115 protein-coding genes and 1 pseudogene (2 of these 116 running past the window's edge) are annotated in these 115,343 nt (G+C 49.3%); 60 read left to right on the top strand and 56 right to left on the bottom strand.

Features of this window, described 5'->3' with window-relative positions; genetic code table 11:
* The 3 genes in view from pglZ to FVF72_RS08990 are tightly spaced (at most 48 nt apart) and all read right to left on the bottom strand, a layout consistent with a single transcriptional unit that may run on beyond the window.
* Positions 1 to 663, bottom strand: partial view of a BREX-4 system phosphatase PglZ gene (gene pglZ / locus FVF72_RS09000; RefSeq protein WP_187239636.1) — the beginning only. Its footprint begins 1,620 nt before the window's first position; only the first 663 of its 2,283 coding nucleotides appear in the window; the start codon lies at positions 661 to 663; the stop codon falls past the left edge of the window.
* Between the two features lie 48 nt (positions 664 to 711).
* On the bottom strand, positions 712 to 4,062 hold the full coding sequence (locus FVF72_RS08995; RefSeq protein ID WP_147671926.1) for a hypothetical protein: 3,351 nt from the start codon (positions 4,060 to 4,062) through the stop codon (positions 712 to 714).
* Positions 4,062 to 6,380, bottom strand: a complete 2,319-nt coding sequence (locus FVF72_RS08990) for a phosphoadenosine phosphosulfate reductase family protein (RefSeq protein WP_222705858.1) — start codon at positions 6,378 to 6,380, stop codon at positions 4,062 to 4,064. Before FVF72_RS08990 ends, FVF72_RS08995 begins: the two co-directional genes overlap by 1 nt.
* A gap of 330 nt (positions 6,381 to 6,710) precedes the next feature.
* Between FVF72_RS08990 and FVF72_RS08985 the strand changes: the two genes are divergently transcribed.
* Together FVF72_RS08985 and FVF72_RS08980 are read left to right on the top strand one after the other, a co-directional pair.
* Complete coding sequence (locus tag FVF72_RS08985; RefSeq protein ID WP_255503725.1) at positions 6,711 to 8,765, top strand: MrcB family domain-containing protein; 2,055 nt, start codon at positions 6,711 to 6,713, stop codon at positions 8,763 to 8,765.
* A 6-nt stretch (positions 8,766 to 8,771) separates the two neighbouring features.
* Positions 8,772 to 10,469 carry a DUF2357 domain-containing protein gene (locus tag FVF72_RS08980; RefSeq protein WP_147671924.1) on the top strand — a complete coding sequence of 566 codons (1,698 nt, stop codon included), beginning with the start codon at positions 8,772 to 8,774 and terminating at the stop codon, positions 10,467 to 10,469.
* A 14-nt stretch (positions 10,470 to 10,483) separates the two neighbouring features.
* Here the strand turns inward: FVF72_RS08980 and FVF72_RS08975 are convergent, their stop codons facing one another.
* Together FVF72_RS08975 and FVF72_RS08970 are read right to left on the bottom strand one after the other, a co-directional pair.
* Positions 10,484 to 10,831: a roadblock/LC7 domain-containing protein gene (locus FVF72_RS08975; protein ID WP_013295713.1), complete on the bottom strand. Its 348-nt coding sequence runs from the start codon at positions 10,829 to 10,831 to the stop codon at positions 10,484 to 10,486.
* Positions 10,832 to 10,842: 11 nt separating this feature from the next.
* Positions 10,843 to 11,868 (bottom strand): H(2)-dependent methylenetetrahydromethanopterin dehydrogenase-related protein, encoded by a 1,026-nt coding sequence (locus FVF72_RS08970; protein ID WP_147671923.1) that lies wholly within the window; start codon positions 11,866 to 11,868, stop codon positions 10,843 to 10,845.
* A 257-nt stretch (positions 11,869 to 12,125) separates the two neighbouring features.
* On the opposite strand from FVF72_RS08970, the gene FVF72_RS08965 reads away from it, so the two are divergent.
* A complete protein-coding gene (locus FVF72_RS08965; protein ID WP_147671922.1) occupies positions 12,126 to 12,899 on the top strand; it encodes an ion channel in 774 nt (257 codons plus the stop codon).
* Position 12,900: 1 nt separating this feature from the next.
* On the opposite strand, the gene FVF72_RS08960 is transcribed toward FVF72_RS08965, so the two are convergent.
* On the bottom strand, positions 12,901 to 13,548 hold the full coding sequence (locus FVF72_RS08960; RefSeq protein ID WP_147671921.1) for a heavy metal-binding domain-containing protein: 648 nt from the start codon (positions 13,546 to 13,548) through the stop codon (positions 12,901 to 12,903).
* Positions 13,549 to 13,563: 15 nt separating this feature from the next.
* A complete protein-coding gene (locus FVF72_RS08955; protein ID WP_147671920.1) occupies positions 13,564 to 13,890 on the bottom strand; it encodes a YbjQ family protein in 327 nt (108 codons plus the stop codon).
* A gap of 132 nt (positions 13,891 to 14,022) precedes the next feature.
* Here FVF72_RS08955 and FVF72_RS08950 point away from each other — a divergent pair, with 132 nt between their 5' ends.
* Together FVF72_RS08950 and FVF72_RS08945 are read left to right on the top strand one after the other, a co-directional pair.
* Positions 14,023 to 14,574: a PsbP-related protein gene (locus tag FVF72_RS08950; RefSeq protein WP_147671919.1), complete on the top strand. Its 552-nt coding sequence runs from the start codon at positions 14,023 to 14,025 to the stop codon at positions 14,572 to 14,574.
* A gap of 52 nt (positions 14,575 to 14,626) precedes the next feature.
* The gene (locus FVF72_RS08945) at positions 14,627 to 15,088 is read left to right on the top strand and encodes a hypothetical protein (protein WP_147671918.1); all 462 of its coding nucleotides are present in this window, start codon (positions 14,627 to 14,629) and stop codon (positions 15,086 to 15,088) included.
* Between the two features lie 3 nt (positions 15,089 to 15,091).
* Here FVF72_RS08945 and FVF72_RS08940 read toward each other — a convergent pair whose 3' ends face one another.
* On the bottom strand, positions 15,092 to 17,851 hold the full coding sequence (locus FVF72_RS08940) for an ATP-dependent DNA helicase (RefSeq protein ID WP_147671917.1): 2,760 nt from the start codon (positions 17,849 to 17,851) through the stop codon (positions 15,092 to 15,094).
* Between the two features lie 634 nt (positions 17,852 to 18,485).
* Between FVF72_RS08940 and FVF72_RS08935 the strand changes: the two genes are divergently transcribed.
* The 3 genes from FVF72_RS08935 to FVF72_RS08925 all read left to right on the top strand — a co-directional run bounded on the left by FVF72_RS08935 (position 18,486) and on the right by FVF72_RS08925 (position 25,427).
* Positions 18,486 to 19,325: a hypothetical protein gene (locus tag FVF72_RS08935; RefSeq protein ID WP_147671916.1), complete on the top strand. Its 840-nt coding sequence runs from the start codon at positions 18,486 to 18,488 to the stop codon at positions 19,323 to 19,325.
* Between the two features lie 268 nt (positions 19,326 to 19,593).
* Positions 19,594 to 20,679 (top strand): ARPP-1 family domain-containing protein, encoded by a 1,086-nt coding sequence (locus tag FVF72_RS08930; RefSeq protein WP_147671915.1) that lies wholly within the window; start codon positions 19,594 to 19,596, stop codon positions 20,677 to 20,679.
* Positions 20,680 to 20,966: 287 nt separating this feature from the next.
* Positions 20,967 to 25,427 carry a cobaltochelatase subunit CobN gene (locus FVF72_RS08925; protein ID WP_147671914.1) on the top strand — a complete coding sequence of 1,487 codons (4,461 nt, stop codon included), beginning with the start codon at positions 20,967 to 20,969 and terminating at the stop codon, positions 25,425 to 25,427.
* A gap of 84 nt (positions 25,428 to 25,511) precedes the next feature.
* Here FVF72_RS08925 and FVF72_RS09470 read toward each other — a convergent pair whose 3' ends face one another.
* From FVF72_RS09470 to FVF72_RS08915, 3 genes are read right to left on the bottom strand one after another with little or no spacing between them, the layout of a single operon-like run.
* Positions 25,512 to 25,910, bottom strand: coding sequence for a hypothetical protein (locus FVF72_RS09470; RefSeq protein WP_255503721.1), 399 nt, complete (start codon positions 25,908 to 25,910; stop codon positions 25,512 to 25,514).
* The gene (locus tag FVF72_RS09465) at positions 25,871 to 26,377 is read right to left on the bottom strand and encodes an ATP-binding protein (protein ID WP_255503719.1); all 507 of its coding nucleotides are present in this window, start codon (positions 26,375 to 26,377) and stop codon (positions 25,871 to 25,873) included. Before FVF72_RS09465 ends, FVF72_RS09470 begins: the two co-directional genes overlap by 40 nt.
* A 49-nt stretch (positions 26,378 to 26,426) precedes the next feature.
* The gene (locus FVF72_RS08915) at positions 26,427 to 27,020 is read right to left on the bottom strand and encodes a CRISPR-associated transcriptional regulator Csa3 (RefSeq protein WP_013295725.1); all 594 of its coding nucleotides are present in this window, start codon (positions 27,018 to 27,020) and stop codon (positions 26,427 to 26,429) included.
* Positions 27,021 to 27,457: 437 nt separating this feature from the next.
* Here FVF72_RS08915 and FVF72_RS08910 point away from each other — a divergent pair, with 437 nt between their 5' ends.
* The 9 genes from FVF72_RS08910 (at position 27,458) to FVF72_RS08870 (ending at position 31,952) form a co-directional block, all read left to right on the top strand.
* Positions 27,458 to 27,784, top strand: a complete 327-nt coding sequence (locus tag FVF72_RS08910) for a DUF2085 domain-containing protein (protein WP_147671913.1) — start codon at positions 27,458 to 27,460, stop codon at positions 27,782 to 27,784.
* A gap of 31 nt (positions 27,785 to 27,815) precedes the next feature.
* Positions 27,816 to 28,292, top strand: a complete 477-nt coding sequence (locus FVF72_RS08905; RefSeq protein ID WP_147671912.1) for a hypothetical protein — start codon at positions 27,816 to 27,818, stop codon at positions 28,290 to 28,292.
* 15 nt (positions 28,293 to 28,307) lie between these two features.
* Positions 28,308 to 28,622 carry a DUF4064 domain-containing protein gene (locus tag FVF72_RS08900; RefSeq protein WP_147671911.1) on the top strand — a complete coding sequence of 105 codons (315 nt, stop codon included), beginning with the start codon at positions 28,308 to 28,310 and terminating at the stop codon, positions 28,620 to 28,622.
* A 34-nt stretch (positions 28,623 to 28,656) separates the two neighbouring features.
* Positions 28,657 to 29,358 carry a PsbP-related protein gene (locus FVF72_RS08895; RefSeq protein ID WP_187239635.1) on the top strand — a complete coding sequence of 234 codons (702 nt, stop codon included), beginning with the start codon at positions 28,657 to 28,659 and terminating at the stop codon, positions 29,356 to 29,358.
* Position 29,359: 1 nt separating this feature from the next.
* Positions 29,360 to 29,914 carry a pseudomurein-binding repeat-containing protein gene (locus FVF72_RS08890; protein WP_147671909.1) on the top strand — a complete coding sequence of 185 codons (555 nt, stop codon included), beginning with the start codon at positions 29,360 to 29,362 and terminating at the stop codon, positions 29,912 to 29,914.
* Between the two features lie 103 nt (positions 29,915 to 30,017).
* The gene (locus FVF72_RS08885) at positions 30,018 to 30,704 is read left to right on the top strand and encodes a hypothetical protein (RefSeq protein ID WP_147671908.1); all 687 of its coding nucleotides are present in this window, start codon (positions 30,018 to 30,020) and stop codon (positions 30,702 to 30,704) included.
* A gap of 126 nt (positions 30,705 to 30,830) precedes the next feature.
* On the top strand, positions 30,831 to 31,013 hold the full coding sequence (locus tag FVF72_RS08880; protein WP_147671907.1) for a hypothetical protein: 183 nt from the start codon (positions 30,831 to 30,833) through the stop codon (positions 31,011 to 31,013).
* 9 nt (positions 31,014 to 31,022) lie between these two features.
* Positions 31,023 to 31,712 (top strand): DUF169 domain-containing protein, encoded by a 690-nt coding sequence (locus FVF72_RS08875; RefSeq protein ID WP_147671906.1) that lies wholly within the window; start codon positions 31,023 to 31,025, stop codon positions 31,710 to 31,712.
* A 30-nt stretch (positions 31,713 to 31,742) separates the two neighbouring features.
* Positions 31,743 to 31,952 (top strand): hypothetical protein, encoded by a 210-nt coding sequence (locus FVF72_RS08870; protein WP_147671905.1) that lies wholly within the window; start codon positions 31,743 to 31,745, stop codon positions 31,950 to 31,952.
* 51 nt (positions 31,953 to 32,003) lie between these two features.
* On the opposite strand, the gene FVF72_RS08865 is transcribed toward FVF72_RS08870, so the two are convergent.
* The 5 genes from FVF72_RS08865 to FVF72_RS08845 all read right to left on the bottom strand — a co-directional run bounded on the left by FVF72_RS08865 (position 32,004) and on the right by FVF72_RS08845 (position 38,447).
* Entirely contained in the window at positions 32,004 to 32,657 is a 654-nt protein-coding gene (locus FVF72_RS08865; protein WP_242451118.1) for an NTP transferase domain-containing protein, read from the bottom strand.
* Positions 32,658 to 32,661: 4 nt separating this feature from the next.
* Positions 32,662 to 33,831 (bottom strand): hypothetical protein, encoded by a 1,170-nt coding sequence (locus tag FVF72_RS08860; RefSeq protein ID WP_147671903.1) that lies wholly within the window; start codon positions 33,829 to 33,831, stop codon positions 32,662 to 32,664.
* The gene (locus FVF72_RS08855; RefSeq protein WP_187239634.1) at positions 33,809 to 36,805 is read right to left on the bottom strand and encodes a Mur ligase family protein; all 2,997 of its coding nucleotides are present in this window, start codon (positions 36,803 to 36,805) and stop codon (positions 33,809 to 33,811) included. The genes FVF72_RS08860 and FVF72_RS08855 overlap by 23 nt, the downstream gene beginning before the upstream one ends.
* Before the next feature lie 167 nt (positions 36,806 to 36,972).
* The gene (locus FVF72_RS08850; RefSeq protein WP_013295738.1) at positions 36,973 to 38,184 is read right to left on the bottom strand and encodes a Mur ligase family protein; all 1,212 of its coding nucleotides are present in this window, start codon (positions 38,182 to 38,184) and stop codon (positions 36,973 to 36,975) included.
* Positions 38,185 to 38,204: 20 nt separating this feature from the next.
* Positions 38,205 to 38,447 carry a hypothetical protein gene (locus FVF72_RS08845; protein WP_147671901.1) on the bottom strand — a complete coding sequence of 81 codons (243 nt, stop codon included), beginning with the start codon at positions 38,445 to 38,447 and terminating at the stop codon, positions 38,205 to 38,207.
* Between the two features lie 181 nt (positions 38,448 to 38,628).
* On the opposite strand from FVF72_RS08845, the gene FVF72_RS08840 reads away from it, so the two are divergent.
* Genes FVF72_RS08840 through FVF72_RS08820 form a run of 5 tightly spaced genes read left to right on the top strand, consistent with a single transcriptional unit; the run spans position 38,629 to position 42,529 of the window.
* Entirely contained in the window at positions 38,629 to 39,057 is a 429-nt protein-coding gene (locus tag FVF72_RS08840; RefSeq protein WP_013295740.1) for a hypothetical protein, read from the top strand.
* Between the two features lie 9 nt (positions 39,058 to 39,066).
* Positions 39,067 to 39,558 (top strand): peptide-methionine (S)-S-oxide reductase MsrA, encoded by a 492-nt coding sequence (msrA, locus tag FVF72_RS08835; RefSeq protein WP_013295741.1) that lies wholly within the window; start codon positions 39,067 to 39,069, stop codon positions 39,556 to 39,558.
* Between the two features lie 39 nt (positions 39,559 to 39,597).
* Positions 39,598 to 41,271 (top strand): 2-oxoacid:acceptor oxidoreductase subunit alpha, encoded by a 1,674-nt coding sequence (locus FVF72_RS08830; protein ID WP_147671900.1) that lies wholly within the window; start codon positions 39,598 to 39,600, stop codon positions 41,269 to 41,271.
* A complete protein-coding gene (locus FVF72_RS08825; protein ID WP_147671899.1) occupies positions 41,268 to 42,134 on the top strand; it encodes a thiamine pyrophosphate-dependent enzyme in 867 nt (288 codons plus the stop codon). Before FVF72_RS08830 ends, FVF72_RS08825 begins: the two co-directional genes overlap by 4 nt.
* A 50-nt stretch (positions 42,135 to 42,184) precedes the next feature.
* The gene (locus tag FVF72_RS08820; RefSeq protein WP_147671898.1) at positions 42,185 to 42,529 is read left to right on the top strand and encodes a hypothetical protein; all 345 of its coding nucleotides are present in this window, start codon (positions 42,185 to 42,187) and stop codon (positions 42,527 to 42,529) included.
* Between the two features lie 196 nt (positions 42,530 to 42,725).
* Here the strand turns inward: FVF72_RS08820 and FVF72_RS08815 are convergent, their stop codons facing one another.
* The 7 genes and pseudogenes from FVF72_RS08815 to FVF72_RS09455 all read right to left on the bottom strand — a co-directional run.
* Positions 42,726 to 43,232, bottom strand: coding sequence for a hypothetical protein (locus FVF72_RS08815; protein WP_255503717.1), 507 nt, complete (start codon positions 43,230 to 43,232; stop codon positions 42,726 to 42,728).
* A 492-nt stretch (positions 43,233 to 43,724) separates the two neighbouring features.
* Complete coding sequence (locus FVF72_RS08810; protein WP_147671896.1) at positions 43,725 to 46,238, bottom strand: AAA family ATPase; 2,514 nt, start codon at positions 46,236 to 46,238, stop codon at positions 43,725 to 43,727.
* Positions 46,239 to 46,309: 71 nt separating this feature from the next.
* Entirely contained in the window at positions 46,310 to 47,566 is a 1,257-nt protein-coding gene (locus FVF72_RS08805) for a DNA repair exonuclease (RefSeq protein WP_147671895.1), read from the bottom strand.
* Between the two features lie 10 nt (positions 47,567 to 47,576).
* On the bottom strand, positions 47,577 to 49,103 hold the full coding sequence (locus FVF72_RS08800; protein ID WP_187239633.1) for an ATP-binding protein: 1,527 nt from the start codon (positions 49,101 to 49,103) through the stop codon (positions 47,577 to 47,579).
* Positions 49,103 to 50,173 carry a DNA double-strand break repair nuclease NurA gene (locus FVF72_RS08795; RefSeq protein ID WP_255503716.1) on the bottom strand — a complete coding sequence of 357 codons (1,071 nt, stop codon included), beginning with the start codon at positions 50,171 to 50,173 and terminating at the stop codon, positions 49,103 to 49,105. The genes FVF72_RS08800 and FVF72_RS08795 overlap by 1 nt, the downstream gene beginning before the upstream one ends.
* A 119-nt stretch (positions 50,174 to 50,292) precedes the next feature.
* Positions 50,293 to 50,616 (bottom strand): heavy metal-binding domain-containing protein, encoded by a 324-nt coding sequence (locus tag FVF72_RS09460; protein ID WP_255503826.1) that lies wholly within the window; start codon positions 50,614 to 50,616, stop codon positions 50,293 to 50,295.
* 48 nt (positions 50,617 to 50,664) lie between these two features.
* Positions 50,665 to 50,799: pseudogene (locus FVF72_RS09455) on the bottom strand (zinc-ribbon domain-containing protein); the annotation flags it as partial.
* A 64-nt stretch (positions 50,800 to 50,863) separates the two neighbouring features.
* Here FVF72_RS09455 and FVF72_RS08785 point away from each other — a divergent pair.
* Positions 50,864 to 52,147, top strand: a complete 1,284-nt coding sequence (locus tag FVF72_RS08785) for a hypothetical protein (RefSeq protein ID WP_147671892.1) — start codon at positions 50,864 to 50,866, stop codon at positions 52,145 to 52,147.
* A 41-nt stretch (positions 52,148 to 52,188) separates the two neighbouring features.
* Positions 52,189 to 53,460: an amino acid permease gene (locus tag FVF72_RS08780; RefSeq protein WP_147671891.1), complete on the top strand. Its 1,272-nt coding sequence runs from the start codon at positions 52,189 to 52,191 to the stop codon at positions 53,458 to 53,460.
* Positions 53,461 to 53,545: 85 nt separating this feature from the next.
* On the opposite strand, the gene FVF72_RS08775 is transcribed toward FVF72_RS08780, so the two are convergent.
* The 7 genes from FVF72_RS08775 to FVF72_RS08745 all read right to left on the bottom strand — a co-directional run bounded on the left by FVF72_RS08775 (position 53,546) and on the right by FVF72_RS08745 (position 62,696).
* A complete protein-coding gene (locus FVF72_RS08775) occupies positions 53,546 to 54,796 on the bottom strand; it encodes a tetratricopeptide repeat protein (protein ID WP_013295757.1) in 1,251 nt (416 codons plus the stop codon).
* A 92-nt stretch (positions 54,797 to 54,888) separates the two neighbouring features.
* Positions 54,889 to 57,012: a response regulator gene (locus tag FVF72_RS08770; protein ID WP_147671890.1), complete on the bottom strand. Its 2,124-nt coding sequence runs from the start codon at positions 57,010 to 57,012 to the stop codon at positions 54,889 to 54,891.
* Between the two features lie 76 nt (positions 57,013 to 57,088).
* The gene (locus tag FVF72_RS08765) at positions 57,089 to 58,675 is read right to left on the bottom strand and encodes a helix-hairpin-helix domain-containing protein (RefSeq protein WP_147671889.1); all 1,587 of its coding nucleotides are present in this window, start codon (positions 58,673 to 58,675) and stop codon (positions 57,089 to 57,091) included.
* Between the two features lie 411 nt (positions 58,676 to 59,086).
* Positions 59,087 to 59,824, bottom strand: a complete 738-nt coding sequence (locus FVF72_RS08760) for a geranylgeranylglyceryl/heptaprenylglyceryl phosphate synthase (RefSeq protein ID WP_147671888.1) — start codon at positions 59,822 to 59,824, stop codon at positions 59,087 to 59,089.
* A gap of 42 nt (positions 59,825 to 59,866) precedes the next feature.
* Entirely contained in the window at positions 59,867 to 60,013 is a 147-nt protein-coding gene (locus tag FVF72_RS08755) for a 50S ribosomal protein L40e (protein ID WP_010876192.1), read from the bottom strand.
* Positions 60,014 to 60,015: 2 nt separating this feature from the next.
* Positions 60,016 to 60,525 (bottom strand): DUF367 family protein, encoded by a 510-nt coding sequence (locus FVF72_RS08750; RefSeq protein ID WP_013295761.1) that lies wholly within the window; start codon positions 60,523 to 60,525, stop codon positions 60,016 to 60,018.
* Positions 60,526 to 60,695: 170 nt separating this feature from the next.
* Entirely contained in the window at positions 60,696 to 62,696 is a 2,001-nt protein-coding gene (locus FVF72_RS08745) for a VWA domain-containing protein (protein WP_147671887.1), read from the bottom strand.
* Positions 62,697 to 62,896: 200 nt separating this feature from the next.
* On the opposite strand from FVF72_RS08745, the gene FVF72_RS08740 reads away from it, so the two are divergent.
* From FVF72_RS08740 to FVF72_RS08725, 4 genes are read left to right on the top strand one after another with little or no spacing between them, the layout of a single operon-like run.
* Positions 62,897 to 63,052, top strand: a complete 156-nt coding sequence (locus tag FVF72_RS08740; protein ID WP_013295763.1) for a hypothetical protein — start codon at positions 62,897 to 62,899, stop codon at positions 63,050 to 63,052.
* A gap of 3 nt (positions 63,053 to 63,055) precedes the next feature.
* Entirely contained in the window at positions 63,056 to 63,532 is a 477-nt protein-coding gene (locus FVF72_RS08735; RefSeq protein ID WP_147671886.1) for a hypothetical protein, read from the top strand.
* 53 nt (positions 63,533 to 63,585) lie between these two features.
* Positions 63,586 to 64,278: a DUF116 domain-containing protein gene (locus FVF72_RS08730; protein WP_013295765.1), complete on the top strand. Its 693-nt coding sequence runs from the start codon at positions 63,586 to 63,588 to the stop codon at positions 64,276 to 64,278.
* 4 nt (positions 64,279 to 64,282) lie between these two features.
* The gene (locus FVF72_RS08725; protein ID WP_013295766.1) at positions 64,283 to 65,116 is read left to right on the top strand and encodes a TatD family hydrolase; all 834 of its coding nucleotides are present in this window, start codon (positions 64,283 to 64,285) and stop codon (positions 65,114 to 65,116) included.
* 168 nt (positions 65,117 to 65,284) lie between these two features.
* On the opposite strand, the gene FVF72_RS08720 is transcribed toward FVF72_RS08725, so the two are convergent.
* The 4 genes from FVF72_RS08720 to FVF72_RS08705 form a co-directional block, all read right to left on the bottom strand.
* Entirely contained in the window at positions 65,285 to 65,863 is a 579-nt protein-coding gene (locus tag FVF72_RS08720) for a TIGR00267 family protein (protein ID WP_013295767.1), read from the bottom strand.
* 32 nt (positions 65,864 to 65,895) lie between these two features.
* The gene (gene hmgA, locus FVF72_RS08715) at positions 65,896 to 67,089 is read right to left on the bottom strand and encodes a hydroxymethylglutaryl-CoA reductase (NADPH) (RefSeq protein WP_147671884.1); all 1,194 of its coding nucleotides are present in this window, start codon (positions 67,087 to 67,089) and stop codon (positions 65,896 to 65,898) included.
* Entirely contained in the window at positions 67,089 to 67,958 is an 870-nt protein-coding gene (gene sucD, locus FVF72_RS08710) for a succinate--CoA ligase subunit alpha (protein ID WP_013295769.1), read from the bottom strand. Before sucD ends, hmgA begins: the two co-directional genes overlap by 1 nt.
* Positions 67,959 to 68,075: 117 nt before the next feature.
* Complete coding sequence (locus FVF72_RS08705) at positions 68,076 to 68,804, bottom strand: hypothetical protein (RefSeq protein ID WP_147671883.1); 729 nt, start codon at positions 68,802 to 68,804, stop codon at positions 68,076 to 68,078.
* Between the two features lie 283 nt (positions 68,805 to 69,087).
* Between FVF72_RS08705 and aroD the strand changes: the two genes are divergently transcribed.
* Both aroD and FVF72_RS08695 read left to right on the top strand, forming a co-directional pair.
* Positions 69,088 to 69,753: a type I 3-dehydroquinate dehydratase gene (gene aroD / locus FVF72_RS08700; protein ID WP_147671882.1), complete on the top strand. Its 666-nt coding sequence runs from the start codon at positions 69,088 to 69,090 to the stop codon at positions 69,751 to 69,753.
* A gap of 2 nt (positions 69,754 to 69,755) precedes the next feature.
* A complete protein-coding gene (locus tag FVF72_RS08695; RefSeq protein ID WP_147671881.1) occupies positions 69,756 to 70,367 on the top strand; it encodes a S24/S26 family peptidase in 612 nt (203 codons plus the stop codon).
* 75 nt (positions 70,368 to 70,442) lie between these two features.
* On the opposite strand, the gene FVF72_RS09285 is transcribed toward FVF72_RS08695, so the two are convergent.
* Together FVF72_RS09285 and FVF72_RS08690 are read right to left on the bottom strand one after the other, a co-directional pair.
* On the bottom strand, positions 70,443 to 70,583 hold the full coding sequence (locus tag FVF72_RS09285; RefSeq protein ID WP_187239631.1) for a hypothetical protein: 141 nt from the start codon (positions 70,581 to 70,583) through the stop codon (positions 70,443 to 70,445).
* Between the two features lie 58 nt (positions 70,584 to 70,641).
* A complete protein-coding gene (locus FVF72_RS08690) occupies positions 70,642 to 71,595 on the bottom strand; it encodes a zinc metalloprotease HtpX (RefSeq protein ID WP_147672040.1) in 954 nt (317 codons plus the stop codon).
* A gap of 432 nt (positions 71,596 to 72,027) precedes the next feature.
* Here FVF72_RS08690 and FVF72_RS08685 point away from each other — a divergent pair, with 432 nt between their 5' ends.
* Positions 72,028 to 72,951 (top strand): Ig-like domain-containing protein, encoded by a 924-nt coding sequence (locus FVF72_RS08685; RefSeq protein WP_255503713.1) that lies wholly within the window; start codon positions 72,028 to 72,030, stop codon positions 72,949 to 72,951.
* Positions 72,952 to 73,220: 269 nt separating this feature from the next.
* Here the strand turns inward: FVF72_RS08685 and FVF72_RS08680 are convergent, their stop codons facing one another.
* Positions 73,221 to 73,886: a histidinol phosphate phosphatase domain-containing protein gene (locus FVF72_RS08680; protein WP_147671879.1), complete on the bottom strand. Its 666-nt coding sequence runs from the start codon at positions 73,884 to 73,886 to the stop codon at positions 73,221 to 73,223.
* Positions 73,887 to 73,967: 81 nt separating this feature from the next.
* Between FVF72_RS08680 and FVF72_RS08675 the strand changes: the two genes are divergently transcribed.
* The 7 genes from FVF72_RS08675 to cca all read left to right on the top strand — a co-directional run bounded on the left by FVF72_RS08675 (position 73,968) and on the right by cca (position 80,454).
* Positions 73,968 to 74,822, top strand: coding sequence for a pantoate kinase (locus FVF72_RS08675; protein ID WP_147671878.1), 855 nt, complete (start codon positions 73,968 to 73,970; stop codon positions 74,820 to 74,822).
* Between the two features lie 173 nt (positions 74,823 to 74,995).
* Positions 74,996 to 75,556, top strand: a complete 561-nt coding sequence (locus tag FVF72_RS08670) for a class I SAM-dependent methyltransferase (RefSeq protein ID WP_013295777.1) — start codon at positions 74,996 to 74,998, stop codon at positions 75,554 to 75,556.
* Entirely contained in the window at positions 75,537 to 76,337 is an 801-nt protein-coding gene (locus FVF72_RS08665; protein WP_013295778.1) for a 2-amino-3,7-dideoxy-D-threo-hept-6-ulosonate synthase, read from the top strand. The genes FVF72_RS08670 and FVF72_RS08665 overlap by 20 nt, the downstream gene beginning before the upstream one ends.
* A gap of 1 nt (position 76,338) precedes the next feature.
* Complete coding sequence (locus FVF72_RS08660; RefSeq protein WP_013295779.1) at positions 76,339 to 77,463, top strand: 3-dehydroquinate synthase II; 1,125 nt, start codon at positions 76,339 to 76,341, stop codon at positions 77,461 to 77,463.
* A 53-nt stretch (positions 77,464 to 77,516) separates the two neighbouring features.
* Positions 77,517 to 78,449, top strand: a complete 933-nt coding sequence (locus FVF72_RS08655; protein ID WP_147671877.1) for an HPr kinase/phosphorylase — start codon at positions 77,517 to 77,519, stop codon at positions 78,447 to 78,449.
* An 18-nt stretch (positions 78,450 to 78,467) separates the two neighbouring features.
* A complete protein-coding gene (thpR, locus tag FVF72_RS08650; RefSeq protein WP_147671876.1) occupies positions 78,468 to 79,022 on the top strand; it encodes an RNA 2',3'-cyclic phosphodiesterase in 555 nt (184 codons plus the stop codon).
* A gap of 73 nt (positions 79,023 to 79,095) precedes the next feature.
* Entirely contained in the window at positions 79,096 to 80,454 is a 1,359-nt protein-coding gene (gene cca, locus FVF72_RS08645) for a CCA tRNA nucleotidyltransferase (RefSeq protein ID WP_147671875.1), read from the top strand.
* Between the two features lie 2 nt (positions 80,455 to 80,456).
* On the opposite strand, the gene priS is transcribed toward cca, so the two are convergent.
* Both priS and priL read right to left on the bottom strand, forming a co-directional pair.
* Positions 80,457 to 81,422, bottom strand: coding sequence for a DNA primase catalytic subunit PriS (gene priS / locus FVF72_RS08640; protein ID WP_147672039.1), 966 nt, complete (start codon positions 81,420 to 81,422; stop codon positions 80,457 to 80,459).
* Positions 81,423 to 81,426: 4 nt separating this feature from the next.
* Complete coding sequence (gene priL, locus FVF72_RS08635) at positions 81,427 to 82,740, bottom strand: DNA primase large subunit PriL (RefSeq protein WP_147671874.1); 1,314 nt, start codon at positions 82,738 to 82,740, stop codon at positions 81,427 to 81,429.
* 269 nt (positions 82,741 to 83,009) lie between these two features.
* On the opposite strand from priL, the gene metG reads away from it, so the two are divergent.
* The 4 genes from metG (at position 83,010) to FVF72_RS08615 (ending at position 88,114) form a co-directional block, all read left to right on the top strand.
* Positions 83,010 to 84,968 carry a methionine--tRNA ligase gene (gene metG / locus FVF72_RS08630; protein ID WP_147671873.1) on the top strand — a complete coding sequence of 653 codons (1,959 nt, stop codon included), beginning with the start codon at positions 83,010 to 83,012 and terminating at the stop codon, positions 84,966 to 84,968.
* 56 nt (positions 84,969 to 85,024) lie between these two features.
* Complete coding sequence (locus tag FVF72_RS08625; protein ID WP_147671872.1) at positions 85,025 to 86,602, top strand: DUF530 domain-containing protein; 1,578 nt, start codon at positions 85,025 to 85,027, stop codon at positions 86,600 to 86,602.
* A gap of 8 nt (positions 86,603 to 86,610) precedes the next feature.
* Positions 86,611 to 87,075, top strand: a complete 465-nt coding sequence (locus FVF72_RS08620; RefSeq protein WP_147671871.1) for a DUF1699 family protein — start codon at positions 86,611 to 86,613, stop codon at positions 87,073 to 87,075.
* A 67-nt stretch (positions 87,076 to 87,142) separates the two neighbouring features.
* Positions 87,143 to 88,114: a glycosyltransferase 4 family protein gene (locus FVF72_RS08615; protein ID WP_147671870.1), complete on the top strand. Its 972-nt coding sequence runs from the start codon at positions 87,143 to 87,145 to the stop codon at positions 88,112 to 88,114.
* A 112-nt stretch (positions 88,115 to 88,226) separates the two neighbouring features.
* Here the strand turns inward: FVF72_RS08615 and FVF72_RS08610 are convergent, their stop codons facing one another.
* The 8 genes from FVF72_RS08610 to FVF72_RS08580 all read right to left on the bottom strand — a co-directional run bounded on the left by FVF72_RS08610 (position 88,227) and on the right by FVF72_RS08580 (position 93,306).
* The gene (locus FVF72_RS08610) at positions 88,227 to 89,108 is read right to left on the bottom strand and encodes a tetratricopeptide repeat protein (protein ID WP_147671869.1); all 882 of its coding nucleotides are present in this window, start codon (positions 89,106 to 89,108) and stop codon (positions 88,227 to 88,229) included.
* Between the two features lie 143 nt (positions 89,109 to 89,251).
* A complete protein-coding gene (locus tag FVF72_RS08605) occupies positions 89,252 to 89,938 on the bottom strand; it encodes an RAD55 family ATPase (RefSeq protein ID WP_255503712.1) in 687 nt (228 codons plus the stop codon).
* Positions 89,935 to 90,441 (bottom strand): ATPase domain-containing protein, encoded by a 507-nt coding sequence (locus tag FVF72_RS08600; protein ID WP_255503825.1) that lies wholly within the window; start codon positions 90,439 to 90,441, stop codon positions 89,935 to 89,937. The genes FVF72_RS08605 and FVF72_RS08600 overlap by 4 nt, the downstream gene beginning before the upstream one ends.
* On the bottom strand, positions 90,363 to 90,629 hold the full coding sequence (locus tag FVF72_RS09450; RefSeq protein WP_255503711.1) for an ATPase domain-containing protein: 267 nt from the start codon (positions 90,627 to 90,629) through the stop codon (positions 90,363 to 90,365). The genes FVF72_RS08600 and FVF72_RS09450 overlap by 79 nt, the downstream gene beginning before the upstream one ends.
* Positions 90,630 to 91,805: an ATPase domain-containing protein gene (locus tag FVF72_RS08595; RefSeq protein ID WP_147671868.1), complete on the bottom strand. Its 1,176-nt coding sequence runs from the start codon at positions 91,803 to 91,805 to the stop codon at positions 90,630 to 90,632.
* A gap of 2 nt (positions 91,806 to 91,807) precedes the next feature.
* Entirely contained in the window at positions 91,808 to 92,185 is a 378-nt protein-coding gene (locus FVF72_RS08590; protein WP_013295793.1) for a roadblock/LC7 domain-containing protein, read from the bottom strand.
* A 114-nt stretch (positions 92,186 to 92,299) separates the two neighbouring features.
* Positions 92,300 to 92,866 (bottom strand): hypothetical protein, encoded by a 567-nt coding sequence (locus tag FVF72_RS08585; protein WP_013295794.1) that lies wholly within the window; start codon positions 92,864 to 92,866, stop codon positions 92,300 to 92,302.
* Positions 92,863 to 93,306 (bottom strand): hypothetical protein, encoded by a 444-nt coding sequence (locus FVF72_RS08580; RefSeq protein WP_242451126.1) that lies wholly within the window; start codon positions 93,304 to 93,306, stop codon positions 92,863 to 92,865. The genes FVF72_RS08585 and FVF72_RS08580 overlap by 4 nt, the downstream gene beginning before the upstream one ends.
* A 78-nt stretch (positions 93,307 to 93,384) precedes the next feature.
* On the opposite strand from FVF72_RS08580, the gene FVF72_RS08575 reads away from it, so the two are divergent.
* The 5 genes from FVF72_RS08575 to cobM all read left to right on the top strand — a co-directional run bounded on the left by FVF72_RS08575 (position 93,385) and on the right by cobM (position 96,252).
* Positions 93,385 to 93,798, top strand: coding sequence for a methyl-coenzyme M reductase family protein (locus FVF72_RS08575; protein ID WP_242451127.1), 414 nt, complete (start codon positions 93,385 to 93,387; stop codon positions 93,796 to 93,798).
* A gap of 110 nt (positions 93,799 to 93,908) precedes the next feature.
* Positions 93,909 to 94,130 (top strand): hypothetical protein, encoded by a 222-nt coding sequence (locus FVF72_RS08570; protein WP_013295797.1) that lies wholly within the window; start codon positions 93,909 to 93,911, stop codon positions 94,128 to 94,130.
* Between the two features lie 142 nt (positions 94,131 to 94,272).
* The gene (locus FVF72_RS08565) at positions 94,273 to 94,515 is read left to right on the top strand and encodes a TIGR00304 family protein (protein ID WP_013295798.1); all 243 of its coding nucleotides are present in this window, start codon (positions 94,273 to 94,275) and stop codon (positions 94,513 to 94,515) included.
* Between the two features lie 10 nt (positions 94,516 to 94,525).
* On the top strand, positions 94,526 to 95,398 hold the full coding sequence (locus tag FVF72_RS08560) for a DUF166 domain-containing protein (protein ID WP_013295799.1): 873 nt from the start codon (positions 94,526 to 94,528) through the stop codon (positions 95,396 to 95,398).
* 122 nt (positions 95,399 to 95,520) lie between these two features.
* Positions 95,521 to 96,252, top strand: coding sequence for a precorrin-4 C(11)-methyltransferase (cobM, locus tag FVF72_RS08555; RefSeq protein ID WP_187239677.1), 732 nt, complete (start codon positions 95,521 to 95,523; stop codon positions 96,250 to 96,252).
* 36 nt (positions 96,253 to 96,288) lie between these two features.
* Here the strand turns inward: cobM and FVF72_RS08550 are convergent, their stop codons facing one another.
* The gene (locus tag FVF72_RS08550; RefSeq protein ID WP_147671863.1) at positions 96,289 to 96,672 is read right to left on the bottom strand and encodes a CopG family ribbon-helix-helix protein; all 384 of its coding nucleotides are present in this window, start codon (positions 96,670 to 96,672) and stop codon (positions 96,289 to 96,291) included.
* A 116-nt stretch (positions 96,673 to 96,788) separates the two neighbouring features.
* On the opposite strand from FVF72_RS08550, the gene FVF72_RS08545 reads away from it, so the two are divergent.
* The 4 genes from FVF72_RS08545 to FVF72_RS08530 all read left to right on the top strand — a co-directional run bounded on the left by FVF72_RS08545 (position 96,789) and on the right by FVF72_RS08530 (position 99,544).
* A complete protein-coding gene (locus FVF72_RS08545) occupies positions 96,789 to 97,676 on the top strand; it encodes a metal ABC transporter solute-binding protein, Zn/Mn family (RefSeq protein WP_255503709.1) in 888 nt (295 codons plus the stop codon).
* 5 nt (positions 97,677 to 97,681) lie between these two features.
* Entirely contained in the window at positions 97,682 to 98,428 is a 747-nt protein-coding gene (locus FVF72_RS08540) for a metal ABC transporter ATP-binding protein (RefSeq protein WP_147671861.1), read from the top strand.
* A 5-nt stretch (positions 98,429 to 98,433) separates the two neighbouring features.
* A complete protein-coding gene (locus tag FVF72_RS08535) occupies positions 98,434 to 99,240 on the top strand; it encodes a metal ABC transporter permease (protein ID WP_147671860.1) in 807 nt (268 codons plus the stop codon).
* Positions 99,241 to 99,337: 97 nt separating this feature from the next.
* On the top strand, positions 99,338 to 99,544 hold the full coding sequence (locus FVF72_RS08530; protein WP_013295805.1) for a hypothetical protein: 207 nt from the start codon (positions 99,338 to 99,340) through the stop codon (positions 99,542 to 99,544).
* Here the strand turns inward: FVF72_RS08530 and rpiA are convergent.
* The 3 genes from rpiA to FVF72_RS08515 are packed head-to-tail and all read right to left on the bottom strand — an operon-like array spanning position 99,534 to position 101,712.
* Positions 99,534 to 100,211 (bottom strand): ribose-5-phosphate isomerase RpiA, encoded by a 678-nt coding sequence (rpiA, locus tag FVF72_RS08525; protein WP_147671859.1) that lies wholly within the window; start codon positions 100,209 to 100,211, stop codon positions 99,534 to 99,536. The two genes, FVF72_RS08530 and rpiA, sit on opposite strands and share 11 nt — an antisense overlap.
* 13 nt (positions 100,212 to 100,224) lie before the next feature.
* On the bottom strand, positions 100,225 to 100,668 hold the full coding sequence (locus tag FVF72_RS08520; protein ID WP_147671858.1) for a UPF0179 family protein: 444 nt from the start codon (positions 100,666 to 100,668) through the stop codon (positions 100,225 to 100,227).
* Complete coding sequence (locus FVF72_RS08515; RefSeq protein ID WP_147671857.1) at positions 100,669 to 101,712, bottom strand: NAD(P)-dependent glycerol-1-phosphate dehydrogenase; 1,044 nt, start codon at positions 101,710 to 101,712, stop codon at positions 100,669 to 100,671. It abuts the gene before it with no gap.
* 134 nt (positions 101,713 to 101,846) lie between these two features.
* Here FVF72_RS08515 and proS point away from each other — a divergent pair, with 134 nt between their 5' ends.
* From proS to thiD, 4 genes are read left to right on the top strand one after another with little or no spacing between them, the layout of a single operon-like run.
* Positions 101,847 to 103,244: a proline--tRNA ligase gene (proS, locus tag FVF72_RS08510; protein WP_147671856.1), complete on the top strand. Its 1,398-nt coding sequence runs from the start codon at positions 101,847 to 101,849 to the stop codon at positions 103,242 to 103,244.
* A 12-nt stretch (positions 103,245 to 103,256) separates the two neighbouring features.
* Positions 103,257 to 103,958: a hypothetical protein gene (locus FVF72_RS08505; protein WP_013295810.1), complete on the top strand. Its 702-nt coding sequence runs from the start codon at positions 103,257 to 103,259 to the stop codon at positions 103,956 to 103,958.
* Positions 103,955 to 104,626 (top strand): 2-phospho-L-lactate guanylyltransferase, encoded by a 672-nt coding sequence (gene cofC / locus FVF72_RS08500; protein ID WP_013295811.1) that lies wholly within the window; start codon positions 103,955 to 103,957, stop codon positions 104,624 to 104,626. Before FVF72_RS08505 ends, cofC begins: the two co-directional genes overlap by 4 nt.
* A gap of 8 nt (positions 104,627 to 104,634) precedes the next feature.
* On the top strand, positions 104,635 to 105,414 hold the full coding sequence (thiD, locus tag FVF72_RS08495) for a bifunctional hydroxymethylpyrimidine kinase/phosphomethylpyrimidine kinase (protein ID WP_048901200.1): 780 nt from the start codon (positions 104,635 to 104,637) through the stop codon (positions 105,412 to 105,414).
* Positions 105,415 to 105,736: 322 nt separating this feature from the next.
* Here thiD and FVF72_RS08490 read toward each other — a convergent pair whose 3' ends face one another.
* The 3 genes from FVF72_RS08490 to FVF72_RS08480 form a co-directional block, all read right to left on the bottom strand.
* A complete protein-coding gene (locus FVF72_RS08490) occupies positions 105,737 to 106,759 on the bottom strand; it encodes an adenylosuccinate synthetase (RefSeq protein WP_013295813.1) in 1,023 nt (340 codons plus the stop codon).
* Between the two features lie 81 nt (positions 106,760 to 106,840).
* Positions 106,841 to 108,169: an ATP-binding protein gene (locus FVF72_RS08485; RefSeq protein ID WP_147671855.1), complete on the bottom strand. Its 1,329-nt coding sequence runs from the start codon at positions 108,167 to 108,169 to the stop codon at positions 106,841 to 106,843.
* 238 nt (positions 108,170 to 108,407) lie between these two features.
* Positions 108,408 to 108,980, bottom strand: a complete 573-nt coding sequence (locus FVF72_RS08480; RefSeq protein ID WP_013295815.1) for a hypothetical protein — start codon at positions 108,978 to 108,980, stop codon at positions 108,408 to 108,410.
* Between the two features lie 302 nt (positions 108,981 to 109,282).
* Between FVF72_RS08480 and FVF72_RS08475 the strand changes: the two genes are divergently transcribed.
* A complete protein-coding gene (locus FVF72_RS08475; RefSeq protein WP_013295816.1) occupies positions 109,283 to 109,639 on the top strand; it encodes a zinc ribbon domain-containing protein in 357 nt (118 codons plus the stop codon).
* An 8-nt stretch (positions 109,640 to 109,647) separates the two neighbouring features.
* On the opposite strand, the gene FVF72_RS08470 is transcribed toward FVF72_RS08475, so the two are convergent.
* A complete protein-coding gene (locus FVF72_RS08470; protein WP_255503708.1) occupies positions 109,648 to 110,109 on the bottom strand; it encodes a methylated-DNA--[protein]-cysteine S-methyltransferase in 462 nt (153 codons plus the stop codon).
* Positions 110,110 to 110,183: 74 nt separating this feature from the next.
* Here FVF72_RS08470 and FVF72_RS08465 point away from each other — a divergent pair, with 74 nt between their 5' ends.
* From FVF72_RS08465 to FVF72_RS08450, 4 genes are all read left to right on the top strand, one after another.
* Positions 110,184 to 112,433, top strand: a complete 2,250-nt coding sequence (locus FVF72_RS08465) for a sensor histidine kinase (protein ID WP_147671853.1) — start codon at positions 110,184 to 110,186, stop codon at positions 112,431 to 112,433.
* A 9-nt stretch (positions 112,434 to 112,442) separates the two neighbouring features.
* Complete coding sequence (locus FVF72_RS08460; RefSeq protein WP_013295819.1) at positions 112,443 to 113,372, top strand: magnesium transporter; 930 nt, start codon at positions 112,443 to 112,445, stop codon at positions 113,370 to 113,372.
* Positions 113,373 to 113,395: 23 nt separating this feature from the next.
* The gene (locus FVF72_RS08455; protein WP_013295820.1) at positions 113,396 to 113,782 is read left to right on the top strand and encodes a hypothetical protein; all 387 of its coding nucleotides are present in this window, start codon (positions 113,396 to 113,398) and stop codon (positions 113,780 to 113,782) included.
* A gap of 132 nt (positions 113,783 to 113,914) precedes the next feature.
* Positions 113,915 to 114,775 carry a sulfurtransferase gene (locus tag FVF72_RS08450; protein WP_147671852.1) on the top strand — a complete coding sequence of 287 codons (861 nt, stop codon included), beginning with the start codon at positions 113,915 to 113,917 and terminating at the stop codon, positions 114,773 to 114,775.
* Between the two features lie 17 nt (positions 114,776 to 114,792).
* Here the strand turns inward: FVF72_RS08450 and FVF72_RS08445 are convergent, their stop codons facing one another.
* Positions 114,793 to 115,343 carry the 3' portion of a type II CAAX endopeptidase family protein gene (locus FVF72_RS08445; RefSeq protein ID WP_255503707.1) on the bottom strand. The gene runs 277 nt beyond the window's last position, so 551 of the gene's 828 nt are visible here — the last part of the coding sequence; the start codon falls outside the window, past its right edge; it ends in the stop codon at positions 114,793 to 114,795.

The raw sequence follows: 115,343 nt of genomic DNA, 5'->3' as shown, positions 1-115,343 counted from the left end.
TTCACCAAATATTGTCTCGACGAACTCCTTTTGATTCTTTATAATTTTTAAGTTAAATATTTCGTCAGGAAGCCATTTAGAATGAAAAACCTGGATGACCTTTGAAAAAGAGAGAACCTTCATAGTTCCCGGATTTTTCCATAAGTTGAACCAGTCCGTCGTACTTTTGATTATTTCAAATTCTGGGAGTTGCAGCTTATCATCAAAATTAAATGTAGCATGATATATCGTCACAGGTTTTATATTCCCAACAAGCTTCCAGATAGGAGCCCATTCGTCTTTCCTGTAGAATTCATCAATAAACTCCTTCTTAAATCTTTTATAAAGTCCGACAAGGGGAATGTATATTCTTGAGTAATCATTGGTCTCTATTTCAGACAAGGCCTTTAGAAGACCATAAAAGTCATTAGTTGGGGTGAACCTGAGGAATTCTGAAAGAGGAACAACTACAAGCCTTGAATCCTCCTTCAACTTATTCTTTATTTCCAGGAGGATACTATCCTTTGTAAGCCACTGCATGTTATCCAGTAGGGAATCAAGGAAGACCACATCTGAAAAATTTTTTAAATGTTCGATTACTTCATTTAATTCCTCAAATGAATTCAAAAAAATGAATCTAACAGGGTACCTGTTTTTAGAGTTTTTGTCCTCCTCAATCTCCAAAAAAAGATCATTGAAAGAGTTAAACTCTTTCAGGTTGGAATGCATGCCTTATTCCCCCATTAATCTTCTTAATGGACCTATAATTGAAGGATTCTCATCCACGAGCCTTTGGAGTATATTCTTCAAATTTTCAGGGTCTAACTCATTAATCTTATCTTTTATTTTTTTTATTTCATTCTCAGGCAGTTCAGGCTCGGGTTCAGTTTCAGTTTCTGAGGACTTTGGAGGTTCCGAAGGCTTAGGGGGATGATTAACGGTCCCTATATACCAATCTTTAACCTTATATTCAACATCCTTCTCTTCCCAGGACCCTATATCCTCCTGCATATGATGCTTAAGGTAGTTCATTATTTCATGGTAATTTATTATTATATCGCCATGTTCTTTTAGGTATTGTTCAAGCCACTTTCTGAATAAAGAGGTCCAAAGATCTTCTTTTTGTGATAAAACAGTTTTTATATGGCTTTTAAGATCAAGTTCAAAACCTTCCATTTCAGTGAGGATCTTCCCTATTTTCTCCGAGTTTATTTCGGTATCGTTAGACCTCGTAAATTCAAAAATCAGGTTAAATATCTTTTCAAATTTCTCAGGCTGATTAGACTCTCCGCACTTAAAGAGCCATAATGGAGTGTCTCGTTCTTTAACCCATTCCTTGATTTTCCATTTAACCTCATTTAGGCTAGTAATGTCCTCAAGGTCAAATATATCAGATAATAGTCTAATCAATTTCTTTTCATCTTCAGAACCGCATCGAACATTAAGTTTTTCTCTGTTTCTATTGTTTTCCCAGTATTCGAATATTTCAATGACTTTATCCCTCATTCGCTCTTTGGTAACTTGTATTCCTGATCCTGCTTCGAATAACTGGTCAACATATTTTCTCATTAAAAATGATAGGGCTGCTATGTTAATTTTAGATTTATATAGTCCATAGGGTGGTTTCGACAAGAATTTAAGTGCATCGCCCAAATTGAAGACACCATCCCCTTCCATTTCGATTGCTTTCTCTATTTCTCTATCCATTACAATAAGAGGATGTTCTCTGTTTACATCAGCTTTAAAATTAAGATCGTTATCGACTATATAATTCTCATTATGGTCTTTTAGTATGATTCTTAGATACTTATTAATACCTTTTTTTGTTTTTTCTTCTAAGTCATCTCTGTTTTCCGAAAATAGAAATATTTCAGCTGTTTTTTGAGATCTTTCATTTTTCCAGATGTTCTTATTTTGCTTTGAGTTTACTGTTTCAAGTCCATTAGTAAAGATTTCCTTTGAGAAGAAATCCTCTATAAAGTTTCCAAATTTTGAAAATATTTGAGGATACTTATCTCCATTAAAGAAGCAGGTTAAATAATCGTTTTGTATTTCACTAATCCAGTTATCAATGATCTTTTTGGCGTATTTCTCATTTTCCTCTTTATCATCCATATAATTGTGCCTAGCAGCGATATTGCTTCTTGCCTTATAGTCTAAAAATCTATCAAAGTTTTCTTCGCCAAGTTCATTTTTACTTACAACTAACAATTTATTTCTTAGGTGATCCTCTTTAGATGCTTCGCTTAAATAGGACTCAATCTTGTTTATCTCTGTTCCATCCAATCCCAAAAACAATGCGATTTGAACAGCATGGTCTTTACTAAAGGCATTTTCAAGCTTGGAATTTAGATTAAACTTATTTGGAGGCAAGTCAAAAATATGGGTCTCAACTTCCCTCAAAGCATTTATACTGTTTAGTAATTCCTTTTTATGCTGATCACTTAAAACAATTGATACTTTGTTATAAGTCTCTTTAAGGGACTCCTTTTCTCTCTCTACTTCTTCATGGGGTAATGTTGAAGTAGAGATGAGAAACAATCCGTCAGGATTCTTGTTTACTATCTTTTCATTATCTATGTATTCTAGAACCTCTTTAATAGTATCCTCTTTTAAATAACCCTTAAATATATGGCAGATATTTTTCATTTCAGGTCTTAATATCGGGGTTTCCCCTAATTCAACAAGACGATATATGAGGTTTAGAAGGAGTACTGCTTTAAAAACAGCAGAATAGTTCTCTCTAAGTCCATCAATCTTTTCCTGGTATAATTTATATCTTTCAATGATAGAATATACCTTTTCACTTTCAATTCTTTCAAAATCTTTAAAGAAGAAGTCCCACAAATGATCTGCAGTTAAAAATGGTCTTTCTGTCACATCGTTGGATAAGAAGGCTTTAAAACCGCTTTCATCATCATATAGGAACTTAAATATGCTCCTTTCAGTGGACCCAATTTGACGAGCAATAATAGTCGCTATGTATGCGGTGTATGGGTGTATTGGGAAAATGTTTTCAAGTGAAGATCTCGCATTATCTTCAATTTCAGTTATTCTAGCTATAACATCCTCTATTCCACTTATATTTTGATTTTTAAGTGAGTTCCATGCCTCTGCGTCCTTCTTTTTTATAGTGTGCTCTATTAGATGATATGTTGTAACACTTTCCATTGTGTACTCAATGAGATTAAATCTTCCAAGAATTTTTTCAATGTCCTCATCTTTTCCTTTATTTTTTAGTTGATATGGGGTCTTGTGTGATATTATAAAGAGGTATATTCCATGTTTCGGAGAGAGTTCCGCGATATTCTGAACTTCAGTTAAAAGGGGGCCAGAATTTTCTAAATCCATTATTCCAGTGAATTCATCCCAGAAAATAACAAGATTATCGGCTATGTTCCTCATTTTTAATTCTTCATTAATTTCCTTAAGCCAGTCAGTTATATTCTCTCTTGCAATTATAATACCCTTGGAAGAAAGAATTTTTTCAATCTTTCTCTGTATTTCAATGTCTTCTTTTTCAAGTAAAGTGATTATACTATCTTTACTTCCATAGATCTCTATTTCTGTACCTTCAAAAAGACTTTCAAAATTTAAATGACCATTATTTAAAGATTCAATTAATTTTTCGAAATCAGTTTTTACGCTTAATTCATGTCCTTCTTCAGCCAGTGCTCTTCTAACAGACTTCTCAACAAGAAGAGCAAACTCTCGGGGGTCTGTAATGCCGGCAGTCCCTTTTATTACAACAGGAAATATTCTCTTTTTTTCTCTAAAAGATTTCAATCTAGCAGCTAACTGAGGTTCCTTAATTTCAAGATCATCCAAAATTTTAGGATCATCTGACAAGAGGTGTTTAATAACTGCTGCTGCGTGACTCTTCCCTGTTCCATAGGTACCCTGAATCCATATGGATTGTCTATCTTCCACACGGTTACTTTCAAGTGCATTTAAAGTTTCGCCCAAAATTTTATAAAACCTTTTGTTAGGTATGAATGTTTTCCAGTAATCTTCTAGTTCATTTTCTAAGTCATAAGCTGGCTGAAATCTTTCATTTAAAGAAATTATGTCTGAATATAGCATTATAACCCCTCACAATATGTTTTGATTACATCTAAAGATGCCAAATCTTCTCTTAAACGGATGTTATCGAGATCAGCCACTAGATCAACACTTAAAATCCTCTGTCCTTCTTGCAGACCTCTTAATATTCGTTCAAAATTGTTTTTTGATAATCCGAATATTTTATAGGGTCCCCCTTCAAAATCGTTTTCAAAAAGCTCGGATACTGTGAAGTTTCTTCTTGAAGTGTTTTCAGCCAGTTTATAAAGGGAATAAGCTACAACATATGGGTTAATGTCACTAACACCTAGTTTATGAATTGACTTAATTGCCCTACCCTTTTTTTCTATAACGCCAATACCTAATTTGTCACCTAATGGCGAATTATCAAACATGTTTACCATGGCATCTATGGGATTACCTATTGTGCCTTTACTATACTCTGGATAATCCAAGCCCATCTTTTCTTTTAACTCGTTTTTATCAGTTATTTTGCCCCAAGGAATTTTATTCAAATACCAATTAACTACCATCGAATTGTAATACATGTTATTCCATATTATAAGCCAAGCGGATGACTTGTCCTTCTTGTAAATTTCTCTTAAGTAGTTTCCAAGATCAGTGCTAACTTTTTTCTTTCCGTCAATCAATTCAGCGTCTATAAGCCATCTTAATACAGCAGGTACTTGCTTGGGCCCTAAAGTATTGTTAGAAAGCCATTCATCTCCTAGAACAAAAAAGTCGTTTAACCATTCCTGCCTAAGACCAAATGTTGAATATTTATCTATTCCACCGGTTCTTTTTTTCATTTTAATACCCCCTACAGAATTATAGACTGATGCTGCAATTATACAGCCATTTTTTGAGAAATATAGACATTTATGACACTTTTTACAGAAGTTTGAATTTATCTTCAATTTATCAACTGTTTCTAAAGCAAAATTAGGGCACTCAGCCTGACATAATCCACAATTAACACAGAATGTTGTTTTATAGAGAATCTTCCTAATTTTCGATTTAACTGTTGGATTTTCAATATTCCATACTTCGATTATTTGTTTCTCTGAATTTGAATTCTTAATTTTAAAGTCAACCTTACTATCATCAATCCTTATTTCACCCGAAAACTCGCCTTTATTTTCGCGATAATTTCGATCTCCAAGGACTTTGCACCATTCAAGAAAACTTTCCCTTGGATTAGTAATGGTTCCTTTAATCTTATCAGAGTCTTCAGAGATTATTATGTTCGACTCCAGATCTAATCCAAGACCTCCAGCCCTTTTCTTCCATTCACCGTTAGCAATGAACTTCTTCACATTCTTCTCAGGAACCCCCCTTATATTAGCGTAATTTTTGATGAACGAAATATAATGCTCTAAAGATTCTTTCTCGAGGTTATAATTGATGAATTCTGTCCAAACTGAAGAATATGGACATAAAATGCATCCGACTCTACTTAAACCCCATCTATAAGCCTGGTTTAAGTTTAAACCTCTATAAAAGAGATAAAGGTAAACTTCAGTTATATTCCAATCAAGTATAGGACGTGCATTTATAATAGCCGAGTGTTTGACTTCACCTTCAATTCGCGAATAAGTAGACCTTTTGGAACTTTCCTCTGATCTAACACCCTCAAAAACTATGACCTCCGAATAATCTTTTAGGATTTCCTTTAAAAGATTTTTAAAAGGAGCTGTTTTTAGTGCATCGGTACACCATCTCTTAAACCTGCTAGGTAACCCTGCATATTTAATCAGTTCCGCTGCGGATTTAGGAGGTTTAGCTGTTTTAAATTTTAGTTTGGGATATTTGTTAAGATACTCCTCCTTAGTTCTTTGAACATTTTCATAAGTAAAGCTATTTTCAAGTGTAGTATCTGAAAATATAACAATTAAGTCATCAGGCGGAATTACACGGGTTACCAGGTCAAGTATAACCTGAGAGTCCTTTCCACCGCTATATGAAACCGTGAAAATAGAATCATTCTTATAAATATTATAGACACCTTGAATAAAGTCCATCGCCTCATTTTCTAAAACAAAAAGTTTGTCTTTATTCTTTTTTACCAATTTCTTGATATCTATAGGCTCTATTTCTATTTTTTGATCATTTAAGAATTCTATTTTGGGGTTTTCAAAGAAATTTCCGCCTTTAGTTTTGGCAATAATTTCACCATTATAATAATAATTGCGTCCAATTGCCCATAATAGTGGTTCTTTAGATTTTGGATAGTCCATCCATTCATCAAAACCTAAAAGGTCAAGTTCCTCGAAAAACACTGGTCTGGGAGGACTAACACCAAAATGGCTTTCTGTTAAAATTACAAAGTTTTCACTCATATCCCATTTTAAGTTATATATTTTATACACACCCCTTCAATGTGAGAATATTGTCTAGATTAGTAAACTTTTAAGATTAAATACACGCTCTAATTATGTACTTTTAATTAAAAAAGAATTTCCTTTCGGTAATTTTAGAAATATATATCTATAAAAACATAGAGAAATGTAGGGTTTGAAAACGTAATATCAATTAAATAATGGCTATTGTTATTAAAGACATGAGGTGAACCAATGAAAGGAGGGGGAAAATTAGGTGGGGGAACCTTAGAAATAATACAAGACAATAATGAGATAAAAAGGGCTCAAAGTAAATTCTCAGATATTCTAATGAAAAGAGCTGACAAAGTCGTTGAGGGGGGAGCAGGCTTTCAGGGTGGTGAAGAGAAGGGGAAGGTTTACTGGATCTCGAACCTCAGGATATGGTACATGACCCGTTTCATCAAGGGAAGCAGGTACTGGAACGGTTTTGGGACGGATGAACCTGCTGAGGGTGAAATCAATACAATAGTCTGTGAGATAAACTTCCCTCCTGAAGGCATAAATCGTAGAATAGGAGCTGCCTTTGCACGTGACCCCCTCGGAAACTACTACGTGGTTCACAGGGGCAAACTTGGCGGTAATTACAGTAAAAAATTTTTTGAGGATAACTATAAGGGCGAGTGGACAGACGTGGTTGATGGTGACCGCAAAAGCAGAGTTGTGGTGATAGGACCCCTGAACGAGACACTCCCTGAGAATATAAGAGACTTTGTATATGAAGTTAAAAGGATAAAAACCGATTTTAATCTTAAAGAAAAATTTCAGAAGATTCTCAATGAATATAAAAATGCAAGAAAAGGAGTGTTCACTGGACATCCCCTTGCAAAACTCCTTCGCACAGATTTACCCAATGAACTTAAAAAGATAGTTCCAGAATCAGATTACCTCATAAAAGGATCCGCCGGACAGGGAAACTGGGCCATAATACCATGGGTAGCTATAATGGACCCCAATATAACAGATACTACTCAAAAAGGATTTTACATAGTATACCTATTCAAAGAAGACATGGATGGAGTGTATCTATCCCTCCATCAGGGAGTAACAGAAATAGCAAGCACCTACAAGGATCCAGAGAAAGTACTAAAGGAACGTGCAGTAGCTTTAAGAACCCATGTAAAAGACGAGGAGTACTTAAATGAAATTTCATTGGGCAAAACAAGGTATGCGCCCTTATATGAAGCAGGAAACATCATAGCAAAATATTACCCATCAAATAAACTGCCAAATGATGATGAACTAGTATCAGACCTTCAAGAGTTTTTGGATATCTACAAAAAACTTGAACCCATATATAAGAATATCATAGAAGATAAAGGAAAGGGAACTGACTTTTATACCTATCTAAGACTCAAGGAGTACCACTTCAAACCTGAACTCGTCGAGAACTTCCTCCTCTCACTCAAGGTGAAACCATTCGTTATCCTCACAGGTAACTCAGGTACAGGTAAGACGAAGCTCGCCCAGCTCTACGGCCAGCACATCTCAACCCCTGAGATTAAGAGGTACCTCATCGTACCCGTGGGTGCCAACTGGACCGAGAAGAGGCACATATTCGGTTACCTCAACATCATGACAGGTAAATACCAGAGCACACCTGCACTGGACTTCATCAGAAAAGCCTCAAAGGACCCCGAGAATCCATACATACTCATACTCGATGAGATGAACCTCTCACACGTGGAACGCTACTTTTCAGACTTCCTCTCAGCCCTCGAGAGTGGTGAACCCGTACCCCTCCATGACGACCCTGACTGTGACTTTCACTCAGAGATAACACTCCCAGAGAACCTCCTGGTTGTCGGTACCGTGAACGTGGATGAGACAACCTACATGTTCTCACCCAAGGTCCTTGACCGTGCCAACACCATAGAATTCGAGACCCTGAACCCCAGGGAATACCTCCTGGAGGAGGGGGAACCCGGGGAACCTGCTGGGGACCTGGAATTTCTGGAGGACCCCCTCAACCATGACGCCAGTGACCCCGGGGACCTGGGTGGCATCCGTGATGAGCTGGTCCGTGAACTCAGCTTCTTCCATGAGAAACTTCAGAGGGCAGGATTTGACTTCGGTTTCAGGGTCACCAGGGAGGTCCTGGAATTCATGCGCGCCGCATGGGTGTACGAGGGAAAACCCGCAAAATGGGAAAACTGGGAGCGCTACCTGGACGCCCAGATCAAACAGAAGATCCTCCCCAAGATCCACGGCCCGGAGAGGCTCCTGAAGGACACCCTCAATGAGCTGAAGGACCACTGCGAGGGGAGATTCCCTGACTCCCATGATAAACTAGGGGAAATGGTGGAGACACTGAGGATCCAGCGCTACGTATCATTCATAAGGTAGTTGAAGATGGACTCCGAGATTATCATAGAGTTTCAGATGGGCACCCTGAGGATCAGGGGCGGCCCGGCCCCCAGGGAGATACCTGAGAGAACCATCGAGGTTAACGGTTACCCTGTGAGTCTCATAAACGTCCCCGAGGTTGAAAGACCTGGTCTCAACGCAATCGAGTACTGCCCATACTATGATAACCTCTCAGAGATCATGCTGCTTGAGGAGACCCAGTACCATGTGCTCTTTGAGGGTTCAGGTGAATGTGATGTCCTCCCCTCCCTGAAGAGGGATGCTGTATTCCAGGAGCTCAGGTTTCAGTTGGAAGAAAAATCAGCGGGTTTCCTCAACTTCAGGAGCTACGCAGGCAAGTCCTTCCTTGATGTCTCCTCCGGCGACCTCCATGAGACGATACCCGTCGAGGTGCGCTCAAAGAAGATAAACTACCATGAACAGTACCCTGCAATGCTCTCAGACCTTTCAGATGAGATAACCTCCCTCATACTGAACTCCGATTCCCCAATATTCCAGAGGTTCACCGTGGATGAACACTCAGCAAGAACACTGTACGAGGACTTCCTCATCCTTGAGCATATCTTCAGGCCTGAGAACCTCCATGCCGATGCAGAGCACATAAATCAGATGTACTCATCTGGCCTCCGGCGGGAGGTTGAACTGGTGCCTGCAGGCCTGGCAGCCACCGTTGACCCTGAGGAGATCATATCCGTGATTTCAACCCCGGGCAGCATTGATGGGGGTATCCCCAGGGTACTCCCCGAGGTGAGACTCCGTGAGACCCCTGACATCCCCGAGAACCGGTTCTACAGGTACTTTCTTGAGTCAGTTGAGGACCTTATCCTGAGGTTACTTGAAACAGCCCCTGAGGGTTACATAAGGGACTCCCTTGAGGGGTTCCTTGATGATGTCAGGGGATTCCTCTCTGCCCGCTGGCTCATGGATGTGGGTGAACTCAGTGTTCTCCCCCTCAACTCACAGGTCCTCCAGAAGAGGGAGGGTTACAGGGATATACTCAGGTACTTCTTCATGCTGGACCTCTCACTCAGGTTCACCTGGGATGAACTTGAGGATGCCATCAGGGGCTTTGAGAGGAAGCTCAGCGAACTCTACGAGTACTGGTGCTACTTCAGGCTCATAGGGATACTCGAGAATATAACCGGGGACTCCGTTAACCCCTGTGATATCTTTGACCTCAATGACTGGGGTGTGAGGCTCAGGAGGGGGATGTCGGTGCTGAGGTTCAGTATGGGGGATTTGGAAATCGCATTATCCTACAATGGTAGATTCACGAGGAATACCCGTTGCAGTTCCTATTCACTGCCCTTCAGACCAGACTATTCACTTCTCGTGGATGTGGGGGAGTGCACCTACTTCATCCACCTCGATGCCAAGTACCGTTCAACCGTTAACCCTGAGGACTTCTATGATATCGACCTCCGGGACGCCGAGGAGGAACTTGAAAGCCGGTACAGGGATGGGGATGTCTACAAGATGCATACCTACAAGGACGCCATACTCCACAGCATGGGGGCCTACATCCTCTACCCTGGCAGCAGAAGGGTGATATTCAATGAGGAAACCGGAGAGGTCCCTTCTGTGGGTGCATTCCCCATGCGACCCGGTGACTCTGCTGCGGATGAGAAGAGACTCCGTGATTTCATTGAGAGGGCCATCAGGAGAATAGCTGAAGAAAAATAAAGAATTAAAATGGATCATCCGAGAAGGTCACTTAGCCTCTCGGCGCTCCTCTTCATCTCTATCCTGATCATTCCCAGGTTCACATCCACGTCGGTTATCACGACGAGGATCCCCTCACCTGCGTCGATCATGAGGGTCTTACCACGTTTACCCTCAATCATGACCTGCTCGAGGGGCTCATGCTTTATCTCCTCGGCCGACCTCTCGGCTGTACCGAAAACCGCTGAGGCCATTGCACCCACGAGTTCCGCGTCGATGTCACCTGAAACCTCACTCTCTATTATGAGACCGTCCTTTCCAACAACCAGGGATCCGTTAACACCGTTCACCCTTCCAAGGTCCTTGAGTATCCTCTCTATCAACTTCAAACCCCCTATTCAAACATCTTCCTCATGCACCTTCTTATTGTACCCTCAGCTGCACGGTCCCCCATGACGGTTTTGAGTTCACCTGTGAGGGCCTGTGCAGCCACAAGGTCCGTGTGTTTAACATCGGCGCCCTCGATCCATTTCATGACATCATCGTTGAGCTGGGAGATCTTCCTGAGGGCTGCGTCCAGTTCCTCCTGTTCATCAAGGAGGTGCATTGACTTTGCGCTTTTCACCAGGAGTTCAGGGTTCATGGCCCTGGCCATTCCATCAACACCTGATGTCTCAACCAGGGATGCCATGGTCTGGAGTGTCATGAGTATCTGCTTCTCAACCATCTCCTCAGGGGCCTTTATTATCTGGGTACCCACGTAGTAGTAGTCCAGGACACCTGCAAGTGCCACCGCAGTGACCAGGGAGCCCATATCTGCAACCGCCGAGGTCACATCCGCCGGGACCACGTAGGCTGTCTTACCAGTGCTCTCTGCGAGTTCAGCGCACCTTGAGATCTGTTCATCTGTTGCAATGTCAAGTTCCGCTGTGGGCCTTCCGCCTATAACGTAGTGTTCGTGCTGCGGTGTCCCTGGCACAGCCGCAGGGTGCATTGAGGACACACCTATATCTGTTCTGTCCATTTTTAATTCTTTTTCAAGGACATAGTACAGCACCACCGGTGATACCGTGCAGGTGTTGGCTATAACCGCACCCTCTGGTAGCTCAGGAAGTATATCCCTGGCTATCCTTACGGTTCCCTTTCCGAAGGGTGTGAATAGCACCGCAACATCGGCGTCGGCTGCGGCCTCCTTATCGTTATCTGTGACGGTTACACCTGCTTCCTCAACAAGGTTCCAGTGTTCATCTTCCAGTACGTCCCTTACAGGTTCTGCAAGTGTAACCTCGTGTCCGGCCTGTGCGAATTCCATGGCCATTCTGCTTCCGCCGTATGGAGCCTCCCCGCCGTACTTTTCAGGGAGGTTCAGTTCCTCAGTATATAATTTCTGATTACCAGCACCGTAAACTGTCACCTTCATTGTTATCACTCTTTCATGTGAAAGTCTCCAGAAGAAAAAATAGGTTATGAAAACTCACCCTATTAAAGTTTTTCCATGAATGGGTGGATAATATCATGTTATTACTCATTCAGAACATTGATATTCTATTATTACTTATTCGAAACATTAAATGGAGTTTTAATCTGAAAGATTTCATTTTTCACGCGTGAAAGGTTATAAATAATCCATAATATAGAATTAGTATCCAGTTCATGCTTCCTTAAGGGGGTTTCAATGTGAAAGATCTTCAGAAAGGTGTCAGGGTACTTTTTGAGGTTATAATACTTGTTCTCCTTGGACTTGATGGGCTATCACTGCTTGTCAGCACATTCCTTCCCCTTCAGCCCGGGACATTCTCAAGGATAGTCCTCCTGGACCTCCTCACCAGTATCACGGTTGTGACAGCCTACATACTTCGGCCAGGAGTCCGCGACAGGTGGAACATTCCCGTTGTGATGGTGCCCTTCTACTTCATTGGCGTGAACCTCCTGGGGGCGAACCCTGATTCTGTCATACTTGCAGTTCTGAACCTCATAAAGGTTGTGGGGCTTTTCATTGCATTCAGGGACCTTGCGGGGTCTGTGGGGGAGTTCATAAGGACCAGCCGCCTCGGCTATGGTCTGGGACTCTTTGTATCTGTGCTTTTCGTATTCACAATCGTCTTCTACCTGGTTGAAAGTCCTGTGAACCCCCTTGTGAGGACATATGAGGACTCATTATGGTACGTCCTCCAGACCATCACAACGGTGGGCTACGGTGATATAATACCTGTAACAGCCCTTGGCAGGCTGACCGGTGTGATCATAATGATCAGTGCCATTGCATCCACAAGCCTCATAACCGCTTCTGCGACATCCACCCTCCTTGAGACCCTCAGGAAGGAGCAGGAGAGGATAGAATCTGCACGAAGGGATGAGTTCAGGAGGCTCAGTGATAAGCTGGATGAACTCGAGATGAAACTTGAGAGAATAGAGGATATGCTTGAAAAGGCTAACCTAAAAAAGAGATAAATTAACCCTTCACCGCTGTCCCTGTGGCCGTCACAGCAAGAACCTCTCCACCGAGGCCCCTGAGCACCGTGACCTCAACATCGATGTCAACCACTCCAACGGCCCCCATGGCCTCAGCATTCTGCAGCATGCGCTCAACAGCCAGCCTTCGAAGTTCGGTGATTTCATCAGGTTTCCCCACAGCCTCCCCTGCGGCTATACCAAGCATTTCACCTCCGGCATCATAGCCAAGGGGTATGCTTCCGTTTTTTGGCACCAGAAGGTCACCCACACCCTTACCTGCGAGTCCAAGGAGGTATGTTATGATAGCTGCGAGGAGGAAGTTCACTGCTGTGGGGAAGGCCGCCTGGAAGGCCAGCATCAGACCCCCCACCGTGAACACATTCCACTCAATGGGTTCGGCCGGGAAGAACCAGCCGTAGATGTTCACAGCAAAAAAGACCAGGATCGCGCTAACAGCACCGGTACTTGCCCCGTACTTCCTCCCTGCAATGTATGACTCGACGAATCCTGCAAGGAGGGGGGATACTATGTACATGATGTTGAAGCCGAATACCACAAGCTGGAACCTTACAGAGAGGATGGCTGATAAGAGGCCCGCTCCAAGGCCCGCTGCAACCGCAATGACGGCCCACCTGTACCTCCCCACAGAAAACACCCCGGTTCACTCCTCAAGGGACACCGCTGTCCCGGTGGCGGATACGAGGATCGTGTTACCCATTGTACCCCCGAGGTTGTGGTAGTCAATCCTCACCCCTATAACTGCGTCAGCCCCCAGCTTCTCGGCGGCCTCCCTCATGGAGGATAGGGCCAGTTCCCTTGCCCTTGCAAGTTCCCTCTCATAGGCCGATGTCCTGCCACCAACCACGTCCCTCACACCCGAGAAGAGGTCCTTGTATATGTTGGCCCCTATGAGCGCATCCCCGGTCACGATACCATGGTACCTGCCTATCACCTTACCCTCAACGGTATTCGACGTTAACATGAGCATCACCAAAACCCCCTTCTAACCATATCCAGCTCGTAGTCCCAATATGCAAGGTGTCCCTCCATCATCGACACCCACTCAAAATATATCCACAAGGGGATACATAGTTAACTGTATAGATAAAGGGGGGTTTATATGAGGGAATATTTTTTTCTGCTCCTCATCGTTGTGGCCGTTGCTGTCTCAGGCTGCACCGTCACAACCGAGGGCAACAATACAGTCCCGGACGTTCCATACAGGACGTACTCTGACAGTGAGATCTCATTCAGGTACCCTGCGAACTGGACCTCAGAGAACCTGACGGTTGCAAGTCCAAACAGCATCGCAGCGGTCGCTGACCCATCAGGGGTGGATGAGGCAGGTAACCTTGAGACCCTGGTCATCATACAGAGCATTCCACTGCCATCAGGGAGGACCCTGAAGGACGTCTATGATGAAACCTACCGGGCCTTTTCAGGTGAGCCAGGTTACAGGCTGATCTCTGAGAGGACGCTCACAGTTGACGGTGTAACCGCATATGAAAACATACACACCATCAACGTGGATGGGGTGGCGAAACAGGAACGTGCAACCTGGCTTGAGAAGAACGGGAAGATCTACGTCATACTCTGCGGAACAACGCCTGAGAGGTTCGAGTCTGAAAAGAGGAACTTTGACCTTATCACCTACTCCTTCCAGGTGAAGTGATGAGGCCCCTCACATCATTTTCTATCACTGCATCAATATCCAGGGTGAAGTGATGAGGCTCATTCCCATTCTTTTTCTGGTTATCGTATCTTTATCATGCTGCACAGCGGGTTACAGGGTCTTTGAGAACCATGAGATCATATTCCACTACCCCGCATCCTGGAGGCAGGTCTCCTTCATCCACCCACCATATGATGTGGAACGGGGTTACGAGTATGCCATCACCGTTGCAGAGCCTGGCGGGGAACTCAGGACCATGGTCACGGTTGAAAAACTGAAGGCTGACTACAGGTTCCCTGTACCGGATAATCTCACCGGAGAAAGGGAGGTCACAGTGAACGGCTACCGTGGGGTTGAGTTCATTTACCCTGAAAATGGTAGCATGGTGAGGGCGACCACAATTGTCACCCCCAGGGGGCGGTATGCCGTGATATGTAAGGCAGATAGGGGTGACTTTGAAATGGAGAAGGAAAACTTCGACCTTGTAACATACTCATTCAGGGTGAAGCAGTGAAAACTAAAGGGTCCCATAGAGCCCTGCTACATGCTCACATATGGAGTGGAAGGTGCACCACCTGCAGAAATCGTTCTTCCTTGCAGGGAATTCCTCCCTCCTCACCCTACCGGCAACCTCAATGAGAACCGCTTCAACATCATCCAGTGGTTCTATCTCATGCCACTCTGAATCCTCAAAGGTGTAGGCAAGGAAGCCATCAAAGTCCTCTTCAAGGGCGTGCCTGTAGAGTCCAAGCTGAAGAGAGATATCAGTCGCCTCTATACCTTCCCCTGTCATTGCCTTGAAGTCAACGAGTTCCAGTCCGCCATTGGGGTTTTCTATGATGAGGTCTGTCTGACCTGTCAGCATGAAGCCATCCCTCATTATACTGAAGGGTTTCTCTGCAGAGATTATTCTGGCTGCACGGGACCTTATATCCTCAATGTAGCGTTTCAGTTTTGATTTGAAGGCATCAAACGCCTCCCTGCTTAAATTCAGATCCCTGAGGGTTTCTGATGCCAGCTCATGTATGTAGCCATCGGTTATGACCTCACCCCTCATGAGGCGCCTGTTTATCCTCCTGAGGCACTCATGGACCGCCATACCATAGAGCTGGTTCCTGGTTGACGGGACATCGAAGCCGTACTCATAGAGCATCATGTACCTGAATGGGCACGTGAGGTAGGTGTTGAGTTCTGTGAAGCTCATCCTGAAGGTCTCCATGGATTCAATATCCCCCACCTCACAGGTGTTCTTTATGACCTCTATCCTGGCATATTCAGGGTCTATCCTCCCCAGCTTATCGCTTGTTATCCTTGAAGCCGAGAGAAGGTCCTCTATGAATGGTGAATACCCCAGTCTTCCCCTGTGGTTCTCTGTCGCAGAGATTATGAGCATGTCCTGGGCCCTTGTCATTCCCACATAGAATAGCCGTCTCTCCTCAAGTACATCACCTCTTCCAGTACTCTTTCTGAGTTCATCAGGGATGCTGAGGTCCTCCTGTTCATCTCTATTCTTCCTTGGTAGTTTTCCATTGAAGACAGAACAGATTATGACAACGGGAAACTCAAGGCCCTTTGCCCTGTGCATGGTCATGACATTGACCGAGTATGGGTTGTCAAGGAGGATCTGGTCGTACTTCTTAACGCTTCCTGTCATCGCCATCCTCACAAACTCCATGAGGCCCTCAACGGTGGGCTCTGATGACACCCTCTCATAGTCCTTGATTATTGAACTGAACCTTGCAAGGTTGTAGAGTTTCTCCCTTGACTCATCATCACCCCTCTCAAGGAGCCTGTGGGGGTACCTGCTGATCTCAAGGATCTCATAGTACCTCTCAAGGACGCCGAGTTCACTGTCTATGAGTCTGTTGAGGGCTACGAGTTTTTCGATGTCATCCTGATGGGTGAATCCAGCTTCCCTGAATTCTTCATGGGTTCTGAATGATCTGAGGTCCTCTTCATCCATATTCCTGATTATCTCAATACTTTCACCCGTTATATCCATGAAGTCGCTCTCGAAATGCTCGGTATTTTCAGGGCTCAGTTTCTTGATTATCCTCCTCCTTATACTCCTTGTGTGGTGGAGGAGCTGTATGATGTAGAGTATCTCCTCCCTGTCAAAGAATCCGCCCTCGCCGTAAACGTTGAAGGGCATTCCCTCCCTTCTGAGTTCATTCATTATCTCGCCTGCATCGTGTTTGACACTCCTGAAGAGGAGTGTCACGTATCCCTGATGGGGAACCACATTGTGATCAACAAGGGCCCTTATTATGCTGACTATGTTGCGTGGCTCGTCCTGGTGGGTGGGGTTGTCAAGGATGAAGACCCTGTTTTTTGAGTTCCTCACGGGTTTTATGGTCTTTGGGTAGTCCCTGTACCCCTCCATGAACCTCTGGGTGATGTCCACTATGCTGGGTACTGAGCGGAAGTTCCTCTCAAGCATCACAACCTCTGCATCGTACTTGTCCTCGAAGCCCAGGAAGTTCTCTGGCGTGGATCCCCTGAAGCCGTAGATGCTCTGGTCCTCATCCCCAACTGCGAATATGTTTTTTCCATCACCTGCAAGGAGCTCCAGGAACCTCTCCTGTATGGGGTTGGTGTCCTGGTACTCGTCAACCATGAGGAACCTGTACCTTGTCCTGAGGTCCTCGAGGACCTCCTCATCACTTTCAAGAAGTTTTACGACCTGCCACTGCATCCCTGAGAAGTCCAGGACCCTCTTTTCCTCCATGAGTTTGAGGTATTTACCATATGCCTTTGCAGCGACGATTTCCATTCTTTTTGAACCATGGGAGCGGTGGTATTCCAGCAGGGCCTCCGGTTCAATCATGTTCTCCTGGCATTCACTGAAAAAGGTCTGGATTTTAAGAAATCGTTCCCGGGGTGTGTGCCTCAATCCAAGTTCTTCCCTGTGGTCGTAGATGAACATGAGCTGTTTTTCCTCATCCAGGACATGGAAGTGGGAACCCAGGGGGTGGTGGTCAGGGTACATGCGGAGTATGCGGTTGCAGAATGAGTGTATGGTGGATATCTGCATCTCCTCTGCCCTTGAACCCACACGCCCCAGTATCCTCTCCTTCAGCTCATCGGCAGCCTTCTTTGTGAAGGTTATCACCACGAGGCTTCCTGGATCAACCCCCCTTTTCTCTATGAGATGGGCCACCCTCTCAACTATGATCCTGGTCTTCCCGGCCCCTGGCCCTGCAACAACCAGCATGGGGCCGGTGAAGTGTTCCACAGCCCTGCGCTGTTCATCTGTGAGCTGGATCTCCCCTCCCATTCACTGCACCACCTGGATGTTATTTCTATGCTATCCCTTTACTTTTATAGTTTTTCTGTTGAATAAGAGCGTATTACAAATTTACTTTAATTAATTAAAAAAATTAGGTGTTTAATTTTCAGGAAAAATCTAATCAATAAAGAGATGTGAAAAATGCGTGTAAAAAACACATTGCAGTGATGCTATTTCTGGTGCCGTTTGCACTAAGAGCACTTTATTAGCGACTAATAGTACATATTGTGAAAACAGAGGCATAATCCAGTTTTAAAGATGTTAAAGATTACTTTAAGTCATATAATCTCGCAGCATCAAGTAAAAGCAAATCATGGTCCACAGAAACCTGCTCTACTCCATATATTGCATGGTTTAAATCCGGGCACTCCTCAAAGCAGGTTAACCTGGGATTGCCAGCAGCTGTGGTGTGGCATCCCCCTTTTATTTTTTAGAAAATCAGAAAAATTTAGTTATACTTTTTAATCCCATGGTTTAATAAATAAACTCTTTTCATCAACTTAACCGCAACCTTTATATTCAATAAAATACATATACATTGTTACATATATGATTGTTTTATTCAGTATATTTGTGTATATGGAGGCTCAGTGACCTCCCTCTCTCTTTTAGAGGTGGTATGTTGGACATATTTGAAGGCATAAAATATAATGAGGCTGCAGAGAGAATCCTTAAATCAGGATACACTGGCCTTGAGGGGTGGGAGGAGTTTCTGAAATGCCATCCCTCCCTCTTGGACACCCCGATGGGGCGTAAAACCGCCGAGGATATCCGGATAAAATACTTCACCGACTGGACGTCCCACATACGGTTACGGGACATTATCCTCTTTGAGGCCTTCCAGGAGACCCGTGAAGACCCGGGAGAACATGATACAGAGGAGCTGAAGATGGAGATGAAATCCAGATACCCCCACTTCTTTGACCTCACAGATAAACCCTTTGAGATTAGGAAGGTTGTGGAGGCAACGCTGAACGACCTCGAAGACCCCCAGAGCGGCTGGATGAAGACCTCACTGAAGAAACTGCTGGAGTCAAGCCTGGGGGTTACAGGCAACCTGAGGTCAAGTCCATCGGCGGTATCCCACGGTATTCTATCCATCATATCAGGGTACCTTGAGGGGGCAGAGGATAAGAGGGGGTTCATCCTGGGACTCTTCAACTGGGAGTACGATATCTTCACACCCGCGGTGATAATGGATGATGAGAGGGATGTGGATGCCCTTGAATACCAGGAGACCCTGAGCTCATTCATATCAAACGCCAGGAAATGCCTTAAACTTTCAAGATCCCTTGTTAAAATCCTTGATACCACCTCACCACAGTTTCAGGTGCTTGCAGAGCTCTTCAGGGTTGCCATGTGCCTAACACCTGAATCGACACTTGCATGGCTCCAGAGGGTCTGTGAAACATACGATGTACCTGTTGAGGACCTGAGGGCCGCCCTCAGGGATAACAGCTGATATACCCTCAGAATACCTTTAATTTTTTTATTAAATGCTTACAGGCTCTCAGAGAAGAAATCCAGAATCACGGCGCGTCCCTCTGAAAACTTCAAATCTTTCAGAATACCGGGTTTTAAATTCAATTCTTTCATTAAACAGCTATTTCACTCATATTTGGATAAAATATTTTCAATTATTCAGTAAAAATATTTATATTCAATAATTTACATATACATTACTAGAGTCGGAGTGAATTATCTGGCTGTTAACATTGAGAGGTGATGTTTTGAATGAGATAGTTAAGAGCTGGCTGGAAAACCTGGAGTTCCTCAAACCCCAGGTTTCAGGGCAGATGGAGGTCATCCCGGTAAGGGCACCTGAGGGGAACCAGAACTACCTTACACTGAGAGAGGCAATGGGCAATGACCTCATAAGTATAGGTGAGGTTGACGAATATGGCTCAGTACCAAAGGTACTTGCAGTTAACCGGGCTAATGAACCCGTACTCATAATTGACGGGGAGGAACTGGAGGGTGCCAAACAGAACCGTGTGGCCAACGTCACCGTTCTGGTGCCTGAGAAGTCAGAGACCCTGATACCCGTAAGCTGCGTGGAGCAGGGCAGATGGTCCTACACCTCAAAGGAGTTCAGGGACCCTGAAAGGGTCGCTGCACTCAACGTAAGGGTTACCAAGACAAGGACCGTGACAGAGAACCTTGAGAACATTGGCAGAAGCGCTGAAATAGATGATACACCTGCAGATGAGCATGTCATCCGTGACACCTTTGGGGATAACCGGGAGGTCAACATCAGGAACCAGGAAGAGTTACTGACGGCGTACTGCTCACGCCAGAGCAGCGTATGGGATGAGGTTAACAGGCTTCACAGGAGGACCGGCTCAACCTCAAAAACAGGTGCAATGGCAGATGCCTACAGAAAGAAGAGAAAGACACTGGAGGAATTCAAAAAACCATTCAAACCAGTGAAAGAGCAGAACGGAGTGCTTGTTGCAATTAACGGTAGAATTGCAGGATTTGAACTTGTATCAAGAAGTTCATCCTACAGGAAACTCCATGATAAGATCATAAAGAGTTATGCAATTGAGGCCATGCTCCATGATGAGGTAAAATACGACCCTGTGGACCCTGAAGGCTTCATTGAGAGGATTATGAGCGCAGAGGAACACCGTTACCCCTCCCCAGGCTACGGGATAGACCACAGGTACACTGCCGAGGGTCTTGTGGGCTCAGCCCTGACACATGCAGGTGAGGTCATACACTCGGTGTTCTTCAACCTCCAGGAGGAGAGCAGGAGTATTAGAGGCTACAGGGAGAGGGCTGAGACCATGAGGAGGAACAATCACCAAATTTAACTCCAATAACCCTCTTTTATTCTCAGTGGGAAAAATCCCTGCCCAATAACCTAAAACCCCATCAAATTCTTTTATTATCACTAAACGGCTAAAAAATCCCTCAAGAATAACCGGAAAACCCCCATCAACTTCTTTATTATCAGCAGAATCATTTAACCGGACATCTGAATAACCATATTTAAAATTTGTTTTAAAATAATTAAAGTTAATTTTAAATATTGCCTCCCTTAAAGTAAACCTGAATAAAATTAAAGGGAGGTGAAAATATTAAAAGATTCATCACAGTAATGGCGGTGATACTCGCAGTTGCACTGACGGGCACAGCCAGCGCAGCGGAGGTTTCAGGACACATAAAGGAGATCTACAATGAAACATCAGGAGGATACACCACACTCCAGGACGCGCTGCCAGTGAAGAATGCCACCATCACCGTGATATACAATGGTTCGGTTATCAATGAAACACGAACAGCAGCAGACGGATCCTACAGGGTCACATTCAATGACACATTCCCAGTTGAGGTGAGGATAAGCTACCACACCTACCGTCCGGTGACATACACCGTAACCTCAAGCCGAACACTGAACCACACATTCATGCCGGATATAGCCATCATAAGCTCGGTCCCTGAGAAGGGACGCATACTGAAATCAATGGGTAACAGGAGGATAATCTACCATGACATGTGGGACCCATCCTCGGCGGCCAGTGACTGGATCATGGAATACGTGAACTTCGCCTACCTGGACATGGCAATGCCAGGGACAGGCTGGGGCGACTCCTGGTATCCATACCTCCTGAGGAGTCCCGCGAACCAGAGGAACATGATAGCCGCTGCCTTCGGTTACCCAACAGACACAGACACTGACCCCTACGGTGGAACAGGTCTGAACCTCCTCGGTGGAACACCGGGAAATGACACGCCCGACACAGTGGAGAACACCTACATTGCAAGCTACTACGCCCTTGCATCAGGGGGAGCTGCCAGGGAGAACCTGGAGAACATGATAAAGTACATCCAGTATCTCCTCGGTGAGACCACCTTCAACCCGGTTGAGAACAATCAGGGGCCGGTCATGGCAGCCCCTGACTGGGGACTCTACCACCCTGACCTTGGAGTCATGAGTGTGGTTGCAGAAAGATCCAGAATAAAGGCCTGGATAGAGGGCAACCCTGGTCTCATTCCACCATATGACAGCCTCAGATGGATAGACCAGAACTTCTCAGCATGGGCGGAAGGTCAGAGGGCGGATATCTACAGACAGTTCGAGAACTGGTACACAGCAAACAAAAACATGACAGGACCATTCATCGTCGTTGTAAGCTACAATCCATCACCAACCGTGGACGCGATAATACGCCAGGCAGAGAAACAGGGAAGGGCCATATTCAACCTGTACCAGGGCGCCACAAACCCTGCTGTGAGTTCACTCCTTGAGGAACTCGCCCTTGGTGTTAACGGTAAGGGACCCCTCACAAGGAGGATAGACGCGGTGATATCCCTCTACTCCTGGTCACTCAACTACGCCAACCTGCCATCAGGTGGGGCGCTTGCAGAGTTTGAGAGGATAAACATCCCTGTGATCAAGGGGGTGCAGCTCTACAGCAACTCAAGCCTCACAAACCCGCTGGGTGCCCAGTACGAATGGACATGGCAGGTCACGATACCCGGGTTCGAGGGTGTCTTCTCACCCATCGTTGTATCCTACACCGACGCATCATGGAACGAAGTTGTGGTACAGCCCGGCGTTGAGAAGATCGTCAAACTGGCCGATGCCTGGGCAAGGCTCAGGGAACTCAGTAATTCAGATAAGAAAATCGCGGTGATACTCTACAGCTACCCGCCGGGTAAGGATGGGTTTACGGCATCATACCTGGACGTCTTCAGGAGCCTCCACGACCTCCTGGTGAAGCTCAACGAGACAGGGTACCGGGTTGAAAGGATACCCGACGTGGAGGAGCTCTACAGGATAGTCTCAGAGTTTGGTAACAAGGGGACCTGGGCCCAGCCACTCCTTGAGAGGTACGTGAGTGAGCACAGGGCAGAACTGCAGGCCAGCGGACAGCTCCTTGATGTGCAGAAATACCTGGAATGGTTCAGCAAACTCCCTGAAAAACTCAGGTCAGAGGTCATATCAAAATGGGGGGCCGCACCAGGCAACATAATGACGGTGAACGGCAGCATCGTGATACCGGGTATAATGCTGGGGAACATCTTCGTGACGGTCCAGCCGGCACGTGGATGGGACGAGGTCACAGACTACCACAACCCCTACCTGCCACCACACCACCAGTACATAGCCTTCTACAGGTGGCTGGAGAACGTCTTCATGGCAAACGCAATGATACACCTTGGAACCCACGGGACACTGGAGTTCCTCCCTGGAAGGATGATAGGGCTCATGGAGGATGACTGGCCATTCCAGCTCACAGGGATACCCAACATCTACCCCTACATAGTCTCAAATCCAGGGGAGGGTATGGTTGCAAAGGACCGGAGCGGGGCACTCATAATCGACCACATGACCCCTGCAATGGTTGAGAGCGGACTGTACGGTAAACTCATTGAGATACATGACCTCATCCACCAGTACGAGAACGCCCTGAAGGTTGGTAACAGCCAGATACTCCCGGCCATTGAGTCCCAGATCAGATCCAGAGCCTCAGAGATGGGCTTCAACATGTCAGGAAACTTCACAGATGCCCTGGAGAGGCTTCACCTCAGTCTCCATGAGATAGAATCAGACATAATCCCCCTGGGACTTCACAGCCTGGGAAGGGTGCTTGAGGGTGAGGAGCTGGTTGAGGAGGTTCTCACCATAGCATCATCAAGGTCAGAGTTCCTGGAGAACATCAGAAAAACCCTTTACCCCTCAAAGCCAGTCTACACTGAAATGCTTAAGGACCCCCTGAGATACAGTGACGAGATAGCCTCGGTTAAGAACCTTGCACGAACCTGGATCAGGAACATCATAAACGGCACTGCCCCTGCAGGTATAAACGGCACCGACCTTGAATTCATCAATGAGACAATCAGAAAGATACGTGGAAACACCGAATGGCAGAGCCTGCTTTCAGCCCTTGGAGGGGGCTTTGTGAGGCCAGGCCTTGCAGGTGACCCTGCATGGTGTGATGTGCTTCCAACAGGCGCCAACTTCTACGCCACCAACCCCAAGAAGATGCCAACAAGGGCCGCCTGGGAGACCGCAAAGAAAATCACAGACACCCTCCTTGCAGAGTACTACATGAAGCACGGAAAATTCCCTGAGCTCATCGGAATGGTGATGTGGGGTACCGAGCTTCTGAGGACCGATGGGGTTGCCATTGCAGAGTTCATGTACCTCCTTGGGGTTAAGCCCCAGTGGAACACCAACGGTGACGTCAAACCTGAACCTGTCCTCATGGACGCATCAGAACTCATGATCACAGTGAACGGCGTTGAGATACCAAGGCCACGCATCGACGTATTTGTAACTGCTGTCACAGGTAACCAGCTCTGGATAGACCTCATGAACGCCGCTGTTAAGATGGCTGCAGAGGCAAATGACACCGAAAACTATGTTAAGAGGCACTACAGTGAATGCGGCTCACTGGACCGTGTCTTCGGACTCAGGGGCCTTGTACTTGAGGGTACAGGGGTATCAGATATGACACCGGCAACCTCAAGGTGGAATACCAGCGCTGAACTTGCAGATGTCTACCTCTCAAGGGTCTCCTATGCCTGGAGGTCAACCCCTGGGGGAGTGGATATACAGCAGAACAGGGGCACCTTCCAGTATCTCCTGGGTAAGGTGAACCTCGTGACACAGAACCTGGACAGCACCTGGAGGCTCATTGACACAGACGACTACTATGACTGGTTCGGTGGAATGGTCCTTGCATCACGCCACCTCGGCGGTAACCCTGACACCGCACTGGTGGATATACGGAACAGGAACACGGTCACAGTTAGGACTGTTGCAGAGGAGATTGAACTTGAGGTGAGATCCCAGCTACTCAACCCGCGCTACATGGACTCACTCCTCAGCTCACCAAGCGGCTGGCTGGAATATGCCTCAAGGTACAAGAATGTGTTCGGTGTGGCCGTCACAACCGGTGCTGTGAGCAATGAATTATGGAAGCAGCTTGCAGTGAACCTCCTGAGTGACAGGTTCAGGGCATCAAGGGACTATGAGGCTGTTGCAACCCAGTCAATGATTGCCTGGGTACTTGAGGCTGCAAGGCGGAACATCTGGAATGCAGATAAGGCTGTCCTGCGGGACCTTGCAAACCGCTACATTGAACTTGCCGGGCAGTATGGTGTGGTGTGCTGCCACCATACCTGTGCAAACATAGTCTTCAATAACTGGGTTGTTAAGGTCTCCTCAGTCAACCAGGCGTCCCTCAAAAGGTTTGCCTCTGCCCTTGCAGCTGCAACAGGCGCATCAGTCAATGTACCGCAGGAAGGAGGTTCAGGGAATCCAGGCCATTCAGGTTCAGACAGTAATGGTGAAAGTGCCGGGATGACAGGACAGAAACCCTCAGGTTCATCAGGTGAATCATGCAGTGGATCATCCGGTTCAGCGGCTGAAAGTCAGAGTTCAGCTACCAATGGTGAAACAGAAAAGGGTGCTGAATCAGGTAAAGCCTATGAGGTTTCAGCATCAACCCAGAGCGGATCATCAGAAACCCAGGTGCCACTTTACGCACTTCTCGGTGTTGTGGCCCTTGTGTTCCTGGTGGGATTCGGTTACTGGAGGGGCAGATAACCCTATTTTATTTTTTTTATTGAATGAAAACTAGATACACCCCATCTGATTCTCAAATTCAACCATGGCCCTTCTAAAAGAAAACTAGATACATCCCGTCTGATTCTCAAGTTCAACAATGACCCTTCTGAGGAGCTCTGAGTCGAGATTCCATTTATCCCCCTGAAGCTCAATGAGGCCCCGGAGTTCAAGTTCCTCAAGTTCGCTGCTACTGGCAGGTATTTCATCCCCTCCAAGGGGGCCCTCCTTTAAAAGACTCAATATATTCTTTTCCCTCAGGGTTAGGCTGTTAAGTTCAGCGATCCATGGGAAGGCTATCTGCTGAAACTTTGCCTTGAAATTCTCCTCAAGGAGCGCGGGACCATATATGATTCCATCGGATAGTACATTCAGAAAGCTGTCAATGAATAGAGGCATGCCCTCTGTGATCTTGTGGATGTATTCTATTCTGCCCGAACAGCCCTGAAACCAGGTGCCCTGCACCTTATGTACCTTTCTGTGTCTCTTTCTGTGAGGGGTGGCACATCAACAACAGCCGCCCTGGGTAGTTCCTCCTGAATATCCCTTATAAGTCTTCTGCTGTACCTCGCTGCCACAGCACACCTCATGCAGTGCATCTGTGACATCTTCCATGCATCTGTGAAGGTAGATTTTTCAGGGGGCATGCTGTCAAGGAGCAGATTCCACTCCACGGTTCTTGCAAGAACAGTTATCCTCCTGAAGTCAGGTATGCCCTCATGGGTCCTTCTGATATCGGTGCACCTCATATCAATGAAGGTTGTTCTTGCGGGGTTTTCCTCCTGGATTCTCCTGAGAATAGCAGTTTTACCGGAGCCCATCTTACCCGTCACAACCACAAAGCCGGGGTCATTGAGGGCTTCATTAATCCTTCTTATCTCCTTTTCTCTTCCAAAAAAATCGTTTGTCTTGTTTAAAGAGATTATGGGCATTGAGGACACTTTAATTCCTTATAGGTTAAGATGTGTCCATGAAAATGATTTAAAGCACTGCAAGTTCGCCTGCAGAGGTTATCTCAAGTTTTTCACGGTCTATGAACCCCATGTCACGGAGTTCCCTTATGTGGTTGTATGTCATCCCCCTGCTTATACCTATCTTGACTGCAAGGTTCTTAACCGATGTTTCACCGGCCTTGAGTTCCTCAAGGACCTGTTTCTTGGTCTTGGAGATCCCGAAGCTCAGTATTGGGAGGTCTATGAGTTCACTGTCCTCCTCGGTCACGTACACTATGCGCTGGACATCATGGTTCCTGGCATAGCAGCCGAAGAGTGCGCCGAGTGCCTGGGTCTTCCTGCCACCGCTTATGTTAACCACCACGCGCCTTCCGTTGGCCCTTTCCTCATCTATGATCTCAACCATGTCCTTTGCAATGGTGACAACATCATAAAGGCTTGTCTCAAAGGTCGTTATCTCAACGAAGTTGCCCAGGGTGTCTCTGAGGACCTGTTCGACCTGTTCCTTCTCCCTTGGCGCCTTGTCCTCCTTGAGCAGTACAACCTTCTTTGGTGAGAACTGTGTTATGCAGAACATCACCGGCTCAATGGAGTATATTGTGGATATCAGCGTTGTATCCATTATTATCACGTCCCTTAAGTTTTCCTATCCCAAAGATTTGTTCAGGGAAAACAATTCATTAAATATGGTGTTATCTTATTCTGATCATTCTATATATATTTTCCTCTATACAGATTGACATTCAGAAATGACTCCTTTTTTATTCTCAATCATGGGATATCTTGTAAGGTGTCAGTTAAAAGAGGGATATACCCCATTACATTATACCGAATTTGCTCATACCATTCAGATGATGGGTGCTTTATGATGATTGCGCCATCATATGTCATGAGGTATAATGAAGTTAATGGGTGAATGCAGAAAATTCATGATGAAAAATTGTACCACAATTCTTAAAAAATTTATTAATGTAAATGAAAAAAGTAAACATTTAAATATAATAACATGCTTACTGAATAGTTGGCTGAATTGCCATTATTAGAGATGGTGTTGTCCATATGAAGCTAAAGTACTTGTGTCACAGAAAACCAGAGAGAACATTTTCAGTAAGAGGTCACTATTTTCCTGTATGTTCAAGGTGTACAGGCATATACACAGGTGCATTTGCATACTTCCTATACGCATACCTCACAGTGATTGAATATGACATCACTCTGATAATAGCGGCGTTACTTATGATGGTGCCAACATTTCTAGACGGATTCACACAGCTGCTTGGTTACAGGGAAAGCAACAATCTGCTGCGATTTTCAACCGGTCTTGCAGCCGGTGTGGGAATGGGTATACTCACAAAGGCACTGAAATACTTCATACTCCATCTCTGAACAATTCTGGATCAAAAAAGAGGTTGATAAAATGAGCTGGTGGGATGAACAGAGTTCAGCAACCAGGGCAGGTGTTATCATTGGAGCACTGTGTCTTGGTTTTATACTTGTTGTTGCAATAGGCGGGATGATGTCGCCAGACAACACCGCTACTGAAGCTCCCAGTGCAGAAAAATCAAACACACAGGCCCAATCTGAAATCAGGGTTGAGGATATTGAAGTCGTCTCAGAGGGCTATGGAAGTTACTCTGTGAAGGGAAAGATAACGCCACTCAAGGACTTCTCCTACCTTGAGATGCATCTTAAGTGGTATGACTCAGAGGGAAACCTGCTTTACGACAATCCACTCGCATGGAACATCAATGATGCGAAAGCAGGTCAGCCAGTTAAATTCAGCACCATGGACATCATTGACTCAGGAACCCCCGTGAAGGTTGAACTGCTGATATTCACTGACCTGGCGACTGACGATGACTCGGCCATATACAGAACAACCCTGAATGTCTGATGGAGGTGAATTGTAATGAGTGATGCTGTAGAAATATCAAGGACACTTGAACTTGTCCTTGGGATAATTGGGGCGATCTTCGGTTTGCTTGGAGGACTTTTTGCCATTGTACTTTCGGTTTTCGGCTCTGAACTCCTCTATCTGGGTATCAGTGCAATACTGGCCTCAATTGTGGGGATCATAGGATCAGTATATGTGAGGAACAACCCCAGAAGGGGCGGTGTGATCCTAATAGTCAGTGCTATCTGGCTTCTTATAAGCATATCTGCCTATGCAATCCCTGGAACAGTTTTCCTTGGTATCGCAGGCATTCTCGGGCTGATAAGATAGCCCCAATTTTATTTTTTTAACTGGAGGTGTGCATTTGAAAAGGTGCTCAAACTGTGGATCAGAAAACAGAAGAGATGCTGTCTTCTGTTCCAGTTGCGGGTTTAAACTTAACTCAGGGGGGAGTAACAGCTGGTGGAAAAAGCAGAGCCAGACATCAAAGTTTCTAATAGCTGCTGGACTCCCAACGATAATAATCCTCTTCATTGCAGTTGCAGCCATGGTATCTACTGATTATAGTACTGATTACAGTGATGATTCCAGTTATGATAGTTTGGAGGCGAGTGGTGGGTCAGAGTTAACAGATTCACCCGGGAATAAATTTCAGGGAAATGGTATCTCATTCAGTTACCCAGAGACGTGGAGTATCTCCCCAGAAGAAGAGGGGGGTTCAGATGCAGTTGTCAGTCTTGAATCCTACAAGGGTGGTGTGAGTTCAATCATGACAGTCTATAAAAAGCCAGGATCCCTTGATGCTGAAACACTCAGGGATATCTGGCTTGAGGTGTGTTATGAAAATGGGGATATTGTGGAAGATGTGAGAGAACTTGAGGTTGATGGCAACAGAGCATATTCCATCAAATCATCGTATTACTCCTCAGAGTATGGATACGGAGAGCAGGAGTACATTGCATTCACCGACGGCATATATGAATACTCCCTGCTTTTCACCTCTGATGACATCTCACTTATACAGGATGATATAGACACAATTATAAGGAGTTTCAGGGTTGAGTGATATGGATTCCGACAGGATGATTCCGGTTATTGCAACGGTTATGGTGGCTCTTCTGTTGACAGCCGGTGCACTGCAGCTACTCAGGGGTAGCAGTGTTCCAGAAAATAAAGTTGAAACCGCAACAGTTGAAAAAACCTCAGACGGATACCAGCTGAACCTTCAGGCGGTCATTGAACTTGCGGAGATGGACTCAGGTAACGGTACAGTGAACTACAGGGGATTCAACTTCACAGGCCCCCAGTTACTATACATCTTTGCAAGGGGGGTTGTGATGCTGGAACTCAATGAGACAGGAAAGATCCATGTGGGTGAATACAGTGGCCCTGAGGACCCCTATGGATTCATGGATACCGTTACCCTTACAAGGAGCGAATACACCGATATGGCGGAGCGCACATACACATGGATGGACGCCAATGGCAGAAGCCCCAACCATGTTGGTATCTATGTTGAGGGATCCCCCGACATAACCCCATCCCTTGCAAGGAAGATCTTCAGACAGGTTCTGGTTGAATACAGGAGGACAGGGACTCTACCTGAAGTGGTGAGTGCCTGAATACCCTTTTCTTTTTATAGAAAACTAATAACCATTGTTGAATAAACAAACTTTTATCCTCAAAGTATCAAACGGGAAAACAGTATACCAATGGAAGTTCAGTATGCAGAGAAAATTGATCCTATCACTCATAATCACAGGAGCCCTAATCACGGTTTACCTGCTGAACCCCTCATTCCACAGCACAGATAGGAAGGAAGCTGTGGTTCTGGGCTCTGATAAGATGGGCACAGTTGAGAAACTTGGACCCTACGGGAACAGGGACTCAGAGGTGAAAATAGCCTACATAACAGGGGTCCACCCCCTTGAGGGGGACTCCCACAGGGCATTGCTGCAGGCCCTTGAGGAGAACCAGGATAAACTGAGGTACACGTACTTCGTATACCGGGTCAACGTTACATTTAACCCGGAGGACTACGAAAAGGGGAGGATGGCAGGACAGCTCCTTGCACGAAGATACGTGGTCCCCGATGTATCCCGGGGTAACTACAGCCTGGCAGTTGATGTGCACTCCAACAGGGGCAACTATGGTATGAGAAGGTTCGTTTTCACGCCACTCCCCCATGAGCAAAGCAGGATGATAGCCCTGAAACTTGCATCCAGGATCAGCTGGCTATCCTACTACTTCCCTGAGTCACAGACAAGCCCCGCCTATGTAACGGAACCCATAATTCAGGGAGGAATACCCGCCATACTCTATGAGAACTACATGTACCAGGACTACCCAGAAACCCTGGAACATGCCAGGGAGTTTGTAATAACCCTTGACTCCACTGACATCCCCTCATAAACCCTGAAAGAGACCATCCACAACCAGTGCCAGAGAAACCCTGAAAAAACGGGAGATCAGCATGAATGGATGACAAAACCGAGAAATTAATATACTCTTTTTTACATATATTACACTGTGGTTCTGATGATACACTACAGAATGGATCAGCCAGAACGGGTGAGGTGCAGTGTCTGCGGTGGAGTTGCAGATGAGGTTGAGGAGACATACCCTGAATCAGGAAATTTCATCCTGGTGATCTACAGGTGCCGCGACTGCGGCCATCTCGAGAAACGACAGTACGGTAAACCCGTGAAGATTATTGATTGAGGTGATCTTGTGGTTGATGTATGCGCTGCGAATGGATATGATGTGATATCAGAAAAACTGAAGACCCTCCTTGGACTTGAAAAGTCCCCGGTGGCTATAAAACTCGTTCTAAGGGAGGATGACCTTCCTGAGGGCGTTGAAAAAATAGAGAAACCTGCAAGGCACTGTGAAATGGTCCAGATGGCCGCTGCAGGAAAATCATTCTATGCAACGGCAGAGGCCCAGGCATGCAAGGGTGGTGCAGATGCCCTTGGAATAGACGAGGCACCAGAGAAGGTCAAAACAGGAGAGTTCTACTACAACCTTGGCCGCTTTGCAAGCTTTGCATCCGCCAAGCGAACCTTTGATGAGATACCATCCGTTGACCTCAGGTTCTACGCCGCAGTATACGCGCCCCTTGAGGATGCAACCTTTGACCCTGACGTCATAGTCATCATCTGCAACCCTGCCCAGGCAATGAAGATCTCACAGGCCCTCGTCTACACCTTAGGTGGTCGCGTTGAGGCAGACTTCTCAGGTATACAGTCACTCTGTGCAGACGCAGTTGCAGGTCCCTACATGAGGAAGAGGGCAAACATAACCATGGGGTGCAGCGGTTCAAGGCAGTACGCAGGTGTAAGGGATGATGAACTCATAGTGGGACTCAACGGCGAGAACATAGGGTGCGTTGTCAACGCCCTTGAGGCCATAAGCCAGTAGGCTCACTCAAAAAAACATGGGGTGATGATTGTGGTTGAGACAAAGACCTTCAGGATCCTTGAGGATGTTGCTGACCTCGAGGAGAAGATAAAAAAGTATGAGAGTGAGGCGGACCAGGAACTTGTTATAAACTGGATCTATGACACCCTTGAGATCCTCAGGAGTGTGGGTAAGCTCCTTGAGGAGATTGAGGATAGACTGGATCTTCTTGAAGAGGAGACCGAGGAAAAAGAATTCTAGTTGCATGGTCTCCTATTTTCTTTTAAACGCAGACTAGACCCTGCCTCCAAATTATTCCCTTTTAACTCCAAAATAGTCCATTATTCTGAGGTAATCACTGTAGTGGTTTATATTCACAAGTTCAGTGGGGTCTGATGCCTCAACACCGTACAGCCTGATGCCATCATCCACCATCAAACGGAGCAGAGGATTTATATTTCCATCACCCATTGGAAGGTACCTTTTAAGGAGCTCTGAGCTCGCTGCAAGGGGCATCCCGAGGCCCTCGGCACTATCAAGCCAGCCACTCCTTCCCCTTGCAAGTACCGAAACCGTCTCAGGGCCAGCGTGTTCACCGATCCTCCACATGGTCCCGGGGGATACCGCAGGCTGGTCTCCGGCAATGCAGAGTATGATTTCACCCGAAGCAGATAGAACACCATTGAGGAGTGACGCCGAGAGTGGAACATCAGGAGGATCATTCCTCACAATCTCCACATCCATACCAGATATCGCAGCCTCTACCTCCCCTGCATGGTGGCCTGTTACGACGATGCACTCATCCACACCCGCCCTGAGCACGGAATCCAGAGTTTTCTCTATTACAGTAACTGAGTCGAGGGGGAGCAGTAATTTGTGGACAGGCTCAAGGCCGAGTTCCACCATGTCCCTGCACATACGGCTACCCCTCCCTGCCGCTGTAACAACCGCTGAGATCAACTCCACCACCCTATGCTGGTTCAAGCCTGTAGATTCTGGCGTATATTGTTGTACCTGCACCTGCACCAGTCGTCCACATCTCAATGAGTACCGGGTACCTTCCTGTATTTCTGACCTTTATCCCGGTCGCCGGGTTGAAGCCGAATAGAACCGCATGGAACTCCCAGGTCATTCCCCTGGGGAGTGGCATTCCTGCATCAGTGACAACGGCCCTGAGGGCCCTTGCAGGTGGACATGACCCGTGGGACGCGTATCCACCGGGGGCCTCAGGGTCCCTTGATGCCGTGAACCTGACGGTCTCCTTACCTGAACCCTCACTTCCAGGTGGAATCACAGTGCCATTCCACGCCGCCGCGAATGCCCTTGCATTGAAGGCCCTCTTGTTATCATCGTACTGGGGGTATGAGCCCAGGTAGCTCACTGCAGATGATACCAGGACCTTCCTGTAGCCCCCCGTGTACACCATGACAGGCGCCCCTGAGGGGTAGTTCTCCATGTACTCAAGGACATCCCCACCAAATAGTTCCTCTATCCTCTCTGGTGGAACAGGGAGCCTGCCGTCGCTGAAGTTGGATAGCTGGTAGTCCAGGACTATCTCGTCGCCCTCATCAGCCCTTCTGAACCACCTCTTTATCCTGTTGACTGATTTGTACCTGTGGGGGACGGTGCTGTTACTTATACTATCCGCCGGGACAAATCTAACCTTCCTTCCGTTCTCAATGATATCCATACCATTGCTTCTCTTGACACCATAGGTGTAGGGTGTCTTGTAGGCCCAGAGGAAGACAGGTGGCTCCTGAACCACCAGTTTGTCACCTGAAACCCTCAGTACCCCTGGACCGTCCACAGTGGATCTTCCTGAGGGGTCTATCCCGGAGGTCATCTCGGATATCGGGACATGCACAGCCCCTGTGAGGATCGCTTGAAGGAGGTTTCCAGGGTCCATGTAGTTGAATTCATCAAGTATGTAGTCAGGGTGGAGTATGAGAGGGACGCTCCTCACCCTGGACTCATCGATGACGTCCTGGCCCTTCAGTACCGTGCTTCCAGGCTCAAGGGCAGCTATCTCCAGCGGGTGCTGGGGTTCAACACTTCCCTCAATGTATGCACCTGATGCTGTTATGATGGCTGCCACAATAACCAGTAAAATGATGTGCTTACCTGATATAATCCTCTGCATATCTGAATCCCCCCTCACCGATTATGAGTACGGTGTCACCTGGTTCTGCAATTTCAAGGGCCTTGCTGATAGCCTCCTCAACCTGTTCACGGTTCGCTCCAAGGGTCCCCGCCCCTGCACGTTTTCTGCTGGATTCTATATGGACCACCCTCTTACCCAGGATACTGGAGGATCTTCTTGCAGCATAGGAGGCCGGTATAACTGTGTCTGCATCCTTCAGGAGCGATGAGATTTCCAGGTCCCCATCGATTCCGCTCTCAGATGCCACGGTGTTTACGACTATCAGTCTTCCATCGGTACCCTTAAGTTCCTGCATCACCGCCCTCACGCCGGCCGGGTTGTGGGCGTAGTCAAGTATGACCCTTGGTGAGTCCATCAGTTTCTGGAACCTTCCCCTCACACCACTGAATGACTCAATTCCCCTCACTGTATCATCAATACTCACGCCAAGTGCCCATGCGGCGGCAGCGGCTGCCAGCGCATTGTAGACATTGAAAATCCCTGGTGTCCTGAGTTTCACATCCCTCATCTCGGAGCCTATTACCAGTTTGAAGCCTGCGGCTGATGCATCAATGGCCATGACCTGAGGCTGGGGTCTCCGGTAGCCGCAGACACACTGGTAGTCCCCCAGGTGCCCCATGGTCCTGCGCGTATATTTGAGGTTGTTGCCGCATTTGGGGCATTCCCTCCCCTCAGGCATGACAGGCGCCGACTCCATACTCTGGATACCGTAGAGCACCGCTCTCTCCTCCCTCAGTTCCTCTGCGAATGATGCGACGATGGGGTCATCGGCATTGAGTACCATAACCTCTGCTGTATCAAGGATCTCCCTCTTGCAATCAATGTAATCAGAGAACCTCCTTCCACCTGAAAGGTGGTCCCTTGATATGTTGGTTATGACGCCCACGGAGACCCCTGAGAGAAGGGCTGACTGCCTTATCTCACCCCTCCTCCCGAATGTCCCTATCTCAACCACCGCCACGTCCCCCGGGAGTCTTGCCTGGAGGGCCGGTACCAGTTCGGTGTTGCCCTGTATGTTGAGGTGGTGCTCTGGCACAGACTTTCCGGCAGACCTCATTATGGATTTGAGAATACCGGTGGTCGTGGTCTTTCCATTGGTCCCTGTGACCCCCACCACCGGTTTCTCAACAGGACACATATTCAGGACGTCCTCAACACCTATCACATCAGCGTCAAGTCCACTGATAAGGTCAAGAACCCTTCTGTTATTCTCGAGGGCGGGTGTGATGGCTATGGTGCCTGCGCGCCTGAGGACATCCATGCTGTGACCCCCAAGGTCAAGTTCTATTCCCTCCTCCCTGAAGACCTCCTCGAGGTGTGTGCTTTCCTTCAGATCCGAGACAATTACCCGGTAACCCCTGGCCCTGAGGTTCCTTGCCATGAGGCTCCCCACATTTCCGCAGCCTCCAAGGACAACTGTGAAGTCCCTCATTGACTCTATGGCCCTCTCAATATCATCCCTCACATTATCATAGGCGTTGACAACCCCTGGGCCCAGGTGTAGTACCGTATCCCCCTTTTCTGCGATTTCAAGGGCCCTCCTTATGCTAGCATATACGCTCTCGGTCTTTATGGTTTTATCCCTGCCGGCACCCCCTTCAACCTCAGAGGCCGCTTCCATGTCAATCTTACCTGTTGTCTCATTCTTGCCGCTCACAATCAGTATATCGGCTTTCTCACCAAGTATCTGGCCTATCCTGTACTTGTCCCTCACTGTGAGGGTGTCAGGGTTGTCCAGGCTTATTATCAGCCTTCCCTTGAATTCAATGCCCTCAAAGAGTTTCTCCATACTCTCAGGATTGTGGGCTGCGTCCATATAAACAGACACACCATCAACATGATCTATGAATTCAAATCTACCCTTTATACCCCTGAATTCCTCTAATGCATTTTTAATATCCCTAATGTCAAATCCGAGTACCAGTGCAACGGTTATGGCTGCAAGGGCGTTCTCCACATTGAAGAGACCCGGTACCCTGAGTTTTATCCTCTCGGTGAGGGGCCCAATATGGACCACCCCATCATGTTCCTCACAGTTTAAAGATCCGCAGGTGCTGCAGAGGGCAGTCGGTATCTCTGAGACCTTCAGGGTGAACTCCGACCCCTCAAGACCCATGAGGTCTATATCTGTTGCGCTGACCTGTGGTTCTGCAGAGCCACTGAAGGTTCTATCCATGAACTCAACCTTCCTTTCATTCCCCAGACCATAAACCACACTTTTAACCTCAAGGTCATCCAGGAGCCCCGCGATGACCGGGTCATCTCCACAGAGTACCAGAATACCCCCAGGGGCTATGAGGTTCTTTATTGAGAAGTTCCTCTCAATGTATTCATCGTAGTCCCTGAACTCATCCATGTGGTCTGGTGTGAGGTTTGTCACAACACCAGCCACTATTTCAAGGCCATCGGCCATCCTTATTGTCCCATGTGGGAGTTCAAACACGGCCATGTCCCTGTTACTCACATCACCATTCACCACAAGTTCAACGAGTCCCTCAATGACCAGTGAGTCCTGGATCGATGAGAATGACACCGTCCTGTAGCGTGATGAGAGTATGTGGTCTATCATGTTGGTGGTTGTTGTCTTTCCGTCTGTCCCTGCAACTCCCACCATGGGGATGCCTATGAGCTGGTTCAGGACCCTCCCTATGTCTGATGTTGTTATGTGAATAAGATCCTTCTCCACACTCTCCAGCATCCCCCGTACCGGTGCATCAGAGGGGATGCTGGGTGATACGAAGACGGCGTCGGCCCAGAGCATGTCCTCAATCCTGTGACCCCCTAACCTGAACCTTACACCCTCCCTTTTCATTTCATCTATTCTCTTCCTGGCCTTGGGGGGCAGTTCATCCAGTTCCCTGAGGTCATTTACAAGCACACTGTTCCCAAGGTGTCTCAGCAATCTTGCGGCGGGTCTGCCAGCGTTTCCAGCTCCAAGCACAAGCACTTTCATGTTCCTGATCAATTTATGCACCCATAGATCTCTTTTAAGTTAAAAGTATTCATGGTCATGAAGTAATAGTTATTATCAATCCAGATTTTCCCGGATGCTAAAGAAATATGCTGTCCAGTTATTAATTATGGGTTATTCATATATACCACTTACGCAGGTGATGCTGTTCATTCACAGGAGGAGATCTCCTCGAGTTTTTCCTGGACCCTGATTATCCTGTCCTGACCGTTTCCACCCACGAAGATCCTCCTGTATTTCCTGGAAAACTCAAGGACCATACCGGGGATTTCATCAGGGTCATCAACCGTTATGACCTCTGATGGGATTTCAAGGCCCTCAAGGTATTCCATTACCATGTCAACCGTGTCCTCAAGGCCAGGGAATATCACAAGGACCTCCGGTGGTGACTCTGCAACCTCATCAAGGATACGGAGGCGCCACTCCTCTGACCTCCTGGGGGTCCCGATGAACATGACATCGAATTCTGATTCTGAGAGTACTGCCCTCAGGGCATGGGGGTTGTCGGTTTTACCTGCCACAACATATGCTCCGTTAATGATGAAGGACCTTATACGGCCCCTCACAGGCTCGAAACCGGCAAGCCCTTCCCTTATGATATACTCTGGAACCCCAAGATACCTGAGGGCCTCTGATGCGGCCCCTGCGTTCAGTCTGTTGAATCCACCCTCAACCCTCAGGGGCCCGGTGTACTCACTGTAGGTCCTGAGAAGCCGGGGAGCCTCCCTGAGTTCTCCATCTGACTCCGCGGGGCCGACTACAGCATCCCTTCCCTTCAGAAATTCTGCCACCATCCGCCTGTAGTTCTCCATTGACCCGTGGAAGTCCATGTGGTCCTCGCCAAGGTTTGTGAGGACCACGAGGTCAATATCAAAGCACTCTGATGCGAATTCCAGGGTCATATCGCAGACCTCCACCACCAGGTAGTCGAATTCCTCCTCAGATGCCCTTAAAAAGAGTTCTGTGTAACCCTCAAATCCGCCGCCAGCATTTCCGCCAAGAAGCACCCTTTCACCTGCACATTCAAGTACATGTGCCATCATTGTGGCTGTTGTGGTCTTTCCATTGGTCCCTGTGACCACAATGGTTTTGGGCTTCCTGTGGCCCTCAAGGACCCTGCAGAGGAGTTTATCCCTGAACCGCTCCATGAATTCAGTTTTTATCATTGATGGGCTGATTACAACCGCATCTGCAGCCCCTATCTTTTCCGTGTCATGAAAGCCAAGGTCAAGGTCAACTCCCTCAGGTTTTGCAGGGATTTCGCGCCGTATGTCACTTGCATATACGCTGTGACCCCTTCTCTTCAGTGACTCAACTGCCCTTAAACCCTCAGCTCCAAGTCCCAGCACCGCAACCCTCATTGCTTCACCGATATTAACTGTTAATCGTCTCCTGAATCCTCATCATCAGAAACCCCATATTCCTCCTTGAGCTGGGCTATTATATCCTCGTTCTTTGAAACCTCTGGTCTGAGAGGTTTTTCCTCTTCCTCCCTGGACCTCTTACGTTTACCTATAAATACAATCAGCAGGATGATCGCTACAACCGCAAGGATCACGGCCACCACAGTTAATATAACCTCCAAGCTCACAGGCGGAGTTTCAGAAGCTGCCCCGGGTCCCATTACCACACCTCAGTTTTATATAAATAATCATACAATATATATCTTACATGATAATGAAGGATAGAGGTGGACAGGGGGTGCAGAGTACATACTTCTTTTTGCAGCCATCATAATAATCGCAGTTGCAGCCCTCTACATATACAGCTCCTACTTCAAAATCCCGGGAAACGAGACAGTTGAGGTGAAGCTCACAATAACAAACATCGGCCCATCAAAGAGTGTCTTTATCTATGAGGCCAATAACACCACCGGTGGTGGTAGCAGGCACATCGTATCGGGGGACCCTGGTAATCGCTTTTTCCTCCTCCAGCCAGGTTCAAGCATGACCTTTAACCTTGGCCGGATGAGTGCCGGAACCAGCTTCACGATTGAGGGTGGTGTCGGTGATCCAAGAAGAGGCGCGAGCGACCTCAAGGGTATAGGCCAGATGGGGAGGTGGACACTGAAGATAGGAAACCAGACCTACTCCTGGACCATCAGCGGCCCGTTTGACTACCGTAAGAACCCCACCGGAAGTGTCCTCATGTCATTCTCCATAGCAGGGGGCGGAGGATCACCCTTCAGGTTCACCGCAGACCAGGCCCAGGTGCGGGGTAACGTATCAAGGTAGGTGCCAGGGATGAAAAAATACAGGAAGGCCACCTTCGGTGCCGGATGCTTCTGGGGAGTTGAGGATGCATTCAGGAGAATCAGGGGTGTTGTATCCACCCGTGTGGGGTACATGGGGGGCCACATGAAAAACCCCACCTATGAGGATGTCTGCACCGGACTTACAGGGCATGCAGAGGTTGTTGAGGTCACCTTTGACCCTGCCCTTGTAAGCTACAGTGAGCTCCTCGATGTCTTCTGGAGCATCCATGACCCCACAAGCCTCAACAGGCAGGGGCCGGACGTGGGTGAGCAGTACCGTTCAGTGATATTCTACCATGACGATGAACAGAGGAGGCTGGCAGTGGAGTCAAGGAGGAAGCTTGAGGAGTCAGGGAGGTTCACTGGGAAGATCGTGACGGCCATTGAACCAGCAGGTACCTTCTATGAGGCCGAGGACTACCACCAGCAGTACCTCGAGAAGAACAGGACACAAAGATGTTATCTCAGGAGGCTACTCTGAGGGCACTGCCCTGAAATAGAAGGTGAGGTGAATGTTTAAATGAAGGAGGTCAGGGATGATGTTGCACTGGTCCTCTACGGTGAGGCCGGGCAGGGGATACAGACCGTTGAGGCACTCCTTATAAGGGCCTTCAGTGCCACGGGGTACCATATATTCTCCTCCAAGGAGTACATGTCCCGTGTGCGTGGCGGTGAAAACTCCACACTCATAAGGGTCTCGTCAGGGCCTGTGAGGGCATTCGTGGACCGTATAGATGTCCTCTTTGCCCTGAGCCCGGGAGCAGTGGACCACCTTAGGGAGAGAATCAACGGGACACTGATTATTGCAGATAAGAGCCTCGGTGAGGAGGACGCCATTGACCTTCCCATACTGGAGGAGGCTGAGAAACTGGGTGGGCGGATATTCGCCAATGTTGTGGCTGCAGGTGCCGCAGCCCGTCTCTTCAGGGTAGAAGAGAGTGTCTTTGACGATGCCGTAAGGTCACTGTTTGAGCGTAAAGGGCCTGAGATCCTCAATGCAGACCTTAAGGCTGGCAGAAAGGGGTATGAACTTGGTGAGGAACTAAAAAACCACCTGAAAGTCTCTGTTGAACCGGACCCCTCTGTCAGGAAACACGTAATCCTCAACGGTACTGAGGCCGTGGGCCTCGGGTGTATAGCAGGGGGGTGCAGGTTCATGTCATCCTACCCCATGACCCCCTCAAGCCCCCTCCAGATATTCATCGCAGAGAATGCCGATGAATTTGATATGGTATTTGAGCAGGCTGAGGACGAGATTGCAGCCATAAACATGTGCCTTGGAGCGTCATATGCAGGTGCCAGGTCACTTGTTGCAACCTCAGGGAGTGGTTTTGCCCTCATGGAGGAGGCCGTGGGCCTTGCAGGGATGATAGAGACCCCTGTTGTCATATACATTGGTCAAAGGCCCGGGCCGGCGGTTGGTCTCCCCACGAGGACGGCCCAGGAGGACCTGAACCTGGCCCTCTACTCGGGACCCGGAGAGTTTGCAAGGAGCATATTCGCCCCTGGGAAACTCGAGGATGCTCCTGAAATAGCGGCCCATGCATTCAACCTTGCAGACAGGTACCAGATACCCGTCTTCATACTATCAGACCAGTACCTGGCGGACCTCTACTACAACCTCCCGGCACCTGAAATCAGAGTGGAGCCAGAGTATCATATCATAGAAACGGATGCCAGCTACAGGAGGTTCAGCCTCACAGAGGAAGGTATCTCCCCCCGGGGGATTCCAGGCTACGGCTCTGGACTTGTACGTGTTGACTCAGATGAACATGACGAGGACGGCTTCATAACAGAGGACCTCAATATAAGAATGAGAATGGTTGAGAAGAGGAATCTGCGCCTTGAAATGCTCAGGGACGATGCACTCCCACCTGAGGTCTGGGGTGACGACTCCAGTGCAGTGATATGCTGGGGCTCCACCTACTGGCCTGTGAGGGAGGCCATTGAGTCATCTGATGCCGAGGTCACCATGGTGCACTTCAGTCAGGTCTACCCCCTGGCACCTGATACCCGTGAGCTTCTCGAATCATTTGATGTGACAGCCGTCGTTGAGAACAACTACCGGGGACAGTTTGCTGATCTCCTTAAACTTGAGGCCGGCTTCGAGGTTGACCATCGACTCAACAGGTACAATGGTATGCCCTTCAGTGTTGAGGAGATAAGGAAATTCATAGGGGAGGTTTTTGAATGAAACCCGAGGACTATGACCTTGAGGCAGACGTGGCATGGTGCCCTGGTTGCGGTAACTTTTTGATTCTCCGGGCCCTCAAGATGGCCCTTGCAGAACTTGATATACCACCTGAGAGGCTGGTGCTTGTCTCAGGTATAGGTCAGGCAGGTAAGCTCCCCCAGTACCTGAAGTGTAACTACTTCAACGGCCTTCATGGGAGGTCCCTCCCGGCTGCTGTGGCAGTAAAGGCCGTGAACCCTGAGCTCACCGTTATCGATGTGAGCGGTGATGGCTGCATGTACGGTGAGGGCGGCAACCACTTCATCCACAACATAAGGAGGAACCCTGATATAACAAACATCGTCCATAACAATATGGTCTATGGCCTCACAAAGGGACAGGCGTCCCCCACCAGCCAGCCGGGCTTCAGGACCCCTGTGCAGGTCCACGGTGTCTTTGAGGAGCCCTTCAACCCCCTTGCAGTGGCCATTGCCCTTGGGGCCACCTTCGTTGCCCGGGCCTTTGCAGGTGATATTGAGAGGACCAGGGACATTCTCGTTGAGGCCATCAGGCACCATGGCTATGCCCTCGTGGATATCTTCCAGCCATGTGTGACCTTCAACCGTGTCAACACATTCCAGTGGTTCCGTGAGAACACCTACTACACCAACCATGACACCTCAGACAGGACGCTTGCCTTTGAGAAGTCCCTTGAGGGTTACGGTTCAGGGAAGTTTCCGCTGGGTGTGATCTACCGTGCTGAGGGTGGAACGACGTTCGAGGAGAACCTCAGTATATACCATGGGGATGCAACTCCACTGTGGAGGAGGAGGCATGATCCTGGTAAGCTGAAGGCCCTCATTAAATCAAAGATGATGCTTTAATGTGTATTTTAATTGACCATGCTTTTAATCATTGTACTGGAGAATCTGGTATGGAAGTCAGGCTTTACATAACAGAGGGTGACATTGAGGACCACCATGTCTTCATGGAGAAACTCGGCCTTTCAGGTCTCAGCTGGAGGCAGACGGACCTCGAGGATGCAGATGCTGTGATAATCCTTGTCGGCCTCTGGGGAACCATGAAGGAAAAGATAATGGATGATGTTAAAAGGGCCCTGAAACTCTCCAGGCCCATAATAACCGTGAGGCCCTATGGCCTTGAGAACGTACCGGTGGAACTTGAAGAAGTGAGTTCCGAGATTGTTGGATGGAACCCCCACTGCATAGGGGAAGCCATTGAGGACGCAGTTAATCCAGAGGACAAGAATCAAACCTGATAAAATTGATGCAGGTAATCACAAAGAAAATCAGAGTTAAATGGAATCCGGGTACGATGAATCCAGGTATAAGAACCAAACCTGATAAAATTGATGCAGGTAATCACAAAGAAAATCAGAGTTAAATGGAATCCGGGTACGATGAATCCAGGTATAAGAACCAAACCTGATGAAAAATTAAAGGGGGTTGGCCTCTTTAGGCCGATGATTTAACCACAAACATGCCGGGTTTCCTTGATGTGGGGTGGTATATCTTGTTGTAGCCACTGTAGTCATAGTCCACCCATCTACTGCCGCTGTACACCTGTACTGTGCGGTGTCGTGGTGACATGCTCGTGGCGTACTGTATTATACGCACCTTCTTCCCGGCTGATGTGAGTTTTTTATATAAGTATTCACTCATAGCCCAGCAGTCCCCTATGTCTGGATCATAACGGTACGTGCTGGTGCTGTAGGCCGCCCGTACCCTCTTTTTCTTGTAGTACTTATATTTCTTGTAGTACCTTTTCTTCACACTGGTACGGTACGTAGCCTTGACCTTCTTCCTGTAGGTCTTTTTATATTTCTTGTATTTCTTGTACTTGTATGCGGCGTCAACCTTCACAGGTTCCGCCTTTATGGTCTGTGTTTTTGCCACTATTTTTGCGTTTTCTGTTCCAGTATTTGTTGCCTCACTGATGGGCACTGAACCCACAGTGAACATCAGTGCAAAGAGCACTGTGACTGCTTTGAATCGCGTAATTCTATCGCCTCCATGTCCAATACTAACCCTTCAGGTCACTTAGGACACTGAGTCAATGGTTACATCATCATAGTATATAAATGTTTCCATAAAATAAAAGCTCTGAGAGCTCCTTTAATCAAAAAAAGCCACCAGAATCCTTTTCTAATATTCAGATATTCTCTGAGAATCCATCCCACTTTATTTGAAGATAGGGACCATCATGGAATCCCATTTGGAGTTTAGGGGCAGAGGGGCTCCCCGATACGATGGAGATTCAGAAGGTAAATACTGTATAAAGAGTGACTTACAGGGCTTATTTCTGTTAAAGGAAGAACTAGAATGCTCAATAAATTAAAAGCAACATTAAAATGAAAATTTGAATTTAAAATGATTTTAAAGGCTTATATAAATCTAAAGAACTCTTTAAAGTGTCAAAAATGGAAATAAAATTATTTGCGGGCTTTTAAAAATTTAGCCCGCCTTCTGTATGGTGGATACACCGTCGGACTTTTCAACCCGGTATATGTGGTCTGCAAGGTTTTCAAGTTCCTCCTCATGGGATACCAGGATTATCTGTCTGGCTTCAAGTTCATCGAAGATGTCTCTGAGCTTGTAGAGCTGCTCCTTGCTGAACCCATCGGTTGGCTCGTCCAGTATGAGTATATCAGACCGCACATCGGTGAGGCTCTGGACCACCATGTTGAGGGCGAGTCTGTAGGCAAGTGCTATGCTGGTCCTCTCACCACCACTGAGGTACTCCAGGTTCTGTTCGTAGCCGTCCTGCTCCACAATGGGTGTGAAGTCCTCGTCAATCCGCACCGATTTATCCTGGTCATCCACCAGGACCCTGAACCATTTCTGGAACCTCTCATTGAACTCATGGTTTATCTGTGCCATCACATGGGTCTCAATGTCAGCGAGTGCAGGGATGAAGTAGGATTCAAGCCAGGTCACATGATCCTTCAGTTCACTGGCACGTTTTCTGAGTTTATTCTTTTCATCAATTTCATTCTCAAGGTTCCTGATCTGTTTCTCCTTTTCCTCGATTTTCCCCCCAACTGATCCAAGACTCTTTCTTTTCTCATTCTCAGAAGTTTCAAGTTCATGGAGCTTTTCACTTACCCCCTGTATACTGGCCTCCACCTTCTCCCTGTTTTTGAGTGCCTCCTGGTTTTTCTTTATTTCCTCTTTCTTTTCAGCGATGATTGTAGCATTTTCATTAATCTTCTGGAGGTTCTCTCTGTATTCCCTGCTGGTTTCAGGGTTGAGTTCATGAATTCTTTTTTCAAGGTCCTCTATCTTCGAATCTGATGCTGAAAGTTTGCTGAAACAGTTCTTCTCCCTTTCCCGGAGAGCTTCCAGGTCCTCCTCAATTTTTCTGAAATGGGATTCCGCATCCTTCAGTTCACTGATTATCCTTTCATTTTTCTTTATATCTGATTCAATGCCTCTGATTTCTTCCTTCTTATTCTCAAGTTCCTTCTTTTTTCCCCCACATTCGTCTGTCTTCTTCTTAAGGTCCTTCCTAAGTCTAGTGAGTTCTTCCCTGGACCGCATGTATTCTATTACACGTTTTAGGAGTTCTTCTTTATTTTTGATGTTCGCTTTAAGCTCCTTTATTCTTGATTTAAATGACTTTTCCCTCTTTCGGGCATCTTTGAGTTTATCGTTTATGTACTCAGGATCCACATTCTGGTCACAGGTGGGACAGACACTAATATCTTTGATGGACATGTAGTCCTCTATCTTACCAGAAATGGCGCCCAACTTATGCCGGAGATTCGATACCTCGCCCTCAAGTTTATCCATCTCAGCTTTCAATTCATCCTCACTGTATCCAGGATCCTCAAGGGACTCCAGTTTTCCTATCTCTGATTTGAGGTCGTCAATCTCACCCTTAATTGTGGTGATTTCACGTTCCACATTGTCCATGACACCTGAAAGGGTCTTAAATTGATTCTTAAGACCTTCAAGCTTGGTAGTAGCATCTCTGAACCTTTCATAGTCATCTCTGATGGATTTTTCCTCATCCTTCATCTTTTCAATATCATTTCTGAGTGAATCATGTTCCTCCTGAAGCTTTTTCCTCAAATCCTTGCACTTCTGAAGTTCATCCATGGATTTCTTATATTCTTCCTCTATGTCCCTGTTTTTCCTCTTGAGACTATCTGAGAATGAACTCAGGTTTTCAATTTCATTCTTGAGGGATTCTATCCTATCTTCAGCAGCCCGAATCTTGTTTTCCTCCTTTTCGAGTTCTTCAAGTTCCAGTTCGAGTTTGCTGATCTCATCCTCGATTTCTTTGAGTTCAGCTTCGAGATTTTCCCTCTCAGATTCCAGTTCCCCCTTCTCAGTGATAATATTGTTGAGCTCATTTTTCTTATCATCAAGGTCGTAGGATCTATCCTCAAGGCTTTTTGCGGATCTCCTGATTTTCCGCGAAAGCAACCTGGCATTATCCGCTGCTCTGCTGTACCTCTCAAGGTCGAAGGCCTTTCTGAGCCTTTCAAGCCGCTCATTTTTTCCGGTCTCTATTATGCTCTTCATCTGCTCCTGTGGGGTGAAGACCGCGTAACGGTATATCCTGCTCCTGGCCCTTGGATTCAGGGGTTCCCTGTAACCCAGGATGTCAAGTACCTCGGCCTTCAGTTCCTTTGCAGAGAGTTTCCTTCTCCCTGTGGGTGTTCTGATGTAGAGTTCCCCCTGCTGCACCCCTGAGGCGGCCCTTTTAAGTTCCCGGTAGATGGTGTACTCTGCACCATCAACCGTGAAGGTGAGTTTGACTGAACCTGAATTTGCTGTGGCCCTCAGAAGGCTGTCACCCCTCTGGTCACCCAGCCCGAAGAGCGCAAATTCTATTGCAAGTAGAAGCGTGGTCTTACCTGAACCTATATCCCCCTCAAATAGGGTCACCCCATCATCAAACTCGACAGTTCCTGATTCATAGCTCCTTATGTTCCTGAGTTCAAGTGAATTGATAATCAAAGAGTATCACCACCGATATCAGTTATCTGGATTCACCCGAGAGCAGGTCAACACCATCATCTCTCCTGAGGTCATCGGTTATCATCATCCAGATTAACCCCCATGACAGCCTCTGCTTCCTCAATGATCCTCCTCTCATATTCTTCCCTCTTCTCACCGGGGGCAATTTCATTCTCAAGTTTCCTGAGGAGTTCAACAGCAAGGTAATCGCCAATCTTCATGAGATTTCTGTTTCTGATGTCAAGTCCTGCGAGTTTCTCCCTGAAGATCCTCCTCTCAAGTGCGGGGATGTCACTCTCAGCGACCCTCACCTTCTGTATCTCACGGGTGCTGAGGCCGTGCCTGTTGATCTGGACAACACGGGCCCCCCTGGATTCAAGTTCCCTCCTTATCCATGCCGAATCTATGTCCGAGGTCCTGCCTGAGCTGAGCTCACCCCTGATCTTGAACATCACAACCTTTCCCTTAACATCGTGTTCCCCCATTTCCCTGCCTATGAGGAGGGATGCGTCCTGGGAGTTCTTACCTGTAACATCACATTCCATGTATTCAAAGTCAGCAGGCCTTATAACCCTGAACTGGGGAGTTTTTGCCTTTTCACTGAATTCAACAAGGTAGTATCCCCTCTCCTCTCCCCTGGCGTTTTCCTCAAGGTCCCCTGCGTATGAGCCGAAGAGTGCCCCGGGGTATACTATTGGACCGTAGCCCTCCTCCATGTAGCAGCCCTTCCTGTGGACGTGGCCCCCTGCATAGTACTCAAGGCCACGGGGGAAGAGGTTGAGGTCAATGGAATCCATCTCTGCAAAATCAACGGGTTTGAACTGGGTTATGGCGCTGTGGAACAGGAATATCCTGAAGCCGTCCTCGGCCTCAAGTGCCCCCCTGTCAAGGTTCCTGAAGTAGTCAACCTCCAGTGCCCTTGACCTCCCTGATAGGCCCGTGATCTTTGCCCCGGTCTTCTCATCCACTGTGAACTCCAGTCCCAGCTTCTTTCCGGGGATGGGGCGCACAACCTTCTCTATGACCCCCGCGGTTTCCAGGATGTCTATCATGGAGGTGTTTGATGGGCTGTAGTCGTGGCTCCCATAGTTGACGTAGATTGGGACCCCCTCATCCCTGACCCTCCTGAGTTCCATTGTGGCCCTCTTGACGGTCTCCATGTTTGGGATGTTGGAGTGGAAGAGGTCCCCCGCTATTATCATGAAGTCGACGTCATTCTCCAGTGCATCATCCAGTGCCATCCTGAAGGCCTGGAATTCCAGTTCCCGGAGTTCAGGCTGTTTCTGGGCCCCCAGGTGGCAGTCTGATAGGTGTGCGAATCTGTACATCAGTTTCACCTCATCCTATGAATTCAATGTCCCCCTCATCTTCATCCTCATGATCCGTGGATTCAGTGAACTCCTCAAAGAGTGGTATCTTCACGGGTACCGCGAACTTTGTGAATATGCTGCTCACTATGGCCTCACCCTTATCCAGGCTTGCTATTGCCCTGTTATCATCTGAAAGGTCCTGGGATGCGCTTCCTATTATCTCAGCCCTCTCCTGGGCCATCTCATTCCCCAGGATTATCTTGGTGTTCATGTTTGCAAGGACCGTCCTGGGGATGAGGCTTACGAGCTGGGTTATGGCGACCAGACCTATGTTGAATTTACGGCCCTCCCTTGCAATGGTGCTGTAGATGTTGTTTCCCTGCCTCTCAATGACCTCCTTTCCAAGGACACGGGGGGCCTCCTCTATCACTATCCCTATGACGGGTTTTCTCCTGAGCTCCCCTGTGGACTTGTACTTCTGGTACCTCCTGAAGATCTCACCGGATATCACGCTCCCAACGAGGAGTTCCGCCTCGCCCATGAGCCGGGATGTGTCCACCACAACTATCTTTCCATCCTCGAGGTGTCCTGCTATGTCCTTTATGGTTGATTCGCCACCCACATCCCTGAATACGCCTCCACGGGACTTTATCTCGCCTGTGTCCTCATCCATGTAGACTCCAAGGATAACATCGAAGACCCTTCTAAGTACACTGAGTGTCACAGATTTGACATCGGAAAGCTTCTCCCCTTCAACAATTTTGATGATCCATCTCTCTTTGTAGCAGTTGTGGTACTTTGCAATTGCCTGCTCCTGGGCCTGTGTGAATGGTATTATACCCTCAAAGTGCTCGGGTCTCAGGGCCCTCAGGTTTATTGCGAGGGTGTTCCCGCCGACCGGTGCATCCGGGGAGTAGTAGACCACGTTACCTGATGGGTGCTTTCCGAGCCCTGCCTCGTTCCTGCCATAGTACTCGTCGTGGGGGTCCAGCACCAGCATGCCCACACGGTCCATATCTGCCAGGCTCCAGAGCATGACCTTCACCAGGTTACTCTTACCCCTACCCGTGGTTGCAGGTATGAGGATGTGGTGGGTTATGGCGTCCAGTGCGTCGATGTAGACCGGTGTCTCAAGGACCTTTGAGCCGCTCCTCACATTCCCTAGGAATACCGGGTTGCGGGGCTTTTCAAGGAAGGCCAGGTCCCCATCCCTTATCCTCCGGACCTCCCTGAAGAACCCCGGAAGGCGTTTGGGTAGCATTGGCTCCCCATCCCTCACATGGAGTATTGGGCGGGCCTCTGCGATGATGTAGTTCCGCAGTTCCGGTTCAAGGAACTCCACGTCCCCCCTGTAACCCTCAAGGTTGAAGCCTGATGCAAGCTCCCTCATCCCCTGGGGTATCTGGGACCTGTATTTGAGGTCCTTGACCTGGAGTATCGTGTAGCCTTCTCCCTCAGCGACAAGGAGGTCTCCCAGTTCCACCGGTTCATCCGATTTCTGCCTTATGAGTACCGCGGCTGTTTCGCCACCTATTATCTGTCCTGCGATTTCCATCAATCCTCACCTGCATACCTGTTAAGTGTATCGTGGTAATCGAGACTTTCTGTCTCATATTTTATGCCCCTAAGTACTTCACCATCACTGATCTGTGACAGGACTCTTCTCCTGTAGATTTCAACTTCATCCCCTGAGACACGGGCCCTCATGTCCACGTCCACCAGCCCGTAGGGGTAGCCAGGGAAGCATGCGTCCCCCGCGTTCAGTGCAAGGGCTGATGCCACGTCCAGTGCCTTATACCCCTCATAATCTCCAAGGATATCCATGCGGAATATCCTCCCTGCCGGGTTCAGCTTAACCGCCGCCAGGATGGTGGGCCTGTCTGTCCTGATGGCTATGGGGTCGTAGCACCATGTCCCCTTCACCTCACCCTCTGATGCGAGCCTTCCGATGGCTGAAAGGAGTGAAATTGAAGTGGTGGTGTAGAGGGTGCAGGTCTTTGAGAGCCCTGCCACGTGGATGTCCCCCGACCTATCCCCGAGCTCGTTTATGTAATTGTTTTCCTTCTCGAATGACGCCTGCAGTGAGCCGTCCCTAACCAGAATATCCCCTGCATCGAGTTCATCAAGGACCCTAAGTGCCATGCTCCACTCTGCAAATCTCCTGGGAAGGCCCTTGAGGGTTGACTCATCAACCTTGAGAGTTGACTCATCAAAGGTATCTGTGTCTTTCAGTTTAAGGTGCATGTCATCCTCATTCGGGAGGAATTCCAGGTACTCCTCCCTGATGGGGTGTAGCTGGAATCTGCACATCTCCTCCTCAGGGTTCATGGTCATGACAGAGAAGAACTCGATCCTCGATGGCATCTCGGGCTGGACCCTCTGGCCCCCCCTGAAGAGGCCCAGGGCAACCCTGTTGAGCTGGACTGAGATGCCCGGCCCCTCCAGTATGGGGCTGTTGCCGCCGTCTATGAAGGCAATGAGCCTTTCCTCTCCCCCCTCAATGGGCCTGAAGTTAGCTGTGCTGAATTCATGCGCCATGTATTTAGCTGACCTGAAGTAGGGTCTTCCGATCCCTGACCTCACCCTGTTCTCAAGGGTCTGTGCAATCCTATCAAAAATGTCCAATAAAAAATCCCCCATGTAAATGTTTAATGTTGAATAAGAAATAAATGTTATAAATAGTTTGTGGTTTTTAATTGAATGACCGGGTCATCTGACCGTTCCAGGGATATCCCAGGCCGTGCCTACTCCTCTGGCTCAACGATGACGGCTGTGCCGTAGGCAAGGATCTCCTGCATTATGTCGGATATGGAGTCTGAGTCGAAACGGACACTTATAACCGCATTGGCCCCGAGTTCACAGGCATGGTCAAGCATCCTCTCAAGGGCCTCCTGCCTTGAGTGCTCCATCATGGTGACGTACTCCTTGATCTCACCACCCACAATGGACCTTAAGCCTGCGCCTATCTGACCCCCGAGTCCCCTGCTTCTAACTGTCAGCCCATAAACGAATCCGAGGGTCTTAACAGCCCTGTATCCCGGGACATAGTTGCTTGTAACGTATACCACGTCACCATGCTTTTCAACTGCAGGCGCTTCTCTTCGCTCCTCAAGCCTCGTACCACACTCGTCACAGAAGTTTGAGTCAGCTCCATACTCCTTCCCACAGTTTGGACAGAATTTCTCTGCTGATGACTCCTTTGGGGAAGCTGAAACAGCGCCGCCTCTCCTCTCAGCCAGTCTCCTCTTCATCTCCTCACTTGTAACCATAATAACACCATAATTATTTTTATTGCAGACGTATAATAAGGTTACCATGAAGTCCGCCATTCCAGAGGATGATAGAAGAGGATTCCCGGGGTATATTCCAGACTGGATTCTCCCATACATCCCCCTCATCATCATAGCGGTGCTCCTCATTCTCAAACCCTACTACCTCTTCCCGACCCATGGCGACATTGACTTTCACCTTGTGAGGGCAAGGGAGATAATGATTGAGCCGCTCAAAGGCCTCATATGGGACTACATGGTCTACTACCCTCCAGGGAGGCCCCTGGGCCATCCGCCACTGCTTCATGTTATACTGGCAAGTCTCTGGACCCTGGGTGGTGTCAGGTTTGCCCATTCCATCATGTGCATGCTGCAGATACTCCTCACAGTGTTTACAGCATCCTTTGTGGCCTCAAGGTGGTACGGTGAGAGGGCCGGGTTCATAGCAGGTGCCCTGGTACTCGCATCTCCCCGTCCAGACACCCTCTCAGTTATAATGCCGGCAGCCTACATACCGGTCCTTCTGGTACTCACAGTTTACCTCCTGTCAGAGGATCGGCTATCTGCAGCGGTTACAGGGACACTTGCACTCTGGACCCACTTCATAGCACTCATAACAGTCGTCCCCGCGGTGCTGGCAGATGGTGTGAGGAGAAACCTCAGGGTGCTCCTCCTGCTCCTCCCATCCTTCATATTATGGTGGGCATACTTCCTCACAGCAAGGGGGGCCCCATCTGAGCCCGTGAATGGTGGCTACTTCAGTATAGGCTGGCTTGTGTTCCTCATACTCCTATACTTTGGGGTCCCTGGATTCTACCTTGTGAGGGGGCGGAGGGAGTTCAGACCCCTCATGGCCTACATTCTCATAGTACTCCTTGCTGAGGTCCTCTTTGATGACATATCAAGGGGGCTGCAGTACGTTGCACTCCCACTGGCAATTGTGGGCGGATACACTGGTTCAAGGTTACTTGACAACCCCTCAGGGGCTGTGAGGCTGGTTACAGGGATCCTCATCATTTCATCGGCCACTGTATTCGTCGAACAGCTTCTTCTAACTGATATAGGGTGGTCTGATGTGGACATACCATTTGAGAACAGATACTATCCCCTTAAGGAGTACATTGACACCCATACATCCCCTGATGATGTGGTGTGGGCCTCGGGTTCAGTTGCGGATAAGGTTGCCTGGATGACCGGGAGGAGGGTCTCCAATGGCCGCTATGGGCCCCCACCTGGATTCCAGGAGACATTTCAGGATTTGAATATCTATGAGGAGAATGGAAAATTCATAATAAATAATAAAGATAATGAGACAATTCAGATCATCTAAATCAAGTAGTGTTGTACATATACTGAATAACCAAAGAAACCATGAAAACCCAGCTGCGGAGGGAGCTGACCCTCTTTGACACGGTTAACCTTGTAATCGGGACCATAGTGGGGGCCGACATCTACATCGTGGCTGCCTATGGTGCAGGTAGCCTTGGCCCGGCCTCCATACTGGCCTGGTTCCTGGCCGGCCTCATGGCTGTGGTTATTGCACTTGCATTCTCTGAGGCCTCCAGGATCCTCCCTGTGACCGGGGGACCCTACGCCTATACATGTGAGACCCTTGGACGTTTCGCGGGTTTCATAACCGGATGGTCCCTCTGGGTTTCCTCGTGGATAGCCATAGCGGTGTTCCCCATAGCCTTTGTCTATTACCTTGAATACTTCATCCCCCTGAATGTCATGTGGGAGGCCCTCGTCAAGGTCCTCTTCATAGCCTCACTCACCCTCATAAACATTGCCGGTGTTGGGAGGGCCGGTAAGGTGAACGATATCCTGACGGTCCTCAAGGTGGCGCCAGTGCTCCTCTTTGCAATCCTGGGGGCGGTGTACCTCGCCCTCAACCCATCAACCCTTGCAGCTAATTACACCCCCCTGGCACCCATGGGCCTCGGGGCCCTTGGCGGTGTCACCGTCCTGGTGTTCTGGGCCTACGTTGGATTTGAACTTGTAACGGTCCCTGCAGATGAGGTTAAGAATCCTGAGAGGAACATACCCCTGGCCATAACCCTCGGGATGGTCTTTGTGATGCTATTCTATCTCCTCACCAATGCTGTTATCCTTGGGCTTGTGCCATGGAGGGTCCTTGCGGCCTCAAACGCGCCCCTCACGGTTGCCGGTTACAGCCTCATGGGTGGATTTGGGGCCCTGATACTAACTGCAGGTGCCGTGTTCTCGATTGCGGGTTCAGAGGAGGCAGGGATGCTCTCAACCGCCAGGCTGCTCTTTGCCATGTCCAGGGATGGTTTCCTTCCCCGTGCCCTCTCCAGGGTGCACGGGAGGTTCGGCACACCCCACGTCAGTATCCTGGTCCAGAACCTCACGGCCCTTGCAGCCGCACTCACCGGTACGGCGGCCGGGCTCATTGAACTATCTGTTTTAACACTTCTACTCCCCTACGCGGCAACCTGCGTTTCACTGGGGATACTTCGAAGGAGAGATGGCGCTAGGGTTCCTGTGAAGAGTGTCCTGGGTGTTCTTATCTGTGTTTACCTCCTTCTGAATACAACACCAGGGACCATCATCGCCGGCTTACTCCTGGTCATGGGGGGCGTGCCCCTCTACCTGATCTTCAGAAAAAAGAATCTAAAGTAGCTGTGGGTTCAGTACCCACTAAATGATGTGTGGAAGTCAGGCTATCCTTGCGTGTGAGTTTGTGTTTGATGATGTTCAGTGCCCCCTAAATGATGTGTGGAAGGAGTAGCAGGATAAAAATGTAGGTTAACAGTACACAGATCATTATTGTGGAGTGTCTCAGGGCACGTGGATGTCCACCATTTACACGCAGGTAGCATGGCCCAAGAACAAAAAGGATGGAACTCAAAAACCCATCAATGTGTTCCAGGGCCCATTCAAAAAGTAAATGCAGGTCTCCGGTTTTCCATGTCATGGTGAGGGTGTACATGACCCTGCTACTCTCCTGTGCCAGGTATGGCAGGATAAGCGCCATGAGAAGAATCAGCGGCCCGAAGAGGATGGGAAGGGATACTGCTGCCAGGATACGATCCCCTGACTCCTCAGGCTTTATCAGTTGCCGGATTGATAGATACAGAAATGCGAATGGGGTGAAAATCAGGGCCCCCAGGACCATTAGCAGTTCACTACGTGGCCTTTCCTTCAGTAATATGTATATGGCTGCAGCCGTAAGGGCTCCCATTACCAAGGTGCCCGCAAACTCAGCTCTGAAAATTATCAGTATGAACTGGGCGAGGGTGATTGCCGTGAAGGCGTATGAGATGACTGTGAGTGCCCTGAAGGGGTATGGGTAGATGGACTCAGGGAGGTCCTCCTCGATGGGGACACCGTTGGCTGTATCAAGTGCTATTTTAAGACATTTCTCAGAGGCCCATTGGTTCCCGAGTGCCTCAAAAGCCTCTGCCTTGCCGATCCATACCGGGACATTCCCTGCATCCAGCCTGATGGCCCTATCAAAGCATTCCAGTGCCTCCCGGTATCTCCCATGTTTATTCAGGGAGAACCCCATGTAGACCCATGATTGGGCATGGAGTGGATCAATGGCTGTGGCCTTTTCAAATGACTTCAGTGCCCCTTCATCTTCGCCCCACTGGTGAAGTATCAGACCCCTTCCATACCATAGGGTGGCGTTACTGGGGTTCTCATTGATGGATGATTCATAGAGTTCAAGGGCCCTCCGGTAACATGCGTCTCTCTCCTCATCCTCCCCGAGGATACTGTGGATGTAGCCCATCTTATGCCAGGCCCGTGGATGGGGACTTATTTCCGTCAGTCTCTCAAGGGCCTTCAGGGCATCCCTGTATCTTCCCATATTCTGGTTTATGTTACTCAGGAGCATCCATGCCGCCGGGTTTTCAGGGTCAGCCTCCGTAACCCTCCTGGCAATGTGGAGGGCCCTCTCAGGGGCACCCCACCCCACCAGAAATTCGGCAACTGCAAGCATGACCCTCTTCATAATACATATTCAAATATTAATAATATATAAATGGTGGCTTAAGGATTCCCTGTCCCCCTCCCTGGAATAAACTCCGCAATGCTCTGATACTATTATTCTGAACCTTCACCCTCCCCCCTGTGGACAGTCTTGGCCCAGCGCCTCTCGCGCCTCCGTAGCATGTGAACTGTCGCAGCCACAAAGAGCGGGATTAGGTATAGGCAGTAGGCCCAGTACTCAATGGATAACAGGATGGTACGGGGTATGCTGTAGCCGTCCATCCTTATACCGCTCATTGTGAGGGGGAAGAACGCCACGGTTGATATGAGGCCTATTATGAACGGGGCCTCCATCTTGAATCCGAAACCAGCAAGGTTCAGAATGAATACAATGTACCCCAGCATGACGAACCCTATGAAGATCATGGAGAAGAGGTAGAATATTGCGTCAAGCTTCCTGTGGAGTGCTATGGGGGCATCAATCATCGGGGCAAGGTATACGAAGAGTGTCTCCAGGTTACCTGTGAGCCAGCGGGTCCTCTGCCTGAAGAAGGCCGGCCACTCACTCACGGCCTCCTGAAAGACCTCCGCCTCCGGGGAATACCTGACATGGTACCCCCTGAGCATCAGCTTGACGCTGAGGTTCAGGTCCTCTGTAACCGCGTAGCCATCCCAGCCCCCAATCTCCTCAACAACCCTCCTCTTAACCAGCTGACCGTTGCCCCCCAGGAAGGCCGGGACATCCATGTTCATCCTTGACCTCATGATTACGTTGCCGAATATGGCGAACTCAAGGTCCTGCATCCTGGTGAGGAGGTTCTCATCTGCATTGTACATCCTCACCCTGGACTGGGCGCCGGCCACATCATCACCATCAAGGTAGGGGACTATATTCCTCAGGAAGTCCGGTTCAACCCTGGCATCGGCATCAAAGACCGCTATGATGTCACCATCGGCCAGTGCCACACCATCATTGAGGGCGTACCCCTTACCGTTGAAGGCGAAGGGGGCCCTCCTTGTCACAACCTTCAGGTGCCTGTACCTCTTCACCAGTTCCTCGAGGATCTCACCGGTACGGTCCGTTGACCCGTCGTTCACAACTATGATCTCATAGTTCCTCCTCCCGTTTACATGGTAGTCCAGGGATGAGAGGGTCTCAACGCACCTCTCAATGGTGTTCTCCTCGTTGTTGGCGGGGACTATAATGCTCACCATGGGCATTGAATCTGAAACAGGCCTTTCGGGTTTCCTGTAACTGAATGAAAGATGCAGGAGACTGTAGACCACCGGTATGAAGAGTGTGTACATGAGCCAGGTCATGCTCCGTGTTATGAAGCCGTAGGCTGCAAGGCCGAGTATCAGCGATGATACAAAGAAGACGCCGGTCTTCTCTATCTTCATCTCCTCAGCCTTGGTGACGATGACCTCATGCATCCTCCTTGAGTAGTCCTCCATGTCCCTGATGTTCTGTAGTACCACCTCGATCTCGGCCCTCAGCTGCTCGGTGCTGAAGGGCTTGAGTAGGTAACCGTAGGGTTCCGTCTCCAGTATCCTGGCGAGGGTCGAGTCATCTGAGTAGGCTGTCAGGTATATTACAGGGATCCCGTGTTCACCCTGTATCACCTCGGCGGCCTCTATACCATCCATCTCACCACGGAGGTAGACGTCCATGATGACAACGTCGGGCTGGAGTTCCGCGGCCGCTGATACAGCGCCCTCACCTGTATCCTCAACCCCCACAACCCTGAACCCTGCCTCCTCCAGTTTATGGGAGAGGTCGGCTGCGACGATCGCCTCATCCTCCACCACAAGGACACCGGGGACTGCCCCTGTCTTCCTCTCCTTCGGAACCTTCAGTAGGTCCCTTATATCAGCCCGGTACCGTTTGAGTGCTGTTTCAACCGTCACCTTGAGTGTCCGGTCATCGTAGGGTTTGAGGAGGTAACCGTAGGCTCCGGCCCTCCTGGCCCTCCCTATGGTCTCGGGGTCAGAGTAGGCTGTGAGGAACACCACCGGGACCCTGAGTTCCTTCACCCTCCGGGCCACATCCACACCATCCATCTCACCCCTCAGGACTATGTCCATGAGCACAAGGTCCGGCCTCTTCTCTGCTATCAGCCTGAGGGCCTCTTTACCTGTGGCTGCAACCCCAACGACCCTGTAGCCCATATCCTCCAGTCTCATCTGGAGGTCCGATGCTATGAGTGCCTCGTCCTCCACTATCAGAATTGACGTCATGTCCTCACCTTCAGTTACCAAGCCACCTTCTGAGTTTCCTGATGCCCATGGTGTTTATCACATCGTCTGGCTCTGCTCAGCCGCGCCTTGCAGTTATAACACCCCACCTGATATTCTCAAGGGCCCCCCGTGAGTGGGCGTCACTGTTTATTGCGATCCTGCAGCCCGCATCAACCGCCATCCTGACATGGGTGTCCCTGAGGTCCAGGCGGAGGGGGTTGGAGTTCACCTCCAGGGCGACTCCCAGTTCAGAGGCGCGTTCAACCACCCTCTCCATGTCAACCAGGGGGTCGGGTGACCCCAGGACTCGCCCGGTGGGGTGACCTATTATATCCACAGGGTCATGCTCCATTGCCCTGAGTAGTCTCTCTGTGATGTTCCCGGAGTCATGGATGCTTGCAACAACCAGGTCAAAGTCCTGCAGGATTTTATCAGGGACCTCTAGGCTCCCATCATAGAGTATGTTGACCTCGACACCTGCAAGGACCTCCACCTCCTCTATACGCTCGGCGGCCCTCAGGTATGCATCCACATCGTCGATGTACCTTGCATGGTCGGTGAAGGCAATGTACTCCCTCCCAAGGATGGATGCGTACTCTGCCATGTACTCCATTGCATCGATGCCGTCACTGAACAGGCTGTGCATGTGGAGGTCCCCCCTGATATCTGACAGATTTACAGGGTCCGGGAGTTTTCCCTCCGCTGCAGCGGCCACCTCGCCACGGTTCTCCCTGAGTTCAGGTTCAATGTATGTGAGGCCAAGGGCCTCCAGAACCTCGGCCTCTGTCCTCCCGGCGACCCTCTCATCCCCCCTGAAGAGGCCGTATTCACTGAGCTTCATCGAGGAGGAAATGGCTATCCTACGTAGCTCCACGTTGAACTCCCATGAGCCTGTGAAGTATAGGAGTGCCGCGCCAAAGACCTCGTCGTCGAAGACCCTGAGGTCACAGTCAAGGCCCTCCCTGAGGCGCACGGTTGACTTCCTGGGGCCCTTAACCACTACCTCCTCCACCAGGTCCATGGAGGTGAAGTGGTCCATGACCCTATGGGGGTCGGTGGCTGTCACCAGTATGTCGATGTCCCCGACGGTCTCCCGGCCCCTCCTTATGGATCCTGCCACCTCAACCCTCCTGACACCCTCAAGTTCAAGGAGCTCTGATTTTATCCTGGATGCCAGGGGGACCACGTAGGCGAGGGGTCTCCTGGAGATCCTTGACCTTGCAAGTTCAATGTTACGGAGTATCATTGCCTCCCTCTTCTCACCCATCCCCCTTAGCCTCCTTATACGGTGCCTCCTTGCCTGCTCCTCAAGGTCGTCCAGTGTCTTTATCCCCAGCTCCTCGTAGAGGAGTTTAACCGTCTTTGGACCCACACCCTCCACCGAGAGGAGGGAGTCAAGGTCCACCGGGTATTGCCCTGCCAGTTTCTCAAGGAGTGAGAGTGAACCTGTTGATAGTATCTCCTCTATCTTTGCAGCGATGTTCTCACCTATACCCGGGAGTTCCCTGAGTCTCCCCTGGGCTGCCACATCCTCTATGTCCTCCCCTAGAAATTCCACTGTCCTCGCGGCCCTCCTGTAGGCCTTTGTCCTGAATTCATCGCCCCTGAGTTCCATGTAGTCAGCAACACGGTTCAGAATATGGGCCACCAGATGGTTCTTCATAAGGGCATATATATTGTGCATATTAGTTAACCGTTTTTGCTTTCAGAAAAATGGCAACGCCCTCAATACAACCATGTTTTCGTTGAGTGAATAGATGGTTTACATGCAGATTAAGATGCGGACTCTGAGCTGGGTGAAGCGAGACATCTAGTTTGAAGAAACCAGTGGGAAATTAAAGCATTTATGAACTGATGATTGGCCCATAAGTAGTAGACCTCCGATCCACGAAAGATCAGTAAAATCAAATGGAAGGCCAAAAAAATATTAGAATTCATGAATTACTGGGGACAAAAAACATCAAAAAACTGAATCTTTAGATGTCAGCTACTCTGGATCAGTTAAAAGATAAAATATGACTAGAAAGACTTAGATGCCAGCTATACTCTGGATCAGTTAAAAGATAAAATATGACTAGATGGACCCCATACCCTCAACGATCTCACGGATCTTATCCTCAACGTTTGAACTGTTCTCAACCACGGTACCCGTGACTATGATATCTGCACCTGCACCTGCAACCCTTGCGGCATCAGCACCGGTCCTTATACCGCCACCCACTATGAGTATCTGGTCTGTGCACCTCTTAACAAGGGATATCATCTCCTCAGGCACATGCTGTGGGGCACCTGAACCCGCCTCAAGGTAGAAGAGCCTCATACCAAGGAACTCTGCGGCCATGGCATATGCTGCCGCAATGTCCGGTTTGTTTCTGGGAACAGGCTTTGTATCTCCAACCCAGCCCACCGTACCCCCTGGTTCAACCACAAGGTAACCCATTGGGAGGGCCTCTATCCCCATCTTCTTAACGGCTGGCGCGCCCAGGGCCTGGGCACCTATGATCCAGTAGGGGTTGTTTGAGTTGAGGAGACTCATGAAGAATATCGCATCTGCGTGGCGGCTGACACCTGTGGTGTTCCCGGGGAAAAGTATTATCGGGACATCTATGTTCTCCCTCAGAGCCCCTGCGGTGGCATCCAGTTCACTGGAATCGGTGGTTGACCCCCCGAGCATTATACCATCGGTACCGCCCCTTATGGCGGCCTCTGCGATTTCAACGGCCTCCTCAGGGGTCTGCTCCTCAGGGTCGATGAGGGTAAGGTGTATCTTCCTCTCCCCAAGAATATCATGGAAATAATCTTCAACCTTCATTTTGAACACTCAGAAAAGTAATAAATGGGGGAGTGGGGCTGTTTAACCCCTTGGTTCCTTTGCCTTGTACCTTAATCCCTTGTAACCGCACTTCCTGCATGTCTTTGCAGTTGGTGGGTTCCTGGCGTTACATTTAAGGCAGATCTTGATATTGAATAGTCTGTTTTCTGCTTCCTCAAATCTTGCCATAATTAGCCTCCTATGTATTTGTTCTGAATCTCAACAACCTCACGGCTATCCCTAGCCCGGGAGTAAGCTTCAAGAAGTTCACGGTTGAGGTCCAGGAAGTGTGGACCCCACTTGAAGTAGGACATGATGTCAGACGCTATATCTTTCAGTCCAACTATATAAAGGGTTGCCGCCACGGCCTCTGCAGTTGATAGTATGCAGGGTTTTCCATAGTTGGTGGGGTTTGCGGCCACCAGGAATGGCAGCGACCTGTGGTTCCCTGCGGTCTGGAATATGACCGATGACTTTCTGACCTTTTTCCATGAGCAGTCCAGGGCTGCGATGCCCCTCCTCATGACCATGTCACGGTCCTCGGGTGAGACTGCCTTTTCAGAAAAAGGGTTGAGGACAAGTGCACCTCTGGGTATCTGGTTGAGACTATTTACTATTTTAAATTTTCCCTTCCTCCCCAGTTTGAGGCTGGTGCACTTCTTCCTGTCACACTCCTCTGCATGGTATACCACGATTCTCATCAGGGTGATATTGGAATGTCCATGTATAAATAATTTGGAGGGATAGGGGATCCTAAGTGGCCTGTCCTAGAACATCTCCCTCTCATGCTCCAGATGGGGGATAACAAAACTAGCCGTCCTAGAACATTTCCCTCTCATGCTCCAGATGGGGGATAACAAAGTGAGCTCTGCTAGAACATCTCCCTCTCATGCTCCATTATCCCTGGAACAGCTATGGATGGGTCCTCAAGGTCATGGAGGTCATAGTAACTGCCACCTGAGGCCAGGGCTATCTCCATGTTGAGGTCCCTTCCACCCCTTGAGCCCTGCTCAAAGTTTATGACAGCGGAGGGTATATCCTCCTCCCTGAGCCTGGCTGCTGCCTCAATCGCCTCCCTCTTGGGGTTCCTCTCAACCCCAACGTTTGGCATACCGTCGCTGAGGATAACCATGAACGGGACGTACTCGCTGTGTCTCTTCTCCTCCCTGAGTATCTCAAGGCCCCTCTTTATGCCCTGTGCCATTGGTGTTGTACCACCAACCCTTATGCTGTCAACCGTATCCCTGAATGAAGATGCCCTGGCTGTTGAGGGTATTATAACCTTCGCGTCCCTTCCACGGAAACCCACAACACTTATCCTGTCCTTATGCCTCTGGGCGTCCTCTATGAACCTCTCTATGAGGCCCTTGACTCTGGCGGCCTTCTTCTCAGAGAACATGGACCCGCTTATATCCACAACCAGGACGATTGATGCCCTTGCACCGTGCTTGCGTATCTTCTCCCTTATATCGCCGGGTTCTATTTTAAGCTCCCCCCTTGAGGCGGCGGCCCTCAGTGTGGCGTCAACAGCAACGTCACCTGAGCCCCTGGGGAACCTGCTCTTCACGTACCTCCCCTTGGTGGTCTTTGACTCAACCCTTGAGCCGTAGAGGCGCTCCTTCTTCTTACCCCTGATCCTGAGGAGCTTCTTTATATCAACGTCCATGTCCTGGGTTTCAGGTTCCCTGCCCTCCACATCAGCGGCAAGGGCCCCCAGGGATGATGCCGAAGGTGAAGCACCTGAATCTCCACTGCTACCTTCACCTGGCGACCCCTCTGCAGGGGTTTCATCCTCTTCACCCTCCCCTGAGTCACCGCCTGAGTCACCACTTTCTGATTCAGGCTCCTCTGACTCCCTTTCACGCTCCATCTCCTCACGGGCCCTCTGCATCTCCCTTCTCGTGTTTTCACGGTTATAGGTCCTTCCAGGTATTCTCTCCCCCAGAACCAGTATTATGGCATCCTCGACGTCCTCCTCACGGACCCTCCTCCTGCCGTTGAAGGCCGCTATGGCCTTTGAGGTCCTCACGATTGCAATATCGGACCGGTGCCCATCGACACCCGCATCGACACAGACCCTTGCTATCAGCTCAAGGAGGTCGTCGTCAATGGTGACCGCTGGAAGGAGCTTCCTGGCCTCCATTATCCTCTCCCTGAGTTCCCGCTGACTCTCAGCGAACCTCTCAACGAATCCCTCTGGGTCATCCTCGAATTCATCCCTCCGCTTCATTATGAGGATCCTCTGCCTGATGTCGGTGACCGTCCCAACATTTATGTGTATACCTATCCTGTCTGAGAGCTGGGGCCGGAGTTCACCCTCAGCGGGGTTCATGGTCCCAACCAGGATGAACCTTGATGGGTGCTGAAGGGATATTCCCTCCCTCTCAACTGTGTTCACACCGTAGGCCGCCGCATCAAGCAGGACATCCACCAGGTGGTCGTCCAGGAGGTTTATCTCGTCAACGTAGAGTATGTTCCTGTTGGCCTCTGCGAGTATACCCGGCTCAAGGGCCTTTATACCCTCTGTGAGCGCCTTCCCTATGTCAAGGGAACCAACCACCCGGTCCTCTGTTGCACCCAGTGGTAGTTCAACCACCCGCATCTTCCGGTACTCCACCTCCAGGTCACCTGAACGGCACACCCCACATGCCTCTTCAGGTTCATCAGGGTCGCAGTTGAAGGGGCAGCCCTTAACTGTCCGCAGTGATGGGAGAAGGTCTGCCAGGGCCCTCACGGCGGTTGTTTTACCTGTCCCCTTATCACCCTTTATGAGTACACCGCCTATCCTGGGGTTTATTGCATTGAGTATAAGGGCCTTTTTCACCCTCTCCTGTCCAACTATAGCTGTGAATGGAAAAATAAGGTTCTTCATTAACTCACCTGGTTTTTATAACCATATAATTCTATCTTTATTCTCAATAATAAGTTTTTACGTGAAATGGTATTAAAATGGGCTTCTGGTGTAGGAATCTGTAGAAGGTAGATAATGGTATTAAAATAATGGTCAAGTGTAGGAATCCTCTGGATAAAGTAAATAAGGGATGCCGAAGATAGATTAAGCTGGTGATAGATATGTGCACTGTTGGAGGTCCAATGGCTGATATAGACATCAAGAAAATGAAGACCCGTAAATGTAAGTGCCTTGACTGTGGAAACGAGTTCAAGGGTGTTGGAAGGCGGATAATCTGCCCATCATGCCAGTCAGATAACGTTGAATGTGAAGGCTAGAGGGTGAGTGGTCTGGAATTCAATCTGAGGGATGACAGGATACTCTTTGTGGAGTCGGACTCAGGTACACTTGGCATAATACCCTCCGGCAGGAGGAGAACCATCTTCATGAACACCCCTGATGACGAGGTCGCCCTGTTCCTTGAACCCGACGACCTCATAGTCATATCTGCATTCAGCTCAGGGGAAAAGGCGAGGAGGGGCATAATGGCCCTCGCCTACCTCCTCCTTGAGATAGAAAATCCCCTTGTTGTTCTCCCTGAGAACCATCCAGGGTCCAGGAGGCTGAAAATGGTGGTCTCTGCCTCAGATACCATAAGATTGAGCTGCGAGATAACCCCTGGCACCCACCCGGACCATCACCTCCTCTGCTCGGTCAGCGAACTCTCAGGAATGGGGATAGTGTCGGAGAATGGCCTGGTTAAACTCTCAAACACGCCACCGGGCATCAGGACGCGGGTGACAAAACTTGAGTGGTGAGGTGGGGAAACTATTTTTAAGTACACCCACATAAACCATGAACGTGAATGATTATGATCAACGAATTCTATCAGATATTCGGGCAGCTGGTATTCATCGCGGGTCTGGGTCTCATTGTGATGCTTGCCTCAAGCCTCTTCCTTGGAAGGCTCCTTCTCAATGAGGACCGGTTGATATTCCCCAGACTCCTCCTTATCACAGTAGACATGTTCTACGGTCCATTCAAAAAGTTCTCAGAGACACTGGGACTCAACAGCCGCATAGTGGACCAGATAGGGGTTGAAGTGAGGAACAAGATCAACGAGAAGAGGTTCCGGTCAATAGACCCCCATGAAAAGGCACTTGTACTGCCCCACTGCCTCAGGAACCCCAAATGTGAGGCAAGGCTCGACAGGACAGGGCTTGTCTGCACGGGTTGCAACCGCTGCATAATAGGTAAGATCAAGGAGCGGGCCGAGAGCATAGGGTACACGGTATTCGTGATACCGGGGTCAACCTTCATAAAGAAGATAATGGAGGAGCGTAGGTTCAAGGCGGTCCTCGGGGTGGCATGCTACCAGGACCTCAACCTGGCCATGATGAAGCTCTCAAGGTTCACACCACAGGGTGTCCCCCTCCTCAGGGACGGGTGCTTCAAGACAAAGGTGGACTTCAGGGCCGTCCTCGAGAAGATGGGGCTTGAAGGTGAGATGAGAAGACCACGTGGTTGCATGAACCAGGTACCCGAGAAAACCCTGGAGCGGTGATAGATTGGACATACCAATCACCGATAACCACATACACGTTGACCCCATCAACGGCGAGGGACCGAAAGCCGTGGCCCTTAAATTTCAGAGGTCCGGTGGTAGGAGGATGATAATCCCCAACAAGCCATCCTGGACCATAAACGCCGGCACAGACTACAAAAAAACCATGGATACGGTGCTTAAGTACGCTGACATCATCAACCATGAGACAGAGGTTGAAGCATATGCTGTGGTGGGACTCCACCCGGCGGAGCTATCAAGGCTCCTTGAGGCCGGTCACGACCCTGAGAGGGGCGAGGAGATGATAAGGGAGGGCCTGGAATATGCCCAGTCACTGGTCCTTGAGGGGAGGGCCGTTGCAATAGGTGAGGTTGGAAGACCCCACTACCCTGTCCCCGCTGAGGAGATGGCCATCCACAACAGGCTGATGGTGTATGCCATGGAACTTGCAGCCGAGGCCTCATGTCCTGTGCAGCTCCACACCGAGACATCGGGACCTGAAGAGTTCAGGGAATTCGCAGGGATGGCCTCTAAGGCAGGTATAAAGAAGCATATGGTCATAAAGCACTTCTCCGGTCCCCTGACAGGAAGGGATGAGAACCATGGACTCACACCATCCCTCATTGCATCCGGGGATGTCATAAGGGAGGGTATCAGGAAGGGGTCATGCTTCCTCATGGAAACCGATTACCTAGATGATAGCAGCAGACCCGGCGCGGTCCTCGGACCCAAGACCGTCCCACGGAGGACAATTGAATTCCTGAATAAGGGGATCTTCACCGAGGAGGACGCCTACAGGATACACCAGGAGACCGTTGAAAGGGTATACGGTTTATAAATCGCCAAGTTCTGACCTCAGAGGTACTCAATGAAATCATATATCACACCCTCGCCTACGGTTTATAATCGCTAAGTTCTGACCCAACAGTTAATTGTTTATGGATAAAGCATTTCAGAAAAAATAAAATCTGTTAATAACCTTTTGCATCTACCAAAAAAATCTTTTTCAGTGGGATCCCCCAAGGAAGATGCTTACAAGGCCTATCAGGATCCCTATCACAACAACCTCAAGGCTCGTCCTGTAGATGTTCTCCCTTGAAACCCTCCCGAGATAGACACCAAGGACCAGGAGGGCCGCAAGGCACAGTACAACGGTCACAATGGTTGCTGTCATCCTCTCAGATAACACAAGAAATGGGAGTACAGGTACAAAGGAGCCGAGGAAGCTTGAGAATCCATGTGTAAACATGCTCATGTACACGCGGCGCCTTGCCTGCTGGTGGATGATGGTGTCATCCAGTTTACCCTCATCCATCATCATCTTCCTCTCAAGCTCACGCATTGTCCTTGTTTCTTCAGCCCTCTCACCTATGAATGAACCGAAGGCATTGGACATTGCAAGGGCCACGCCCCCGCTTAGTCCTGTCAGGGCTATGAGGTGGTTGTCCACACTGAGACCACCGGCACCTGCAACTCCACTGGCGGTGAGTGTAACACCCATCACAGCCAGTATACCATCAAGTGTCCCGAGAGCCACATAGCGGCTCATGTTGATGTACTCATGAAGAAATTCACGTATATCCATCTCTGATCATCCATCATTTCAGTCAATGAGGGCTAACCCCTCCCCAGTTCACTGTGTGCACGTGCAAGGTGGCCTGCTGCAAGGGCGCCCATTAGGGAGAGTTCACCTGCAAGGACAGCTCCCCCCACGATCTCTGCAAACTCATGTACACCCCCTGAACCCCGGACACCCATGATATCAAGGCACTCGGATGCCGTCTCAAGTCCCGTGCCGCCCCCAACAGTTGCAAGGGGCACATCAGGGAGGTTAACTGAGAAGTAGAGGTCGCCGTTTTTCTCCTCTGCAACGGTAACCCCGAGGCTACCCTCAACAATGTGGGCCTCGTCCTGGCCCGTTGCAAGGAATATGGCGCCTATTATGTTGGCGTAGTGTGCATTGAATCCCATGCTCCCAGCGAGGGCTGATCCCAGGAGGTTCTTTGTGGTGTTAACCTCAACAACAGCCTCTGGTGTTGTCTTGAGGACCCTCTCAACCATCTCCCCGGGTACAGTTACCTCTGCACTGATGCTCTTACCCCTGCCCTCAACCAGGTTTATGGATGCTGGTTTCTTGTCGGTGCAGAGGTTTCCACTCAGGGCAATCACATGGGCGCCTGTTTCCTCTGTGAGGAGTTCAAGGGCCTTCTCTGTGGCGATGGTGACCATGTTCATCCCCATACTATCCCCTGTTGTGTATACGAACCTGGGGTAAACGTAGGGCCCCGCCACGATGATGGGATCTATCTTTATGAGTTTCCCATGCCTCGTTGTTGACTCAGCCTCCTCCCTGAGGGCGTCAATGTTCTCCTGGATCCATTCCCTGAGCTTTAAGGCCTCAACAGCAGAACCAGTCCTTATTACAGGGGCCCTTGTCATAGAGTCACCGGTTATCCTGACAGATGCACCCCCGGCCCCTGTGATCACAGAGCAACCCCTGTTCACAGAGGCCACCAGTGCACCCTCTGAGGTTGCAAGGGGTACATAGTACTCGCCGTCTGCATGTTCACCCTTAACCAGCAGTGGCCCGGCAACCCCGAGGGGAATCTGAACGACACCTATGGGGTTTTCAATGTTCCTCCTTGACGCCCTATCCATGTCAATTGTATAGTGGGATACATGCTCAAGTCCGGCGCCTGAGACCCTCTCAATGAACTCTCTTCTTATCCTGACAGCCTCATCAACAGGTACGTGCCTTTCAATTTCATAGAGTTTTATCTTACCCTCAAGGAGGTCATCCATGAGTGACATCAGAGAGCCCCCTCCATGCGCCTGAGTTCCCTGACTATGGCGGATGGCCTGTCAACAACCACTGCACCTGCGGCTTCAAGGGCCTCCCTTTTACTCTGCGCGGTTCCTGCACCGCCCTCTATGATGGCCCCTGCATGGCCCATCCTCTTACCTGGAGGTGCAGTTGAGCCTGAGATGAAGGCAAAGACCGGCTTTGACATGTGGTCACCTATGTACTCTGCGGCCCTCTCCTCGGCGTCTCCCCCTATTTCACCTATGAGGACAACGGCGTCGGTCTGGGGGTCTTCCTCAAACCTCTCAAGGACATCCACAAATCCGAGACCCGTGACAGGGTCGCCCCCTATCCCCACACAGGTGCTCTGGCCGAAGCCCGCCTCTGTGAGCTGGGCAGCGAATTCATAGGTAAGTGTCCCGCTCCTTGAGACTATCCCTATGTTGCCCTCGGTGAAGATGTTTGTGGGCATTATACCCAGTTTACCAACACCGGGGGTTATTATACCCGGGGTGTTGGGCCCTATAACTGTCTTACCCATCCTTTCAGCGTATTCCATTATCTGCATTGAGTCATGGACCGGTATGTGCTCTGTTATTATAACCACAAGGTCAAGGTGCCTTATGGACTCAAAGGCCGCGTCCTTGGCAAAGGGTGCCGGTACGAAGATTATGGATGCATTGACATCCATCTCCTCCCTGACCTCCTCAACCGAGTTGTAGACGCCGAGGCCAAGGAACTCCTGCCCACCTTTACCCGGTGTCACGCCGGCCACTATCCTTGTTCCATATTCAAGCATCTGTTCCGTATGAAATGATCCCTGTTTACCTGTTATGCCCTGAACCAGGCATCTGGTATCCTCATCAAGCAGTATCATGATAAATCCCCTCAATACTATGTTGGTGAAATCTAAAATACTTGGTGATCAGTCAACCCACCAGTGGCCCTGAAAGCCTCAATTCCAGACCCATCGTAACCCCTGTGAGGTACAGGTTCAGACCATGAGTATTCTTGTTCTCTCCTCAAATGGCACCGAAAGGTCGATGAGGTTGCCGTTGAGGAATGCTGTGGCAGAGACTATTACACTTCCGGGTATCACATGTGAGGGTGAGCCCCTCCTTACAAGGTACACGTTCTTGTGTCCAAGGGCTGCCCCCAGCATGGCCCCTGCAACGACCCCGACACTCTCCATATCCTCTATGGTCGCCACAACAACCGGGTCATCGGTCTTATCTGAAACATAACCCACTCCCGGAATCCTGCGGACCCCCGGTTTGATCTCCTGGCTCACATCTGTAACGCCATCCATTCCCCCAGCAGCCTTTATGGCTGAGTTCGCAACATCAGCCACGAATTCTTCACCACCATAGGTGTCAAATGCCAGTATAACCGCATCAGGGTAACGATCCTGCCTCACAAGTGCCTCTGCATAGGATATACCCTCACCTGCACCGTCAGGTTCATCTGATATCCCCTCAAGGTCGCCGAGGCTCTCTGATGAGTCCCTGAGTATCTCAACTATTGCCCTGTTCACGTCCTCCAGCATATCATCCTCTACAAATGCGCTTATAACCACATCGTCGCCTGTTATGTTTGTGAGTGCTGCGCTCTCTGCACCCGCGTCAAGGAGACCTGGTATCGAGGCCTCCAGTGCATTTATAAGTTCCCTGCTGCAGCTTGTATCATTATCTGATATATCTGCACCTATGGAAGTTATCCTCAAATCAATCACCTGATACCTAATTTGAGGTGAGGGAATAAATAGGTTACAGCAGAACCTCGATGAAGGATGGGAGTTTCTCCATAACATCCTAGTTGCAGGAATAAATAGGTTACAGCAGAACCCTGTGGAATGTGGGTGTTCCTGAGTACCGTGGCGTATGATTGGAATGAAACTGTTGCGGTAGCCAGACGTCCCATGCAAAATTTAATTACCAGAAATAACATATAGAGGTTAGTGTAAACTATTGGTTCTCGAGACTCCACAAACTAAGGAGAAATAATTAATGGAAACCATGATCTGTGTCCCCATCTTTGAAAGGACATGTGAAGCTGTTATCAAATCCGCAGAAAGGGCCATAGAGGCAGGAGCCGATATCCTGGAGCTCAGAATAGACGCCCTCAAAGGGCCATCGGGGGCTGAGGTGAAAGGGGTCATAGAGGATATTGGCTTTCCTGTAATAGCAACAAACAGATCCCCAGAGGAGGGAGGCCACTTCAGTGGCACTGAATCTGAGAGGATAGAACTCCTGAGCTCCGCTGCCGAGGTGGCCCGCTATGTTGATGTTGAACTCAGCACCGACCCTGAGTACATCGAGAGGGTCACGGCAGTTGCCGCCGGGAGCATCATATCCTACCATAACTTCACAGGGACCCCATCACTTGAGGCCCTACTGAGGATAGTCCGGATGGAGAAGGAATTCGGGGACATTGCAAAGGTGGCTGTTATGCCCCAGAACATGGCAGACACCCTCGTGGTTCTCCAGCTGCTCTCGGTGGAGGATAATACAATAGCAATATCCATGGGGGAAGCCGGGAAATACACTAGGGTCGCAGCCGCCCTCTTCGGTGCCCCAATAACCTTTGCATCAGCGGACCGTTCAACAGCACCAGGACAGATGGACGTCCGTATCACCAGGACAATGATTGATGAACTCATGCCGGAGGATTGAAGATGAAGAAGGTTCTGATTATCCTTGCAGTGCTTGTCATCGCTTTTGCAGGTGCATTTTACTATACTGAGAACGCCAATTCGGTTGATATCACAATAAAGACTGACGGGGTTAACATCACGGTTGAGGCGGACACCATATTCTTTCAGAAAGCTCCACCCGAGATGGAGCAGAAGATCGGTGAATACATGGCGGACGTCATCAACGACCCTGACAGTACCGTTGAGACAATAAAGGCCAATGTTACAGATATAGCAAGGAGTTACGGCTACAGTAAGGTTGATGTGACCATTGAGTCACAGTTCGGTGTTGATCAGCTCCCCATGCCAGCCGTTGTGAGCGGTGACTCCATGTACCCGACGCTCAGGGATGGGCAGGAACTCATAGTGCTCAAGACAGACGACTACAAGGTTGGGGACATAGTTATAGCCAAGCACCCAGAGTATGGCCTCATCGTGAAGAGGGTGGGTAAGATAGAGCCCACCAGGGTGTACCTAATGAGTGACAACAAGAAGGTTGAGCGCATCTATACACCAACATCGGTGATTGTCAGGACGCCCCTCAACACATGGGTCCCAAGGTCGGCCATTGTGGGTGTTGTGAAGAAGTACTGAAAACCCACACACCTACTCCCCACCTTTTCTACAATACTGAAACCCCAAACCTCCTCCCTAACCTTTCTACGTTTTCTACTTGCCTGGAACGATGATGCTGATGAAGAAACCTGTCATGAAGATCAGTGAAAGTATTCTGAACGTCCGCATCATTGAACTCACAGCTTTATTCACAATTTCCTGCAGATCCACTATATGTTCCAGAACCGAATACAATCCCCTGAGAATCAGATCATATTGCAAAAAAAAGTTGAATTACAAGATAAAAAATTAATTAGGTGAACTCAGAGAGCCTCTCAATCCTTCTGAGCATGTTTGGGTGTGTTGAGAGAAGTTCAAGTATCCTTGCACCCACACCAACCTTTACTCCACTGTACTTCACTCTCTGAAGCTCGGCCATGCTTATGGTGCCGTCCATGTCAATGTCAAGCTGGCTGAGATCATTTATCTCATTTCTGGCATCGGACACATCGTTAAGGAAGAACGCCTTAACACCCTCAACCTGCTTCAGCTCATCCCTGTCAAATGCAGCGGAGCCATAAACCAGTTTGTAGAGCGCACTTGCAAGTTTGTGTGGCTGGCCACCGATCTCCACGCTGCCCTGGTCCGCATAGTACTCCCTTGTCCTTGATATGAAGAGGACTATCAGCTGGCCAAGGAAGTACGCTATGAGTGCCGCGATTCCAACCAGGGTTGCATCGTCGTCCCTGCTGTATATGGTGCTCCAGAATATGTAGTAGCAGATGAGTGGAACCGCGCTCACAAGGGTCATGACTATCATGTCACTGTGCCTTATGTGGGATATCTCGTGTCCAAGGACGGCCCGGAGTTCCTCCTCATCAAGGAGGTTCAGTATTCCCCTCGTTACACATACCCTACCGTCTGATTTTGTTCTCCCGAAGGCAAAGGCGTTAGGCACTGCAATCTCTGCAATTCCAACCCTGGGTTTGGGTATTCCTGCATTCCTTGCAAGTTCATCCACCATGGCGTGAAGCCTGGGGGCCTCGGCCTCACTGACGTAGTGGACGTTCATTGTGAGTTCCACTATCTTGGGGGAGAGGAGGTACTGAAGGAACACTATGCCAAAACCAAGCAGGGCATAGAACAGTGGACCGCCGAATCCCATGAGGGCCCCTATTGCTATGAGTATGGCGTAGATTATACCAAATAAAAGTGCTGTTGCCAGGAACATCCTTAGCTTCAGTTTCCATGTGCTGAGTTTTCTCATTTTGGCTTTTTCCTCCATCATGGTATTAGTTACAATGAGTTATTTTATTCTGAGGGGATATAAACTTTTTGTTATTTATTGACATCAAATTATTAAAAGTCGGATCACTGCGTTCAGTTATATGGGTGCAGATATATAACCCCAGAGGTGCAGCTAATTAGAAATATTCTTATTAATTTGCCATCATTCCTTTTATCCCTTACTTTTATTTCAACGGTCCATACTGTGATGGCGGGTAACAGAAGGTATTTGGTGAGAAGACATTTTTAGGGTAACAGCTCACGGTGTTGTGTTCCTTCTCTGGGAGGATGTTATCTGGTCGCTGATCTAAATCATTATCACAGTATTTATATATCTTCTTTGACATATTTTCCATTAAATGAGTTCCAGTTGATCAATATGAAGCATCTATGGAAACTTTTAATTATTGTGATGGTATTTGCCCTCATGGGATCCTCACAGGCCGTGCATCTTGGAAACAGGACCTACGGGTACGTTGAAAAGGATTACTACGGGGATCTCAACTCAAACGAAACCATTGCAGTCATCATAGGCGTCCACCCCCAGGAGTCAGGTATACACAGCGCAGTGAGAGAGAAGATTCAGACATCAAACCTCACAAAGAGGTATGTCCTCTACAGTGTCCACGTAACCCGAGACGTGAATGATTACTCAAGGGGCCGTATGAACGGCCAGCTCCTTGCAAGGGACTTCATAGTACCAGATATAAAGAACGAGAAGCCCATGTTCGTCATAGACTGCCATGAGAACCACTACCATAACAGTGGATACGCCTATCCACGATTCCTGGACATAATATCAGAGAACACCGCAACCATCAACTACACTGACCAGATAATAGCCCGCATGAATTTCCTGAAAATCTACAGGCCCCCAAAACCAACAAGCCCCCAGTATGTCACAATACCAATAGCGTCACAGGGTTACAATACAGTGATCTATGAGACATACTTCTATGACACCTACTCACGGAAACTCAGCGACGCGGGTCTTCTGGTAAAAGCACTTGACGGCCTTCAGAGATACACGGCAACCGGGCCCAGTGTAACCTCAAGCAATCCCAAATGGGGGGGTATGACCACAAGAAGACCCCTCATCAGGGTCACATTCTCTGGTCGCATAACACCGGGCAGATACTGGAACAGCATAGCACTCAGGAACCAGTTCGGGAAAACCGTGAGGATTAAAAAGTGGGTGAGCGGCAACACCCTCAATGTGAAACCCCTATCCAGACTCTCAGGAAACAGGTGGTACACCCTCGTGGTGCCCGCTGCAGCACTGGTGGATTCCCCACAGAAGAGGTGGACCCTGAAGTTCAGAACGGGGCGAAGGTGAAGACACATTAAAAATTCACTTATTAAATTCTTTTTTCTAGATCCCCTATCGATTTACCATCATTCACCAGTTTTTCTAATCCTGAAAAAATAAAATTCTTTTTTCTAGATCCCCTATCGATTTACCATCATTCACCAGTTTTTCTAATCCTGAAAAAATAAAATTCTTTTTTCTAGATCCCCTATCGATTTACCATCATTCACCAGTTTTTCTAATCCTGAAAAAATAAATATAAAGCTCAGAAAAAACCAATCTATTAATCAAATGGCTCAGATGATGCCATTACCCTTAAGAAGTTTTCTGGGGTTCTTAACAAGGGCATCCTCAACCTCTGATTCATTGAGTCCAGCTCCAAGACCCACGCGGCGTGCCGTGTCATAGTCAAGGAGGTCCCCAGGTGCATGGGTGTCGGTGTCAATGACAACCGGAACCCCCACCTCACGGGCAACACCTGCAACATGCCCGTTACCCAGGCAGTGCCCCTTCCTTGCGCTTAGCTCAAGTGTAACACCATTCTCACGGGCAAGTTCAGCATCATCCACCGTTATGAGGCCAGGGTGTGCCAGTATATCAACCTCCGGGCAGCTCACAGCCGCATGATTGGTGCCTGGAATCACAGGTTCAACGATTGTTTCCCCGTGCACAACAATGATCTCAGCCCCCAGGCCCCTTGCCCTCACTGCAAGCTTTTCAATTATCTCAACAGGAGCATGTGTTATCTCAGCCCCCGGTATGACCCTGATGTCCCAGTTATCTCCAATATCCTCAACCGCGTCTATGAGGGATGTTATGGTGTTTATATTCGAGGCGTCTATGTGGTCTGTGATGGCTATGGCCTCATGTCCCAGGACACATGCCCTCCTTGCAAGTTCCGATGGCAGGAGCTCACCGTCACTCAGGAGACTGTGGGTGTGAAGATCAATCCTCTTTCTGATGGCAGGTCCTCCTTAAAAATCATTATATTTATGTTACAATATACCAGTGAACAGTTAGAGTATGTCCAGGGAAGTATTTAAATGAAGCCCACCGTCTTTGTCCCAGCACATATAACCGGATTCTTTGAGGTTGTAAGGGCCGATGATCCCCTGAGAACAGGTTCCAGGGGCGCAGGGGTAGTCCTTGACCGTGGAGTTGAAACCTCCATAAAGGTCAGGGGTTCCGAAGATAAAACGGTTGTAAGGGTCAACGGAAAGAAAGAAAACGGGGAATCAGTTAGCCTGCGTTCCCTTGAAATACTAAGGGAAATAACAGGATTCAGGGAGGGTGTGAGCATACACCACAGGGTTGATGTCCCCATAGGGTGTGGTTTCGGGGCATCCGCGGCCTGCGCCCTGGGAAGTGTCCTTGCAGTTGTAAGGGAACTTGAACTCCCTGTCACGGTCAACACTGCAGGTTCAGTGGCCCACAAGGCCGAGGTGGAACTTGGAACAGGACTGGGGGACCTGATAGCCGAGATGACCGGCGGGATAGTCATAAGAACCAGGGAGGGCCCGCCTGGATACGGGAGGACAGACCGGATCACTGACAGGGGCCTCTATGTCTTAACAGAGACCCTTGGGGAGCTTGACACGGCATCGGTCATCCGTGATGAAACAAAGGTTGGGGAGATAAACCGGATGGGTGCCGGGATGATCCGGAGACTCCTCAGGGAGCCGACACCTAGGATGTTCATGGAACTCTCCCGTGAGTTTGCCACAGGAACCTCACTCATAACCCCTGAACTCAGAGAACCCCTGGAGGCCCTCTCTGAGGGGACGCTGGGGGCATCCATGGCGATGCTGGGTAACACGGTATTCGCCCTGTCAGAGGACCCTGATGCCGGGGGCGATGATGTGTATGGAATTGACTTTTCAGGTGCAAGGTTTCTGTGATGCTGGAGTTAAAGGGTAGAAGACCATCTGGGGGGTTCTATGGGTGATAATGAACATATCTGTGGATTTAGGGGGAAAATACTTTAAATTAAAAGATTATATTAATCACTGTTCCCATCTCTGCATCAGGGATCCCCGGATGAATGGTGTGAAGGGGACAGACAGGTGAGGCCATGATAAGACTGGTATATGATATAAACATCTACCGGGACGTCCTCAGGGAGGTCCTGAGGCCCGGGGATACCGTTGTTGAACTGGGGTGTCACATAGGAAACTCAACACGCATAATATCTGACCTTGTGCAGGAGGGCAGGGTGGTGGCGGTTGATAACAGCCCAGAGGCGGTTGATGTTATGGAGGCCCTGAGCAGGGAGAGGGATAATGTTGAATTCATATCTGGGGATGTTCGCCTCCATGAAACCCTTGAAGAGGTCTGCAGTATGATTGAATCCTGTGATGTGCTCAGCGTTGACCTTGGAGGGGGTTATCATCCAGATACAACCTTCAAGGTGTACTTCATATGGTCATCCACACTCAAACCAGGGGCCTCAATCATAAGGAACCGGGGCCTCCTGGACTTTGTATGCTCATCCATCACCGAAGAGTCATTCACCTCAGGGTATGGATGGCTTGAGTCAAGTGGGGACGCTGGAATCCCACCAAGGCTCAGGGAATTTAAACTCTGGTCCAGTAAAATCTACAAGGAGGGTGCCCATGATAGGCAAAAGGATTAGAATTGAGAGGATAATCAACAGAAAGACGGACAGGACTGTCATAGTACCCCTTGACCATGGGGTCTCAATTGGACCCGTTAAGGGGATAATAGACATGGCAGGGACCATTGATGAGGTGGCAAGCGGAGGAGCCAACGCCGTCCTCATGCACAAGGGGATGGTGAGGAGCGGACACAGGGGGTACGGGAGGGACATAGGCCTCATAATACACCTCTCCGCAAGCACGGGACTCGGCCCTGACCCCAACCATAAGGTGCTTGTCACCTCGGTTGAGAAGGCCCTCAAGCTGGGCGCCGATGCAGTATCAGTCCACGTGAACGTGGGATCCGAGAGGGAGCCCGAGATGCTCATAAAGCTCGGTACCGTGGCTGAGATCTGTGACGACTGGGGAATGCCACTCATAGCCATGATGTACCCCAGGGGTGACAGGATAAAGGACGAGCACGACCCTGAGGTTGTTAAGCTTGCAGCACGTGCAGGTGCAGAGCTGGGTGCAGATATAATAAAGACCAACTACACCGGTGACCCTGACACCTTCAGGGAGGTTGTGAAGGGCTGCCCTGTCCCTGTGGTGATAGCTGGGGGCCCGAAGATTGAGACAGAGGAGGAACTCCTCCAGATGGTCAGGGACTCCGTAGATGCAGGCGGTGCCGGTGTAGCCATTGGAAGGAACATCTTCCAGGCCGATTCCCCGGCAGATATGACCCGGGCCATTGCAGGTATAGTCCATGACGGCCTTGAAGTTGAGGATGCCGTCAGGATACTCAGGGGTGGCGACTGAGATGAAATTCGCATGGCTGATGGCCCCCGACACCTACTGGGATGAGAAGAAGGCCTTCATAACAGCAGCCCTCGAATCAGGGATAGACCACATAGTGGACACCTCTGATGCCGAGAGGATAAAGAAGCTTGGAAGCCTAACTCTGATATCACCTGAGGAAGAGGCAGACATAGTACTCATTGGAAAGGATGGGGAGGGCGACGGAACCCTGGAACTCCCCGAGACCCTTGATTACTCAAGGGACCTTGAAATGGCAGCTGAGCTTAAATCCGGGGGTAAGGAGGTTGCGGCCTACGTTGAGATAAGGAGCAAGGCCCACGAGGAACTTGCAAGGAAACTGGGCCGTATCGTGGACTACCTCATACTCGTGGGTGAGGACTGGAAGATCATCCCCCTTGAGAACATAATAGCGGATCTCCAGGAAGAGGACGTTAAACTGGTCGCGGCGGTGGCAGATGCCGATGAGGCGAGGGTTGCCCTTGAAACCCTTGAACATGGAACCGACGGTGTGCTCATAGAACCAGTGGACATCTCACAGATAAAGGCCATAGCAGAGCTCCTCGAGGAGATTGAAAGTGAAACCTATGAACTCAAGTCCGCCACGGTAACCAGGGTTGAGCCCCTGGGCTCCGGTGACAGGGTCTGCGTGGACACCTGCTCAATGATGGACGTCGGTGAGGGTATGCTGGTGGGCAGCTACTCACAGGGTCTCTTCCTGGTGCACAGCGAGTCCCTTGAAAGCGAGTATGTGGCTTCAAGGCCCTTCCGCGTGAACGCCGGGCCTGTCCAGGCCTACGTCATGATACCCGGTGGCAGGACAAAGTACCTCTCTGAACTTGAAACCGGGGATGAGGTCCTTATCGTTGACCGGAATGGGAGGTCAAGGACCGCGGTTGTCGGCCGGGTTAAGATCGAGAAGAGGCCCCTGATGCTTGTTGAGGCAGAGTACGAGGGCGTGAAGGTGAGGACACTCCTGCAGAACGCCGAGACAATAAGGCTGGTGAATGATAGGGGTGAGCCTGTATCTGTGAGTGAGCTCAGTGAGGGTGATAAGGTACTTGTCTACTTTGAGGACTCTGCAAGGCACTTCGGTATGGCCATAACAGAGACCATAATCGAGAAATGAGTAGATTGGTGTTGAATCACCATCATCAATTCATCACCCCCAGATGGGATATTATGTACAGCGTGAGGCTCATAACGCCCGGGGAAAAGGATGAAATCCTGGCTGAACTCTCCAGACTCAGACTCTTTGAGAGGAAGGCCAGCCTCCATGGGGCCTGCGTCAAGCTCCTCACAGATGACGTGTCATTCAAGGAGGAGTGGGAGGACAACTTCAGATTCATGAGCGAAGATGTGAGGCCTCATGCAAAGGTATTTGCTGTGTCAGATGGTGGTGACCTGGAGGTTCTCTACGAGGCAAATTCAAAGACAGTCATAATCAAAAACTGTGACTACTATGGCTGGGTTAAGAGCATAGCCCTTGCAGCGGTTGCCGACTTCTTTGAGGAGTACCATTCAGAGCACCGCCGCTACTCGGTCCATGGTTCAGCCCTCGACCGTGAAGGGGCTGGACTTGCGATCATAGGGCCGCCGGGTACAGGTAAGACGACCCTCACCTACGGTCTACTCCTTGATGGGGCCTACAGTTATGTTTCAGATGACTGGTTCTTCACCCGCCTACTTGAGAACGGGGTCCTCGTTTATGCATCTGAGAAGAACTCCTACATCCGGGACGATATAGGGATGGTGTGGAAGGAGTACTCCTCCCTCCTGGAATCTGTGAAACTGGATGCCAGATCCAGGGGGGTCGCAGATGTTGGGATGCTCTTCGGGGGGCGGATAAGGGAGTCCACCACACTCAAGAGGGTTGTTCTCCTTGAGAGAAATCCTGATAACCCCCCGATGAGGAGACTGGATCCAGATGAGGGCCTGAAGTATCTGCTGGAAAATGACTTCTGCAACCCCCACCAGCTTGTAAGGGATGAGAGAAAGATGGGGCTCCGCAGGAGGTTCTTCAGTGAACTCCTGGGCAGGGTGGAACTCCATATACTCAACACCATTGAAACACCGGCCAGGAGCCTTGAAAGGCTGAAAAAACTTGACAGGTAATACACGGAGGATCATGAAATGAAGGTCAGGGCCTTCCTTGCAGTTGATGTTGACGATGAATTAAGGGAAAGGGTGTGTGAGATACAGGATATCATAAGGGGCGCCGATGCCCAGATAAAGTTCGTTGAACCTGAGAACCTCCACTTCACCCTGAAATTCTTCGGTGATGTGGGTGAGGGCAAACTGAGGAGGATAAGGGGGATGGTTGAGGAAACCCTGAAGGGTTATGAACCATTCGACCTTCACGTGATGGGGGCGGGAGTCTTCCCTAACCCGCGCTACATCCGGGTGGTGTGGCTTGGTGTTGAAAACCCCGGGGTATTCTCAGAGCTGCAGAGGAACCTGGACATGGAATTTGCCAGGATAGGATTCCGGAAGGAAAGGGAGTACGTGCCCCACCTGACCATCGGGCGGGTCAAGGGTCCGAGGAACCGTGAGAAACTTGCAGCCCTGATAGGGGAGCTTGAGAATGTGGACGCCGGCGCCCTGAGGGTTGACAGGGTCTCACTTAAAAGGAGTGAGCTCACACCTGAGGGACCCGTCTACAGTGACCTTGAGGTCTTCAGAATCTGATTAATTTTAATTGATATGGTGGACATGCGACAGTGTGCACTGAGAGTATAAACGGATAACATGGTGAATAAACATGGACTACAGTGAAATACTTGAGAGTATAAAACCCAGAGGAGAAGAATATCAGCGGGTCATGGAATTATCAGAGAGCCTTGTTGAATGTATAAATGAACTTGCAGAGAGCAGGGGGATCGATGCTGAGGCCTTCCTTGTGGGTTCAGTTGCCAAGGGGACCTGGCTCTCAGGCGGCGCCGACATCGACATATTCATCCACTTCCCCCTGGACACCCCCGAGGATGAACTGAAGGAGAAGGGCCTGAAACTCGGGTACCTCTGCATAGAGAGGTTTCAGGGAGAGGCCGAGGAGAGGTATGCGTCACACCCCTACGTTACAGGACACATAGATGGTTACGAGGTGGACTTCGTTCCCTGCTACAGGATATCCAATGCCTCAGAACTCAGATCCGCCGTTGACAGAACCATACTCCACACAGAGTATATCCAGAGGAACCTTAAGGAGGAGCAGATGGACGAGGTTCTTCTCCTCAAACAGTTCATGAAGTCAACAGGGACCTACGGATCCGAGTTCAGGGTTGGAGGGTTTGCAGGTTACCTTGCAGAGCTCCTGGTTCTTCACTACGGGGACTTTGAGGGGGTGCTTAAAGGCGCCCTCAGCTGGAGGCCCGGCTACATCATAGACCTCGAGGGCCATGGTACCGGTGGGGGCTTCCAGGAGCCCCTTGTGGTGGTTGACCCTGTAGACAGGAACAGGAACGTTGCGGCGGCACTCACACTGCAGCGGATGGCGGAATTTGTAACTGCAGCCAGAAATTTTCTGAGGGACCCGAAACCAGAATACTTCAGAAAACCACAGTACACCTCAGATGCCGGTGAAATACTTGAAACCATTGAAAAAAGGGGCTCAAAGGTTATCCTGGTATCCAGCGGGGTGCCTGATGTCCCGGCGGATGCCCTCTACCCCCAGCTCAGGAAGACCCTTGATTCCATCGTGAGAAACCTGGAGAATGAGGGTTTCTCGGTTCTTGGGGCCGACTACTGGAGCGATGAATCAAGTGTCGCTTCTATGCTCATTGAAATGGAGGTGTGGGCGCTTCCATCCTACAGAAAGAGATACGGGCCTCCTGTCTGGTCCAGGCGGCACAGTGAGAGGTTCACAGAAAGGCATGAGAGGGTATGGGTTGAGGGTCCGAGGCTTGTGGTGGAATCCCCCAGGAGGGATAGGAACGCGGTTGATTACATTAAAAGGCTCCTATCAAAACCTGAAAGGCTCAAAATGGGAAAACACATACGCAAAGAACTGATAAATGGCTTCAGTGTTGATTTCCTTGAGAATACCCTTGGATCACTGGACCCTGAATTTCTGATGTTCCTTGACGCCTTCCTGAATCCCTGGAAGGCCATTAGAAGATGATATTATGATTCCCTTTCATGAACAAACTTTGGGACGGCACTCTTAAGGGGATCAAATGTTTCGGGGTTCTTAACCTCCATGCATATCATGCTGACCTTGGAGTGGAGTGATGTGGGGAGCCTCAGTATCCTCTTGAGGTCAATTGTGACCTTGGCGTCCACCATCTTCATGTTTATCCCGGCAACCCCGGCAACCAGCCTCGGGTAGACCCTTGGGCCTATCCTCCTCTTGAACTCCCCCCACCTGTCCTCAAGGAGGAGCTCCCTGTTCTTCACAACTTCACGGACCGTCCTTGCCGTGACATTCTCTATACTCTCATCACCCCTCATGTGGAGGAAGACGTGCTTCGCCCTCTCTGTGAAGACCCTGTGGTACCCTAGGGGGATGGAGAAGTGTTCCATCTCATATGACTGGCCGCTCTGTATGAATTTCCTCCTGGGCCTGCGTGCACCGGCGGTGTACCTCAGGATCTCAGCCCTAACCTCTGATCCAAGTTCCATGACCCCAGGGTCAAGGACCCTTATATGGTAGCCCCTCCCCGAGTATACCACGTGCACGTCCCCCAGTCCCAGGTCACCCCTGAGGGTGTCAACCATCATGAGGACCAGTTCCCTTGCCTCATCAAGGCACGTCTCACAGACCCCCTCACAGTCACATGACCTCACAGGAAGGTCCTTGGCGTCCACGTCAAAGATGAGTTCAGATCGCTGCCAGCCCCTCCTCTTACCCGGCTCCCTGTAGAAGGCCACGGAGGAGTAGGCCGCAAATGGGAACCTGGCCCTCATGAACCTTGAAAGGCGTTTCTCATCATCGAATACCCTGTACCTGTCACTGGGTCCCCTGCCTGTGTGGTCAAATCCGAACTCCCTCATATGGATGTTCCTGGCTATGAAGTCAGGGAGTTTCCTTACATCCCACTCTTCACGGTAGTATCTCTTCCTCTCAAGGGGTGTTGCGGCCTCAAAGATCCTATCAGTCCTCCCCTTCCTGTTCTGACTTCCCCCTGTGGAGCTCCCACCTCTTCCTGTTGTAGTAGGTGAGGGGGTTGGTGATCCTCCTGCAGAGCTCATCGGGTCTGCAGAGGTCGGGTAGGTGTATTTTGATCTTCTCGCAGCTCATGGGGGTGTACCATTTACTCTCACCCTCATGTTCGGGTTCAGGTTCATCATGGACACCGAAACCAAGCTTCGCTGTTATGTTCAGCTTCTCCTGGGGGTCGTCCTCAAATAGGGGTGGTTCGCACCTCTCTGCTGCCTCATATATTATGGGGAGTATCTCCTCCCGGATCACCCTGAGGTCAGGGTCAAGGTCTGAAACCTTGAGGGGTGTCCGGTCCCTGAAGACCGAGGGGTATAGCCTTGCATAGGATATGAATGAGGTGAGGAGGAGGACGATGGCGTCGTTCCTGTTACCGGACTTCACACCATCCAGGGTTCCCCTTATGCATGGGGGGAATGCGTCCGGGACGAGTTTACCTGGCCCCGCAGATTTAACCGGTCCACCCCTGAATGATGTGACCTCATTAACAGTCTCCCTTATCCTGTCTGCTGTTTCAAGGATGATGGGGTGGGGTTCCACTGTGGAGCTCATCTCAGAGACCCTGGCGATGTAGTCCTCTGTCCTCTGCATTATTATGCGGGATATCATTGTCTCCTTGAGTTCCAGACCCACAAGTGCAGCGTAGAGACTCCTGGGGTCCCTGTCGGTTATCCTATCCTGGAATGTCATCAGGAATTCGTCCTCATCAATCACCACCCTCCCCCTGTGGAGTATGAGGTCTGTGAGCCTCAGCTTACCTGATCCAATGAGTTCTGAGAGTTCGATCCAGCTGGTTCCTTCGGATCCAAGTTCAATGAGGACTTCCTCGATTATCTCATCCCTTTCACTTCCAAGGACCCTGAAGCGGTCCTCCACAAGGGCCCCTGCAGATTCAATGACCAGTCTTACCTCCCTTGACCCCCTTCTGAAACCCGCCCCTGCCGCCTGTGCAAGGACATAGAATGCAATTACATCGTACTCCTCTATCCCGGGGTCCATGAGGTATGCGTAGTCCCCATGATCAAAACCCTTCCTCTGCCTCCGGAGGTACCATTCCAGTCTCTTGATGGCAAGGTCACCTATGCTTCCCGGGAGGAGTGAATTGTCATCAAGTTTCTGGCCCCTTGTACGTTTAACTGTATCGAGGAGTGCGCTGCTGGCCTCGAATATCGTGTCAGGGGATCCATAGTTTCTTACAATTTCCCTGGCATCCTCTGAGAATGGGTTTATGAAAAGTGAAGACACCATGTTTAAACTGTTTACTGAGGTGACCCATAAAGATATGGGTCCATTATAAAAATTATAAATCCGAATAAGATCTGACCTCTGGGGATTGGAGGGGCGCATGGGTCCGTAAGACCTTAAGGAAGCCCTTTAAACGGTTCCATGAAAAATGGAGATGGTTTTAAATTCCCTCACATAAATTTATATAGAGGTAAACCTTAAATCTAAACTGTATCTTAATGATATTACCCATCTTATTCTAACCCGTTTCATGATTCAAGGAGGAGTTTGAGTTGAGCAAAGTATTTATCACCTGCGCACTTCCCTATGCCAATGGGCCCACGCATCTCGGTCATCTGAGGTCAACCTACATACCCGCAGATATATATGCAAGGTACAGGCGGCTGCGGGGTGACGATGTCCTGTTTGTGTGCGCCACAGATGAACACGGGACACCCATAGCCGTCAAGGCAGAGAGTGAGGGCCTGGAACCCATTGAAGTTGCCACACGGTACCATGAGATGATAAAACGTGACCTTGAGGAATGCGACATATCCTTTGATAGTTTCACAAGGACAACCGATGAGCTGCACTATGAGATAGCCCAGAACTTCTTCCTGAAACTCTATGAGAAGGGCTACATATACGAGAAGGACATAAAGCAGCTCTACTGTAACAGCTGCCAGCGTTTCCTCCCGGATAGATACGTTGAGGGGACCTGTCCCCACTGCGGAGGTGAGGGTGCCCGTGGAGACCACTGTGAGGCCTGTGGAAGGCACCTTGAACCCCTCCAGCTTGAGGACCCCCTGTGCATGGTGTGCGGGTCAGAGCCCGTGGTTAGGGATTCAAGGCACTACTTCTTCCGCCTCAGCCAGTTCCAGGATGAACTCATGGAATGGATTGAGGAATCAGATATGCCCTCAAATGTTAAGAACTACGCCCTGCAGTGGCTCAGGGAGGGCCTCAGGGACTGGATACTCACAAGGGACATGGACTGGGGGGTCCCTGTACCCCTTGAGGGAAATGATGGTAAGATAATCTATGTCTGGGGTGAGGCCTTCCTTGGATACATATCATCCGCTGCAGCCTGGAGCCGGAAAACCGGAAAGCCCTGGAGGGACTACTGGGATGCAGGCGCGGTTCACTTCATAGGAAAGGACATAATATACCACCACGCCATATTCTGGCCTGCCCTCCTCATGGCCTACGGGTGCGGAACCCCTGAGAACATAATAGCCGGGGAGTACCTCTCACTTGAGGGGAGGAAGATGTCCACGAGTAAGAACTGGGTTGTCTGGACATCAGATTTCCTTGAAAGATTCCCCAGGGACCTTCTGAGGTACTACCTCACAGTCAACGCCCCCCTGACCAGGGACACCGATTTCTCATGGGACGACTTCCAGAGGAGGGTCAACGATGAACTGGCAGATGTTCTTGGAAATTTCCTCCACCGGACCTTCTCCTTCACAGGGAGGTTCTTTGATGGCAGGGTACCTGAACCATCAGAACTCACAGCAGAGGACGAGGAGTTCCTCAACTCCATAAGAAGAGCCCCTGATACTGTGGGTGAGCTCCTGGAGAACTTCCAGTTCAGGGACGCCATGATGTCAGTGATTAAACTTGCAAAGAAGGGTAACAAGTACTTCAACGATCAGGAACCATGGAAGGCCATTAAGGAGTCACCTGAGAGGGCCTCAACATGCCTCTACCTGTGCAACCTCCTTGCGGCCAACCTCGGGAAACTCCTAATGCCCTTCATGCCGTCCTCAGCGGAAAGGGTGCTCTCCATCATGAACATGGAGGATGAATCATGGGGCTTCCATGAACTTGAACCGGGGAGGGTCATAGAGAAGGCCCGGCCCCTCTTCTCAAAGATACCCGATGAGGTAATTGAGGAGGAGAAATCAAAACTCATCAAGGAGGAGGATAGTGTGTCTGAAACCGTGACAATCGATGACTTTGCAGCCCTGGACATCAGGGTGGGTATTATAAGATCAGCTGAGAGAATAGAGGGGTCAGATAAGCTCCTCAAACTCATGATAGACATGGGTGAAAGGGAAATGCAGGTGGTTGCTGGCCTTGCAGAGAAGTACAGCCCCGAGGATCTCCTTGATAGGAAGGTTACCGTCCTTGCCAACCTCAAACCCGCCAAACTCTTTGGTGTTAAATCCGAGGGTATGGTCCTTGCAACCGGTGAATCACTGAACATACTGGACCCCGGTGATGCAGGTATCGGTGAACGGATAATGTAGATGTGATAAAAAAAACCTCTGATAACCCTGTATGCTGTACCTGGCTGGAGAATAGTATGAACGAATCAGGTCTAATTGCAAGGTCAGAAAGGTTTCTGGAGAGTATAAGGGATAGAAGGATCTCTGAAGACGATCTTAAGTCGCCGGAAGCACTCCTCAACCTTTACGTATATCTTCGGGGAAACCTTGAGGAGCTTCAGGATCTGAAGGAGGCCATGGAGCTGAGGGGCTTCAAGTATCCCTTCAGGTCAATATCCGGGTACAGCACTCATCAGTCCCCTGAAATCGCTGAGGACATCCATGACATAAAGAGGCACGCCCAGTACTTCCGCATGAAGGCATCTGTAAAGAAGAACCTCCTTGACAGGGTTAACTCTGCAATATCATCCCACAGGATAGCCCTTGGTAACATTGAGGAGTACGCTGTCCTCACATGCCATGAATGTTCAAGGACCCTGCGGCTGGGGGAGGTGGAGCTCAATGACGCAGCAGGGGGTGTTGAGTGCCCCTGCGGATCAGATAGCCTCGAGGTCAGTTTCAATGACCGAGCACTATGCAGGCCGGAGATAATACCGCACCTCCCCCTCTCAGGGGATTACATGGTGAAGATGTCCGAGCTGAGCCTCTGGGCCAGGAAGGCCCTCAAGAAGATAATGAGGCTACTTAAAAATGAAAAGAAGGGGGCTGTAAGATCGGCCACCCTGGTTATAAGGGTCCTTGAGGATGGTAGGTGGATCAGAAGGCGCATAACCCTTGACAGTGAGGACGATGACTACGAGAGGATGCTGAGGAAGAAGTATGGGCCGAATGTGAGGGTGGAGCTGATACAGTTCCACAGGAAAAAATCCAGCATAGTGAATGACAGGTACACGAGGACCGCCCTTGCACTTGCATATGCCGGGTTCTCCCAGAGGATAATAGATGAGATACGGGATGCCGTCTACAGGGAGAACCTGAGGGATTACGATGCCGTGGAGAGGTACCGGGAGATAGTCTTTGATGCCAGAACATATTCACCTGATCTCAGGATTTCCGAGGATGAACTCAGTGAGGTACGATTGCAGAGGATGCACAGGCTAATCCATGAAGCTAGCCTTGGTGATGAGAACGGTAACCTCAACCCCCTGCTAAAGGAGGACCTGGAGAAAATGGATGAACTCAAGAGGGAGGTCTTCAGGGATGTTCCCGTGAACCTCATTCTCTGGGATGTTGCCTTCTACTACCTTGGAACATCCCTGGACCGCCGCTCCAAGTATTCTGGCCCCTTCCCCAACCTCAGACCCGTACTTGACAGGACACAGGCGAGGACCTTCGATGAGTTCAGTGAGGACGCCCTGGAACTCCTCAGAGGGTACTGGAACTGTGGAATGGTCTACATTGAAAATCTGGGGGATGTTCTCCTGAGGAAATTTGAGATTGAGGAGAAAATGAAGGGCCTGCACATGAAACCTGACCCCCTTGCATTTGGTGCCGCTGTGCTGCACATGGAGGCAGGTATTGATGCTGAAACATGCGCCAAACTCTTCCATGTGAGTGTGGAGGACGTGGCCGAGGAGGAGAGGAGCATTGAAAACCTGGGTAAGCCATCTACTGACAGGGCTAAAATGTTTCTTAACCTTATAAAAGGTGATTGAGTGGTTTTATGGCAGAGAAAGTCCATTTAAATCAGCCTCTCACTTCAAGGCGGATAATTGAGATCCTTGAGAAGAACCCTGACCTCAAGAAGATCACATGCCCCATAAGCCTCTATCACCGTACATCAAAGAGGTATCTTGAGGCCCTTGAGGAACTTGGAGTGGAGGTTGAACCCGTTAAGAGAATCGGGAGACCCCGGAAGTACACAGAAAAGGACGTTAAGATGGTGCAGAACCTTTTAAGGGAGGGTAAAACCCCCAAACAAATTTCGGGTATCACAGATATACCCCTGAAGACTGTCTACTACCTCAAGGGCGATATGAAACTGAAGAGGGGTAAGAAAAGGAAGTATGACAAGAACACGCGCCTCAGGGTCCGTGAAATGACCAGAAAGGGCGTTCCAGCCAGAAAGATTTCTGAGGAGCTGGGGATACCCCTCAGAACAGTATACTATATACTCAAGAATGGCTGATTATCTGAAAATTTATAAACGAACTTATGCAGTTAAATAAATAGTATAAGATAAATCCGGTGATTTTATGGTTCTGAACTTTACACCTGAATATTCATCTGTACTTATCGTATCAATAATCTGCTGTATCATCTCATTTACATCAACATATACCGTTATGCCAAGGCTCATAAGTAAGCTTAAGGATGCCAACGTCGTTGGAAACGACATACATAAAATCTCAAAGCCCATCGTCGCAGAGATGGGTGGTATCGGGATACTCTTTGGGTTCACGATAGGAATGTTTCTCGGTATGTACTTCTTCCCCCGCCTCCACTACGAACTCATGGTGACACTCCTTGTGATACTACTAGTGGGTATAGTGGGGATGGTTGATGACCTTGTGAGGCTATCATCACGTGAAAAACTCTTCCTTCTATTTCTTGCGAGTCTCCCCATAATATGGGTGGCTCCCCCCAATGTTGGAATACTCTATATGATCATGATGCCCATTGCAGTCTCAATAGCATCAAACCTCACAAACATGCTTGCTGGCCTGAATGGTATTGAATCTGGCCTTGGATCAATTGCAATGACGGCCCTTACCGCCTCATGTATCATAATGGGCAAATACAATGTCTCCATAATAACCATGGCGATGCTGGGGGCCCTCCTGGCGTTCCTCATCTACAACAGGTACCCATCAAGGGTATTCCCTGGGGATGTTGGAACCCTGATAATAGGGGCCTGCATAGCCTCCGTTGCATTCATAGGTAGGATCAAGATAATAGCACTCATAGTCCTCCTCCCCAACATCATAGATGGCCTCCTGAAGTTCTACAGTGCAGGTGTCGTTGAGAGGCACAGGCACAGGCCCACAGAAATCTCAGAGGACGGTAAACTCATAGCTCCACCTGAGGGATTCAACTCCCTCATAAGGTGGATACTTAGAAGGCCCATGACCGAGAAGAGGGTTGTGATGATAGTGTGGTCGATTGGAGTATTCTTCGGGGCCCTTGGGGTTCTACTTGCATTCATACTCCCTCTGGACCCATTCTAAGAATTTCTATAATGAGAAACTTTAGAAACCCAAGTGTTAAGGTACAAAGTTATCCTTCAGGGGCTTTAGGGCCTGAGGAGCACCTCAGAGAAGATTATCTGCTTTTCTGGCCTCAGAAACTGTAGAGTTTGTTGAGGAGCTCAAGGGTCACGGACTCCATCTCCCTCTCATCCAGTTTCTGGAAGATTTCAACAGCCCCCCTGAAAGCTGATGCAACACCCTCAGGGTTGTTCTCTATGAAGTCGAGGACCCCCATGAGGACCATTGCAACGGCAAGTCCCATATCATTGTTTGTATTTCTGAAAAGATCCTCGGCCTTCTTAAGGTACTTCCTTGACTCGCTGAAGTCCTCATTTTTAAGTGAATAGGCCCCCAGGAGCAGGAGCAATGACGCCTCTGTGGCTGTATCGCCAATATCCCTTGCAATCTGGTAGGCCTCCCTTATCTGGGATATGGAGTCCTCATAGGACTGTGACTGGTACATTGTAAGTGATTCAACCCTTTCGACGAGTCTGTCCAGGAATGGCTCAATGGCACCGAGATCCACCTCTGCCATCTCAGGTTCGGCCTCCTCCTGGAGGCGGTTGAGGCTTGCTATATCTATGGCCTCCCTGATCTTTTCGACCTCCTTGATCTTCTCCCTGAGATCCTTTCTGAGTGGTGAGTTAACAGAGTTATAAATCCGGAGCGCCTCCTTAAAGTACTCCATTGCAGTCTTGATTTTTCTATCACTGAGGTAGACGTCACCCATGGAGTCGAGGGCAAATGCCATGAGCTCCTCGTCATTCATGTCAGAGGCTACCTTGTAGGCCCTTTCAAGGTAATCAAGTGCCTCACTGCTATCCCCTTCATCAGCATAAAAGCTGGCTATCCTTATGAGGGTGTCAAATTCCTCCTCAAGGAGTTCCTCAAGTTTACGCAGGTACTTCTCCAGTGATTCGCCACCCTCATCTCCCTTGAGAAAATCAAATATGCTCAGAATGGTTAATATCATCGTCACAGCCCCTGATATTATAATAAAATATGGAAATCGTAATTTAAATATCTATCAGTAAATAGACCTTCTGATCAAGATCAGCAGTTTAATGAACACATGCAATAGCTTCCGCAAGGTAAAGGAGGGCCTCAGGATCCAGATCAGCCCACCAGAAGACCCTGTTCACTTATCCTGTAGGGCGCCTCCCTGGTCCCTGTGGGGGTCCTGGCAGATATCATGGAGCCATCCATGCGGATGTGCACATCAAAGAGTTCAGGGACCCCCTTCTCTATTTCTGGATCCGCAACCCCCTCTGTGTATGCCACCAGTGCTATTCCATTGGCCTCCCTCACACGGTTATTGTAGGCCTTGAGCACCCTGAGCACAAGCCGCGGGGGGTTGAATGCCAGTAGAATTGATGCAGAGTCAAAGGCTGAAAGAAATATTCCAGACTCCTGGTAGAGGCTCCTTGTAGCTATACCAACCTTTACCATGAGGTCTGTGGTGTTCTGAAGGGCTGAATACCTTATGTTTCCTGAATCCTGGGGTTTACCACCCCCAAGTCCGGTTGGAAGATCGATTACATGAAGCTTATCACTGAATGTCTGGATGAACCAGTTAAAGGCCATCGTGTTCCTCTGCAGGTCCCTGTAGCCGTATTCCGCTGCTATGAAAAGGCACGGGGTTCCGGCCTGGAGTCCTCTGTAGATGAACTCCGTTGCAAGTACAGATTTGCCTGCCTTGGGGGGCCCCGTGACCAGCATGACTGAACCAGGCTCCAGTTCACCCAGGATATCATCAAGTCCAGCTATACCGGTGGTGTAGTTCTCACTCATGATATCCCTCATGGGTTGACCTTAAGGCCCTTATCGTCTATGGTGTAGGGGGCGCTGGCCCTTCCGACCCCTATCATGGCCTCAACTGTAAGTTCAGATCCATCGAGGTGTATTATGTTATCCACAACTGCCTTGAGCATGGTCTCAACCTTGGGGTCTGCTGATCCCTCGGTGTAGGTGACAATGGCGGTTCCACCGGCGTCCTTGATCCTTATTATGTATGCTGTGAGGACTCGGACTATCAGCAGCTCATCATTGAATGCCATTAGCGTTGTGAGGGAGTCCAGGACAGACCTGAACATGCTGTAGCCTGCAGTTATGTTCCTTATGGCAACCCCCAGCTTCACCATTATATCGGTGGGGTTATGCACAGATGATGAGAGGTAGGTGTTGCCAGCATCAGATGCCGGCCCTGAGATGCTTGATATCGCGTCTATCACATATAGAAGTTCATTCTCCATGTAGCTCTCAGCATCCATACCAAGAACCTGCATGTTCCTCTTAAGGTCCGCCAGACCATAGTCTGTGGATATATAGAGACAGGGTTCACCCCTCTCAGCACCCCCTCCGTGAAACCATAACTGAATATGGATTTACCAACCTTCGGGGGCCCATAGACAAGTGTAACAGTATTTTCAGGGATCGCCCCACCACCAATAAGCTCATCAAGACCCCTTATTCCTGAGGGAATTTTAACAATCATTTAACCACCATAGAGAAGTCCAAGGAGGGTTTCAAGTGCTTCCTTCACTCCCCATCCCTCTTTGAGTGAAACAGGTATTATGGGGACATCACCTCCAAGCTTCATCCTAGCTCTTATATCCTCAGGTGATAGTGCACCTGGAAGGTCCTGTTTATTGGCAACCACAACCTTAGGTATCGCCTCTGCCCTTGTCTTTCTTATCATCTCCTTGGCCCTGGCGAAGGTTTCAGGTGCGGTTGAGTCCACCAGTATGAATGCCCCTACAGCCTCCCTTGAGAGGACATCCAGTATGAGGTCGAATCTCTCCTGTCCTGGTGTACCGAAGATATCCGCCATGAAGCCCTTATACTCGAGGTGCCCTATGTCCATTGCAATGGTTGTCGGGAACGCCGACAGGGCCTTTCTGTCAACAGAAACTGCTTTTGTGGATATTGACTTTACGAATGTGGATTTCCCTGAATTGTAGGGGCCCGTCACCAGTATCTTGGGCACATAGACCTTAACGCCACCGGGCTGTACAACAAAGAAGAGGACCATGGTTTCAGGGGGCTTGGACCAGTCAGAATGGGCAACCATGAACCCCTGCCCTATTATGACCCTCTCCTCAATGGTCCTCAGGTCAATGACACAGTCCATGAGTGATCTCAGTTTATCCATAAGCTCCCTCTCATAGTCCCATTCAGTGAAGAGGTAGACAAGGTTGACATCCAGTTCAGAGGCCCTCCTGTTCCATGTCTCTACAATTTCAAGGGTGTCACCGTTCCCCAAGTAATCTATTATTACAGAGAGACAGTTTATTACTCCCACACCACCAGGAATATCCTCTATTGCACTCAGAACTGTTTCCTTTATCTCTGAGTAATCACTGACAGTGTAACGTTCCTCTGATGGCATTCCAAGGAAGGGTGAACTTCCATCAACAAAGAACATGTCCCCATTCTCAATGTGGGGCTCGATGTCCCAGCCATAGGATCTGAATTCATATATTATGCTCTCAGGTTCCTCAACGTTGGTGAATATAAATCCCTTCTCACCTTCATCAAGGCGCCCGTTGAGCATCTGGTAACCGAATGCCTCATAGTCCACTCCGGGGGATGCCGAGAACATCACAGAAGCCCCCTCCCTCACTCCACCGCCCAGGAGGTCGTCGAGTTTCGGGATGTAAGTCCTCTTCATGTTCACATCTCCCTTAGAATTTCATCAACCTGCGCTGCCCTTGAATCCATTTCAAAGAGCAGCAGACCAAGTTGTGCCTCCGGTTCTGCCAGGGCCGTGAATATGGCCTTCTCACCTGCAGGTTTGAGAATGATTATACCCTTCTCGGTTCTCACGGTTATCTCAGAAACGCCGCCAGTGTTCATCTGCCCTGATGCCGCCTCTGCAGCACCCATTATGGTTGAACATAGGGCTGAGAATATCCTGGCATCAACATCTGGAGGTGTCCGTGCGTTTATAAGTAGCCCTTCCTTTGAAACAATACCCGCAGCCCTTATCTGACCGACCTGCATAAAAGCAGAGAGCACATCATCCAGTTTTTCCTTCTTTGTTTTGGCCATCAATACACCCCAGTGACTCGGTAACCGGTATCAGGAAGTGTTCCCGGCGATGAGTATTACAGTTTAATTATGTTGTTAACCCTTTATATCAGTTTACATCTGGCTTGGTGTAATTTAAGGAGGAAGCCATACCGCCTCAGACGTTGTGAAAACGTAGTGATCTGAAAGGGCAGGGTTGTGGTAGGTGCCGGTCAGGTTCTCTGTCCTGAAGGTCCGTGAGATGGATCTCCTCATGCAGAAGTTCACCCTATCAGAGAGGGACTCCCTCAGGGAAGACTCCATAGGTGGGCCAGAGAGCCATGCCCTCAGACGGAACTTCCTCCGCCCGTATGTGCTGTTGTAGCCCTCATCAATCAGCTCAACCCTGAGAACCCTGACATCAGACGGCTGCAGGAGGACTGGTTTCTGATTCTGGTACTCCTCAAAGGTAACAGCAGGGTAGACTGCAAGGGTGTCAGTCGTAACCCCCTCCAGGGCCCCTGTTTTTGCAGCCGAATGGGCCGCCATGAGTTCAAGCTGCATTCCAGCCTGAACCGCTATGAGTGTGGCAATGAGGAGCCCGGCACCTGTAAGTAGCAGGTACTCAATGGGTACCTGCCCTCCGGTGCAGCCATAGATATGACCTGGCCTCAAATTTGTCACAGATGAAGCCCAGGGACTCCTAGATACATCCAACCTCAAAGTCTCACCTCCGAGACCATGATAAGGGTCCTGTTATTCCTGCAGGTGTTCCTTATTGAGTATTTCCTGCCTGCCTCAAGGTTAATTGATGCAGGGTTCCCCTTTGAGTCCACAATGAGAACAGGGCATATATCTGAGAATCCCCTGTAACCATCCGCCCAGCCATAGACCCCTGTTGAGTTGATCCTCAACCTGTAAGCTGATGTGTGGTTGAGACGGGGAGGGAGCTCAACAACAACTTCACGGCCCGGGCCCCCTGCAACTGCAAGGTCAACGGCACATGCCACATCATCCATGAGTATGCGGAGTTCAAGAAGTCCCTGCTCATGGTGAACACCATCAATCCTTGAACCTGCAATGGCAACCATGGTGGATAAAAGCAGAACCATGAAAAAGGTTGATACTACGGCGTCAGCTGCCAGAACACCATGTTTATCCATGAGGATAATTAATAAATTTTTGTATATAAATATTACTAACTGGTGTATAGATATAGTTTGATGCACATAAACACTTACATGTATTCCCTAGTGGTCTTCACAGGGGGACCCCATAACTTCCATGAACTTGAGGAATTTGTTGAGGATGCCGGTGGCCTTATAATCCAGAGGGACACATTCAGTGTTCACAGGGGCCAGTACTTCCTGAGAAATGAGGTCAGAGTCCTATGCATCATTCCCAGCGCAGATGAAGAAACACTCAGAGAGACCGCCCGCCGGATAAAGGGGGAAATAGAGGGCCTGGATGTTAATCAAGATGTCCTTGAGAGGATAAAGTCCCTTCTTGAGGTCTATGATAGGCTCGCAGAGGAACCCTCATGGACCCCCGGAGATGAGATTGTGGCCGATGACGGCCTCCTTGATGAGATGGTTGACATGGAACTCATTGAAAGAAGAAAGAGGGGCCATAGGGTCGAGTACCGTCTGCTATGAGATTATTATGCTGACAAAAATTTCGGGGTCCGTTCTGCATCACAGAATTCACGTCATCCAGATTTATGTAGGTGGTCTTTCAGATTAGTATAGGAGCTGGAGGATTTAATATGGCAAATGAAATAAAACAGCTTGTGATAGGTATAAGCAGAGAGGGAGAGATAATCGTAAAGAGTAACAGGGGGAGGATCTACCCGGTTAAGGTATCGCCCGACCTCAGTTTCAGCTGTGAGGACCTCTTCAGGCACACTGATATGGAACTCTACGCAACAATAAATACTGAGGTCCAGCCCTGGGAATGCGTGTCCATTGAATACGTGGAGCCAGAGTAAAATCACCGGCCATTTATTTCATTCAGAGACATGGGTTTAGCAGCCACTGACACATGACATACCACTTAAATAAAATGAGGATTATAGCTGTAAGACCAGATACACCAGATAATATGAGTACAACAATTCAGTGGAGGATATTATGAGGGGAGAGATTCTCATAACCGCCGGAGTAATCCTTATAATCACAGGCATACTCTTAACATTCATTGGAGGAGCCCTCAGCGCCTCCCAGACAAGGGATAAGGGGGAGGTTAAGGCCGCGGGAGTTGTAATGATAGGGCCCGTGCCCATAATCTTTGGCAGCGACAGAAACATGGCCATCACAGGGGTTGTGCTTGCCCTGATCCTCATGGTGGTTGCATACATACTGTTCTACAGATAGGTGTGCTTCCATGAGGATCATAATGGTGGCCTGTGGAGAATACGGCGCCAGGGTGGTGAATACCGTCGCCTCCCATGGGCTGGCACCGGACATAGTGGCTGTATTTGATTATGATGACTATTCTGGTGAATTTCTGGATGATCCCTCATCACTTCTTCCCCCAGAAATCCCTGATGCAGATCTCACAGTTGCTGCGGGGCTCTTCGGTGACCTTAACCTTGTAGCAGCTGAAATAGCCGTTGAATCGGGATCGAAGGCCATCATAGTGGAATCCCATGCGCCAGGTCAGCTTCCTGAAGGCCTTAAATCTGAAATTTCCGGGATGGTTGAATCAGCCGTCTTCCCATCACCCTTCTGTTCACTTGATACTACAGGAAATCCCTTCATTGACTCATTTGCATCAGGATTCGGGAAGCCTGAGGTGGAGATGGATGTGAAGGAGAGTGTCCTTGCGGTCAGGGTTAAAAGAAGCGCCCCCTGTGGTTCCACCTTCTACGTTGCAGAGAGGATAAGGGGTGTTCCCCTCCATGAGGTGGATGTGGCTGCAGGTGAAGGATTCCACAACTACCCCTGCCTGGCATCCATGGAAGCTGACCCTGCACTGGGGGATACACACCTCCACGTTGCAGGTTACCTCACAAGGGAGGCCTTCAAGAGGGCTGCCGGTGTGCCCGGGGTTCATGCCCGCGTGAACCCCCAGGAATGCCTGGGAGAGGACTGTGGCTTCCTCTGCATGGATGTCTGCCCCCTTGTCAGGTTATCCATGAATACCATAAGGAGGAGTGTGACTGCAGAGGTGGATCCCTTCTCCTGCGGTGCCTGTGAGAGGTGCGCCAGGGAATGTCCCCACGGTGCCATAGAAATGATAAACCCGCGGCCATGAGGGGGATCCACAGGGTCATCAATACCCCCGACGTAAACCCTGAATAATGGAGAGGAGATGATAATCTGAAAGGTACAGAAAACCCTGAAGTTAATGAAAAGGTTGCAGGTGAGGTTGTATTCATAGGTGCAGGTCCAGGGGACCCTGAACTCATAACACTGAAGGCCATACGGGTTCTTGAAAGGTCCGATGTTGTGATATACGCCGGTTCACTTGTAAACAGAAAGATCCTGGAATACGCGCCAGGTGCAGAGGTCCACAACAGCGCCCATATGGACCTCGAGGAGATAACAGAAATCATGGTGAATGCCTGCAGGGCCGGTAAAACCGTGGCGAGGGTTCACACAGGAGACCCCTCTATTTATGGGGCCATCAGGGAGCAGATGAGGGTTCTTGATGAGAAAGGAATTCCATACAGTGTTATACCCGGCGTCAGTTCCGTTTTTGCAGCCGCAGCCGCCCTGGGGGCCGAACTTACACTCCCTGAGATTTCTCAGACAGTCATAATAACACGTCCTGCCGGGAGAACACCTGTGCCGCCTTCAGAGAGCCTCGAAGAGCTTGCAAGACACGGTTCAACCATGTGCATATTCCTGGGTGTCCACATGATAGGGGACGTTGCAGAGAGGCTGATGAATCACTACCCACCTGACACCCCCGTTGCCGTCGTTAAAAGAGCCTCCTGGCCTGATGAGGAGATTGTGAGGGGCACGCTGGCAGATATATCCATGAAGGTACGTGAGGCAGGTATAAAAAAAACTGCCATGATAATCGTGGGAAGGGTTCTCGATCCAGGGGAGTTCAGAGCCTCCAAGCTCTACGACGCAGGATTCAGCCACGAATACAGGCCCTGAACAAATCTTATTCTCCTTTTTTAAGTATACCAGAAATCAGAACGTGAAGAGCTTTATGTGGGCCATTCTCCCGCAGGCAATGAACCTCTCTGTGAGGTCCCTCACCCTTGAGGACTCTCCCTCAATTATGAAGAGTTCAAGGCACTTCCCATCCTTGAGGTGACTGTGTATCTGGGTGCTGATTATATCCTCATAGTCATGTTTTATCTCTGTGACCATGTCCTCGGCATTTCTATGATGTATTAGAAAGAGAACCGCGTTTATATCTCCCCTCAATTCCTGCATGTTTCTTTTCTCATCTATCAGAAGCTTTGCAGCAACTCTTATAACATCAGATCTCCCTGAGAATCCCATCTCATCCCTCAGTGCATCTATCTCCGCGAGGAGCTTTTCACTGAGTGAAACACTGACCACAACCATGGATAACTCTATTTTAATAAGAATTTATATACTTTATGCTAAAATTTATTAAATTATCTTCCAAATATTAACAATTTTTATATGTTTTCAGGGACATAGATTGAATGGGTGGTTGGATGGAAAGATGGAAGATAGGTGCAATCGCACTTATAACCATACTCTCCGTGGCTGGAATGTACGTCTTCACATCAGAGGCATCAGATGAGCCGCGGCAGGGAAAACTGATTGTGGCGGTTACAGTAATGCCCCAGAAGGAGTTTGTGGAGGCAGTTGCAGGGGACCGGGCAGAGGTGGTTGTCCTGGTGCCAGAGGGCGCCGATCCCCACACCTATGAACCTGAACCAGAGACACTCAGGAGGGTGTCAGAGGCCAGAGCATACTTCATTGTTGGATCCGGCCTTGAATTCGAAAACCACTACCTTGATAAAATAAGGACACTTAACCCCAGTATGAGGATAATAAACACTTCAGAGGGGATAGAGTTCATTCCATCAGCCATTGAAGATTCACATGAATCAGCCGAGAGCCCATACGACCCCCATGTGTGGACATCACCCAGAAACGCAATGGTGATGGTGAACAATACACTGATGGGGCTCCAGGATATTGACCCCCAGCACAGCAGATACTACAGGGAAAACGCTGCCACCTACCTTGAAAGGCTGCATGAACTGGACATGCGAATCAGAATGGAACTTAAAAACAGAACCGGTGAGAGCATACTGGTCTACCACCCTGCCTGGGGATACTTCTGCAGGGAATACGGGTTAAAACAGGTCGCAATTGAAAGGGAGGGAAAGGAACCCGGTCCGGCAACGTTATCACTGATAATTCAGGATGCCAGAAGGAAGAACATAAGGGTTGTAATTGTATCACCACAGTTCAGCAGGAGGAATGCAGAACTCATTGCAGACGAGATAGGGGCGAGGGTTGCCGTCGTGGACCCGCTGGGGGGAAACTACACCAGAAACATTGAGGAGGTACTCAGGGCGCTTCAGGGGTGATGGAAATGCTGGCGGTTGAGATGAGGGATGTGAATTACCAGGTGAATGGCAGACCCATACTTGAGGACATCAACCTTGAGGTACCTGAAGGTGAAATCCTTGCAGTGATCGGACCCAACGGTGGGGGTAAAACAACACTCCTGAAACTCATAACAGGACAGATAAGGCCATCCTCAGGGACTGTGAAGGTTCTGGGGGAAAATCCTGAGGATGCCAGGGAAAGGATCGGATACCTCCCCCAGAGGAGTCACTTCAAAACAGATTTCCCCATAAACGTCCTCCAGACAGTCCTCATGGGCACATACAGGAGATTTGAGGCATATACAGATGATGATAGAAAAAGGGCCCTCAGATCCCTGGAAATGGTGGGGATGCTGGATTACAGGGATAGAAAAATTGGTGAGCTCTCAGGGGGGGAGCTGCAGAGGGTTTTCCTTGCAAGGGCCATTGTGCGGGACCCTGATCTTCTCCTCCTTGATGAGCCAACTGCAAGCGTTGACCTGGCCTTCAGGACCTCGTTCTACAACCTCATGGATGACCTCAGGGAGAGGATGACGGTGATCCTGGTATCCCACGATATCGGGACGGTCGCACAGCACGTGGACAGTGTGGCGTGCCTGAACCACAGGCTATTCGTCCACGGAACAGTGGAGAAGGCCGTCAGCTGCCTTGAAGATGCATATGGCTGTCCAGTGGAACTCATCGCACATGGGATACCCCACAGGGTGCTCCATGAACACAGGGAGGGGTGATTGATGTGCTTGAGATCCTACAGTACCAGTTCATGAGGAACGCAGTGGTTGCAGCGGTACTTGTCAGCATAGCCTGCGGTATAGTTGGAAGCTACGTTGTGGCCAAGAGGATAGTCTCAATAAGCGGAGGTATATCACACGCAGCATTCGGTGGTGTGGGGCTGGGGTACCTACTCGGTGTGAATCCGGTGACGGCGGCCATCCCCTTCACCGTTGCAGCCGCTCTCCTTATGGGTAAAATCACGAGAAAAACAGATATAAGTGAGGATACCGCGATAGGCATGCTCTGGTCAGCCGGTATGGCCCTGGGTATACTATTCGTGAACCTCAGCCCTGGTTATGCCCCGGATCTCTTCAGCTACCTCTTCGGCAACATCCTCATGGTAAGCAGCACCGACCTCTGGACCATGCTCCTCCTTGACCTCATCATAATAGCAAGTGCCCTCCTTTTCAACAGGGAATTTGTGGCACTCTGCTTCGATGAGGAATACGCAGAGGTCCTTGGTGTGCCTGCTGACACCTTTTACCTTTACCTGCTTTCCCTGGTGGCCCTAAGTGTCGTTGTGCTCATAAAGGCAGCGGGCATAATACTTGTGATGGCACTGCTCACGGTTCCAGCGGCTGTTGCAAGGGACTTCAGTACCGATATGGGGGACATCATGGTTAAGGCCTCAATCACAGGCATCTTTGCAGCTATACTGGGCCTATGGGTTTCCTACTGGTTCAATATATCATCAGGGGCCGTCATAGTCCTTATACTCACACTTCTATTTGGCGCGGCCCGGATACTGAAGTCCCTGAGGAGTTCATAAGATCTATGATCTATCAAAAAATACAAAAAATAGATAAGCCGGGATTCGCAGCAAGCATATCAAAAAATACATTAAAGAATAGATGAAACCCTAGATTATGAAGTGCGGATCAGACCTCAGGGATACACTGAAATCAGCAATCGGTGACTACCTCAGCATCACACTCATAACCGGGAAGACGTACTACGGTGAGGTCAAGAGAGTTGAAACCGATTATCTGAGCCTTGAACTAAAATTAAGGGGTGGTAAAACAACCACCACCGTCATAATACCCCTTGCACATATTGTAACGATCACCCTTTAGGCCTGAGGACCTCAACACCACCCGCAGTCCCCACGATAACCATATCTGCAAGGCCTGCGAAGATACCGTTCTCCACAACACCAGGTATACTGTTTAGGTCCACCTCAAGGCCTGCCGGGTCATCAATGGCACCGAATAATGCGTCAAGGACAAAGTTGCCGTTATCGGTTACAACGGGGCCGTCCTTCCCCTCACATGACCTGAGGGTTACACTGGCACCCATGGACTCAAGTCTCATCATAACGGGTCTGCAGGCTGCGGGGATGACCTCAACAGGGAGGGGAAATGCGCCCAGTCTATCAACAAGTTTTGATTCATCCACTATAACTATGAAGCGCCCTGCAGATGAGTCAACTATCTTCTCAAGTGTGTGGGCAGCCCCACCCCCCTTTATAAGGTTGAGTTGAGGGTCCACCTCATCTGCACCGTCAACCGCAACATCAACGTCGTGTTCTGCAAGACTTGTAACCCCTATACCTGATTCTGCTGCAAGGAACATTGACTGGTAGGATGTGGGGACACCCATAACCTCCAGTTCCTCCTCCCTGACGCGCCTTCCAAGTTCCACTATGAAGTGGTGGGTTGTTGAACCGGTGCCGAGTCCAACGATATCCCCATCCCTTATTTCCTCAACCGCCCTTAGGGCGGCCATCCTCTTGAGATCCATTGTGAACTCCCATTCATTTTTTATTCAGGGGTTTCAAAAGAACCCTTCTCAGTTCATGACCGCCAGGACACTGTTTTCCAGGTTTTCCAAGATTTTTTACAATCCTGCACCTGTCACCCTCCAGGATACCCTCGGGGAAACATAGATCATGCATGCTGCACTCCAGGTCACATTCAGGAAACTCAAATGATATCAATGATCCCTCAAATGCTCCCTTAGCGTCTATGAGTGCCTCAACATTGGATTTTTCAACCTCAATCACCTTCACCTTCTCCCCAAGATGAACCGGGCACCTCTGGTACCTGTCCTTAACATCGGTTATCCTGTAGAGCCTCCCCTCCTCGAGGGGTCCTATGCATGTTGACCTGAACCTGCAATCCTCACATTCCTCTGCAGGTCCGCAGAAGAGGAACCTTGACCCCTTCCTTGCAAGTTTTTCACCGATAAGAGTTATCAATCATATCACTTCCGTTATCTTTGCAAGCCTTTCAGCGGCCTCGCGGGTTAAACCTCTGTCTCCAAGGATTGTGTATCTTTCCTTTCTGATGGTGTGGGCCACTGTAAGTGCCTCTATAATGTATTCAGGGTCGATGCCGAGTTCGGCCGCTGTTGTCGGGGCGTTTATCCTTGCCAGGGCATCCCTTATGAACCTCCAGTCCCCGCCGTGTAGGTGCATCATCATTATGGTCCCCACCCCGCACTGTTCACCGTGGAGTGCAGGTTCAGGTGCCACCATGTCAAGGGCGTGGCTGAACTTGTGCTCCGAGCCACTGGCAGGCCTGCTGCTCCCCGCTATGCTTATGGCTATACCGCTGCTTATGAGTGACTTCACAGCCAGCCTTGCGCTCTCCTCAAGACCCTCCTTTATGGCGTCGGCGGAGTTTATAATCATCTTGGCCGTCATGAGTGAAAGTGTTGCTGCTGATTCACTGTACCTCTCATTAAGAAGCCTGTGGGCAAGTTTCCAGTCCATTATGGCCGTGTAATTGGATATTATATCTGCACAGCCAGATGCAAGGAGCCTGAAGGGGGCCTTCCTTATGACCTCGGTATCTGCTATCACACCGATGGGTGAGGAGGCCTCAAGGGATGCTGTGCCCTCACCGTTCCTTATTGATGCCCTGGGGGAGGCTATCCCATCATGGGATGCCGCTGTGGGCACACTTATGAAGTGCACGTCCTCAAGGGTGGCGGCCATCTTCGCAACATCGATGACCTTACCCCCACCCACACCGAGCACAAGGGAGGTGCCGTTGAGGCCATCCTGGACCTGGGCCACCGAGGCCATGGTGGCATCCCCAACCGTAACCTGGTCAACCTCGAATCCAGCATCCTGCAGACTCTCAATAGCCGTTTCACCGGCAATTTTAAGGGTTCTGGGGCCTGTCACCACCATAACCCTTCCCTCGAATCTGAGGTCCCTGCATATCCTCCCGGTATCCTCTATAACACCGGGCCCTGTGTGTATCTCCCTTGGTAGCTGAATTTTCCTTGGATCCATGTTAACCCTCTGATGGAGTATATTATTTAAGTAGGAGTAATAAAATAATTTTTGATTGGTGTTTATCTCCAGAGGAAAATATACTTTTGCAGAAATTTATCAGAAAAGACCCTAACTGTTATCATGGTGAAAAAATGACAGAGTTCAGTGAATGGTTCCACAATATTTTAGAGGAAGCTGAGATTATAGATCAGAGGTATCCGGTCAAGGGTATGCATGTATGGATGCCCCATGGATTCAGGATAAGGAAAAACACCCTTAACATCCTGAAGAGGATACTTGACAGGGACCATGAGGAGGTTCTCTTCCCGCTTCTTGTACCGGAGGATGAACTGGCAAAGGAGGCCATACACGTAAAGGGCTTCGAGGACGAGGTTTACTGGGTTACACATGGGGGCCTCAGCAAACTCCAGAGGAAACTGGCCCTCAGGCCCACAAGTGAAACCGTCATGTACCCCATGTTCGCACTCTGGGTGAGGTCACACACGGATCTACCCATGAGGTTCTACCAGATAGTTAACACCTTCAGGTATGAGACAAAACATACAAGGCCTCTGATAAGGGTACGTGAGATAACAACCTTCAAGGAGGCCCACACAATACATGCAACCGCCGATGAGGCAGAGGAACAGGTTGAAAGGGCCATAGAGATCTACAGGGAATTCTTCGACTCCCTGGGAATCCCATACCTCATAACAAAGAGGCCCCCCTGGGACAAATTCCCTGGCTCAGACTACACGATGGCCTTCGACACCCTCATGCCCGACGGCAAAACCCTTCAGATAGGAACCGTCCACAACCTCGGGCAGACCTTTGCAAGGACCTTCGAGATAAAATTTGAAACCCCTGATGGTGAGCATGAGTACGTCCACCAGACCTGCTACGGCTTATCAGACAGGGTCATAGCCTCAATTATAGCTGTCCACGGGGATGAATCAGGTCTATGTCTACCCCCGGAGGTTGCAGCCCACCAGGTGGTTATAGTACCGGTTATATTCAAGAAGGCCGCTGATGAGGTCATGGAGGCCTGCAGGGCTCTCAGGGATAGGCTTGAGGATGCAGGTTTCAGGGTGCACCTTGATGACCGTGACCTCCGGGCAGGGAGGAAGTACTATGAATGGGAGATGCGCGGCGTTCCCCTGAGGGTTGAGATAGGGCCAAGGGACCTTGAAAATAATTCCGCGGTCATCTCCAGGAGGGACACCGGTGAGAAGATAACAGCAGACCTTGAGGGTATCGAGGACACCCTCAGGGATCTCATGGATGACATCCTTGAAAACCTTAGGAGCAGGGCCTGGGAGCGGATGGAATCAGAGATCCGTGAGGCAGTGACCATAGAGGAGGCCAGGAACATAATAGAGGAGAAGAGGGGCATAATATCATTCATGTGGTGCGGTGATGAGGAGTGCGGCATGGATGTTGAGGAGAAGGTCAGGGTTGATATCCTTGGGATACAGGAGGGTGGAAGCGGTAAATGCATGAACTGTGGTAGAGACGCCCCCTACAGGGCATACCTTGCCAGAACCTACTAGATGGGAGATTGGATGAACGCAAGAATCCTTCTTGTCATCAGCCTGATATTCATCTTCGCATTTCTGAGCGGAGGGATAGGCTACATCACACTGGGAGGCCCAGACCTTGCATCGGCCGTCAGCGATGGTAGTGCAGAGGTTATACAGAAGGGGAGCGCCGGTAACGTTCCGAATACTGTGGAAATAAGGAACACGGGGGATAAACCTGTACGGGTTGACAGCGGCACCCTGCTGGCCTCAAACACTTCGGGTGACCTTGTAATTGCCACAGACACCCATGTGAGCCCCGGCTCTGCAGAGGATGTTCCCGCATACTCAGTGGAACCCGAGGAGAGGACCGTGCCGGGGGTTAAACTGAAACCCGCCGGTAAAGCCCCGGCACTAATGGTGGATGTCCTCTCATCATCGAACCCTTCAGATCCGGCTGAGGCGTTCAACACACAGCTCAAGCTCTGGGTGCTTGCAAGGGGCGATGAACTCAACATATACCGTGGAGAGGTTTACGCCATGGTTAAAAAGAGGGATATGAGGTTCTACCAGCTCAGGGAGAACATCACAGCGGTGCGGTCAGAGCTCATGGATGAGTACAGGCTCACAGAGGAACAGCTCTCAGAGCTGAACATCACCAGCCCAATCCTAAACCAGACAGAAAGTCCCTTTAAACTGTTCTCAGTACTTGATGCCCTGAAGAACCAGATCGGAGCAAGACAATGAAGACCTGCGCCATAATACCTGTTTCAAGGTTTGCACATGCAAAGACACGGCTATCCCCCACACTTTCACCGTCAGAACGGGAGGGGCTGCTCAGGGCCATGCTGATGGATGTTTCAGAGGCCCTCAGGAGACACGTTGACCGTGTGCTGGTGATCAGTGCAGATGCAGATGTCCTTGAATACGCCTACAGCCTTGGAGTCGATATACTTGAGGAGAGGGGTAGAAAGGACCTCAACGGTGCCCTGGAACAGGCTGCTGAGTTCTGCATACCCGAATTTGAGAGGGTCATGATAACACCCTCAGACATACCCCTCATAGGGAAAACCGATATCACTGAACTCCTCCACAGGGCATCCCACTTTGATGTTGTGATAGCCCCTGCCAAGGGTGGCGGGACCAACACCCTGATATTCAGGCCAGGGTCCATGAGGCTGAGGTTTGGTGACTGCAGCTTCTTTGAGCATGTGAGTGAAGCTGAGAGTAGGGGTCTCAGCGTCTCAGTGTATGACTCATTCTACCTTTCACTGGACGTTAACACAGCAGAGGACCTCGGGGAGATAATACTCCATGGAGAAGGGACCCATGCAAGGGAGTACCTCAGAAAGCTCAGTTTCATCGTGAGGCCCTCAAGGGGTTCTGACAGGCTTGAGGTTTCAAGATCATTCTAGGTGAGACCATGATGGCTCTTTCAATCGCTGGTTTTGATCCATCAGGTGGGGCAGGGATCCTCGCCGATATCAAGACATTCTCTGCCCTTGGAGTTTACGGTGCAGGGGTTATAACTGCACTCACTGCCCAGAACGTGAGGAGGGTTTCGGGTGTAATGGCCGTGCCCCCTGAATTTGTTGCCGAGCAGATCGACCTTGTGATGGAGGACCTGAATATAGTGCACGCCAAGACAGGTATGCTCTACAGTGAGGAGATAGTGCTGACAGTTGCAGAGAAGATCAGGAAATATGACTTACAGGTTGTTGTGGACCCTGTGATGGTGGCGGCATCCGGAGGCAGCCTATCTGCAGGTGGTTTTTCTGATGCGCTTAGAGATCATCTGCTCCCTGAGGCACTCATAGCAACACCAAATGTTGCAGAGGCAGAAAGGCTTTCAGGGGTCCCCATAAGAACCGTGGATGACGCAGTGAGGGCTGCAGGGGTCCTGGGTGAAATCTGCGATGTGATAATAACCGGGGGCCACCTGGGTGGTAATAATGTGCTCTGCATTGACGGTGACGTATCCGTCCTTGAGGGTGAACTGGTAGAGAGCAGGAACACCCATGGAAGCGGGTGCTCATTTTCAGCTGCAACCACTGCATACCTTGAGATGGGCCTTGAACTGGCTGATGCCCTTAGAAAGGCTGGGGACTTTGTAAGGGAGGCCATAAGGTACGGGCACCATGGTACCCTCAACCAGTTCTGGATGTACGGTGAACAGGTTAGTGCTGAAGACCTGCACGACTGATTCAAAAGTTTCATATTATTCCTGTTACATAAGGCTGCAGAGGCTGCCTGTTTATCTGCAGGAAGGCAGAACCCAGCATATCATTCGATACCCATCACAAACTCTTTTTCATGGAAAAACTGAAAAATTCCACCTTCTTCTTCATCAAAGCACTGATTCATCCCTCAAAAAAATTATTTACTGAGAAGTAATTTACCTGAAAGTAAACTAATTTATTCCAGTTCCATGAACCAGAATAATTAAACTAGTCATGCCATGATAACTTGGATGAGAAGGATTGGGTGAAAACCAGAGCAAGGCCTGAAGGTAACCAGAAAAATAATTAGAGCAGCTCATCCCTGAGGTCAATGGTATCCTCAAGGGATGGACCCGTGGATATTATGGTGACCGGAACACCGGTTTCGGATTCTATTTCCTCTATGAAACGTTTCACTTCGGCTGAGAGGTCAGAGTACTCCCTGACACGTTCACATTGAGGGTAGAGTCTGTCGACACAGGTAACAGCGATCTGTGTGGCACCGTTGATCATGCAGGACTCCCTGGCCATCTCCATATCAAACAGGCCAATCCTCCTTCTTCTGCCGGTGACCGTCCCGTACTCCTCAAGACCGAGCTCCTCTGCCTCCTCCTGGCTGATCTCGGTAGGGAAGGGGCCCTCACCAACCCTTGTGATGTATGATTTGAAGACCGCTATGACCTCATCAACCCTTGTGGGTCCAATACCCACATCAGCCGCAGCTGTGCTTGCGGTGGTGTCCTTGCTTGTAACATAGGGATATGTGCCGTAGTAGAGTGAAAGACCGAATCCCTGGGATCCCTCCACAAAGACGTCCTCCCCCTCATCCAGGGCCTCGTTGACCTCCATGGGGACGTCTGTAAGGAAATCCTCCAGTTCACTCACATCACGTGCAAGTTTCGCTGTCCTCATGACGCGGTCTGCGTTGGCGGGTCCGCATCCTGTACCCGTGCTCCCTATCTTCTTGGAGAGGTAACTGGATGACTGGTCCTGTTCCTTGTGCTTCTTCTCTATTATGGCGCACCTGTAGTCGACACCTGTCCTCTCTGCTACACTGTACTTTGAGAGATACTCCATTTCATGGAGGAAGACCTCAGGGTCAACCAGAACCCCGGCACCTATGAGGAGCCTTGCATCCTCATGGAAGAAGCCTGAGGGTGTGAGGCGGAGTCCGTACTTATCACCCCTGAATTCAACTGAATGGCCCGCGTTGGGTCCCACCCCTGCCCTTGCTATTATTGATGGCCTGTCATTGTAACATAGATAGGTTATGCATTTACCTTTACCTTCGTCACCCCATCCTCCTCCAACTAAAACGGTGCACGTCATACTGATTCTCCTTAAAATTTCTGCCTCTCATATATTAAGGGGTATGCAATAAAAGTTTTTCCCAAAGTGCCACTGAGTTACTCATACCTTCTTTCTTATTATCCTCTCAAAGAGCATGGGGGTGAATCTCCTCTGGAGTGCTATAAGGACATGCTGCTGGAGGGCCTCCTCCATGGTTTCAAGGGTCAATCTGTCCTCACCCTTCCTTATCCTCACGGCCTGGGCTATCTGGGCTATATCCCTTGCATGGGCAAAGGTTGGCTGGAGGCCCTCGCCTCCCTCGGTCATCGGCCTGTAGACCTTTGCAAACCTTTCAAGGACCTCAGGGTCGTATTCCTCCCCCATTGATTCAAGGTTGCGCCTGAAGACCTCCACTATCTCATCCACACTGGGTTTTTCAAGGTGCACATGCAGCGGCGCCCTCCTGAGGTGGGCCTCGTCCATTATTGTTATGTCAAGGTTGGTTGAGAAGGCGGGTATGAAGTGTGTGTGGACGATTATCGGTGACCCCTTAACGTAGATCATGTCCTTCTTGTTCTCCAGTGGGACGATGAGGCGGTTCAGGAGGGCGTTGTGGTCCTCCTTCTGCCTTCCAAGGTCGTCGATGAGTAGCACCCCACCATTGGCCTTTATTATGGGGGATGTCTCATAGACACCCTTGTTGGGGTCAAATCTGGTTTCAAGTTTCTCACTTGTAAGTTCGGACCCTGTGAAGACAAAGGGGGCGTATATCTTAACCCACCTTGGGTCCTCTGGCTGTTCAGGGCATGCACGATGGAAGTCAGGGTCATAGAACTGTATGACCTGTTCACTGAACTCCACATACCGTGGTATGACCAGTGGAGGTAGAAGGTCTGACATCTTGCTTGTTATGAAGGTTTTACCTGTACCAGGTGGCCCGTAGATGAATAATCCCTTACCACCTATCGCGCCCTCGATGAGTGTCTTCTTTGCGCTTTCATTTCCCACCACGTCACTGAAGGCCTTATCTATGACCTCCTGGGGGATCCTTATCGGGAATCTTCCCTCAAGCTGCCTGCCCATGATTTCAAAGTAGCGGTCATAGCTTACAGGTGCCATCCCCATGTACGGGTTCTCCCTGAGGAGTTTATCTGCCTGTTTCCTCCCCTGTTTCTTGATGGTGTAGGTTACACTGGGAAAGAGGAAGCCCCCACCTGTGGGGGCGCAGAGTTCATCCTTCTCCATCTCCTTGAGGCACTCCTCAAGTATGTCCACATGTAGACCTGTTATCTCATGTATCCTGTTAACCTGTATGCTACCATAGGTTGCTATGATCTTCAGAAGGAGGTTTTTTATGAAGTTAACTGAGAGGTCTATCTCATCCAGTGTCTTTGGCTGTTTGAGCAGCTCAAAGAGTTCCTGCATTTTTTTATCATGGTAGTAATCCATTCAACCACTCCTCACCTAAGAATCTGTCTCTCTGATAATATAATAGGTTGGGTAACTTAAGCTTTGGCCATCAGTGAATCTACCACCGTACATTATGAGGAGCGGTTATGATTGTACCACTGCAGTTATGTGTTGCGCTAAGAGGAATGCCTCAAAAAAGGAGTTTCTTAAGTTCTCACATGTAAATTTCAGTTCATCATATTTCAAAGCCATTGCTGACTGGGCCGTCCTATCTGGCTCACACACATATGAATTTCAGTTCATCGTCCAGTTCAATGTTTATCATATCCCTGTTGAGGTAGATCTCCTGTAGGATATCGTCTTCCATGTGGAGGACATATATGTCGGGCTCTATTTTTTCCATGAAGTCCTCAAATGTGTTATCTGCGAATTCTGTGAGTTTATCAACCACCGTCCCCATAACATTCACCGTGAACTCATATTCGGCTTCAAGGGGGTCTACGAATTCAAATACCATGTCCACGTCCAGCCAGCCCGGTTCCTGGAACGCCTTCGAGATGACTATGAAGTACTCCTTATCAACCGAGATCGAGTCCCTCAGGTAGTCCCTTTTCTTTTCATAGATCCACCACATGAATGATCGGTGCGGCTCATGGTACCTCTCCTCTATGGCCTCCCTTACGAAACGGTCCATGAGTTCAGGGAGTTTTTCTAGGAATACTGCCTCATAGAGTGTGTTGAAGACGGTTATGTACTCATCACGGAACCATATCTCCTCTATATGCCTGAGGTACCTCTCCATGATTGCCTGCTTTTTCTCATTATCCAGTTCAGCCAGTCTCAGAAACATCCAAAGCCTCCTTTAATTTTGATGGGACCTCCCCTGCCCATCTGTGTGCTGCATAACCCCCATAATAAAGGTGAAAAAGTAAATAATTATCATATATAAGTTTTCTGGTGGTTCAGGTTACTCATGGAAGCTGAGATGAGGGAAACGGATTAACTGCGTTAAACTTACCTATTACGAAGGTGATTCCAGGGTGTAAAGAATTTTTAACCGGAATTTGAAATGATATAATGGGGCTGTGCCGGGGATATGGATTGCCAGAAAGAAACCCGGTGCCCCCAAGCTCAGAAACAAAAAAATGAGATATGAAAGTCATATGTGAAAACTGCGGGAAAGAGAACCCTGAAAACCGCAAATTCTGTTCAGAATGTGGAAAACGCATTAAAAAGAAAACTTCCATGGGCCGTGGAATAGAAGCCCCCTACCCCGGAAAATGTGGCATGAAACCAGTTAATTACACCGCATCAGGGGCCCTTAGTGACCCCTGCAGCTATAGGAGTGGTCTCACAGCCAGTGAGTTCATATTTATACTTCTATTCTCACCACCAGCCGGCCTAATAGGATTCCTTGTATGGTACGGTAAAAAGCCAAGGAGGGCACGGCAATCCCTCACCATCGCCCTGGTGATGTTCCTTTTTTTCATGATCATATTCCTGTTCTAAAATGCAATTCAAATTTTAAAATGGGCCCCCTCCATTTCAAGAAGCCGCACCTTAAGATCAACACCGCCCTGGTAACCCCCGGGTTTTCCATCACTTCTTATGACACGGTGGCATGGGATGATAAGGGGAAAGGGGTTCCTGGCGAGTGCCCCCGCCACGCTCCTGGGCCCCCCTCCAGCAGCCCCCGCAACCTCAGCATAGGTCATGGTGGACCCACGGGGGATACCCATGACCACCCGAAGAACCCCCCTCTGATAGCCGGTGCATAGCCTGAAATCAAGTACCGCTGGATCAAAGGGGACATCCTCACCATCAAGAAATCTGTTCAGCGAATCAAGTACCCCGGAGATGGACTCACATCCAGAGTCTGTGGGGGATACATTAATATCCCTACCTCTGATAAAGAAAACACGCTGAACCCTACCACCTGCACATTTAAGGCCGATACACGCCAGAGAATGTCTCAGCATATACATACACTTAAATGTTCTAGATATTAAGGTATATAGGGTTCTAGATATTAAGGTATATATAGGGGAGTTCAATGGACAGAAATCTCAAGATATTCCTCATAGCAGTAATAACCCTCTCATTCATATCCCAGTTTTTAAGCTTCAAAAATGACCTTGTATCCCTTATAAATATCATAACAAACCTTGCCGCATTCCTGGGACTTCTATACGCCAGCATATACGCAAAAAAGGTCTACCCTCACCTCTACCTTACCCTGATACTCTTATCCGCTGGACAGTTCTTTTCATTCCTTGGTGACCTTACCTGGTTCATACTTGAAAGCATACTACTACAGAGCCCCTTTCCCTCAGTTGCTGATGTGTTTTACCTCCTCTACTACCCCCTATTTGCTGCGGGAATATTCACTGTACCTGTAAGAAGGTACTCCGACGTTAAATCACTCATCGATCTCCTCATAATCCTTGTGGCATCTGCATCAGCAGCCTGGGTTTTCCTTGTGAAGCCAACGGTACTTGCAGGGGGAAATCCAACGTATGTACTTGTAGCTGTCCTCTACATAGTGGGGGACCTGCTTATACTCTTCATGATAATGGATCTCATAATAAACAAGATGGGCAACTTCAGGTCAAGAACCATCTACATCTTCCTTGCAAGCATAGCGCTGCTACTCACAGCAGACATTTCATTCACCTATCAGACCATAACCGGAATCTATGCTAAGGGCACATTCCAGGACCTCTTCTGGGCATTCAGTTACATTATCCTCCTTGTTGCGGTTAATGAATTCTTCAATGAGGACTGGAACATGCCCACATACCTCACAAGAAAGAGTTCAGTTGTTACATATATACCTTATGCATTCCTGGTCCTCTTCTACATTTTAACAGCCTACAGCCTAATTGAGACGGATGCTAAAAATTCACCTGAACTTCTATTATCCCTTGGAATCATAATAGTCCTCTTTGTTGTAAGACAGCACCTCTCAATGAGGGAGAATACCATCCTGCTCAATGAGGTTGATAATGAAAGAGAAAGGGCCGAGAACTACCTTGAGGTGGCGGGTTCCCTCATAATGGTGCTTGATGAGAATAGCCGCGTGAAACTCATAAACAGCAGGGGACTTGAAATCCTTGAATGTAAGCGTGGAGACGTTGAGGGTAAAAACTGGTTCATGGTCTTCGTACCCCCGGAGGATCGAAATTGGCGGGAGGGACTCTACAAAAAGAAGATCAGCTCCGGTGAGGACGGCTACTATCTGACAGGGAATATAATAACATGTAGGGGTAATAGGAAGACCGTCGCATGGCACGTCAGGTTCCTCAGGGAAAACGGGGAGTTCATGGGGAGCATAATCTCAGGGGAGGATATAACGGAGGTAGAGAGGACCAGGAAGGCCCTTGAGATGAGTGAGAAGAGATACAGGGAGATATTCGAACTGGCGCCGAGCCCGATAATCTCACTGGAAGATGACCTCACCATAAGGGACTGTAACAACCGGACGGAATCCGTTCTGGGCTACCGGAAGGATGATCTGGAGGGAAGAGACCTCAGGGAACTTATACACCCTGAAGACTCAGGGGAGGATGTCGAGGGGATCCGGCGCCTCATCAAAGCCGATGGTGATGTCATATACGGGAACCTCAAGCTCACACATGCCGGGGATGAACTGATCCTCATAGTGGAGGACCAGACAGATACAATCAGGTCCCTCAGGGAGAAGGAGCTGCTCCTCAGGGAGATACACCACCGCGTCAAGAACAACCTCCAGATAATATCAAGCCTCCTGAGTATACAGGAGCGTAAGCTTGAATCAGAGGAACTCTCAAGGCTCCTCAGGGAGAGCCGTGACCGTATAAGATCAATTGCCCTTGTCCATGAGCATCTCTACAGATCAACAGACCTCACAACCATAAGGATAAGTGACTACCTCCTGAATCTCATCTCAAAGATAAGCCAGGGGCAGGTTGAGAAGGGTTCTCTCAGGATCAGGACAGATATAGATGACATTGAATTCAACCTTGAGACGAGCCTCCCCATTGGACTCATAGTCAATGAGCTTGTCAGCAATTCACTGAAGCACTCCGGTGCAGAGAACATCACGGTGGCATTAAAGGGGGTTGATGGGATGTTTGAACTCGTAGTCTCAGATGATGGGGTTGGTGTCGAGTCACCTGATGCGCTGGAAAAGGCAGGTAGCATGGGATGGCACCTTGTAAATGCTCTTGCGAATCAGCTTGATGCTGAAATGAAAGTTGAAGCAAAGAAGGGCTTAACCGTCACCCTGAGGTTCAGGGAGCTTGGATACATAAAAAGGTACTGAGTGATTCCCATGAAATTTCATGTAACAGATAGGATCCCATCAGCAACCCCTGAGATGCGCCCCGCTGATGTCCTGAGCCATATAAGGGAAAATAGTGGGGAATATGACAGCATAGACTACGTCTACGTGCTTGAGGATGGTAAACTCAGAGGTGTTGTCTCCATGAGAGAACTGCTATCCAGTGATGGAAGGCTGGGGGACTTCATGCAGAGGAATATAATATCCTTAAACCCTGAAGATGACCCCTCCGATATACCCTACCTTGCACTTTCACATGGAATTAAGGCCATCCCTGTGGTTGACCATGAAGGGAGATTCATGGGAGTGGTGACCCATGATGAGATCATAAGGATACTGAAGGTGGAGGCCGACCGGGACATCCTCCACTTCGGGGGAGTATTCCACAGGGTCATCGACCGGGACCCCGGGGCGATGAACATGGTCAGGTCAAGGGTCCCATGGCTCATTGTGGGGGTCATAGGGGGTACCATCACAGCAGCCCTCATAGGAAGCTTTGAGGATCTCCTATCAGAGTTCATAGCACTGGCATCATTCATACCCATAATGGTGTACATGAGTGATGCTGTTGGAACCCAGTCAGAGGCCCTCATAATACGTAAAATCGCCGTGGACCCGGCGATGAGTCCCCTCCTCTATATAAAAAGGGAGGTTATGGTGGCTGCAGGGATAGGAACCCTTTCGTCTGCATTTGCAGGTTTAATGGCGGGTTTATCAAGGATGAACCCATCACTGGGTTTAATCGTCTTCATATCCATGTTCTTCAGCGTCCTTGCAGCTGTCTTCATATCCACCGCATCCCCAATCATATTCAGGAGGCTCGGGTTTGACCCGGCGGTTGCAACCGGCCCCCTTGCAACCATACTCAGTGACTTCACAACAACACTGATATACCTGACCGTTGCATCATCACTACTATAGAGCGATTTAGATGGAGGCCTTTCATGGAACTGGAGGAGAAAATCAGGGAACTTGAGAGTGAGATAAAGGAGAAGGATGGAAGAATCAGGGAACTGGAACTGAAGCTCGCCGAGTGCCTGGGACGCGTTGATGAGCTGAGGTCAGAGAAATCAGAGCTGCAGGAGGAGGTTAACAGGCTCCATGTGATGAAGCTTGACCTGAAGCTCAGGAACCTTCAGGAACTTGAGGATGAGAACAACCGCCTGAAGCACAGGATAGAGATAACCAAGGGGCTCCTTGATGATGCCAGGGAAAGACTCGAGGTCCTTGAGGGTGTTGTGGATGAGTTTCTAAAGCAGGGGTTAACCGGGAGGTTAAGGGGGAGGGAACCTGAAGGTCTCATCTACTACAGGAAGAGGTTCGGAGACTGAAACCCGGGCCATCATAATTGAAAAACCATCCACCCATTAGCCGAGATCTCCTTACTTTTTTCACAGTTATAAGGAAAAAATGTATATCCACCATGTAACATAATAATACATCAGACGTCAGGAGTGATTTATATGGAACCATATGGTGGGGGAGATGGCCGTGTAAGGTGGGTGACACCTGAATGGCTCATGGAGAACCTGGAAAAGGTTGCCATAATCGACTGCCAGCCCAACATCCACGACTACATACTTGAACACATACCCGGGGCGGTATACCTCAACGAGGGCCTCTTCAGGGAGCCCAGGGGTATTGCACCTGCAATGTACATCCAATGGGATGCCGCAGAATCCATATTCCGGCAGGCTGGAGTTGAGAACAAACCGACAGTTGTATACACCGGCACCGGCGGATTTAAGGGCTGGGGTGATGGACTTGAGCAGACCATGGTGGCATACAGTCTTGCAAGGTTCGGACATGAAGAGGTCCTTGTACTGAACGGGGGACTTGCAGAGTGGAAGAACGCCGGGGGAGAGGTTACAAAGGTCTTCCCTGAGGTCAGAGAATCAGAATTTTCTGTTAAAGTGCAGGGAGACTTCTACATAGAGTACCCTGACTTCAGGAGGATAAAGGATGATGATGACGTCCTGGTACTTGATGCAAGACCCCCTGAAGTCTATGAGGGTCAGGGACCCTGGATAAAACCCGGGCACATCCCTGGAGCTGTTAATCTCCCATGGGCCAGCCTCATGGATGATGAAAATAAGACCCTCCTTAAACCAGAGGACGAGATAAGGGAACTTCTGGACTCTGTGGGTGCAACTCCCGATAAGAAAATCATATGCAGCTGTGGAACCGGAAGGGAGGCAACCAACGAGTTCCTGCTCTTCAGATGGTACCTTGGATATCCCGATGTGAAAATATATGAGGGATCATTCACAGAGTGGACCCAGATAGAGGACAACCCAACGGTAACGGGTCCAAACCCATACTGAACCCCCAAATTCTTTTTTTAACTGAAATCTGTTTTAAGCTCGGATCCTGCAAAGAGGAGCACTCCAAGAGCTGCAGACACATTGAGTATCATGAGGAACACTCCCCCTGCGATCGTTGACTGGACAGGGAAGAGGAAATAGGAGAGGTTACCTGTTGTATGGATTATCATGGCGGCCAGTATGCTCCCGGTTGAATTGTAAACCCATGTGTATATCACCGAGGCAGATATTATGAGGATCATGAAGCTCCAGAAGGGCACCTGTGACTGGATACTGCCCTGTATGAAGAACAGCGGTATGTGCCAGAGGCCCCAGATTATCCCCACCATTATGGCGGCGTAGATGGGGGCATACCTCTCCTGAAGCCGTGGAAGGGCATAGCCCCTCCAGCCGAATTCCTCCTGCAGTGGACCTCCAAGGAAGAAGATGTAGAGGAATACAATAGGAACCAGCAGTGGATTTGAGGTCCAGTAGAGGAAGGGCTGTGGATCGCCCCAGAGGACTCCCAGATAGAGTGCAAGAGCTGTAATGACCGGGAAAAGCAGTAAAATTATGGCCCACCATATCC

Source organism: Methanothermobacter sp. KEPCO-1, assembly GCF_008033705.1.
GTDB classification, from domain to species: Archaea; Methanobacteriota; Methanobacteria; order Methanobacteriales; family Methanothermobacteraceae; genus Methanothermobacter; species Methanothermobacter marburgensis.
This window is presented reverse-complemented; position numbering and strand designations above follow the sequence as displayed.

What these genes read in the sequence shown, in the direction of transcription:
- FVF72_RS08995 (WP_147671926.1), bottom strand. Translation starts at nt 4,062, where the DNA reads ATGCTATATTCAGACATAATTTCTTTAAATGAAAGATTTCAGCCAGCT.
- FVF72_RS08990 (WP_222705858.1), bottom strand. Translation starts at nt 6,380, where the DNA reads ATGAGTGAAAACTTTGTAATTTTAACAGAAAGCCATTTTGGTGTTAGT.
- FVF72_RS08985 (WP_255503725.1), top strand. Translation starts at nt 6,711, where the DNA reads ATGAAAAGAGCTGACAAAGTCGTTGAGGGGGGAGCAGGCTTTCAGGGT.
- FVF72_RS08980 (WP_147671924.1), top strand. Translation starts at nt 8,772, where the DNA reads ATGGACTCCGAGATTATCATAGAGTTTCAGATGGGCACCCTGAGGATC.
- FVF72_RS08970 (WP_147671923.1), bottom strand. Translation starts at nt 11,868, where the DNA reads ATGAAGGTGACAGTTTACGGTGCTGGTAATCAGAAATTATATACTGAG.
- FVF72_RS08955 (WP_147671920.1), bottom strand. Translation starts at nt 13,890, where the DNA reads ATGCTCATGTTAACGTCGAATACCGTTGAGGGTAAGGTGATAGGCAGG.
- FVF72_RS08950 (WP_147671919.1), top strand. Translation starts at nt 14,023, where the DNA reads ATGAGGGAATATTTTTTTCTGCTCCTCATCGTTGTGGCCGTTGCTGTC.
- FVF72_RS08945 (WP_147671918.1), top strand. Translation starts at nt 14,627, where the DNA reads ATGAGGCTCATTCCCATTCTTTTTCTGGTTATCGTATCTTTATCATGC.
- FVF72_RS08940 (WP_147671917.1), bottom strand. Translation starts at nt 17,851, where the DNA reads ATGGGAGGGGAGATCCAGCTCACAGATGAACAGCGCAGGGCTGTGGAA.
- FVF72_RS08925 (WP_147671914.1), top strand. Translation starts at nt 20,967, where the DNA reads ATGGCGGTGATACTCGCAGTTGCACTGACGGGCACAGCCAGCGCAGCG.
- FVF72_RS09465 (WP_255503719.1), bottom strand. Translation starts at nt 26,377, where the DNA reads ATGCCCATAATCTCTTTAAACAAGACAAACGATTTTTTTGGAAGAGAA.
- FVF72_RS08915 (WP_013295725.1), bottom strand. Translation starts at nt 27,020, where the DNA reads ATGGATACAACGCTGATATCCACAATATACTCCATTGAGCCGGTGATG.
- FVF72_RS08910 (WP_147671913.1), top strand. Translation starts at nt 27,458, where the DNA reads ATGAAGCTAAAGTACTTGTGTCACAGAAAACCAGAGAGAACATTTTCA.
- FVF72_RS08905 (WP_147671912.1), top strand. Translation starts at nt 27,816, where the DNA reads ATGAGCTGGTGGGATGAACAGAGTTCAGCAACCAGGGCAGGTGTTATC.
- FVF72_RS08900 (WP_147671911.1), top strand. Translation starts at nt 28,308, where the DNA reads ATGAGTGATGCTGTAGAAATATCAAGGACACTTGAACTTGTCCTTGGG.
- FVF72_RS08890 (WP_147671909.1), top strand. Translation starts at nt 29,360, where the DNA reads ATGGATTCCGACAGGATGATTCCGGTTATTGCAACGGTTATGGTGGCT.
- FVF72_RS08885 (WP_147671908.1), top strand. Translation starts at nt 30,018, where the DNA reads ATGCAGAGAAAATTGATCCTATCACTCATAATCACAGGAGCCCTAATC.
- FVF72_RS08880 (WP_147671907.1), top strand. Translation starts at nt 30,831, where the DNA reads ATGATACACTACAGAATGGATCAGCCAGAACGGGTGAGGTGCAGTGTC.
- FVF72_RS08860 (WP_147671903.1), bottom strand. Translation starts at nt 33,831, where the DNA reads ATGCAGAGGATTATATCAGGTAAGCACATCATTTTACTGGTTATTGTG.
- FVF72_RS08855 (WP_187239634.1), bottom strand. Translation starts at nt 36,805, where the DNA reads ATGAAAGTGCTTGTGCTTGGAGCTGGAAACGCTGGCAGACCCGCCGCA.
- FVF72_RS08850 (WP_013295738.1), bottom strand. Translation starts at nt 38,184, where the DNA reads ATGAGGGTTGCGGTGCTGGGACTTGGAGCTGAGGGTTTAAGGGCAGTT.
- FVF72_RS08845 (WP_147671901.1), bottom strand. Translation starts at nt 38,447, where the DNA reads ATGGGACCCGGGGCAGCTTCTGAAACTCCGCCTGTGAGCTTGGAGGTT.
- msrA (WP_013295741.1), top strand. Translation starts at nt 39,067, where the DNA reads ATGAAAAAATACAGGAAGGCCACCTTCGGTGCCGGATGCTTCTGGGGA.
- FVF72_RS08830 (WP_147671900.1), top strand. Translation starts at nt 39,598, where the DNA reads ATGAAGGAGGTCAGGGATGATGTTGCACTGGTCCTCTACGGTGAGGCC.
- FVF72_RS08825 (WP_147671899.1), top strand. Translation starts at nt 41,268, where the DNA reads ATGAAACCCGAGGACTATGACCTTGAGGCAGACGTGGCATGGTGCCCT.
- FVF72_RS08820 (WP_147671898.1), top strand. Translation starts at nt 42,185, where the DNA reads ATGGAAGTCAGGCTTTACATAACAGAGGGTGACATTGAGGACCACCAT.
- FVF72_RS08815 (WP_255503717.1), bottom strand. Translation starts at nt 43,232, where the DNA reads ATGTTCACTGTGGGTTCAGTGCCCATCAGTGAGGCAACAAATACTGGA.
- FVF72_RS08805 (WP_147671895.1), bottom strand. Translation starts at nt 47,566, where the DNA reads ATGTACAGATTCGCACACCTATCAGACTGCCACCTGGGGGCCCAGAAA.
- FVF72_RS08800 (WP_187239633.1), bottom strand. Translation starts at nt 49,103, where the DNA reads ATGGAAATCGCAGGACAGATAATAGGTGGCGAAACAGCCGCGGTACTC.
- FVF72_RS08785 (WP_147671892.1), top strand. Translation starts at nt 50,864, where the DNA reads ATGAAGTCCGCCATTCCAGAGGATGATAGAAGAGGATTCCCGGGGTAT.
- FVF72_RS08780 (WP_147671891.1), top strand. Translation starts at nt 52,189, where the DNA reads ATGAAAACCCAGCTGCGGAGGGAGCTGACCCTCTTTGACACGGTTAAC.
- FVF72_RS08775 (WP_013295757.1), bottom strand. Translation starts at nt 54,796, where the DNA reads ATGAAGAGGGTCATGCTTGCAGTTGCCGAATTTCTGGTGGGGTGGGGT.
- FVF72_RS08770 (WP_147671890.1), bottom strand. Translation starts at nt 57,012, where the DNA reads ATGACGTCAATTCTGATAGTGGAGGACGAGGCACTCATAGCATCGGAC.
- FVF72_RS08765 (WP_147671889.1), bottom strand. Translation starts at nt 58,675, where the DNA reads ATGAAGAACCATCTGGTGGCCCATATTCTGAACCGTGTTGCTGACTAC.
- FVF72_RS08760 (WP_147671888.1), bottom strand. Translation starts at nt 59,824, where the DNA reads ATGAAGGTTGAAGATTATTTCCATGATATTCTTGGGGAGAGGAAGATA.
- FVF72_RS08755 (WP_010876192.1), bottom strand. Translation starts at nt 60,013, where the DNA reads ATGGCAAGATTTGAGGAAGCAGAAAACAGACTATTCAATATCAAGATC.
- FVF72_RS08750 (WP_013295761.1), bottom strand. Translation starts at nt 60,525, where the DNA reads ATGAGAATCGTGGTATACCATGCAGAGGAGTGTGACAGGAAGAAGTGC.
- FVF72_RS08745 (WP_147671887.1), bottom strand. Translation starts at nt 62,696, where the DNA reads ATGAAGAACCTTATTTTTCCATTCACAGCTATAGTTGGACAGGAGAGG.
- FVF72_RS08740 (WP_013295763.1), top strand. Translation starts at nt 62,897, where the DNA reads ATGTGCACTGTTGGAGGTCCAATGGCTGATATAGACATCAAGAAAATG.
- FVF72_RS08730 (WP_013295765.1), top strand. Translation starts at nt 63,586, where the DNA reads ATGATCAACGAATTCTATCAGATATTCGGGCAGCTGGTATTCATCGCG.
- FVF72_RS08720 (WP_013295767.1), bottom strand. Translation starts at nt 65,863, where the DNA reads ATGGATATACGTGAATTTCTTCATGAGTACATCAACATGAGCCGCTAT.
- hmgA (WP_147671884.1), bottom strand. Translation starts at nt 67,089, where the DNA reads ATGTCACTCATGGATGACCTCCTTGAGGGTAAGATAAAACTCTATGAA.
- sucD (WP_013295769.1), bottom strand. Translation starts at nt 67,958, where the DNA reads ATGATACTGCTTGATGAGGATACCAGATGCCTGGTTCAGGGCATAACA.
- aroD (WP_147671882.1), top strand. Translation starts at nt 69,088, where the DNA reads ATGGAAACCATGATCTGTGTCCCCATCTTTGAAAGGACATGTGAAGCT.
- FVF72_RS08695 (WP_147671881.1), top strand. Translation starts at nt 69,756, where the DNA reads ATGAAGAAGGTTCTGATTATCCTTGCAGTGCTTGTCATCGCTTTTGCA.
- FVF72_RS08690 (WP_147672040.1), bottom strand. Translation starts at nt 71,595, where the DNA reads ATGAGAAAACTCAGCACATGGAAACTGAAGCTAAGGATGTTCCTGGCA.
- FVF72_RS08685 (WP_255503713.1), top strand. Translation starts at nt 72,028, where the DNA reads ATGGTATTTGCCCTCATGGGATCCTCACAGGCCGTGCATCTTGGAAAC.
- FVF72_RS08675 (WP_147671878.1), top strand. Translation starts at nt 73,968, where the DNA reads ATGAAGCCCACCGTCTTTGTCCCAGCACATATAACCGGATTCTTTGAG.
- FVF72_RS08670 (WP_013295777.1), top strand. Translation starts at nt 74,996, where the DNA reads ATGATAAGACTGGTATATGATATAAACATCTACCGGGACGTCCTCAGG.
- FVF72_RS08665 (WP_013295778.1), top strand. Translation starts at nt 75,537, where the DNA reads ATGATAGGCAAAAGGATTAGAATTGAGAGGATAATCAACAGAAAGACG.
- FVF72_RS08660 (WP_013295779.1), top strand. Translation starts at nt 76,339, where the DNA reads ATGAAATTCGCATGGCTGATGGCCCCCGACACCTACTGGGATGAGAAG.
- FVF72_RS08655 (WP_147671877.1), top strand. Translation starts at nt 77,517, where the DNA reads ATGTACAGCGTGAGGCTCATAACGCCCGGGGAAAAGGATGAAATCCTG.
- thpR (WP_147671876.1), top strand. Translation starts at nt 78,468, where the DNA reads ATGAAGGTCAGGGCCTTCCTTGCAGTTGATGTTGACGATGAATTAAGG.
- cca (WP_147671875.1), top strand. Translation starts at nt 79,096, where the DNA reads ATGGACTACAGTGAAATACTTGAGAGTATAAAACCCAGAGGAGAAGAA.
- priL (WP_147671874.1), bottom strand. Translation starts at nt 82,740, where the DNA reads ATGGTGTCTTCACTTTTCATAAACCCATTCTCAGAGGATGCCAGGGAA.
- FVF72_RS08625 (WP_147671872.1), top strand. Translation starts at nt 85,025, where the DNA reads ATGAACGAATCAGGTCTAATTGCAAGGTCAGAAAGGTTTCTGGAGAGT.
- FVF72_RS08620 (WP_147671871.1), top strand. Translation starts at nt 86,611, where the DNA reads ATGGCAGAGAAAGTCCATTTAAATCAGCCTCTCACTTCAAGGCGGATA.
- FVF72_RS08615 (WP_147671870.1), top strand. Translation starts at nt 87,143, where the DNA reads ATGGTTCTGAACTTTACACCTGAATATTCATCTGTACTTATCGTATCA.
- FVF72_RS08610 (WP_147671869.1), bottom strand. Translation starts at nt 89,108, where the DNA reads ATGATATTAACCATTCTGAGCATATTTGATTTTCTCAAGGGAGATGAG.
- FVF72_RS08605 (WP_255503712.1), bottom strand. Translation starts at nt 89,938, where the DNA reads ATGAGGGATATCATGAGTGAGAACTACACCACCGGTATAGCTGGACTT.
- FVF72_RS09450 (WP_255503711.1), bottom strand. Translation starts at nt 90,629, where the DNA reads ATGATTGTTAAAATTCCCTCAGGAATAAGGGGTCTTGATGAGCTTATT.
- FVF72_RS08595 (WP_147671868.1), bottom strand. Translation starts at nt 91,805, where the DNA reads ATGAAGAGGACTTACATCCCGAAACTCGACGACCTCCTGGGCGGTGGA.
- FVF72_RS08590 (WP_013295793.1), bottom strand. Translation starts at nt 92,185, where the DNA reads ATGGCCAAAACAAAGAAGGAAAAACTGGATGATGTGCTCTCTGCTTTT.
- FVF72_RS08580 (WP_242451126.1), bottom strand. Translation starts at nt 93,306, where the DNA reads ATGGATAAACATGGTGTTCTGGCAGCTGACGCCGTAGTATCAACCTTT.
- FVF72_RS08575 (WP_242451127.1), top strand. Translation starts at nt 93,385, where the DNA reads ATGTATTCCCTAGTGGTCTTCACAGGGGGACCCCATAACTTCCATGAA.
- FVF72_RS08570 (WP_013295797.1), top strand. Translation starts at nt 93,909, where the DNA reads ATGGCAAATGAAATAAAACAGCTTGTGATAGGTATAAGCAGAGAGGGA.
- FVF72_RS08565 (WP_013295798.1), top strand. Translation starts at nt 94,273, where the DNA reads ATGAGGGGAGAGATTCTCATAACCGCCGGAGTAATCCTTATAATCACA.
- FVF72_RS08560 (WP_013295799.1), top strand. Translation starts at nt 94,526, where the DNA reads ATGAGGATCATAATGGTGGCCTGTGGAGAATACGGCGCCAGGGTGGTG.
- FVF72_RS08550 (WP_147671863.1), bottom strand. Translation starts at nt 96,672, where the DNA reads ATGGTTGTGGTCAGTGTTTCACTCAGTGAAAAGCTCCTCGCGGAGATA.
- FVF72_RS08545 (WP_255503709.1), top strand. Translation starts at nt 96,789, where the DNA reads ATGGAAAGATGGAAGATAGGTGCAATCGCACTTATAACCATACTCTCC.
- FVF72_RS08540 (WP_147671861.1), top strand. Translation starts at nt 97,682, where the DNA reads ATGCTGGCGGTTGAGATGAGGGATGTGAATTACCAGGTGAATGGCAGA.
- FVF72_RS08530 (WP_013295805.1), top strand. Translation starts at nt 99,338, where the DNA reads ATGAAGTGCGGATCAGACCTCAGGGATACACTGAAATCAGCAATCGGT.
- rpiA (WP_147671859.1), bottom strand. Translation starts at nt 100,211, where the DNA reads ATGGATCTCAAGAGGATGGCCGCCCTAAGGGCGGTTGAGGAAATAAGG.
- FVF72_RS08515 (WP_147671857.1), bottom strand. Translation starts at nt 101,712, where the DNA reads ATGGATCCAAGGAAAATTCAGCTACCAAGGGAGATACACACAGGGCCC.
- proS (WP_147671856.1), top strand. Translation starts at nt 101,847, where the DNA reads ATGACAGAGTTCAGTGAATGGTTCCACAATATTTTAGAGGAAGCTGAG.
- FVF72_RS08505 (WP_013295810.1), top strand. Translation starts at nt 103,257, where the DNA reads ATGAACGCAAGAATCCTTCTTGTCATCAGCCTGATATTCATCTTCGCA.
- cofC (WP_013295811.1), top strand. Translation starts at nt 103,955, where the DNA reads ATGAAGACCTGCGCCATAATACCTGTTTCAAGGTTTGCACATGCAAAG.
- thiD (WP_048901200.1), top strand. Translation starts at nt 104,635, where the DNA reads ATGATGGCTCTTTCAATCGCTGGTTTTGATCCATCAGGTGGGGCAGGG.
- FVF72_RS08490 (WP_013295813.1), bottom strand. Translation starts at nt 106,759, where the DNA reads ATGACGTGCACCGTTTTAGTTGGAGGAGGATGGGGTGACGAAGGTAAA.
- FVF72_RS08485 (WP_147671855.1), bottom strand. Translation starts at nt 108,169, where the DNA reads ATGGATTACTACCATGATAAAAAAATGCAGGAACTCTTTGAGCTGCTC.
- FVF72_RS08480 (WP_013295815.1), bottom strand. Translation starts at nt 108,980, where the DNA reads ATGTTTCTGAGACTGGCTGAACTGGATAATGAGAAAAAGCAGGCAATC.
- FVF72_RS08475 (WP_013295816.1), top strand. Translation starts at nt 109,283, where the DNA reads ATGAAAGTCATATGTGAAAACTGCGGGAAAGAGAACCCTGAAAACCGC.
- FVF72_RS08470 (WP_255503708.1), bottom strand. Translation starts at nt 110,109, where the DNA reads ATGCTGAGACATTCTCTGGCGTGTATCGGCCTTAAATGTGCAGGTGGT.
- FVF72_RS08465 (WP_147671853.1), top strand. Translation starts at nt 110,184, where the DNA reads ATGGACAGAAATCTCAAGATATTCCTCATAGCAGTAATAACCCTCTCA.
- FVF72_RS08460 (WP_013295819.1), top strand. Translation starts at nt 112,443, where the DNA reads ATGAAATTTCATGTAACAGATAGGATCCCATCAGCAACCCCTGAGATG.
- FVF72_RS08455 (WP_013295820.1), top strand. Translation starts at nt 113,396, where the DNA reads ATGGAACTGGAGGAGAAAATCAGGGAACTTGAGAGTGAGATAAAGGAG.
- FVF72_RS08450 (WP_147671852.1), top strand. Translation starts at nt 113,915, where the DNA reads ATGGAACCATATGGTGGGGGAGATGGCCGTGTAAGGTGGGTGACACCT.